This window comes from Acidisoma sp. S159 (genome assembly GCF_009766125.1).
In the GTDB taxonomy this organism is placed as follows: domain Bacteria; phylum Pseudomonadota; class Alphaproteobacteria; order Acetobacterales; family Acetobacteraceae; genus Acidisoma.
Map to the genome: position 1 here is coordinate 55795 of NZ_LMUG01000002.1, position 112007 is coordinate 167801.

At 64.8% G+C, this 112007-nt stretch carries 102 protein-coding genes, 2 tRNA genes, 2 pseudogenes and 1 riboswitch (1 of these 107 running past the window's edge); of the genes and pseudogenes, 54 read left to right on the forward strand and 52 right to left on the reverse strand.

Annotation, left to right across the window (positions count from 1 at the left end; translation table 11 throughout):
* The 5 genes from purL to tpiA all read right to left on the reverse strand — a co-directional run.
* Window positions 1-121, reverse strand: partial view of a phosphoribosylformylglycinamidine synthase subunit PurL gene (purL, locus tag GSQ92_RS00480; RefSeq protein ID WP_158801973.1) — the beginning only. 2069 nt of this gene lie to the left of the window's left edge; only the first 121 of its 2190 coding nucleotides appear in the window; the start codon lies at window positions 119-121; the stop codon falls past the left edge of the window.
* A complete protein-coding gene (gene purQ / locus GSQ92_RS00485; protein ID WP_158801972.1) occupies window positions 118-819 on the reverse strand; it encodes a phosphoribosylformylglycinamidine synthase subunit PurQ in 702 nt (233 codons plus the stop codon). The genes purL and purQ overlap by 4 nt, the downstream gene beginning before the upstream one ends.
* A 2-nt stretch (window positions 820-821) precedes the next feature.
* Window positions 822-1061, reverse strand: a complete 240-nt coding sequence (gene purS / locus GSQ92_RS00490; protein ID WP_158801971.1) for a phosphoribosylformylglycinamidine synthase subunit PurS — start codon at window positions 1059-1061, stop codon at window positions 822-824.
* Between the two features lie 185 nt (window positions 1062-1246).
* Entirely contained in the window at window positions 1247-2011 is a 765-nt protein-coding gene (purC, locus tag GSQ92_RS00495) for a phosphoribosylaminoimidazolesuccinocarboxamide synthase (RefSeq protein ID WP_158801970.1), read from the reverse strand.
* A 543-nt stretch (window positions 2012-2554) separates the two neighbouring features.
* Window positions 2555-3292, reverse strand: a complete 738-nt coding sequence (gene tpiA, locus GSQ92_RS00500; protein WP_216849974.1) for a triose-phosphate isomerase — start codon at window positions 3290-3292, stop codon at window positions 2555-2557.
* Between the two features lie 114 nt (window positions 3293-3406).
* On the opposite strand from tpiA, the gene GSQ92_RS00505 reads away from it, so the two are divergent.
* The 3 genes from GSQ92_RS00505 to GSQ92_RS00515 all read left to right on the forward strand — a co-directional run bounded on the left by GSQ92_RS00505 (window position 3407) and on the right by GSQ92_RS00515 (window position 7798).
* A complete protein-coding gene (locus GSQ92_RS00505; RefSeq protein WP_158801968.1) occupies window positions 3407-5302 on the forward strand; it encodes a peptidylprolyl isomerase in 1896 nt (631 codons plus the stop codon).
* Window positions 5303-5372: 70 nt separating this feature from the next.
* Window positions 5373-6887: an anthranilate synthase component I gene (gene trpE / locus GSQ92_RS00510; protein ID WP_158801967.1), complete on the forward strand. Its 1515-nt coding sequence runs from the start codon at window positions 5373-5375 to the stop codon at window positions 6885-6887.
* A gap of 101 nt (window positions 6888-6988) precedes the next feature.
* Window positions 6989-7798 (forward strand): transglutaminase family protein, encoded by an 810-nt coding sequence (locus GSQ92_RS00515; protein WP_158801966.1) that lies wholly within the window; start codon window positions 6989-6991, stop codon window positions 7796-7798.
* A 226-nt stretch (window positions 7799-8024) separates the two neighbouring features.
* Here the strand turns inward: GSQ92_RS00515 and GSQ92_RS00520 are convergent, their stop codons facing one another.
* From GSQ92_RS00520 to GSQ92_RS00530, 3 genes are all read right to left on the reverse strand, one after another.
* Window positions 8025-8912 carry a glycosyltransferase family 2 protein gene (locus tag GSQ92_RS00520; RefSeq protein WP_159012815.1) on the reverse strand — a complete coding sequence of 296 codons (888 nt, stop codon included), beginning with the start codon at window positions 8910-8912 and terminating at the stop codon, window positions 8025-8027.
* Window positions 8913-9198: 286 nt separating this feature from the next.
* Entirely contained in the window at window positions 9199-10080 is an 882-nt protein-coding gene (locus GSQ92_RS00525) for a glycosyltransferase family 2 protein (RefSeq protein ID WP_159012816.1), read from the reverse strand.
* Between the two features lie 176 nt (window positions 10081-10256).
* On the reverse strand, window positions 10257-11081 hold the full coding sequence (locus tag GSQ92_RS00530; protein WP_158800945.1) for an N-formylglutamate amidohydrolase: 825 nt from the start codon (window positions 11079-11081) through the stop codon (window positions 10257-10259).
* Window positions 11082-11146: 65 nt separating this feature from the next.
* On the opposite strand from GSQ92_RS00530, the gene GSQ92_RS00535 reads away from it, so the two are divergent.
* Entirely contained in the window at window positions 11147-12376 is a 1230-nt protein-coding gene (locus tag GSQ92_RS00535; RefSeq protein ID WP_158800946.1) for an aminopeptidase, read from the forward strand.
* 108 nt (window positions 12377-12484) lie between these two features.
* Here the strand turns inward: GSQ92_RS00535 and nrdR are convergent, their stop codons facing one another.
* Together nrdR and glyA are read right to left on the reverse strand one after the other, a co-directional pair.
* Window positions 12485-12955: a transcriptional regulator NrdR gene (gene nrdR, locus GSQ92_RS00540; protein WP_158800947.1), complete on the reverse strand. Its 471-nt coding sequence runs from the start codon at window positions 12953-12955 to the stop codon at window positions 12485-12487.
* A gap of 9 nt (window positions 12956-12964) precedes the next feature.
* Window positions 12965-14269: a serine hydroxymethyltransferase gene (glyA, locus tag GSQ92_RS00545; protein ID WP_158800948.1), complete on the reverse strand. Its 1305-nt coding sequence runs from the start codon at window positions 14267-14269 to the stop codon at window positions 12965-12967.
* 186 nt (window positions 14270-14455) lie between these two features.
* On the opposite strand from glyA, the gene hemB reads away from it, so the two are divergent.
* The 11 genes from hemB (at window position 14456) to GSQ92_RS00600 (ending at window position 26200) form a co-directional block, all read left to right on the forward strand.
* Entirely contained in the window at window positions 14456-15448 is a 993-nt protein-coding gene (gene hemB / locus GSQ92_RS00550) for a porphobilinogen synthase (RefSeq protein WP_158800949.1), read from the forward strand.
* Between the two features lie 144 nt (window positions 15449-15592).
* Window positions 15593-16576 (forward strand): magnesium transporter CorA family protein, encoded by a 984-nt coding sequence (locus tag GSQ92_RS00555; RefSeq protein WP_158800950.1) that lies wholly within the window; start codon window positions 15593-15595, stop codon window positions 16574-16576.
* A 16-nt stretch (window positions 16577-16592) separates the two neighbouring features.
* A complete protein-coding gene (locus tag GSQ92_RS00560) occupies window positions 16593-17084 on the forward strand; it encodes a GFA family protein (RefSeq protein ID WP_158800951.1) in 492 nt (163 codons plus the stop codon).
* A 463-nt stretch (window positions 17085-17547) separates the two neighbouring features.
* A complete protein-coding gene (locus GSQ92_RS00565) occupies window positions 17548-19611 on the forward strand; it encodes an AsmA family protein (protein WP_158800952.1) in 2064 nt (687 codons plus the stop codon).
* Window positions 19612-19657: 46 nt separating this feature from the next.
* Window positions 19658-20689, forward strand: coding sequence for a dipeptidase (locus GSQ92_RS00570; RefSeq protein ID WP_158800953.1), 1032 nt, complete (start codon window positions 19658-19660; stop codon window positions 20687-20689).
* Window positions 20686-21525, forward strand: a complete 840-nt coding sequence (locus GSQ92_RS00575) for an aldo/keto reductase (RefSeq protein WP_158800954.1) — start codon at window positions 20686-20688, stop codon at window positions 21523-21525. Before GSQ92_RS00570 ends, GSQ92_RS00575 begins: the two co-directional genes overlap by 4 nt.
* Before the next feature lie 57 nt (window positions 21526-21582).
* Window positions 21583-22572 carry an aldo/keto reductase gene (locus GSQ92_RS00580; RefSeq protein WP_158800955.1) on the forward strand — a complete coding sequence of 330 codons (990 nt, stop codon included), beginning with the start codon at window positions 21583-21585 and terminating at the stop codon, window positions 22570-22572.
* Between the two features lie 17 nt (window positions 22573-22589).
* Window positions 22590-23450, forward strand: a complete 861-nt coding sequence (locus GSQ92_RS00585; protein WP_158800956.1) for an oxidoreductase — start codon at window positions 22590-22592, stop codon at window positions 23448-23450.
* Between the two features lie 42 nt (window positions 23451-23492).
* A complete protein-coding gene (locus GSQ92_RS00590) occupies window positions 23493-24479 on the forward strand; it encodes an aldo/keto reductase (RefSeq protein WP_158800957.1) in 987 nt (328 codons plus the stop codon).
* Between the two features lie 66 nt (window positions 24480-24545).
* Complete coding sequence (locus tag GSQ92_RS00595) at window positions 24546-24950, forward strand: GFA family protein (protein ID WP_158800958.1); 405 nt, start codon at window positions 24546-24548, stop codon at window positions 24948-24950.
* Window positions 24947-26200, forward strand: a complete 1254-nt coding sequence (locus tag GSQ92_RS00600) for a sodium:proton antiporter (RefSeq protein WP_158800959.1) — start codon at window positions 24947-24949, stop codon at window positions 26198-26200. Before GSQ92_RS00595 ends, GSQ92_RS00600 begins: the two co-directional genes overlap by 4 nt.
* A gap of 56 nt (window positions 26201-26256) precedes the next feature.
* Here the strand turns inward: GSQ92_RS00600 and GSQ92_RS00605 are convergent, their stop codons facing one another.
* Complete coding sequence (locus tag GSQ92_RS00605; protein WP_216849869.1) at window positions 26257-26781, reverse strand: DedA family protein; 525 nt, start codon at window positions 26779-26781, stop codon at window positions 26257-26259.
* A gap of 85 nt (window positions 26782-26866) precedes the next feature.
* Window positions 26867-27796 carry a ferritin-like domain-containing protein gene (locus tag GSQ92_RS00610; RefSeq protein ID WP_158800960.1) on the reverse strand — a complete coding sequence of 310 codons (930 nt, stop codon included), beginning with the start codon at window positions 27794-27796 and terminating at the stop codon, window positions 26867-26869.
* Between the two features lie 107 nt (window positions 27797-27903).
* Between GSQ92_RS00610 and tam the strand changes: the two genes are divergently transcribed.
* Window positions 27904-28677 (forward strand): trans-aconitate 2-methyltransferase, encoded by a 774-nt coding sequence (tam, locus tag GSQ92_RS00615; protein ID WP_158800961.1) that lies wholly within the window; start codon window positions 27904-27906, stop codon window positions 28675-28677.
* A 37-nt stretch (window positions 28678-28714) separates the two neighbouring features.
* Here the strand turns inward: tam and GSQ92_RS00620 are convergent, their stop codons facing one another.
* The 4 genes from GSQ92_RS00620 to hemC all read right to left on the reverse strand — a co-directional run bounded on the left by GSQ92_RS00620 (window position 28715) and on the right by hemC (window position 33074).
* Window positions 28715-30061 (reverse strand): heme biosynthesis HemY N-terminal domain-containing protein, encoded by a 1347-nt coding sequence (locus tag GSQ92_RS00620; protein ID WP_158800962.1) that lies wholly within the window; start codon window positions 30059-30061, stop codon window positions 28715-28717.
* Window positions 30061-31149, reverse strand: a complete 1089-nt coding sequence (locus GSQ92_RS00625; protein WP_158800963.1) for a COG4223 family protein — start codon at window positions 31147-31149, stop codon at window positions 30061-30063. Before GSQ92_RS00625 ends, GSQ92_RS00620 begins: the two co-directional genes overlap by 1 nt.
* 193 nt (window positions 31150-31342) lie before the next feature.
* On the reverse strand, window positions 31343-32041 hold the full coding sequence (locus GSQ92_RS00630) for a uroporphyrinogen-III synthase (protein WP_158800964.1): 699 nt from the start codon (window positions 32039-32041) through the stop codon (window positions 31343-31345).
* Between the two features lie 31 nt (window positions 32042-32072).
* Complete coding sequence (gene hemC, locus GSQ92_RS00635) at window positions 32073-33074, reverse strand: hydroxymethylbilane synthase (RefSeq protein ID WP_254065444.1); 1002 nt, start codon at window positions 33072-33074, stop codon at window positions 32073-32075.
* A gap of 22 nt (window positions 33075-33096) precedes the next feature.
* Between hemC and tsaD the strand changes: the two genes are divergently transcribed.
* Both tsaD and GSQ92_RS00645 read left to right on the forward strand, forming a co-directional pair.
* On the forward strand, window positions 33097-34194 hold the full coding sequence (tsaD, locus tag GSQ92_RS00640) for a tRNA (adenosine(37)-N6)-threonylcarbamoyltransferase complex transferase subunit TsaD (RefSeq protein WP_158800966.1): 1098 nt from the start codon (window positions 33097-33099) through the stop codon (window positions 34192-34194).
* Window positions 34195-34296: 102 nt separating this feature from the next.
* Entirely contained in the window at window positions 34297-35172 is an 876-nt protein-coding gene (locus GSQ92_RS00645) for a hypothetical protein (protein ID WP_254065445.1), read from the forward strand.
* Window positions 35173-35275: 103 nt separating this feature from the next.
* On the opposite strand, the gene GSQ92_RS00650 is transcribed toward GSQ92_RS00645, so the two are convergent.
* A complete protein-coding gene (locus GSQ92_RS00650) occupies window positions 35276-36433 on the reverse strand; it encodes an ABC transporter ATP-binding protein (RefSeq protein WP_158800967.1) in 1158 nt (385 codons plus the stop codon).
* Between the two features lie 256 nt (window positions 36434-36689).
* Between GSQ92_RS00650 and GSQ92_RS00655 the strand changes: the two genes are divergently transcribed.
* On the forward strand, window positions 36690-37826 hold the full coding sequence (locus tag GSQ92_RS00655; protein WP_159012817.1) for an oxidoreductase: 1137 nt from the start codon (window positions 36690-36692) through the stop codon (window positions 37824-37826).
* A 21-nt stretch (window positions 37827-37847) separates the two neighbouring features.
* Here GSQ92_RS00655 and GSQ92_RS00660 read toward each other — a convergent pair whose 3' ends face one another.
* Entirely contained in the window at window positions 37848-38183 is a 336-nt protein-coding gene (locus tag GSQ92_RS00660; RefSeq protein ID WP_158800969.1) for a helix-turn-helix domain-containing protein, read from the reverse strand.
* A gap of 650 nt (window positions 38184-38833) precedes the next feature.
* On the opposite strand from GSQ92_RS00660, the gene GSQ92_RS00665 reads away from it, so the two are divergent.
* The gene (locus GSQ92_RS00665; RefSeq protein WP_254065446.1) at window positions 38834-39349 is read left to right on the forward strand and encodes a glycine zipper family protein; all 516 of its coding nucleotides are present in this window, start codon (window positions 38834-38836) and stop codon (window positions 39347-39349) included.
* 76 nt (window positions 39350-39425) lie between these two features.
* Here GSQ92_RS00665 and hydA read toward each other — a convergent pair whose 3' ends face one another.
* The gene (gene hydA, locus GSQ92_RS00670; RefSeq protein WP_158800970.1) at window positions 39426-40880 is read right to left on the reverse strand and encodes a dihydropyrimidinase; all 1455 of its coding nucleotides are present in this window, start codon (window positions 40878-40880) and stop codon (window positions 39426-39428) included.
* Window positions 40881-41024: 144 nt separating this feature from the next.
* Between hydA and GSQ92_RS00675 the strand changes: the two genes are divergently transcribed.
* The 7 genes from GSQ92_RS00675 (at window position 41025) to GSQ92_RS00705 (ending at window position 48459) form a co-directional block, all read left to right on the forward strand.
* Entirely contained in the window at window positions 41025-42395 is a 1371-nt protein-coding gene (locus GSQ92_RS00675) for an NAD(P)-dependent oxidoreductase (protein ID WP_158800971.1), read from the forward strand.
* Complete coding sequence (gene preA, locus GSQ92_RS00680) at window positions 42388-43674, forward strand: NAD-dependent dihydropyrimidine dehydrogenase subunit PreA (RefSeq protein WP_158800972.1); 1287 nt, start codon at window positions 42388-42390, stop codon at window positions 43672-43674. Before GSQ92_RS00675 ends, preA begins: the two co-directional genes overlap by 8 nt.
* Complete coding sequence (locus tag GSQ92_RS00685; protein WP_158800973.1) at window positions 43671-44939, forward strand: Zn-dependent hydrolase; 1269 nt, start codon at window positions 43671-43673, stop codon at window positions 44937-44939. The genes preA and GSQ92_RS00685 overlap by 4 nt, the downstream gene beginning before the upstream one ends.
* 95 nt (window positions 44940-45034) lie before the next feature.
* Window positions 45035-45751, forward strand: coding sequence for an ABC transporter ATP-binding protein (locus GSQ92_RS00690; protein ID WP_159012862.1), 717 nt, complete (start codon window positions 45035-45037; stop codon window positions 45749-45751).
* 42 nt (window positions 45752-45793) lie between these two features.
* Complete coding sequence (locus GSQ92_RS00695; protein ID WP_158800974.1) at window positions 45794-46606, forward strand: ABC transporter permease; 813 nt, start codon at window positions 45794-45796, stop codon at window positions 46604-46606.
* Window positions 46603-47445: an ABC transporter permease gene (locus tag GSQ92_RS00700; RefSeq protein ID WP_159012818.1), complete on the forward strand. Its 843-nt coding sequence runs from the start codon at window positions 46603-46605 to the stop codon at window positions 47443-47445. The genes GSQ92_RS00695 and GSQ92_RS00700 overlap by 4 nt, the downstream gene beginning before the upstream one ends.
* 18 nt (window positions 47446-47463) lie before the next feature.
* Window positions 47464-48459: an ABC transporter substrate-binding protein gene (locus tag GSQ92_RS00705; RefSeq protein WP_159012819.1), complete on the forward strand. Its 996-nt coding sequence runs from the start codon at window positions 47464-47466 to the stop codon at window positions 48457-48459.
* A gap of 84 nt (window positions 48460-48543) precedes the next feature.
* Here GSQ92_RS00705 and GSQ92_RS00710 read toward each other — a convergent pair whose 3' ends face one another.
* The 5 genes from GSQ92_RS00710 to GSQ92_RS00730 form a co-directional block, all read right to left on the reverse strand.
* A complete protein-coding gene (locus GSQ92_RS00710) occupies window positions 48544-50040 on the reverse strand; it encodes a sugar ABC transporter ATP-binding protein (RefSeq protein ID WP_159012820.1) in 1497 nt (498 codons plus the stop codon).
* Window positions 50037-51173, reverse strand: a complete 1137-nt coding sequence (locus GSQ92_RS00715; protein WP_159012821.1) for a hypothetical protein — start codon at window positions 51171-51173, stop codon at window positions 50037-50039. Before GSQ92_RS00715 ends, GSQ92_RS00710 begins: the two co-directional genes overlap by 4 nt.
* Window positions 51155-53275: an ABC transporter permease subunit gene (locus GSQ92_RS00720; RefSeq protein WP_159012822.1), complete on the reverse strand. Its 2121-nt coding sequence runs from the start codon at window positions 53273-53275 to the stop codon at window positions 51155-51157. The genes GSQ92_RS00715 and GSQ92_RS00720 overlap by 19 nt, the downstream gene beginning before the upstream one ends.
* Window positions 53276-53285: 10 nt before the next feature.
* A complete protein-coding gene (locus tag GSQ92_RS00725; RefSeq protein WP_158800979.1) occupies window positions 53286-54284 on the reverse strand; it encodes a sugar ABC transporter substrate-binding protein in 999 nt (332 codons plus the stop codon).
* A gap of 64 nt (window positions 54285-54348) precedes the next feature.
* On the reverse strand, window positions 54349-55338 hold the full coding sequence (locus GSQ92_RS00730; RefSeq protein ID WP_158800980.1) for an ABC transporter permease: 990 nt from the start codon (window positions 55336-55338) through the stop codon (window positions 54349-54351).
* 209 nt (window positions 55339-55547) lie between these two features.
* On the opposite strand from GSQ92_RS00730, the gene GSQ92_RS00735 reads away from it, so the two are divergent.
* Entirely contained in the window at window positions 55548-56288 is a 741-nt protein-coding gene (locus GSQ92_RS00735; protein WP_158800981.1) for an SDR family oxidoreductase, read from the forward strand.
* 15 nt (window positions 56289-56303) lie between these two features.
* Here the strand turns inward: GSQ92_RS00735 and GSQ92_RS00740 are convergent, their stop codons facing one another.
* The 10 genes and pseudogenes from GSQ92_RS00740 to GSQ92_RS31350 all read right to left on the reverse strand — a co-directional run.
* Complete coding sequence (locus tag GSQ92_RS00740; RefSeq protein WP_158800982.1) at window positions 56304-57185, reverse strand: N-acyl homoserine lactonase family protein; 882 nt, start codon at window positions 57183-57185, stop codon at window positions 56304-56306.
* A gap of 50 nt (window positions 57186-57235) precedes the next feature.
* Complete coding sequence (locus GSQ92_RS00745; RefSeq protein WP_158800983.1) at window positions 57236-58012, reverse strand: SDR family NAD(P)-dependent oxidoreductase; 777 nt, start codon at window positions 58010-58012, stop codon at window positions 57236-57238.
* 34 nt (window positions 58013-58046) lie between these two features.
* A complete protein-coding gene (locus tag GSQ92_RS00750) occupies window positions 58047-59039 on the reverse strand; it encodes an ABC transporter permease (RefSeq protein WP_158800984.1) in 993 nt (330 codons plus the stop codon).
* Window positions 59040-59053: 14 nt separating this feature from the next.
* Window positions 59054-60586 carry a sugar ABC transporter ATP-binding protein gene (locus GSQ92_RS00755; protein ID WP_158800985.1) on the reverse strand — a complete coding sequence of 511 codons (1533 nt, stop codon included), beginning with the start codon at window positions 60584-60586 and terminating at the stop codon, window positions 59054-59056.
* A gap of 22 nt (window positions 60587-60608) precedes the next feature.
* Entirely contained in the window at window positions 60609-61937 is a 1329-nt protein-coding gene (locus GSQ92_RS00760) for a sugar ABC transporter substrate-binding protein (RefSeq protein ID WP_158800986.1), read from the reverse strand.
* Window positions 61938-62155: 218 nt separating this feature from the next.
* The gene (locus GSQ92_RS00765) at window positions 62156-62968 is read right to left on the reverse strand and encodes an N-acyl homoserine lactonase family protein (protein WP_158800987.1); all 813 of its coding nucleotides are present in this window, start codon (window positions 62966-62968) and stop codon (window positions 62156-62158) included.
* A gap of 20 nt (window positions 62969-62988) precedes the next feature.
* Window positions 62989-63372 (reverse strand): carboxymuconolactone decarboxylase family protein, encoded by a 384-nt coding sequence (locus tag GSQ92_RS00770; RefSeq protein ID WP_158800988.1) that lies wholly within the window; start codon window positions 63370-63372, stop codon window positions 62989-62991.
* Window positions 63373-63388: 16 nt separating this feature from the next.
* Window positions 63389-64744: an MmgE/PrpD family protein gene (locus GSQ92_RS00775; RefSeq protein ID WP_159012823.1), complete on the reverse strand. Its 1356-nt coding sequence runs from the start codon at window positions 64742-64744 to the stop codon at window positions 63389-63391.
* An 8-nt stretch (window positions 64745-64752) separates the two neighbouring features.
* Window positions 64753-65196 (reverse strand): NAD-binding protein, encoded by a 444-nt coding sequence (locus tag GSQ92_RS31345; protein WP_256367066.1) that lies wholly within the window; start codon window positions 65194-65196, stop codon window positions 64753-64755.
* Window positions 65176-65661: pseudogene (locus tag GSQ92_RS31350) on the reverse strand (NAD(P)-dependent oxidoreductase); the annotation flags it as partial. The gene GSQ92_RS31345 and the pseudogene GSQ92_RS31350, both read right to left, overlap by 21 nt.
* A 363-nt stretch (window positions 65662-66024) precedes the next feature.
* Between GSQ92_RS31350 and GSQ92_RS00785 the strand changes: the two are divergent.
* Entirely contained in the window at window positions 66025-66939 is a 915-nt protein-coding gene (locus GSQ92_RS00785) for a LysR substrate-binding domain-containing protein (RefSeq protein WP_158800991.1), read from the forward strand.
* Window positions 66940-66944: 5 nt separating this feature from the next.
* On the opposite strand, the gene GSQ92_RS00790 is transcribed toward GSQ92_RS00785, so the two are convergent.
* Window positions 66945-67925 carry a D-2-hydroxyacid dehydrogenase family protein gene (locus tag GSQ92_RS00790; RefSeq protein WP_158800992.1) on the reverse strand — a complete coding sequence of 327 codons (981 nt, stop codon included), beginning with the start codon at window positions 67923-67925 and terminating at the stop codon, window positions 66945-66947.
* A gap of 118 nt (window positions 67926-68043) precedes the next feature.
* On the opposite strand from GSQ92_RS00790, the gene argE reads away from it, so the two are divergent.
* The 3 genes from argE to GSQ92_RS00805 all read left to right on the forward strand — a co-directional run bounded on the left by argE (window position 68044) and on the right by GSQ92_RS00805 (window position 69952).
* Window positions 68044-69198: an acetylornithine deacetylase gene (gene argE / locus GSQ92_RS00795; protein ID WP_159012825.1), complete on the forward strand. Its 1155-nt coding sequence runs from the start codon at window positions 68044-68046 to the stop codon at window positions 69196-69198.
* A gap of 5 nt (window positions 69199-69203) precedes the next feature.
* Window positions 69204-69488, forward strand: coding sequence for a hypothetical protein (locus GSQ92_RS00800; protein ID WP_158800994.1), 285 nt, complete (start codon window positions 69204-69206; stop codon window positions 69486-69488).
* Between the two features lie 134 nt (window positions 69489-69622).
* Window positions 69623-69952 carry an SWIB/MDM2 domain-containing protein gene (locus tag GSQ92_RS00805; RefSeq protein ID WP_158800995.1) on the forward strand — a complete coding sequence of 110 codons (330 nt, stop codon included), beginning with the start codon at window positions 69623-69625 and terminating at the stop codon, window positions 69950-69952.
* A 631-nt stretch (window positions 69953-70583) separates the two neighbouring features.
* On the opposite strand, the gene GSQ92_RS00810 is transcribed toward GSQ92_RS00805, so the two are convergent.
* A tRNA-Ala gene (locus GSQ92_RS00810) sits at window positions 70584-70659 on the reverse strand.
* Between the two features lie 127 nt (window positions 70660-70786).
* Here GSQ92_RS00810 and GSQ92_RS00815 point away from each other — a divergent pair.
* Entirely contained in the window at window positions 70787-71107 is a 321-nt protein-coding gene (locus GSQ92_RS00815) for a YggT family protein (RefSeq protein ID WP_158800996.1), read from the forward strand.
* A 34-nt stretch (window positions 71108-71141) separates the two neighbouring features.
* Here the strand turns inward: GSQ92_RS00815 and GSQ92_RS00820 are convergent, their stop codons facing one another.
* On the reverse strand, window positions 71142-71948 hold the full coding sequence (locus GSQ92_RS00820) for a TerB family tellurite resistance protein (RefSeq protein ID WP_159012826.1): 807 nt from the start codon (window positions 71946-71948) through the stop codon (window positions 71142-71144).
* Between the two features lie 65 nt (window positions 71949-72013).
* Here GSQ92_RS00820 and GSQ92_RS00825 point away from each other — a divergent pair, with 65 nt between their 5' ends.
* Complete coding sequence (locus GSQ92_RS00825; protein WP_158800998.1) at window positions 72014-75634, forward strand: hydantoinase B/oxoprolinase family protein; 3621 nt, start codon at window positions 72014-72016, stop codon at window positions 75632-75634.
* An 11-nt stretch (window positions 75635-75645) separates the two neighbouring features.
* Window positions 75646-78546, forward strand: a complete 2901-nt coding sequence (locus GSQ92_RS00830; protein WP_158800999.1) for an AsmA-like C-terminal region-containing protein — start codon at window positions 75646-75648, stop codon at window positions 78544-78546.
* Here GSQ92_RS00830 and GSQ92_RS00835 read toward each other — a convergent pair.
* The gene (locus tag GSQ92_RS00835; RefSeq protein ID WP_158801000.1) at window positions 78528-78746 is read right to left on the reverse strand and encodes a ribbon-helix-helix domain-containing protein; all 219 of its coding nucleotides are present in this window, start codon (window positions 78744-78746) and stop codon (window positions 78528-78530) included. The two genes, GSQ92_RS00830 and GSQ92_RS00835, sit on opposite strands and share 19 nt — an antisense overlap.
* A 296-nt stretch (window positions 78747-79042) precedes the next feature.
* On the opposite strand from GSQ92_RS00835, the gene GSQ92_RS00845 reads away from it, so the two are divergent.
* The gene (locus tag GSQ92_RS00845; RefSeq protein WP_158801002.1) at window positions 79043-79261 is read left to right on the forward strand and encodes a hypothetical protein; all 219 of its coding nucleotides are present in this window, start codon (window positions 79043-79045) and stop codon (window positions 79259-79261) included.
* Between the two features lie 32 nt (window positions 79262-79293).
* On the opposite strand, the gene apaG is transcribed toward GSQ92_RS00845, so the two are convergent.
* Together apaG and metZ are read right to left on the reverse strand one after the other, a co-directional pair.
* Window positions 79294-79698, reverse strand: coding sequence for a Co2+/Mg2+ efflux protein ApaG (gene apaG / locus GSQ92_RS00850; RefSeq protein ID WP_158801003.1), 405 nt, complete (start codon window positions 79696-79698; stop codon window positions 79294-79296).
* Window positions 79699-79902: 204 nt separating this feature from the next.
* Window positions 79903-81102 (reverse strand): O-succinylhomoserine sulfhydrylase, encoded by a 1200-nt coding sequence (gene metZ / locus GSQ92_RS00855; RefSeq protein ID WP_159012827.1) that lies wholly within the window; start codon window positions 81100-81102, stop codon window positions 79903-79905.
* A gap of 47 nt (window positions 81103-81149) precedes the next feature.
* Window positions 81150-81229, reverse strand: a riboswitch (SAM riboswitch).
* A gap of 88 nt (window positions 81230-81317) precedes the next feature.
* On the opposite strand from metZ, the gene GSQ92_RS00860 reads away from it, so the two are divergent.
* Window positions 81318-81391: transfer RNA gene (locus GSQ92_RS00860), tRNA-Gly, on the forward strand.
* Window positions 81392-81401: 10 nt separating this feature from the next.
* Here GSQ92_RS00860 and GSQ92_RS00865 read toward each other — a convergent pair.
* The 3 genes from GSQ92_RS00865 to GSQ92_RS00875 all read right to left on the reverse strand — a co-directional run bounded on the left by GSQ92_RS00865 (window position 81402) and on the right by GSQ92_RS00875 (window position 84749).
* Window positions 81402-83513 carry a protein-disulfide reductase DsbD domain-containing protein gene (locus GSQ92_RS00865; RefSeq protein WP_158801005.1) on the reverse strand — a complete coding sequence of 704 codons (2112 nt, stop codon included), beginning with the start codon at window positions 83511-83513 and terminating at the stop codon, window positions 81402-81404.
* A 74-nt stretch (window positions 83514-83587) separates the two neighbouring features.
* Window positions 83588-83797: a hypothetical protein gene (locus tag GSQ92_RS00870; RefSeq protein WP_159012828.1), complete on the reverse strand. Its 210-nt coding sequence runs from the start codon at window positions 83795-83797 to the stop codon at window positions 83588-83590.
* A gap of 529 nt (window positions 83798-84326) precedes the next feature.
* Entirely contained in the window at window positions 84327-84749 is a 423-nt protein-coding gene (locus tag GSQ92_RS00875; RefSeq protein ID WP_158801007.1) for a hypothetical protein, read from the reverse strand.
* A gap of 196 nt (window positions 84750-84945) precedes the next feature.
* Here GSQ92_RS00875 and hrpB point away from each other — a divergent pair, with 196 nt between their 5' ends.
* Window positions 84946-87393 (forward strand): ATP-dependent helicase HrpB, encoded by a 2448-nt coding sequence (gene hrpB, locus GSQ92_RS00880; RefSeq protein WP_158801008.1) that lies wholly within the window; start codon window positions 84946-84948, stop codon window positions 87391-87393.
* 203 nt (window positions 87394-87596) lie between these two features.
* Entirely contained in the window at window positions 87597-88625 is a 1029-nt protein-coding gene (locus GSQ92_RS00885) for a TrkA family potassium uptake protein (protein ID WP_158801009.1), read from the forward strand.
* Window positions 88626-88681: 56 nt separating this feature from the next.
* On the opposite strand, the gene GSQ92_RS00890 is transcribed toward GSQ92_RS00885, so the two are convergent.
* Entirely contained in the window at window positions 88682-89458 is a 777-nt protein-coding gene (locus GSQ92_RS00890; protein WP_158801010.1) for a gamma-glutamyl-gamma-aminobutyrate hydrolase family protein, read from the reverse strand.
* Between the two features lie 179 nt (window positions 89459-89637).
* Between GSQ92_RS00890 and rfbB the strand changes: the two genes are divergently transcribed.
* From rfbB to GSQ92_RS00950, 13 genes and pseudogenes are all read left to right on the forward strand, one after another.
* Window positions 89638-90693, forward strand: a complete 1056-nt coding sequence (rfbB, locus tag GSQ92_RS00895; protein WP_159012829.1) for a dTDP-glucose 4,6-dehydratase — start codon at window positions 89638-89640, stop codon at window positions 90691-90693.
* Between the two features lie 57 nt (window positions 90694-90750).
* Window positions 90751-91623 carry a glucose-1-phosphate thymidylyltransferase RfbA gene (gene rfbA, locus GSQ92_RS00900; RefSeq protein WP_158801012.1) on the forward strand — a complete coding sequence of 291 codons (873 nt, stop codon included), beginning with the start codon at window positions 90751-90753 and terminating at the stop codon, window positions 91621-91623.
* A gap of 11 nt (window positions 91624-91634) precedes the next feature.
* Window positions 91635-92195, forward strand: a complete 561-nt coding sequence (rfbC, locus tag GSQ92_RS00905) for a dTDP-4-dehydrorhamnose 3,5-epimerase (protein WP_158801013.1) — start codon at window positions 91635-91637, stop codon at window positions 92193-92195.
* Between the two features lie 146 nt (window positions 92196-92341).
* Entirely contained in the window at window positions 92342-93250 is a 909-nt protein-coding gene (gene rfbD / locus GSQ92_RS00910) for a dTDP-4-dehydrorhamnose reductase (RefSeq protein ID WP_158801014.1), read from the forward strand.
* The gene (locus tag GSQ92_RS00915; RefSeq protein ID WP_158801015.1) at window positions 93250-94161 is read left to right on the forward strand and encodes a glycosyltransferase family 2 protein; all 912 of its coding nucleotides are present in this window, start codon (window positions 93250-93252) and stop codon (window positions 94159-94161) included. The genes rfbD and GSQ92_RS00915 overlap by 1 nt, the downstream gene beginning before the upstream one ends.
* Window positions 94162-94335: 174 nt before the next feature.
* Window positions 94336-95289 carry a malate dehydrogenase gene (gene mdh / locus GSQ92_RS00920; RefSeq protein ID WP_159012830.1) on the forward strand — a complete coding sequence of 318 codons (954 nt, stop codon included), beginning with the start codon at window positions 94336-94338 and terminating at the stop codon, window positions 95287-95289.
* Between the two features lie 4 nt (window positions 95290-95293).
* A complete protein-coding gene (gene sucC / locus GSQ92_RS00925) occupies window positions 95294-96490 on the forward strand; it encodes an ADP-forming succinate--CoA ligase subunit beta (RefSeq protein ID WP_158801017.1) in 1197 nt (398 codons plus the stop codon).
* Window position 96491: 1 nt separating this feature from the next.
* Window positions 96492-97367, forward strand: a complete 876-nt coding sequence (gene sucD / locus GSQ92_RS00930) for a succinate--CoA ligase subunit alpha (RefSeq protein ID WP_158801018.1) — start codon at window positions 96492-96494, stop codon at window positions 97365-97367.
* 175 nt (window positions 97368-97542) lie between these two features.
* The gene (locus tag GSQ92_RS00935; RefSeq protein ID WP_159012831.1) at window positions 97543-100422 is read left to right on the forward strand and encodes a 2-oxoglutarate dehydrogenase E1 component; all 2880 of its coding nucleotides are present in this window, start codon (window positions 97543-97545) and stop codon (window positions 100420-100422) included.
* A gap of 71 nt (window positions 100423-100493) precedes the next feature.
* Window positions 100494-100661: pseudogene (locus tag GSQ92_RS30715) on the forward strand (biotin/lipoyl-containing protein); the annotation flags it as partial.
* 195 nt (window positions 100662-100856) lie between these two features.
* Window positions 100857-102113 (forward strand): 2-oxoglutarate dehydrogenase complex dihydrolipoyllysine-residue succinyltransferase, encoded by a 1257-nt coding sequence (gene odhB / locus GSQ92_RS00940; protein WP_254065450.1) that lies wholly within the window; start codon window positions 100857-100859, stop codon window positions 102111-102113.
* A gap of 162 nt (window positions 102114-102275) precedes the next feature.
* A complete protein-coding gene (lpdA, locus tag GSQ92_RS00945; RefSeq protein WP_158801021.1) occupies window positions 102276-103664 on the forward strand; it encodes a dihydrolipoyl dehydrogenase in 1389 nt (462 codons plus the stop codon).
* A 111-nt stretch (window positions 103665-103775) separates the two neighbouring features.
* Complete coding sequence (locus GSQ92_RS00950; RefSeq protein ID WP_158801022.1) at window positions 103776-104114, forward strand: DUF2934 domain-containing protein; 339 nt, start codon at window positions 103776-103778, stop codon at window positions 104112-104114.
* Between the two features lie 61 nt (window positions 104115-104175).
* On the opposite strand, the gene GSQ92_RS00955 is transcribed toward GSQ92_RS00950, so the two are convergent.
* From GSQ92_RS00955 to bla, 8 genes are all read right to left on the reverse strand, one after another.
* Window positions 104176-105237 (reverse strand): hypothetical protein, encoded by a 1062-nt coding sequence (locus GSQ92_RS00955; RefSeq protein ID WP_158801023.1) that lies wholly within the window; start codon window positions 105235-105237, stop codon window positions 104176-104178.
* Window positions 105238-105356: 119 nt separating this feature from the next.
* Entirely contained in the window at window positions 105357-105872 is a 516-nt protein-coding gene (locus GSQ92_RS00960) for an adenine phosphoribosyltransferase (protein ID WP_158801024.1), read from the reverse strand.
* 79 nt (window positions 105873-105951) lie between these two features.
* Window positions 105952-106506: a hypothetical protein gene (locus GSQ92_RS00965; protein WP_158801025.1), complete on the reverse strand. Its 555-nt coding sequence runs from the start codon at window positions 106504-106506 to the stop codon at window positions 105952-105954.
* Window positions 106507-106635: 129 nt separating this feature from the next.
* Window positions 106636-107178, reverse strand: coding sequence for a gamma carbonic anhydrase family protein (locus GSQ92_RS00970; RefSeq protein WP_158801026.1), 543 nt, complete (start codon window positions 107176-107178; stop codon window positions 106636-106638).
* A 10-nt stretch (window positions 107179-107188) separates the two neighbouring features.
* A complete protein-coding gene (argC, locus tag GSQ92_RS00975) occupies window positions 107189-108118 on the reverse strand; it encodes an N-acetyl-gamma-glutamyl-phosphate reductase (RefSeq protein ID WP_158801027.1) in 930 nt (309 codons plus the stop codon).
* 14 nt (window positions 108119-108132) lie between these two features.
* The gene (gene rpsI, locus GSQ92_RS00980) at window positions 108133-108651 is read right to left on the reverse strand and encodes a 30S ribosomal protein S9 (RefSeq protein ID WP_158801028.1); all 519 of its coding nucleotides are present in this window, start codon (window positions 108649-108651) and stop codon (window positions 108133-108135) included.
* A 2-nt stretch (window positions 108652-108653) separates the two neighbouring features.
* The gene (rplM, locus tag GSQ92_RS00985) at window positions 108654-109118 is read right to left on the reverse strand and encodes a 50S ribosomal protein L13 (RefSeq protein WP_158801029.1); all 465 of its coding nucleotides are present in this window, start codon (window positions 109116-109118) and stop codon (window positions 108654-108656) included.
* Between the two features lie 237 nt (window positions 109119-109355).
* Window positions 109356-110300 carry a class A beta-lactamase gene (bla, locus tag GSQ92_RS00990; RefSeq protein ID WP_158801030.1) on the reverse strand — a complete coding sequence of 315 codons (945 nt, stop codon included), beginning with the start codon at window positions 110298-110300 and terminating at the stop codon, window positions 109356-109358.
* A gap of 168 nt (window positions 110301-110468) precedes the next feature.
* Here bla and GSQ92_RS00995 point away from each other — a divergent pair, with 168 nt between their 5' ends.
* Entirely contained in the window at window positions 110469-110924 is a 456-nt protein-coding gene (locus GSQ92_RS00995) for a CoA-binding protein (RefSeq protein ID WP_159012832.1), read from the forward strand.
* Between the two features lie 102 nt (window positions 110925-111026).
* Entirely contained in the window at window positions 111027-111914 is an 888-nt protein-coding gene (locus GSQ92_RS01000) for a DUF2076 family protein (RefSeq protein ID WP_159012833.1), read from the forward strand.
* The last annotated feature ends 93 nt before the right edge of the window (window positions 111915-112007 follow it).

Consider the following 112007-nt stretch of genomic DNA (forward strand, 5'->3'; position numbering starts at 1 on the left):
TGAAGATGCCGAGTTCCGTCAGACTGGGCGTGCGGCCCATGATGGTAAGGACGCGAGCATATTCCTCGGCGTTCAGGCCGAAGGAGCGGGCGAGGTCAGCATCGATTGGGCGGCTGCTCATGCGGCCAGCGCCTCCGCGAGACCGGCGAACATCGGCTTACCGTCCTCGCCGCCGATCAGCGCTTCCACCGCATCCTCGGGATGCGGCATGAGGCCGAGCACGCGGCGGTTCTCGGAACAAATGCCGGCGATGGCGCGGGCGCTGCCGTTCGGGTTGGCGTCCGGCGCTACCGTGCCGTCCCGGCGGCTGTAGCGGAAGACCACCCGCCCCTCGCCTTCCAGCCGGTCGAGAGTCTCCTCGTCGGCGGCGTAGTTGCCGTCGCCGTGGGCGAGGATGACGCGGATCGATTGGCCCTGGACGTAGCCGCGGCTGTAGATGGTGTCGGTGCTCTCGACGCGGATGTGGTGGTCCTGTGCGAGGAAGCGGAGGCCGGCGTTGCGCAGTAGCGCACCTGGCAGCAGCCCGGCCTCGGTCAGGATCTGGAAGCCGTTGCAGACGCCGAGAACATGGCCGCCGGCCGACGCGAAATCGCGCACCGCGCGCATGACCGGAGACTGCGCGGCCATCGCGCCGCAGCGCAGATAGTCGCCATGGCTGAAGCCGCCGGGCAGGACCACGAGGTCGAGCGGCGGAAGTGTCGTGTCCTTGTGCCAGATGATCACCGGCTCTCGCCCGCCATTGGCGGCGGCTAGTGCGATGGCGATGTCACGCTCGCGATTGGTGCCGGGGAAAAGGACGATGCCGGCGCGGAAGGCCATGGTCAGGCGATCTCCACCTTGAAGCTTTCGATGACAGTGTTCGCGAGCAGTTTCCGCGACATTTCCTCGGCTGCCGCTTGGGCCTTCGCGGCGTCGGTTTCGGCTAGTTCGATCTCGATGACCTTGCCGGCGCGGACCTCGCCGATTCCGGAAAACCCCAGAGTTCCAAGCGCATGGCCGATGGCCTTGCCTTGCGGGTCGAGGACGCCGGTCTTCAGCATGACGGTAACGATGGCTTTCATTTGGCTCTCCGGCGAAGCGTAGAATCTCTACAACCCGTCATGCTCGGGGAAGGCCGAGCATCCACGCCTGGCTTGCTTTGCGAATGCACGGCGTGGATGGCACGCATTCGCGTGCCATGACGAGGAAGTGGGGTGCCTTCGCGTGCCAAGACGGGAGGGTCGCATGCCATGACGGGGCGAGCCCCTCACTGCATCATCTCCGGCCCCTTCATGTCGCGCATGCCGGCCTCGGGCAGGATGCCGAGGCGGCGGGCAACTTCCTGATAGGCTTCCTCGACCTTGCCGAGGTCGCGGCGGAACCGGTCCTTGTCCATCTTCTCGTTGGTCTTGCTGTCCCAGAGACGGCAGTTATCCGGACTGATCTCGTCGGCAAGGACGATGCGCATATCCTCGTTTTCCCAGAGCCGGCCGAATTCCAGCTTGAAGTCTACAAGGGTGATGCCGACGCCGAGGAACAGGCCAGTCAGGAAGTCGTTCACGCGCAGCGTCAGCGAGACGATGTCGTCCATATCCGGTGGGGCGGCCCAGCCGAAGGCGGTGATATGCTCCTCAGCGACCATCGGATCGTTGAGCGCGTCGTTCTTGTAGTAGAATTCGATGATGCTGCGCGGCAAGCGGGTGCCCTCCGGAATGCCAAGCCGGGTCGATAGGCTGCCAGCCGCGACATTGCGCACGACGACTTCGAGGGGGATTATCTCGACCTCGCGAATGAGTTGCTCGCGCATGTTGAGACGGCGAATGAAGTGCGTGGGAACGCCGATCTCGCCCAGGCGCGTCATCAGAAACTCGCTAATGCGGTTATTCAGCACGCCCTTGCCGGTGATGACGCCCTTCTTCTGGGCGTTGAAGGCGGTGGCGTCATCCTTGAAGTATTGTACGAGCGTGCCGGGCTCCGGTCCTTCGAACAGGATCTTCGCTTTGCCCTCATAGAGCTGTCGGCGACGGGCCATTGGCGGGATCCTCAGGGCTTGCCGGCACACGGGGAGGCGCCGCCGGATCATGGGTATCTCGCGCGCTATAGCAGTGGGCCAGGACAGCGACCAGAGAGGCACGACATGACAGCCTCGCACGAGCGAGCCTCTCATAAACATATAAGCAAGTTATTATGTTAGTAAGCTAGACATGGGTTAGTGGCCCGCTAACAAATTGCACCTATCCTGGCAGCGCAGCATCAACGTGATGTAACGCACTGCTTCACGAGGAGACACTGTGGGAAATCATTTTGCGTGCGGCGGGCGAGCATCGGAAGCCGGAGGGACTCACAGCTCTCTCAGTGAACGCTACTGGGAGCATTCTGCCGTCGACGACGCGGTATGGCGAGCCGCCCAAAACGCGGCGAAAGCGTCGGAAGTCGTGCGCGGAGCCAATCGGTCGGACTCGCCTTATCCACATAACAGAAGCTTCACGCGGGCGCCGAACTAGCCTGTCACCGCCCACATATCCTCTCGCCGTCCCGTCACTCCAAGCCTCTGCGCGGCCGTATAACGCGATCCTTATATAACGCCCGGCGCCGCCGCAGCGATCGCCAGGAAATCTGCGGCGACCAGGCTGGCGCCGCCGACCAGGGCGCCGCCGACTTCCGGTAGTTTCAGGATCTCGGCGGCGTTGCCCGGCTTGACCGAACCGCCATACAGAATCCGAACCGCGGCGCCCTGCTCATGCGCGCCGAGCAGGTGGTCGCGGATGACGCGATGCATGCAGACGATATCGTCGAGGGTCGGGACGCGGCCGGTGCCGATCGCCCAGATCGGCTCATAGGCGATGACGCCCGCGAAATCCTCGCAGAGGCTGCCAGCGAGCTGGCGCTCCACTACAGCCTCAGCCTGGCCGGCGGCCCGCTCGGCACCCGATTCGCCCACGCAGATGATGGCAACAAGCCCGGCCGCGACGGCCGCGCGCGCCTTGGCGGCAACCAACTCGTCGGTTTCACCCTGGTCGGCCCGGCGCTCGGAATGGCCGAGGATCACGAAGCTCGCCCCTACATCGCGCAGCATGGCGGCGGAAATTTCGCCTGTGTGGGCGCCCTGCGTCTCGGCATGGCAATCCTGGCCGCCGATCGCGATGCCGGAATGCTCCAGAATGGCCGCGACCGCCGCGATCTGCGTCGCTGGCGGGCAAACCAGCATCTCGGGAGCCAGAGCGCCGACACCCTTTCGTAGTGCCTGCGCAAGCTCCGCCGACTCCGCGGTTAGCCCATGCATTTTCCAGTTGCCGGCGATCAAGGGGCGCATCGTCATTCTCTCCGTGCAGGCCCCGGCAGATAGGACGGCCGGAGGGAACTGGCAAACACTGGCTCGCATGCCTATGGTGCGCGCCCCTCATCACAGCCAGGTTCGTGACCACCTATGCTCGCCCTCCTCCGCCGCTCCCTCAATACCTGGCCCGCCCGGATCCTCTTCATCGTCCTCGTCGCGTCCTTCGCGGTCTGGGGGGTGGGCGACGTGGTGCGCAACCTCGGCAATGACGGTTCGGCGGCGCGGGTCGGCAGCACGCGGATAAGCCCGCAAGCCGCCGATCAGGCGTTTCGCCAGCAGATACAGCAGACCGCCCAGCAACTGGGCGGCCCCGACCAGATCACGCCGCCGATGCGCATGATGATCGCCGAGCAGGCGACGGCGCGGCTGGTTGCCCAGGCGGCGATCGACCAGATGGCCCAGCGCCTCGGCCTCGCCGCGCCCGACGCCGCTCTGAGGACGGAAGTCTACGGCATGGACGTGTTCCAGGACGCGCAGCACCAGTTCAACCGCGCGCGGTTTGACCAGGTGTTGCAGCAGAACGGCATGACCGAGGGCGAGTTCCTCGACCTTATGCGCGCGCAGCTCATGCGCAACCAATTACTCAACACCGTCCGCGCTTCGGCAACGGCGCCGGCGACGATGGTGCGCACCGCCTATGCGATCCAGAACGAGGCGCGGATCGTGCGCTTCGTCACCCTGCCCTTCTCCGCCGCTCCGCCGCCCCCGACGCCGACACCGGCGGAATTGCAGCGTTGGTATCGCAACCACCCGCAGGATTTCAGCGCGCCGGAATATCGCCACATCGCGGTGGCGGTGCTGTCGCCGGACGCGGTCGCGCGCGGCATCACGGTGTCCGACGCCGATATCCGGCCGCTCTACCAGCAGGCGAGCGCTGCCCAGACCAAGGTCGAGACCCGCAGCATCAACGCGGTGGTGGCCTCCGACGAGGCGACGGCGAAACGCCTCGCCGCCACCTGGTCGGCCGGCGCCGACTGGGACGCGATGCAGAAGGCCGCGAGCGCTGCTGGCGCCAATGCGATCCAACTGCCCGACACCACCGCCGCCCAGGTACCAAGCCCCGAGATCGCCGACGCGGCCTTCGAGGCGGCGGCGAATGTGGTGAGCGCGCCGATCCATACCGGCAGCGGCTGGGCGGTGATCGAGGTCACCGGCATCAAGCCTGGCGGCGCACCAGGCTTCGAATCGATGGCGCCCGCCTTGCGCCAGCAGGTGGCGCGCGAGCGCGCCGTCGCGCTGGTCGAGCAGCGGGTAAATGCGTTCCAGGACGCGCTGGCAGGCGGTACGCCGCTGGACAAGCTTCCGGGCGATCTCGGACTCGTCGGATTGCAGGGGTCGGTTGATACCAACGGCATCTCGCCCGAGGGCCAGCCTGTGCCGATCCCCGGCGCCGCTGCCTTGCGCGCGGCGGTGGTGGCGCAGGCATTCAAGCAGGGCGTGAACCAGAAGGCGGCGCTCATCAACGGCCCCGATCACAGCTATTTCGCCCTGGTCGTGGACGGCATCACCCCCGCCGCGCAGCGCGACTTCTTGGCGGTGCAGCCGCAGGTCCTCGCCGCTTGGACGCATGCCGCGATCCGCCGCGAGCAGGAAACCGTCGCGGCCGGTCTGCTCGGCGCCATGCAATCGGGCCGGACCCTGCAAGGCGCGGCTTCGCCGTTGAATCTCACCGTGCAGACGAGCGGGCCGATCACCCATAACGGCGCGCTACCGCCGGGTATTCCGCAAAACCTCGTCACGCCGCTCTTCGGGCTGACGGTGGGCGAAAGCTCAATGGTTGAGACGCCCGATGGCTTCGTGGTCGCGGTGCTCGACAGCATCCAGAGGCCCGATCCGAGCAAGGACCCGGTGGGTTACGACCAGTTGAAGACGCAGCTATCCGGCACCGTCTCCAGCGATATGCAGGCGATTTTCGCGGGCGCGGTGACGGCACGGGCCAATCCGCACGTCAATCAAGCCGTCATCCAGCAGATCGCCCAGCCGTGACCGAGCCCTCGAACGCGACGGGCGCACGAGGCGCCGCGCACAACACCCCTAAATCAAGGACCCCGCTCGCATGACCGCCGAGACCATGGCCGCCGCCTTCCGTGCCGCGTATCAGGCAGGACGGGGCGCGCTGGTGTGGCGGGACAGCCCGGCGGATCTCGAAACGCCCGTCGGTGCTTTTCTCAAGCTGGCCCATGGCCGGCCCTATTCCTTCCTGCTTGAAAGCATTGAGGGCGGCGCCTCGCGTGGCCGCTATTCCATCATCGGCATGGCGCCCGATCTGGTGTGGCGCTGCCGCGACGGGCGGGCCGAGCTGAACGCCAATGCGCTCGGCACGCCCGAGACCTATGCCGTGGATGACGCCGCACCGCTCGATAGCCTGCGGGCGCTGGTGGCGCGCACAAGGCTCGACCTGCCGCCCGGATTGCCGCCGATGGCGGGCGGGCTGGTCGGCTACCTCGCCTACGACATGGTGCGGCTGATGGAGCGGCTGCCGGAGAAGAATGCCGATGCGCTCGGCGTGCCCGACGCGATCCTGACGCGCCCGACCCTCTTTGCCATATTCGACAATGTGCGGGACGTGCTGACCCTCGCCGCGCCGATCTATCCCCGGCCCGGCATCGATGCCGAGGCCGCTTTGAGGCTGGCCGAGGGGCGGCTCGATGAGGCGGAGACGGCGCTCCAACAGCCGTTGCCACCCTCGGCGCCGGCGAAACCCATCGATCCGCTGCCCGAGCCGCGCTCGAATATGAGCAAAGACGAGTTCATGGGCATCGTCGAGCGAATGAAGGAATACATCGTCGCCGGCGATATCTTCCAGGCGGTGCCGAGCCAGCGCTACTCGGTGCCCTTTCCGCTGCCCTCCCTCGCCCTTTACCGGGCGTTGCGCCGCATCAACCCGGCGCCGTTCCTGTTCCATCTCGACTTTCCGGGCTTCGCGGTGGTCGGCAGCAGCCCCGAGATCCTGGTGCGCTACCGCGACGGCGACGTGACCATCCGGCCCCTCGCCGGCACCCGGCCGCGCAACGCATCGCCTGAAGAGGATGCGCGGCTGGAGGCCGAGTTGCTCGCCGATCCGAAGGAGCGCGCGGAGCATCTCATGCTTCTCGACCTGGGGCGGAACGATGTCGGGCGGGTCGCCGAGCCAGGCTCGGTCGAGGTGACGCAGAGCTTCGTGATCGAGCGGTTCAGCCATGTCATGCACATCTCCTCCAACGTGCGCGGCAAGCTCAAGGCGGGGCTGACGGCGCTGGACGCCCTGGTCGCCGGTTTTCCGGCTGGCACACTAACGGGTGCGCCGAAGGTGCGGGCGATGGAGATCATCGAGGAGCTGGAGCCCACGCGGCGCGGCATCTATGGCGGCTGCATCGGCTATTTCGCGGCCGACGGCACGATGGATACCTGCATCGGCCTGCGGACCGCCGTGGTGAAGGATGGCGTCATGCATGTGCAGGCCGGGGGCGGCGTTGTGGCGGATAGCGTGCCCGAACTCGAATACGAGGAAAGCCGGCACAAGGCGCGCGCCCTGTTCCGCGCGGCCGAGGAAGCGGTGCGGTTCGCGGTCAAGGCCCGCGGCACAGGTTAACGCCGCCGCGGCCCGTTTCCTGCATAGCGAAAAAGGGAGACACCTTCTAAAGTCCGCGCCGGCTCCCGATATGCCCACTAACGCTCTCAGGAGACCGCAAGATGCAGATCCGGCTTGGCTACGAAATCGCCTTCCAGGTTCCGCAGCCGACGCCGATGGTGCTCATGCTGAATGTCCGGCCCGAACGGGCCATGGATCTCCATGCGCCGGACATCATCAAATGCGAACCCGAGCTGCCGGTTTTCCAATATTACGACAGCTTCGGGAACCTTTGTAGCCGGGTCTTTGTGCCGCCGGGTGAAATACGTTTCAGCACCGATACGGTGATCAACGATCCTGGCGTGTTGGATGATTACGAGCCTGACGCCGTGCAGAACGCGGTCGAAGACCTGCCGCCGGAAACACTCCAATTCCTGCTCGGCAGCCGCTATTGCGAGACCGAGAAGCTCTCCGACCTTGCCTGGCGGGAGTTCGGCCATATTCCGCCCGGCTGGGGACGCGTCGCGGCGATTGTCGAATACGCGAACAACCGTATCACCTTTAACTATAACGACGCGCGCAACACGCGGACCGCCTATGAGGGCTGGCAGGAGCAGAAGGGCGTCTGCCGCGATTTCGCGCATCTGGCACTTACGCTGTGCCGCTGCATGAATATTCCGGCGCGTTACTGCACCGGCTATCTCGGCGATATCGGCGTGCCCAAGGATACCGCGCCGATGGATTTCAGCGGCTGGTTCGAGGCTTATCTCGGCAACCGCTGGTATACCTTCGATGCACGGCACAACCGGCGCCGCATCGGCCGCGTGCTGATCGGCATCGGGCGTGATGCGGCCGACGTCGCGATCTCCACGATCTTCGGGCCGAGTTTGTTGACGACGTTCCTCGTCACGACGGATGAGGTTCCAGGCTAGGAGTTCCGCGTGGGGCGGAATTCGTTCCGGCCCTTCCGCCGTCTAGTGTGTGATGACCCTAGTGCTGAACCACCACCCAGATCCGTCATGGCACGCGAAGGCGGGGCGGCCCCCCCGCGTGCCATCCACGCCTTTGCTTGCTTGGCGAAGCCAAGGCGTGGATGCCCGGCCTTCGCCGAGCATGACGTGGTGGAATGAGCGCGGTCCAAACTGACGACATCCCGCCTCAAAGCTCCAAGACGCGCTCCGGCGCCATCCGTCCAGTCAGCAAATCACGCAGTGCCAGAAGGTTTCCGCGCAGACGGCCTCGGCGATCGACGTATGGCTCGGGCCAGCCGGCGCGCGCGAGATTCTTGGCCATGTTCCGCGCGATATGTTCGAGGGCGCGGCCCAGTGGATAGCCCGCGTGTTTGCCCGCCAGATATAGCGGATTGGCGACCTGCGAATAGCCGAGCTTGACGCCTGAGCCACGCCCGCTCTTGACGCCGAGATGAACGCCCCTCGCCCCCTCGAGCCGCACGATATCGCCGAAGGCGGCTAGGCGCCGCGACAGATCGACATCCTCCTGCCAGCCGTAAAGCGGCAGGCGATCGTCAAGATGGATGTCGTGTTCGCGCATGGGCGCGACGCGGAGCGCCATGTTGCAGCCATAGCCGGAGAAAGCCGGTTTCACCTCGTCGATGTCTTCGTGTGCCGCGGCGACGATGGCGCGGCCTTCGGAGGGCGACAGGCCGGGACCGCCAATCCCGTCCGCCAGCACGCGCCCAGTTGTGACGACAAGGTGGGGATCAGCCATCATGTGACGTTCGACATTCGCGAGATAGGTCGGGTCGGGAATGAAATCGTCGTCGAAGAAGACCAGGATATCGGCGTCGGCGTCGGCGGCAGCGTCGATGATGGCGTTGCGTTGTGTCGTGAGGCCGGGTTTGCTGGTGAGCAGGCTGACCGCCGGAAAGCTCTCGGCTACGCCCTCGACATCTGAGGCGTCCGCGCCGCAGACGATGATCGCATCAGCTTTGCGTGTCTGCCGTTCGAGGTCACTCAAGGTTTCGCGAAGAATAGTGGCCCGTCCCCGCGTGGGCAGACCAACCACAATCCTGCAACGGCTTTCCATTGGCTGGATTCCTGGAGTTCTACGAATTTCCTAGTGTTGCAATGGTGGTCATCAGCCGATGACAGACCATAAGTGTTACCGATAAGTATTTCGGCCTGAACGAGTGCCTCGCGCAAGATCTTTGGTGTCATCCCTTTGGGCGCTTGGCCAAGTAGGGGTGTGGACAGCGGGGGAATCAGGCGGGCGCGGTTGGCATAGAACCCACCCCCAACCCCTCCCTTGCGGGGACGGGAGAAGGGACGCGGACTCCCCTCCCTGCAAGGGAGGGGTTTGGGGTGGGTTCGCGCTACAGCTCCAGCACGCGTTCCGGCGTCATGCGGCCTGCCGCGAGGTCGCGCAGGGCCAATAGGTTGCCGCGCAGGCGGCCGCGGCGATCGACGTAAGGCTCGGGCCAGCCGGCACGCGCCAGGTTCTTGGCCATGTTGCGGGCGATGTGCTCGAGCGCGCGAAACATCGGATAGCCGGCGCGCTTGCTCACGAGATAGAGCGGATTGGCGACCTGCGAGTAACCAAGCTTGACGCCGGAGCCTCGGCCGCGCTTGACGCCCAAATGCACGCCACGGGCGGCTTCCAGCTTCGCCACATCCCCGAAGACCGCGAGGCGCCGCGAGAGATCGACATCCTCCTGCCAGCTGTAGAGCGGCAAGCGGTCGTCGAAACGGATCGCATGTTCGCGCATCGGCGCCATCCGCACCGCCATGTTGCAGCCATAGCCGGAGAAAGTCGGCTTCGTGCCGTCAGTGACTGTTCCCGCCGCCGCCAGGATCGCGCGGCCCTCGGCCGGAGACAGCCCAGGACCGCCGATGCCATCGGCCAGCACCAGGCCCGTTGCGACCATCAGCCGGGGGTTCGAGGTCATGTGGCTCTCGATGGCGGCGAGATAGGCGGAATCCGCCAGGAAGTCATCATCGAAGAAGATCAGGATGTCGGCCTCGGCGGCCGCCTTGATGATGGCGTTACGCTGCGTCGAGGCGCCGGGCGCGCTGGTGAGCACCGTCACGGCCGGGAAGGCTTCGGCGATCCCCTCGGAGTCGATGGCTTCCGCACCGCAAATGATGATCTCATCCGCCAGCCGCGTCTGGCGGGCGAGTTCGGTCAGCGTCTCACGAAGAATAGGTGCCCGGCCACGGGTGGGAATGCCCACCACGATCCTGCAACGCGACGCCATAGAAAGGTTCCCCGAAAGTTACGACGACACACGCCATTGCCGAACGTTCCGGGAAAGAAAACTCATCCGCCGACGCGCGCAGTAACAGACTGCCTTATGTCGAGCATAGAGGGGGGCGGACACAAGCTCGCCAATGGCCTGACACCCTCATCCCTTAGTGGTTGCTGGAAAAAGGCTTACGCTTCTTGGCCGCTGAACTGTTCCCAGGCCCAAGGTACCAGCCGGATCAGCCGCTCGGCCCATTCGGCCTGGCCGGTGGGATTGGCGATGAGATCCTGGCGGATTTCGAGTTCAAGGTAAGGCAGACCACGCCGCTCCGCGTGGACGGGGATCGTGTAGTCGGTGAGGTCGCTGACGAAATACGGCTCGTTGACGCCGACCGTCAGGCCGCCTTCCGCCTCCAGCAGGTCCTTGAGGATTAGCGACAGTCTGGGCTGGCGGTTGAACAGTACGGCGACGTGCCAGGGCCGCACCTCCTCCTTGTAGACCGGCGTGAAGCTATGGACCGCCACCAGTGCGGTGGGACGACCAGCGGCGGCGCGGCGATCCAGGGCCGCCACTATGGCGTCGTGATAGGGCGCGAAGATTTCCCGCCGCCGGGCCTCGCGCTGTTCCGGCAGCAGATCTCGGTTGCCGGGAATCTCGGTGACTTCGCTGATCTCCGGGATGGAGCTGGGCACGGAGGGGTCGCGGTTGCAGTCGATCACCAGGCGCGAATAGGTCTGGCGGATCAGCGTGGCGTCGAGGCCATCCGCCATGCGCACGGCGACGGCGGAGGCGCCGATGTCGTAGGCGATGTGCCGCTCGTATTCCGGGGCCGGGACGCCGAGGTCGCCAAGCTTCGACGGGACACGGCGACCGGCATGATCGCAGACCAGGAAGATGTCGGAACTTCCCTGCGGGTGGTCAATGGTGAAGGGGGATGGCTCGTCGGGGCCGAGGAGGCTGGAGGGTGCGGCGTTCATGGTGGCGAGGATAGTCGGCCAAGACGCGTCCGTCATCCCGCCCCGGCTTGACCAAGGCCGCATCTTGCTTTGGATGGGCGACGGATAGAGGGGTTCGGAAAATGGATTTCGCGGCGAAGCTCGACCGGCTTGGCGAGGTGGCGGTGCGCATCGGCCTCGGCCTGCGCGAGGGGCAGGAGCTGGTGATGACGGCGCCGATCGAGGCGCTGCCCTTGGCCCGGCGCATCACCGAACACGCCTATCGTGCGGGCGCTTCCCTCGTCACGACACTCTACGGCGACGACGTGGCGACGCTCGCACGGTTCCGCCAGGGCCATGATGGCGGCTTCGATACCGCCGCGGGCTGGCTCTATGAGGGCATGGCGAAAGCCTTCTCCAACAATGCGGCACGGCTGGCGATCGCGGGCGACGACCCGGCGCTGCTGGCGGCCGAGGATCCGGAGCGGGTGAGCCGCGCCAATCGCGCGCGCTCGAAGGCCTATCAGCCGGCGCTGCAGCGGATCGTGGATTTCCACATCAACTGGTCGATCGTGAGTTATGCGACCCCGGCGTGGGCTCGGAATGTGTTCCCCGATCTGAACGAGGCCGAGGCGGTCGAGGCGCTGTGGGAAGCGATCTTCGCGGCCTCGCGCATCAACGAAGCCGATCCGGTCGAGGCTTGGAAGGCTCACAACGCTCGGCTGCACGATCGCCGCCTTTATCTCAACGAGCGGCGTTTTTCGGCGCTGCGGTTCCGTGGACCGGGCACCGATCTCACGGTCGGCCTGGCTGACGATCACGAATGGGCGGGCGGGTCGGAATCGGCGCGGAATGGCATCATCTGCAACCCGAATATCCCAACCGAGGAGGTCTTCACCACGCCCCATGCGCTGCGGGTGGATGGGCGTGTCAGAAGCACGAAGCCGCTGTCCTACCAGGGCACGCTGATCGAGGGCATCGAGGTGCGCTTCGCCGAGGGTCGCATCGTGGAGGCACACGCGACAACGGGCGAATCGGTGCTCAAGCGCGTGCTGGAGACCGATGCGGGTGCGTCGCATTTGGGCGAAGTGGCGCTGGTGCCGGCCTCCTCGCCGATCGCGAAAAGTGGTGTTCTGTTCTACAACACGCTGTTCGACGAGAACGCGGCAAGCCACATCGCGCTGGGGCAAGCCTACAACAAGTGCATCCGGAACTATGAGGCGCTGAGCGAGGAGGAACTGGTCGCGCGCGGCGCCAACCGCAGCCTCATCCATATCGACTGGATGATTGGTTCGTCGGAGATCGCTGTAGACGGGCTGGCGGCGGATGGCTCGGCGCAGCCGGTGATGCGAGGGGGTGAATGGGTTTTGTGAAGGCACTCCCACGTCATCCTCGGCGAAGGCGGAGGATCTACGCCTTTGCTTGTGGCGGCGCTGCAAAGGCGTGGATGCTCGGCCTTCGCCGAGCATGACAAGGCAGCGTCACACCGCCTGCGGATCCACCTTCTCGGTCAGCTCCCCAAGAAAATGCTCGAAATCCTTGGCCTCGCGGAAGTTGCGGTAGACGCTGGCGAAGCGGACATAGGCGACGTCGTCCACCTCCTTCAGCGTCTCCATCACCAGCTCGCCGATCTGCTTGCTGGGCACGTCGCTATCGCCGCTGCTTTCCAGTTTCCGCACGATGCTGTTGACGATACGGTCGATGCGCTCCTCCTGCACCGGCCGCTTGCGGAGCGCGATGCGAATGGAGCGGGCGAGCTTGTCGCGGTCGAAAGGCACACGCCGCGCATCAGATTTCACCACCACGAGTTCGCGTAGCTGCACCCGCTCGATGGTCGTGAAACGCTGGCTGCAGGAGCCGCAGAAGCGGCGCCGCCGGATCGCCGACCCATCCTCGCTGGGCCGGCTATCCTTTACCTGAGCGTCATCCTGACCGCAGAAGGGGCAGCGCATGCGGTCTCCTCAGTGCGGGTAGATCGGGAAGCGCGCGCAGAGCGCCTGGACGCGCTTGCCGACCGCTTGCTCCACCAAAGCGTTGCCACCTTCCTCATTGGCGCCGGAGAGGCCGGTCAATACCTCGTCGATCATCCGGCCGATCTCGCGGAACTCCTCCGCCCCGAAGCCGCGCGTCGTGGCGGCCGGGGTGCCGAGGCGGATGCCTGAGGTGATAGCCGGCTTCTCGGGGTCGAAGGGGATGGCGTTCTTGTTGGCGGTCATATGGGCGCGTTCCAGGCTCGCCTCGGCGGCCTTGCCGGTGACGCGCTTGGGGCGGAGATCGACCAGCATAAGATGCGTGTCGGTGCCGCCGGTGACGATGTCGAAGCCGCGCTCGACCAGGGTCGCGGCCAGAACCTTGGCGTTTTCGGCCACGGCTTTCTGGTAGGTGCGGAACTCGGGCCGCAGCGCCTCGCCGAAAGCCACCGCCTTGGCGGCGATGACATGCATGAGCGGACCACCCTGCAGGCCGGGGAACATCGCCGAGTTGATCTTCTTGCCCAGCTCCGCGTCGTTGCTGAGGATCATGCCGCCGCGCGGGCCGCGCAACGTCTTGTGGGTGGTGGTCGTCACGACATGGGCATGCGGCAGCGGGCTGGGGTGAACGCCGGCCGCAACGAGTCCGGCGAAATGCGCCATATCGACCATGAACAGCGCGCCGACCTCATCCGCGATCTTGCGGATGCGCGCGAAGTCGATGACGCGGGGATAGGCCGAGCCGCCCGCGATGATGAGCTTCGGCTTGCCGTCCCGCGCTTTCTGCTCCAGCTCCTCGTAATCGAGCAGCCCGTCATCCTTCCGCACGCCGTATTGCAAGGCGTTGAACCATTTTCCAGAAAGATTGGGCGCGGCGCCGTGGCTGAGATGGCCGCCGGCGGCGAGGCTCATGCCTAGGAAAGTATCGCCGGGCTTGATGAGCGCCAGCATGACGCCCTGATTCGCCTGCGCGCCCGAATGGGGCTGCACATTGGCGAATTCGCAGCCGAAGATCTCCTTGGCGCGGTCGATCGCGAGCTGTTCGGCGATATCGACCGCCGCGCAGCCGCCGTAGTAGCGGCGGCCGGGATAGCCCTCGGCGTATTTATTGGTCAGCACGCTGCCCTGGGCATCCAGCACGGCGCGGGAGACGATGTTCTCGCTGGCGATCAGCTCGATACCGTCCTGCTGGCGGGCGAGCTCGCGCCTGAGGGCATTGGCGAGTTCGGGATCGGTTTGCTCGACCGACGCGCTGAAGAAGCGGTCCAGGCTGGCGCGGGGAATCTGCTCATTCATGGCGCGTTATACCTTTCGGGCGGGGCCAGGCCGTGGACGCGGGGCGACGCGGAAACTCAGGCGGGATCAGCCTCATAACACGGAGGTGCGGCCGCGGTGAACAGTCGCGGCGCCAAGGCAGGACTGCCTGTGCCGTTGGATGTAGGAAGCTTTATATGACGCGTCACTAGCGTGAGAGGCTTGCCCATGACCGACGCCCGCTTCCCCCAGACCCGCCTCCGCCGTTTGCGCCAGGAAGGTTGGGCGCGGCGGCTGGTCTCCGAGAACCACCTTTCGGTCGATGACCTGATCTGGCCGATCTTCGTGCGCGAGGGTCAGGGCGAGGTCGAGGACGTCGCCACCATGCCCGGGGTACAGCGCGTCACGATCGACCGGCTGGCCGGGCATGTCGAGGGCGCCGTGAAGCTCGGCATTCCCGCGATCGCCATCTTTCCGGCGACTCCGCGGGAGCGGAAGAACGCCGAGGGGACGGAGGCGACCAATCCCAAGAACCTCATCTGCTCGGCCGCCCGGCTGCTCAAGCGCGAGTTTTCCGAGGTTGGTCTGGTTGGGGATGTGGCGCTCGATCCCTATACGGATCACGGCCATGACGGGGTGATCCGTCAGGGCTATGTTCATAACGACGAGTCGGTGGAGATCCTGGCGCGGCAGGCCGTGGTGCAGGCGGAGGCCGGGATCGACGTCATCGCGCCGTCCGACATGATGGATGGGCGAGTCGCCGCCATTCGGGCGGCGCTGGATGAGCGGGGTTTCGTCCAGACCCGGATCATGAGCTATGCGGCCAAATACGCGAGCGCCTTCTATGGTCCGTTCCGGGATGCGGTAGGGTCCGCCGGGGCGCTCAAGGGCGACAAGAAGACCTATCAGATGGATCCGGCCAATTCCGATGAGGCGCTGCGCGAGGTGGCGATGGATCTGGCCGAGGGCGCCGACATGATCATGGTCAAGCCGGGGATGCCCTATCTCGACATCATCCGCCGCGTGCGGGAGCGTTTCGGCGTGCCGACTTTCGCCTATCAGGTGTCCGGCGAATACGCGATGATCGTGGCCGCCGCGCGCAACGGCTGGATGAACGAGGAAGCGGCGATGATGGAGAGCCTGGTGGGGTTCAAGCGTGCCGGCTGCAACGGCGTGCTGACCTACTTCGCTCCGGCCGCCGCGAAGCTGCTGCGCGGCTGAGCGGCCGGAGGGCTTGGCCGTTCGGTGCTCGCGGAGCATGACGTGGCACCGTAAGGTGAACGGCAATCCAATGTTGGCGGCCGAGCTAACGTTGCGAAACCAGCCGCCCGCCCCAATTCCGACCTCATAAGCCGAGAATCCCGCATGCTCAAAGCCTATGCTTCGCAGGAAGGACGCCCGCTCGCCGATCTTGGGGCGGACGATGCGGCTATCGCCAAGGCTCAGTGGATCGATCTTTTCGAACCCACCGAGGAAGAGAAGGCCCGGGTCTTGCGCGCGACCGGCTTCACCATAGCCAGCGAGGATGATCTCGACGAGATCGAAACCTCGAGCCGCCTCTCCTATGACGGCCACGCCATCTACATGAGCATGCCGCTGACGATCGCGGCCAATGGCCCGCATCCGCATTCAAAGCCGGTGGGTTTCGTTTTGTCGCAGGAGCGGCTCATCACCATCCGCTTCCTCGATAGCCGGGCCTTCCGCGCTTTCCTCGAGGAGCAGCACCGCACGCCGATGGATGATGCGGGACCGGTCGGCATCTTCCTGACCATTCTCGAAGGGATCGTCGAGAAGCTCGCCGACCTGCTCGAGACGACGCGTGACGAGTTGGATCGCGTGTCCCGCACCATCTTCATGCATGATCCAGAAAGCGGGAAGCGGCCGGGACGGCAGGATCGGGAATTGCAGCTCACGATCAAGACGATCGGACGCGCAGGCGATCTCATGTCCCATGTCCGGGACAGTCTTTTGGGGATCGACCGGATTTTGCCCTTTGTGACGCAGGCGGGCGATACCTGGATCAATAAGACCCACAAGGAGCGGATGAAGTCGCTGCGGCGGGATGTGACCTCACTCACCGACTACGACAACAGCCTCAACAACAAGATGCAGTTCCTGCTGGATGCGACGCTCGGTCTTATCAACACGGCGCAGAACAATATCATCAAGGTGCTGACCGTGGTGTCGGTGGTTGGTGTGCCGCCGACTTTGGTCGCCAGCATCTACGGTATGAACTTCAAAGATATGCCGGAGCTGAACTGGGCTTTCGGCTATCCCTATGGGCTGACGCTGATCGTGCTCTCCGCCGTGCTGCCGCTGGTCTGGTTCCGGTTCCGCGGCTGGCTCTGACCCGAAAGGACGTTGAATGCAGCTCAAAGGATCTTGCCACTGCGGTGCGGTGTCGTTCTCGCTGGAATCACCGCATCCCTACCCGTATCAGCGCTGCTATTGCTCGATCTGCCGCAAGACGGATGGCGGCGGCGGCTATGCCATCAATCTCAGCGGTGACAACGAGACGCTCAAGGTCAAAGGCCGCGAGCACATCCGGGTCTATCACGCTAAAATCCGTAACCCCGAGGACAAGCGCACCCATACGAGCAATGCGGAGCGGAGCTTCTGCGGCGAATGCGGCTCCGGGCTTTGGCTGTACGATTCTCGCTGGCCGAAGCTGATCCACCCCTTCGCCGCGGTGATCGACACGCCCTTGCCTGCTGCGCCCGAGACGACGCATCTCATGCTCGAATTCAAGCCGGATTGGGTGCAGGTGGAGAAAGGCGCGAAGGATCAGGTCTTCGACCGTTATCCTGAGGAGTCCATCGCGGATTGGCATAAGCGGTTGGGGCTCATGTCGACCTAAAAGAACATCCCGGATGACTTTGACGGACCCGACCTGCAAGTCATCATGCTCGGCGAACAGCGCCCCGCCAGGGGCCGGGCATCCATGTGTGGACGGCCCTCGGGCGCAGGGTTGTGCGCGGAAAATCGCGGGCAGTGCGCGTGCGGACATGTGGTTTGCAGCGATGGCGCGACCTCATGGCCGCAGGCCCAGAGGGGTTCCGCAAAGGAGCCCCAAGCAAGTCTGCAACGTCGAAGCGAGCCGCTGGGGGCTGCGGGGTAGCTCCTCGTCGGTTCGACCGAAGGCCGATAGACGTCCCCACGCGCCATCATGGTCCACACAACGTGGGCCATCTTCTTGGCCTGAACGACCGCGGCGGGTCCGCGCGGACGGCGCTCCAGCAATCCCAGAGGCCGCGAGTTAGTCTCTCGCAAAACCTCGCCTCCTCCCCATCTGCGCTGTTCACGCGCGGAAGGGGAGCGGCATGACGCGTCGAGGCGGCAAGAAGCTCGCGATATTCCTCGGCGTGCCTATCCTCGCGATCGTGCTGCTTGTCATCTTCTGGCGCTGGGACTGGTTTATTCCGATCGTCGAGTCTCAGGCCTCCTCCGCCATCGGCCGCAAGGTGACGATCGCGCATCTCCATGTCCGCCTCGGCCGCACCACCCGGATCATCGTGGATGACGTGACGGTCGCCAATCCGGACGGCTTTCCCGCCGATGTGCCACCCCTGGCGAAGGTCGCGCATCTCGGCGTTCTCGTTGATGTGATGGCCTATATCCATCACCGGATCATCTCGATCCCGAAGATCGACCTCGACCATCCGGTGATGGAAGTCCGCGCCCTGGAGGACGGAACCAACAACTATACGCTGAAGCTGAAAACTTCCGCGCCGCCGAAACCCGGCACGCAGCCCTCGCCGCCTCCCAAGATTGGCCGGCTGACAATCGAGGAGGGGCAGCTTCACGCGCTCGTGCCCAAGATGAAGACCGACCTAACCGCGCAGATCGCCACGCATGACGCCGAGGGCGTGATCGCGCAAAACGGCCAGACCGATGAGGTCGTGATCGACGCCAAGGGCACCTACGCGAAGCATCCCATCACCGCCAAGGCACTCGTCGGCGCGCTGCTCACCGTCACCGACAAGACGAAGCCCTTCCCGATCGACGTCAAGCTCGCCAATGGCGCGACCCATGTCTCACTCACCGGCACCGTGCAGGACCCGATGGCTTTCGAGGGCACCGATCTCGATCTGATGCTGAGCGGCGCCGATATGTCCGATCTTTATCCGCTGACGGGCATCCCGATCCCCGCCACGCCTGCCTACAAGATCACCGGCAAGCTCAACTATGTTCGCGCCTCCGGCCGCATCCATTTCGACGATTTACGTGGCGTGGTCGGCAATAGCGACATCGAGGGCACGATCACCGAGCAGCCGCGGGACAAGCGCCCCGACGTCACCATGGATTTGCAATCCAATCGCATCGACCTGGCTGATCTCGGCGGCTTCATCGGCACCAATCCGGGCCGCGCGACCACCAAGAACGCCACGGCGGCGCAGCGGAAGACGGTGGCGAAGGCCGATGCCAGCAGCAACAACCTGCTGCCGACCAAGCCCTTCAACCTGCCCAAGCTGAATGCCGCCGATATCCACCTGAAATACAACGGCAAGCATATCGAGGGCCGCAGTGTGCCACTCGACAGCCTCATCGTGACGCTGGATGTGGTCAACGGCGGCATCAACCTGCACCCCATCATCTTCACCATCGGCAAGGGGCGAGTGAACGGCGATATCAGCCTGGTGCCCCAGCCCGACAAGCAGATCGCCGCCAAGGCCGACATTCACTTCGAACAGGTGGATGTCTCGCGCCTGATGGCCGCGACCCATGCCTTCAAGGGTGCCGGCTCCATTGGCGGCCGGGCGGTGATCGATTCCACCGGCAATTCCGTGGCGACCTGGATGGGCAACGGCAACGGTGGTCTCACCCTCTATATGTCCGGCGGCAATCTCAGCGCGCTGCTGGTAAACCTCGTGGGTCTCGAATTTGGCAAAGCGATCCTCTCGGCACTGGGTGTTCCAACCCGTACTGACGTGCAGTGCTTCATCGGCGATTTCGCCCTCAACCATGGCATCGTCGATACCCGCACCATGCTGCTCGACACCGGTGAGGCGATCATCGCCGGCCATGGCACCGTCAACCTCAAGAGCCAGACCATCGATTATGGCGTGCGGACGCAGAGCAAGAATTTCAGCGTCGGCAACCTGCCCACCCCCTTCACGATCACCGGCGCCCTCAAGCACCCGAGCATAGGCGTGAACCCGGTGCCTCTCGTGACCCGAGGCGGTCTGGCGGTCGCGCTGGGCATCGTCGCCGCTCCGCTTGCTTTGCTCCCGACCATCGAGCTGGGGGTGAACGATCCCAATAAGTGCGGCGCGCTGGTGGCGCAGAGCCGCGCCAAGGTTCAGAACGGCACGCCGGGAGCCGCTCCGGTGAAGGCAGTTCCGCGCACGGTGCCGGCCCGCAAAGCTGTTCCGGCGAAGAAGTAATCGTTGTGGGGTTGACGGCGGGGCCGCGCGGGCGAAGCCTGGGGGGATGAGCGACACCCTAGACGCGGAGGCGCGTGCCCTGCACGCCGCCACGCTGACGATCGACAGCCATATCGACATCCCCTGGCCCAATGGCCCTAGCCCGTTCGAGGACGGGCCGCGCCGTGTCGACCTGCCAAAGATGCGGCGGGGCGGCATCGCGGCGGGCTGCTTCGCGGCCTATCTGCCGCAGGGGCCGCGAACGCCTGAGGGACATGAGAAGGCATTCCTAAGAGCGACCGCGATGCTGCAGTCGATCCGCGCCATGGGTGAGCCCTCCGAGGCCGGGCTATGCGGCCGGCTCGCCACCACGGTCGAGGAAATCGCGGCGGCACGGCTCGAGGGCGCGCCTGCTGTCATTCCAGTCGTTGAGAACGGCTACGCGATCGGCGAAGACCTGGAACGGCTGGTGCCGCTCCGGGCGCTCGGCGCGCGCTACATGACCCTGACCCACAATGGCCACAACGCACTGGCGGATTCCGCGGTGCCGCGGCGCGACCTTGGCGACGAGGCGGCGCTGCATGGCGGCCTCTCCGATCTGGGCCGCGCCGCGATCGGCCGCATGAACGAACTCGGCATGATGATCGATGTCTCCCATGTCTCGAAGCCCGGCATGCTCGAGGCGGCCCACCTCTCCCGCACTCCGGTCATCGCGACACATTCCTCGATCCGTGCGCTCTGCGATCATCCGCGTAACCTCGACGACGAACAGCTTGAGGCGCTCGCGGAGACGGATGGGGTGGTTCAGATCACGCTCGTTTCCTTTTTCCTCAAGGCGGGACGGAAGGAGAGCGAGGTTACGGTCGCCGATTTCGTCGATCACATCGATTATGCGACTGGCCGGATCGGCATCCGGCATGTCGGGATCGGCACGGATTTCGATGGCGGCGGTGGCGTGTCCGGATGGCGGAATGCCGGGGAGAGCCACGCCGTGACGGTGGAGCTTTTGCGGCGGGGCTATGACCGTCCCGCCATCGCGGCATTGTGGGGCGGAAACTTCCTGCGCCTGATGCGTCTCGCGGAGGAGGCAGCGGCATGAGCACTTCGATCCGAACGGTGGCATTGCGCGATAATCGCGAAGTTCCTGCCCTCGGCTTGGGCACCTGGCGGATGGGAGACGACGCCCGGCGTCGCGCCGAGGAGCTGCGGGTGATCCAGCGCTCCATCGACCTCGGCATGACTTTAATCGACACCGCCGAGATCTATGGCGACGGCAAGTCGGAACGGTTGGTCGGTGAGGCCATCGCCGGGCGCCGCGACGAGGTTTTCCTCGTGACCAAGGTCGCGCCGAGCCATGCCACGCGCGACGGAACCATCCGCGCCTGTGAGGCCAGCTTGAAACGCCTCGGCACCGAGGCCGTCGATCTCTATCTGCTGCATTGGATCGGCGGCACGCCTGTTGAGGAGACTATCGCGGGCTTCGAGAAGCTGCGCGCGGATGGCAAGATCCGGGGCTGGGGCGTGTCCAATTTCGACACCAGCGACATTATCGATCTACCGAAGAACGCGGCCTGCCTCGCGGATCAGGTGCTCTACAATCCGCAGTCCCGTGGTGTGGAGTTCAGCCTGCTGCCCGAATGCACCAAGCGGGGCATCGCGATCATGGCCTACACGCCGCTCGGCCAGAACGGACGCGTGCTGCGGTCGCCCGTTCTGGCCGCCGTGGCTGAGCGGCATGAGGCGACGGTGGCGCAGGTCGCCCTTGCCTGGGTGCTGCGGCATCCCGATGTAATCGTAATTCCGAAAACCTCGACGCTCGCCCGGTTGGAGGAAAATCGCGGCGCGGCGGATTTGACGTTGAGCGACGCCGATCTTGCGGAGATCGATCGCGGCTTTTCTCCCCCGCGTTCCAAGCGCGCGCTGGAGATGCTCTGACGGCAGGAGCGCGGCGTCCGGTTCCGAATACGGGCGCCAACTTTGAAGGACAAGACGATGCAACAACGGAAATTGGGCAGTCAGGGCCTGACGGTTTCGGCCGTCGGGCTTGGCTGCATGGGAATGAGCCAAAGTTACGGGCCAGCGGATGAGGCAGAGTCGATCGCCACGCTGCATCGCTCGATCGACCTGGGCTGCACCTTCCTCGATACCGCGGAAGTCTACGGACCTTTCGCCAACGAGGATTTGCTCGGCCGGGCGCTGGCGGGCAAGCGTGACAAGGTGGTCATCGCGACGAAATTCGGCTTCCGCATCGAGGGTGGCAAGAACACCGGTACTGACAGCCGGCCGTCAACGATCCGCGCTGCGGTGGAAGCTTCGCTTAAGCGCCTGAAGACCGACCACATCGATCTGCTCTACCAGCACCGGGTCGATCGCACCGTGCCGATCGAGGATGTTGCTGGCACGGTCAGCGACTTCGTGAAACAGGGAAAGGTGCGCTTCTTCGGCCTCTCGGAAGCCGGCGTCGCCAATATTCGCAAGGCCCATGCCGTGCATCCCGTCTCGGCGCTGCAAAGCGAGTATTCGCTGTGGGAGCGCAATCTTGAAGCCGAGATCGTGCCGCTGCTGCGCGAATTGGGCATCGGGCTCGTTCCCTTCTCGCCTCTCGGCCGCGGCTTTCTGGCAGGCAATGCACAGCGTGCGGAGGATTATCCGGCCGATGATTTCCGCCGCCACGATCCGCGCTACCAAGGCCAGAACTACGACGCCAATATGAAGGCGGCCAAGGTCGTGCATGACATTGCCGCCGCCAGAGGGTTCAAGGCCGGGCAAATCGCCGTCGCCTGGTTGCTGCACAAGGGCGATGATGTCGTGCCGATCCCGGGCACCAAGCGTCGCAGCTATCTGGAAGAAAATATCGCCGCCGCCGATATCCGCCTGGACGCCAAGGAAATCGTCTCGCTGGACGCAGCGCTCGCACCCGACATCGTTTCCGGGCCGCGCTATGGCGAGAAGATGATGGCGTTGGTGGACCGGCACGCTTGATCGAATAGGAAAAACATATGTCACAGACAGAAACTCCCGTCTGGTTCATTACCGGCTGCTCCACCGGCTTCGGCCGCGAACTCGCCAAACTGCTGTTGCAACAAGGCTATCGCGTCGTGGCGACCGCGCGCGACGAGACCAAGCTTGAAGATATCGTCGAGGGTTTTGACACGCAGGCTCTCGCGCTGCCGCTCGACGTGACGGATGCGACAAATATCGCCGAGGTGGTGCGCGCGGCGGAGACGCGGTTCGGCCGTATCGACGTTCTGGTTAACAATGCCGGGTACGGCTATCTCGCGGCGATTGAGGAAGGCGAGGACGATGCCGTGCGGGCGATGTTCGACACCAATGTCTTCGGGCTGGTCGACGTGACCAAGGCGGTGCTGCCGGGAATGCGCAAGCGGCGCAGCGGCTTCATCGTCAATCTGTCGTCGATCGGCGGCCTGATGTCCTTCCCGGCGAGCGGCTACTACACCGCGACGAAACATGCGGTGGAGGCGATTTCCAAGGCGCTGTCGCTGGAAGTCGCGTCGCTCGGGATCAAGGTGCTCATCGTCGAGCCGGGTCCGTTCCGCACCGATTTCGCGGGCCGTTCTATCGGGCAGTCGCGGGAGCAGATCGCCGACTACGCCGAGACCTCCGGCAAGCGCCGGAGCGAGACTGCGGCGCGCCACGGCAATCAGCAAGGCGATCCGGTGCGTGCGGGCCAGGCGATCATCGACGTGGTCAATGCCGAGAACCCCCCGCTGCACCTGCTGCTCGGCGCGCCCGCTCTGCAACTCGCGCGCAAGCAGTTGGAATCGATGACGAAGGATTTCGACACTTGGGAAAAGACCACGCTCGGCGCGGATTTTCCGGACGCTAAGGGCAGTTTCTGACCAAAACCGACCACCAAACGACCTGGATCCAGGAGCTGACCGATGAAAACACGCAAGCTAGGACGCGGTGGCCCCGAGGTGACGGAGCTCGGGCTCGGCTGCATGGGAATGTCAGCCTATTACAGTGGACGAGATGACAAGGAATCCGTCCGGACCTTGGAGCGCGCTTTGGCCCTCGGCATCACCTTCTTCGATACCGCCGATACCTACGGGCTCGGCGAGAATGAGCGACTGGTAGGCCCGGTTCTGAAGCCGCATCTCGGCCGGATCGTCCTCGCGACGAAGTTCGGCAATACCTGGGATGAACAAGGCCGTCGCGGTCCGATCCGCGGTGACGCCGCCTACGTCCGGCAGGCTTGCGAGGCGAGTCTATCGCGGCTCGGCGTGGAAACGATCGACCTCTACTACCAGCACCGCGTGGATCCGAACGTGCCGATCGAGGAGACGGTGGGCGCAATGGCCGACCTCGTTCATGAAGGCAAGGTCAAGCATCTTGGCTTGTCCGAAGCCGGCGTCGCGACCATCCGCCGCGCCCATGCCGTGCATCCGATCGCTGCACTCCAGACGGAATACTCGCTATGGAGCCGCGAGCCTGAGGAGGAGATTCTGGCGGTAACGCGGGAGCTTGGCATTGCCTTCGTGCCCTACAGCCCGCTCGGCCGCGGCTTCCTGACTGGCGAAATCAAAGCGCCAAGCGACCTCGCCGCCGATGACTGGCGCCACACCTCGCCGCGCTTCCAGGGTGAGAACTTCCAGCGCAACCTGGACGCGGTTGCCGAGGTGCAGGAACTCGCCAAACGCAAAGGCTGCACGCCGGGTCAGCTCGCGTTGGCCTGGGTGCTGGCTCAGGGGAACGACATTATTCCCATCCCGGGAACGAAACGGGTGAAGTATCTGGAGGAAAATGTCGGAGCGGCCGACGTCACCCTGACCGCAGCGGACCGCGAGGAAATCGACCGCATCCTGCCGGCGGCCGCCTTCGTGGGCGCCCGCTACGCCGAGGAGGGCCTGCGCGCGACGGGCCTCTGACATCCAGGCGGGTTCCGCGCGACCGAGCGCTTCTAAAACCCGCCCATCCCGTCTAACCTTCCGCCCATGACACTCCTCACAGGCGGTTGCCTCTGCGGCGCGATCCGCTACGAGGCGGAAGGCGATCCGTTCCACGAGACCCTGTGCCATTGCGAGACCTGCCGCCGTGCGACGGGCGCTCCAGCGGTCGCCTGGCTGACGATGCCGCGCGCCAGTTTTCGTTTCACCAGCGGCACGCCCACGACGTTCGCATCATCTGATGAGGGGCGCCGCAGGTTTTGTCCCGCCTGCGGCACCGCGCTGACCTTCGAGAGCAGCGATTATCCGGACGAGACCGACCTCACCGCCGCAAGCCTCGACCACCCTGCCCTCGCCCCGCCGCGAGATCACACCTGGTCGAACAGCGCCCTGGAATGGTTCTGGACGCTGCATCGCCTGCCGCAACGAGAGAAAGCGCCACCTGATCTATGAGCGGCTTCTCCTTCGTCGCGGTCCTCCTGTCCCTCGCGGCGATCTTCGGCTTCATCAACAACCGCTTCCTGCGTCTTCCCGCCTCAACCGGCGTCCTGGTCATCGCGCTGATCGTCTCCATCCTGTTGCTCGCGGTCGATCCGCTGGTGACCGGCCACCCGCTCGGCGAGACCGCGCGGCAGGTGCTCGGAACCATGGACTTGCCGGGCGCGCTGATGAACGGTGCCCTCGCCTTCCTGCTTTTCGCGGGCGCGCTTCATGTCGATATCCAGGAGCTGTGGAGCCGGAAATGGACGGTCGGCCTGCTCGCGACGACCGGCGTTGTTCTGGCCGTGTCGATCCTGGGCGGCACGATGTGGCTCGTCTTCCGTCTCGTGGGTCATCCGATCCCGTTCATCTGGTGCCTAGTGTTGGGATCAATCCTGGCGCCAACCGATCCGGTTTCAGTCGTGGGCTTGCTCAAGCGCCTCGGCCTGCCGACGGGGCTGCGAACGATCTTTGCCGGCGAATCACTCTTCAACGATGGCGTCGGCGTCGTCGTCTTCGGCGCGCTTTTGGGTATCGCGACCGGCGGGACCGGGATGTTCTCGGGCGCCAGCATCGCGACGACCTTCCTGACCGAGGCGATCGGCGGCTCCCTTTTGGGCTTCGTCACCGGCTGGGTTGCGCTCTGGATGATGCGGCGACTGGATGATGTGGATCTCGAACTCCTGATCTCGCTGGCGCTGGCGACCGGCACCTATAGCCTCGCCCATGCGCTTCATCTGTCGGGACCGATCGCCGTCGTCGTAGCCGGGCTCGCGATGGGCAGCGACCATGGCCGTAACGCGATGAGCGAGGCGACACATCGCCACGTCATGAAGTTTTGGGGGCTTATCGATGAGTTGCTCAACACGCTGCTGTTCCTGCTGATCGGCGTGGAGATCGTCGCGGTGCCTTTGGGCTGGTCCGCGCTCGGAGCCGCCGCACTCGCGATACCCCTCGCCCTTGCCGCGCGCGCCATCAGCATCTTCGTGCCGAGCCAGGTGTTTCGGCTGAAGGAAACCGCGTCTTTCGGGCCGATGGCCTTGCTGACCTGGGGCGGATTGCGCGGCGGTATATCGGTGGCGCTTGCCCTCAACCTGCCGGAGGGCGAAGTGAAGTCGGTGCTGTTGCCGGTTTGCTATGCGGTCGTGATCTTCAGTGTCGTGGTGCAGGGCCTGACAATGCCGGCCGTGGTTCGCCGCGTGCTTCCCGATCTACCGCGCTGACGCTAGCGACGGGGCGACGGGGCGACGGGGCGACGGGGCGACGGGGCGACGGCAAGCTACGGCAGCACCTGCTCGATCCACTTCACGCCCCAGCTGCCAGGCGCCAGAAGCGCTGCCGACCACAGGACGCCCGACAGGATATTAGCGGCCTGGAAAGGCCAGAACCTCATATGCGCGATCCCCGCCGCAAGCGGCACCGTGGCGCGTAGCGGCCCGAGGAACCTGCCGACAAACACACCGCCGGTTCCCCAGCGTGCGAAGAAATCCTCAGCCCGGGGCAACAGTCGCGGGTACCGATTGAGCGGCCATAGGCGCAAAACGCCCTCGCCCCACCGCCCGCCAATCCAGAAGGAGAACCAGTCGCCGAGCACAGCGCCCGCTGCGGCACCAGCCCAAACCGGCATGAAGTCGAGCGCCCCGGCGCCAATGAGCGCGCCGGCCCCGAACAGGATGGCGGAGGACGGCAAGACCAGAGAGATAACCGCCAGTGATTCCCCGAAGGCCAGCAGGAACGCGAGAGGCATCGCCCAGGATTCATGCTCCCGGATGAAGTTCAGCGCCTCGTGGATCACGCCTGTCACGGCGTAGTCCTGACCAACGGTCCGATGAAGCGGAGAAGTTGTGCCTTCACTATTGCGGCTGACCTGGACCTGGGGCGCCGAGAACTCAGGCCGCGACGGCTGTCGCCGCCGGGCGCGGACGACGCATAAAGAGGCGAGCGAACCGAACCATATTTGGCATTGTCGTGGGGCGAAGCAGGCGGCGATCGTAGCCCGCGAAGCGCCGGTCGTTTTCGGCGAGGCAGATATCCATGAGTTCGGCGATGCTGACATCCGCGTTGCTGACGGCCGCGCTGCCGGTCACGGTGAAATTGTTGTCCTGCGCCTTCTTGCCGTCATCCAGGCCGCGCGCCAGCCCGATGCGCTCGTAGCCAAGGAAGATCCACACGGCGGCAACCCGAAGCTCGAACCACGGGCGGCGCCAGAAGGGCATGTTGCGGCGATGCCAGGCCGCCCAGTTCTGGAATAGGAGGATATGCCTCGCCTCCTCCTGGATCACCGGCTCGAAGGTGTCGACCAATTCGGGCGGGAAGTAGCCGGAGCGCTTGGCGAGCTCGAACAGGCCGAAGGCGAAGAAGCTATCGATGCACTCGCTGTAGCCGGTGACCATATAGGCCCATTCCGGGTCCTTCGGCTCAATATACTCGGGCTCGGGCTCAAGCTTGATGCCGTAGGCCTCGACGAGGTTGGAGAGCACCTCCTTGTGGCGCCCCTCCTCCCAGCCGTTCAGCGCGACGGTTTTGTTCATATCCGGATCGAGACAGGACCGCGCATAGGAAAGCATTCTCAGGCGCGCCTTGCCCTCAGTCTGTACCGCGATGTCCCAGATCGGCAGATTGATGATACGGTTGCGTGTTTCATCATCGAGCTTGGGCCAATCGATGACCGAGGGCTTGTACGGGTTGAAGGTCTCGTGGAACATGCGGCAGACGGCGGCCTTATGCGCCTCGCTCCCGAGCGGCAAGCTGGCATCCTCGGCGATCCAGTGCCGAGCGGCGCGGTCGGCGGCCTCTACGGTTGCGGCATCGGGCGGCATGGAGGAACTTTCGCATCTGTCAGGTCAAGGCTTGCTGATCTGTGGAGCGACAGGCTTGGCCGGTCAAGATACAGCGACGTGACCGAGCGATGCGAAGGACGAACCAGATGGCTGATTGGGATGCCGCGCTTTACCGGCAATTCGAGGACGAACGGACGCGCCCCGCGGCGGATCTGCTGCGGCGCGTGCCGCTCGACGCGCCAAACTCGGTCGTGGACCTCGGTTGCGGCCCCGGCAATTCCACGGAATTGCTGCGGGCACGATTCCCTCGTGCGGATATGCTCGGCGTCGATACCAGCGAGGACATGCTGGCGAGTGCGCGGTCTCGCCTGCCCGGCGTGCGATTCGAGAAAGCCGATATCGCCGGCTGGCAGCCCGCGGCGCCACCTGATCTCTTGTACGCCAATGCCTCGCTGCAATGGGTGCCGGATCATGAGCGCCTGCTGCCCCGGCTCGTCGGAACGCTCGCGCCCGGCGGCGTTCTCGCGGTTCAGATGCCCGACAACCTCGGAGAGTCGACGCATAGGCTGATGCGGGAAATCGCGGCTGATGGTCCTTGGGTCGGCTTGCTTACAGAGGCGGCGGCGAGACGGCAGCCGCTGCCCGCGATCCCGGCGCTTTATGATCTGCTGGCGCCGCACGCGGTGAACATCGACATCTGGCGGACCGCCTATCAGCACCCTCTCGCCTCGCCGCGCGCCATCGTCGATTGGGTGCGCGGCACCGGCCTCAGGCCGTTCCTCGATCCATTGCCTGAACCGCTGCGAGCGGATTTCCTCGCGCAGTATGAGGTTCGCCTCGCCGAGGCCTATCCGACGCGTGCGGATGGCCGAGTGCTGCTGGCGTTCCCACGCCTTTTCCTGGTGGCGCAACGCGGCTGAGTCTGCGGCGTCGGCCGCGCGCCGCCCACGAGGAGGTTCAGCGTCGCGAGCCGGGCGCCGCCACGTCTCCGGAGACGGCCGTTCGGTCAATGAGGGCGACCTGCGACGCGTTTTCACCGCGCCTCGGTGCAACCCAGTCGACCCGGCCCAACACGCCGCAGGCCGGACAAGCCGGGTGCCAGACCGCATGATCGGTACCGCAAGCCGTGCAATGCCAGCGAGGATCGGGCTGTGCCGCCGGGATCCGCCGCAGCGCCGTGCGAAGCGCGGCACCCTCCGCCTCACCCGTGCCGGCGAGTGGACCCTCCGACGCAGCCTCCTCGATGTCCGCCTTGAGCAGCCAGACCCGCCGCTGATCGAGGCCGCCTGCAAGAGCAAGATCGGCTTGGCGCCGCGCCTCGCCCACGAGCTTCGCGGCCAGAGCCGCGCGGGCCAGCATCAGGTGAGTCTCCGGATGAGCCGGCTTCGCGCCAGCGAGCTGCTCGGCGCGCTTCATGCGTACGATCGGATCTGTCTCGGTATCGAGGTAGAACTCGGCAAGTTCGGGATGCGGCGCGGCGGTCCAGGCTGTCACCACCACCTTGTCCGAGCGCCGTTCCTCGCGCGCCAGGCGCAGCCGCCGGGCATAGGCGAGCGCCGCCGGGGTCAGGGACGAATCCGCGTTGAAGGCATCCTTGGCGAGGCGCAGCGCCTCGATGGGATCGGTCGCGGCCTCCGCTGCCGCAGTCGCCATGACGGCGCGGGGCGCTTCTGGCCCGGTCAGTGTCAGCGCCTCGGCCCAACTGCCGGTGCGCAAAGCGAGGCGAGCGCGTTCCGCGCGCAGCCAGGGGGCGCCGGGATGCGCCACCTCGGCCCGGCGTGCGAGGTCGGCGGCGAGCGGCCAGTCCTGCTGATCGATCGCCTGCCGGAGCAGCCCGCGATAGCCAAGGAAGGCCGAATCCTGCTGTTCGGTGAGGGTGCGAAACTCGGCCTCCGCCTCCTCCGGCCGTCCGGCGAGGCGATTGGCTTCGGCGGAAACCAGTCGCGCGAGCGGGGCCTGGGGCAATAGCCGGCGAGCCCGGTCCGATTCGCGCAAGGCGGTACGCGGGTCGGCGGCGGCAATTGCCACCATGGCGCGGGTGATGGCGCGATCGCCCTGGCGCTGCTGCCGCTCATGGCGGCCACGGCCGAAGCGGCTTGGGACGCTGAAGATCAGGCCGATCAGGCGCAGCACGAGATAGACGACGATGATCGTCACCAGCAGCGCCAGGATCGCAAGCGGCAGCGAGAGCGAGATGGTCAGCGTGCCAACCGTCGCGACCAAGGTTCCTGGGATGGCGCCGATCGCGAAGGCGATCGCCAGCAGGATCGCGGCGAGGATCAGGAAGCCGAGAACGCGGCGCATCAGCCGCCCGCCATCTGCGCCAGGGCCGCTTGTGCATCGATCAGCGACTGCGCCTGCGCGACCCAACCCGCCATGGCAGCGGCGGCCGGTGCCGGCAACTGCTTCAGGGTGGCGACCGCGCCCGAGATGTCTCCGGCATCGACAAGGCGACCTGCGTGGGCGAGCACGCCTGCGGCGGGATCACCGACCAACACCTGATCGCCGCGCCGCACGACGACGAGATCCGAAACGCGCAGCCAGACGCGGTCCCAGAAGCGGGCTTGCGCGGGGGCTGGGCTCGCCAGTTCACCGGCTTTGCGTGCTGCATCCGTATAGCTGAGCCGCAGCGATGCGGCGGTTGGCGACGCCGTGGTGGCGAAGCGCGCGAGGGCCGGAGGCGCGTTTTGCAGCGTCCCAAGAGGCTGCCCCAGGCGGAGCTTGTCCCCGACCGCCACGAGTTCCGCGAGGCGGTCGGTTTTCGCCGCGAGCTTCGGCAGGGCGTCTTTCGCTTGCGCGAGCACGTCGGTCTGGCTCGTCAGCGTGGCGAGTTGTTTCTGCACGGTCTCCGCTTGCGTGTTCATCGCTTGCGCTTGCTGGCGCGTCGTCTCGCTGTCCTGCGACTGACGCTGGGCGAGCGCGTCGAGACGGGCCGCGAGCGTCGCGACTTCTGTTGCAGACGGTGCAGCGTTCGACTGCTGCGCGGTCTGGCTGCTCAGGCGATCCAGACGCGCGGCCAGGGACGCAAGCTGTTTTTGCAGATCGGCAGTCGCAGCATCCGGAGCCGCGGAGGGAGCCAAGGGAGCCAAGGGAGCCGGCGGAGCTGAAGGAGCCGCAGCGGCCGAGCTGTTCGGCGTTACGGGCGTCGGCGCGGCGGAGAAGGCCGAAAGTTGATCGGCCGTGTGGTGAGCGAACGTCTCGACGCTCGCGATCTGCGTCTTCATGCCGGCGACCTCGCTTTGCAGTGCGGTGAGCGCGGGTTGAAGATCGGGCGCAGCCGGCGCCGGCGCTGCCGCGGCCGGCTGCGGTGGCGGCTGCAGATAAAGCTGGGCCACAGCCGCGCCCAGCACCACGACACCGAGCAGCGCAATGACCGCCAGAACAGTCGCCACGCGGGCGCCCCGCCTGCTCCGCCTGTCCTCGGCTGCGGCAGCAGCATAGGGCGGCGAAGATGCCGCCTCCGAGGAGGCCGTCGCAGCAGAAGCCGACGCGCCGTAGGGTGGGACGGACGAAGCCGGCGGGACAGTGTCCGCATGAGACGCGGGCGGTTCTGCCGCCGTGGGCGGGACGGCTGGAGGCTGGTCGTCACTCATGAAGCAGGGCCAATACCGCAGTTTCCGTCGGCTTCATTGCCACACGGATGTCACCCCAGGGCAAGTCCCCCACCGCGAGGGCAACCCCATTGCTTATCGCGGCAAGGTGGAGCCGGGAGAAACGCGTGGCCGAAGGGATTACCAGGCGCCGAAAGCAGTTGGCGGTCTCAGCCGAAAAAAACAGTACCCAGCCGTCGGATTCTTCGGCCAGGAAGGCGCTCGCGGCCTCCGGTAGACGGGCAACCGGCTCGGCCGCGTAGACGGAGCGAAGCAGAACGGTGAAGCCCTGGGCAGCAAGTGCCTCCGCCAGCCGCTGACCTTGACCTGTGCCGACAGCCAGCAGCAGCGGGGCACCCGCCGGATCGAGGTCACGGCGCGCGAGATCCGCGAGGTCGATCGCATTGCCGTCCGCGCTCCAAACCCGCGAAAAGCCTTGGCGTCTCGCGCGTTCGGCCGTTGCGTCGCCAACGGCGAGGAGCGGCAATGCGGTATGGCACGCGGCAAGTGGCGGCAGGGCGTGGCCGCTGGTAACGAGCACTGCCTGAACCTCCGTCGCGGGCGGCAGGTTCGGCGCGGCAACCGGCCGAATGTCGAGAAACGGGGCAACGACCGGCGCGAAACCCAGCGCGGACAGGCGTTCGGCGGTGATCGAGGCGCCCGGCTGCGTCCTCGTGACAAGAACGGGCGTCATCGCATTCTCGCGAAAGCGGCGGCCGCGAGGCTCAATCGAGAAAGATGTCGACGGGCGAATCCGCCCGCAGCTCATCGCCGAGCGTCCGGCCCAAGGCCTCCGCTTCCCGCGCCGAACCCTGAATCTCACGCTTGAGCAGGAAAGAACCGTCTTCCCGTGCCACAAGCCCGGTGAGAATAAGATGGCCATCCGGGAGCAGGCGCGCGTAACCGCCGATCGGGGTGCGGCAGGAACCGTCCAGCGCGGCGAGTAATCCGCGCTCGGCCGAGGACACCGCGCGCGCCTCCGGATCCTCGATCGCCGCCAATAACTCTCTGAGTTCCGTATCATCTTCCCGAACGGTGACGCCGACGATCCCCTGTCCGGCCGCAGGCACCATGATGGCGGGTGAGATCACCGCATCGGCCTCTCGCTCCAAACCCAGCCGGCGGAGGCCCGCGAGAGCAAGCAGGCTGCCGTCGAACTCGCCGGCCCGGACACGGCCAAGGCGCGTCTGCACATTGCCGCGAATGGTGCGGACGACGAGATCCGGCCGTTCGTGCAGAAGCTGCGCCTGGCGCCGCACCGAGGCCGAGCCAACCACGGCATGCGGCGGCAAGGACGAAAACGGCGCATCCGGGTCGGGCTTCTCGACGCCAGGCCTCAGGATCATGACGTCGCGGGCATCTTCCCGCTTCAGCGTGCAGGCGAGCACGATGCCGGGCGGCAGATCGGTTTCGAGATCCTTAAGGCTATGCACGGCGAAATCGACACGCCGATCCGCCAGGGCCTCGTGGATTTCTTTCGAGAACAGTCCTTTGCCGCCAATGTCTGTAAGGCGACGATCCTGAATGCGGTCGCCCGATGTGGTGATCACATGCTCGTCGAAGACACTCATGGAATCCAGCACCGGGCAGAAGCGGGAAAGCTGGGTCAGGAAGGCGCGGGTTTGCACCAAGGCCAGCGGCGACCCGCGTGTGCCGACGCGCAGCGGCAACGGCCGCGCATGGGGCTTCACCCGCGGTTCGTGCGACAAGATCTCCGAGGACTTCATCGACGGGTGATTATAGCTTGCCATGACGGAAGAAAAGACCGCGCCGACGCTGATCGGAGCATGGAAGCGCGAAGGGCTCGCTGGTCCAATTCTTGGCATCGAAACTTCCTGCGACGAGACTGCTGTCGCGATCCTCGATCAGGACGGACGGATCCTTGCGGAACGGGTGCTCAGCCAGTTCGCGGAACACGCCCCCTTCGGCGGGGTGGTACCGGAGATCGCGGCGCGTGCCCATCTCGTTCATCTGCCCGCCATGGTCCGGGATGTGATGGCCGAAGCTGGGCTCGGCATGGCGGATCTCTCCACGGTTGCGGCGACCAGCGGTCCGGGCCTGATCGGCGGGCTATTGGTCGGCGCGGGGTTCGGCAAGGGCCTCGCCCTGGCGTCTGGGATTCCTTTCCTAGCGATCAACCATCTCGAAGGCCACGCATTGACGGCCAGGCTTCCGGGGCTGGTCCCGGATGGCGCGCCTTTTCCCTATTTGCTGCTGCTGCTCTCCGGCGGTCACTGCCAATGTGTGGCGGTTGAAGGTGTCGGGCGATACCGGCGCCTCGGCGGCACGATCGACGATGCGGTCGGGGAAGCCTTCGACAAGGTCGGGAAACTGCTCGGCTTGCCGCTACCCGGCGGCCCGGCCATCGAGCGCCTGGCGGCGCACGGCGATGCCCGCCGCTTCCCTCTGCCGCGCCCGTTGCTCGGCAAGCCGGGCTGCGATTTCAGCTTCTCCGGTCTCAAGACGGCCGTGGCGCAGCTCGTCAGCCGACAACCGGCGGGCGCGCTGGACGAGACGGTCGCCGCCGGCATCGCCGCGAGCTTCCAGGCTGCCGTTGCCGAGATCCTGGCCGATCGTGCGGCTCACGCTCTGGCCGTGATGCCGGAGGCGACGCGGTTGGTGGTGGCGGGCGGTGTTGCCGCCAATCAGGCATTGCGCGCGGCTCTGAACGTGGTCGCCGAGAAACACGGCGTGCCGCTGATCGCACCACCGCTGCGCTACTGCACCGACAATGCCGTGATGATCGCCTGGGCGGCCTGCGAGCGACTCCACGCCGGATTAGCGAGGGACGGCATCGATCACCGCCCCCTTCCGCGCTGGCCCTTGGAAAATTTGAGAGCGGCCTAAATAACTCCGTATTTTCTGCGCATTACGTGTAAGACATGATATTGTCGATTAGATAGCATTCTACTCATTTTATCTTAAATCGGGCTCGTTATTGGGGTCACCATGCTGCGCACCGCTACTCGCCTCGCGGGCCCGTTTGGTCTTGTCGTCATGCTCTCGGTGAATACGGGCGTCTTCGCACGGCCTGCTGGGCCCTTGCCTGACACCGCAGCCAAGCCCCTTAACGAAGCGGCCATCGCGGCCGAGGCCGCCGCAATTCGCTCGGCTTTGGCTCTAGTGGCGCCGAACGGACCCCACATGACCGCGGCTCGACAGGCGACGATGATCGCCTTGGGCAAGCGCATGGTGCTGGCGGGCAACCTCTTCTTCCTCCGCCCGCAGCTCCTGCTTCTAGTCGATCGCGCCGCGGCCACGCAGATCATGGCCGTAACCTTGGTTACGCCGGATGGGCTCTGGCAGATCCTCGGCACCAGCCATGTCTCGACCGGCAAGCCGGGACGCAAGGAACACTACAAGACCCCCGTCGGCGTGCTGCTGAACAATGGCGCCGAACTCGGCTACAGGGCACAGGGCACGTACAACCAGAACCACATCCGCGGCCTCGGCGTGAAGGGTATGCGGGTCTGGGATTTCGGCTGGCGAACCACTGATGATTGGCGATACGCGAAATCGACGATCGAGATCCGGGTCGAGATGCATGCGACCGACCCCGCCATTCTCGCCCACCGTATCGGTCGGCCGGATTCCGAGGGCTGCATCCGGGTTTCGGCGGCGCTCAACAAATTCCTCGATCGCCGCGGGATCATCGACGCGGATCTTCGGGCCTTCGCTGTGCGGGATATCAGCTACCGCGCCCTGCTGCCGGCGCATGCCGACCCGACACCGCTAGCGGGCGACGCCGTTGTGGTCATCGACAGTTCCGAACCCTGGCTCCGCCCCCATCCACCTGCGCCGCCGGCGGTCGCCATGGGGGATTAGAGTTTGAGCGGCGTCAGCTTTGAGCGGGATGCCTCGCACGCCCCCGTCTCACCCACTCGGAGCATCCCGACTGGATGAGACCGATCAAGACGCTGGCGGAAGACTAGACCACCTTGTCCGTCGCCGGATCGATAAGGTGCATGTTGTTCATATCGACCGACAGTGTCAGCTTTCCGCCCGGAGGGGCGGTAACGTCCGGGTCGATGCGGGCGCAGAGCGGCGGCGCCACATCGCCCGCGCCGTCCTTGCCTACTTCGCCCAAAGCGCCCGGAGCGCCACCGGCGAGGTAGAAGTAGATCACCGTCTCCATGCCCATCGGCTCGGTAATGTCGATATCAACATCGAGCGGAGCGAAGCCGGGGCGATTGTCGCCCGGAAGGACCGCCATATGCTCGGGCCGGATGCCCAGGATCATGTCCTTGCCCTGGAACGGCATATAGCGCGCGGTACGCTCCGCCGGCACCGGCAGTGACACGCCGTTCGTCAGCTTGACCACAAGCTTTTCGCCTTCCTTGGCCAGCCGGCACGGAATGAAATTCATTCCCGGGCTGCCGATGAAGCCGGCCACGAACTTCGTCTGCGGGTGGTGATAGAGCTCCTGCGGCGGCCCGACCTGCTCGATCAGCCCCTGGTTCATGACGACGACCCGATCGGCCAGGGTCATGGCCTCGACCTGGTCATGGGTCACATAAACCGTGGTGGTGCGGACGGTGTTGTGGACCTTCTTGATCTCGGTCCGCATCTGCACGCGCAGCTTGGCGTCCAGGTTCGACAGAGGCTCGTCGAAGAGGAAGACCTTCGGGTTGCGCACGATGGCCCGGCCCATCGCCACGCGCTGACGCTGGCCACCCGACAGGGCGCGCGGCTTGCGGTTGAGCAGCGGGGTAAGATGGAGGATGCGGGCCGCATCATCGACGCGCCGCTTGATGTCTTCCTTGGGGAACTTCCGCAGCTTCAGGCCGAAGGCCATGTTGTCGAACACGCTCATATGCGGGTAGAGCGCGTAGTTCTGGAACACCATGGCGATGTCCCGGTCCCGCGGGGGGACGTCGTTGACAACGCGGCCGCCGATGTCGATCTCGCCCGAGGAGATGTCCTCAAGACCCGCGATCATCCGCAGGGTCGTGGACTTGCCGCAGCCGGAGGGGCCGACCAGCACGACGAATTCGCCATCCGCGATCTCGAGGTCGATGCCCTTCACGGCCAAGGCGTCGCTGTTCTCGTAGTTCTTCTTTAAGGTTCTGATCGAGACCTGGGCCATTCGTTTCCTCTTTCCCTGCCGGCGACGTTACGCCAGCGGACACCAACCGGCAGCCGCTGGCAAGACTTTAACCCAATTTCAATTGGGAAGAAGATTCCTTTCATAGCCTTCTCCATAGAGACGATAAAATGCTTGGCTGAGAGATTTGCTGCGACCCCGATCGGAGCGCGCTTTTCTAGCCACCGGCTCGGCCTTCGGAACCGTCTCCGGGGCCAGGACCCGAGATGCCTAGCGACGACAGAGTCAGGAGCTATCGATGGCCGAACAGATCCGCGTCGCCCTCATCGGCTATGGCTATGCCGGGCGCACCATCCACGCGCCACTCATCGGAAGCGTGGAGGGGCTGGAACTGGCTGTCATCGGCTCGCGGCAGCCCGAGGACGAGCTTCGCGCGCGGCTCCCTGGCGTCCGCCCCGTCGCCGACCCCCTCAAGGCGGCCACCGACCCAGATGTGGATCTGGTCGTCATCGCCACCCCGAACCAGAGCCACGCCCCGCTGGCCGAGGCGGCTCTGCGGGCGGGGAAGCATGTCGTCATCGACAAGCCCTTTACGGTGACGCTGGAGGAGGCGCGGCGGCTTGCCAAGCTGGCGAGTGAGACCGGGTGCCTGCTTTCGGTGTTCCAGAATCGTCGATGGGACAGCGACTTCCTGACCGTTGCCGGGGCCATCCGCGATGGCCGGCTTGGCGAGATAGCGCATGTCGAGTCTCGCATCGACCGCTTCCGGCCGGAGGTAAAGGATCGCTGGCGGGAAAGCCGCCAGCCCGGTGGCGGCCTATGGTGGGACCTCGGGCCGCATCTAGCCGACCAGGCGCTGCATCTGTTTGGCTTGCCGGAGCACGTGACGGCCCATATCGCGCTGCAACGCGTGGGTGCCAAGGCGGATGACTGGTTCCAGATCATGCTGACCTATCCCAAGCTGCATGTGATTCTGGGCGCGGGCATGCTGGTTTCCGGCGGGACGCAGCGCTTCACCTTGCACGGTTCGCGAGCCAGCCTGGTCAAGCGCGACGTCGATGTGCAGGAGAACCAGTTGCGCGCCGGCATGGTCCCTCGCGACCTCGATTGGGGCATCGACCTCGACGCCGCGACGCTCTTCGATGGTGCCACCGGGGAAACGGAGCTGGTCACCGCCATCGATGGTGACTATTGCCGCTTCTATGACGCCGTCCGAGACGCTCTGACGGAAGGCACGGCCAATCCCGTTTCCCCCGCCGAGGGCGTGGCGACGATGGCGATACTGGAAGCGGCTCAGGCCTCGGCACGGGAGGGCCGCAGCCTGCCGCCGCCCCTCCTCCCGGAGGAGGTCGCAGACTTCGAGACAGGCCGGGCAAACAGTCTCGCAGTGAGTGCCATGACTGCGCGCGACGCGGCGGCATCCGCTATCTTCTGATGCCGCCGCGACCGCTCCGGCCTAGATCGGCGTTTCCAGCGCCGCCTTTCGCGCGAAATCCCGCCCACGGGACGAGGCGAAGATCAGGTCGAGGCCGCCGCGATCCCGCTCAATAACCCGCACCAGGAGCGCGCACGACACCATGCGCGCTACCGCTCGTGCAACGACGGAGGGTGTCAGGTTGAGCTCCAATGCAAGCTGGCTACCGGTCAATCCCTGTGTCGACGAACTGCAAATCAAGAGGATCGCAATCTGACGCAGCGAGAGGTCAGCTGAATAGGCCTTCCGCATGTTTCTGATCTGTGTACAAAAAACCAGACCAGAATCTGAACATAAAATCCCCTCGCGTGTCGCCACTATATCCTCCGCAATTGACGGCACAGAACGTGCTCTTTTGAATGTGCAGCTAAACCACGACAAAATGATATCGAAATGACATTTAAATTCAAAAAATGGTCCTGAGCGGAGGGGCTCCAAGCAAGTTTCGGTATCGGAACTTATAGGAAATTTACAGTGGCGGTCAAGAAAGTAATTTACCTGAAACAGATTCGTTACGTTTCGTTTAACAAAATGTGCGTCGCTCACATCGAGTGCTGCCTCGTCCGCGCCCGACGCGACTCCGCGGTCCTTCTTGCCTCGGCGACCGGCGCAAGGCGCGCCTCAACCCGTTGCGAAGTGGCGAGGCCATAATTGGTTTTGCCCTGGCGTCATTTGCATAATTTCAGTCACGGACAGCAGATTTTCACGGCCGCCCGCAACCAAACGTTACGCCTCAGGTTCGTCTCTATTCTACAACAAACTTGTGAAATCGATACTTGGCCCGCCGGTGGAGATCGGCGCCACCCGTCCAGCGGCGGCGGCTCGACATCAGAGGGCGTGCGCGGCGGGCGTGACCGAGGGAACCCGGCGCAACGCGCGCCGGCAACCCCTGCGTGCGACATTCTTCGAGACGGACCGTATAACCTTGTGTTTAAAGGGCTCTACAGACGCGTTCTGAGGGAAAAGTGATGAGACGTCCAATCGCCGCAATGGCCGCCTTGACCGCGACAGGGGTTGCCCTCCTGCTCGCCGGCTGCGCGAGCACGCCTTTGGGTCCCACGGTGCAGATCGTGCCCGCGAAGGACAAGCCGTTCCAGCAATTCGCGACGGAGCAGGCCTACTGCAAGAACTACGCCGCAGGCCAGGTTCAGGGCGAGGCGGAGCACGCCAATACGATCGGTGCCGGCACCGCCGTGGTGGGCACGCTGCTCGGGGCTGGGTTAGGCGCGGCGGTCGGCGGCGGCAGCGGTGCGGCGATCGGCGCTGCCAGCGGTGCGGCCGTAGGCACCGGGCTCGGAGCAGGCAATTCTGCGAGCCAGCAGGGCGGCATCCAGGGCCAGTATGACAACGCCTATGCGCAGTGCATGGTGTCCTATGGCAACCAGGTCGTCGTGCCGCAGATCCTGGTGCAGCCTGCGCCGTATGTCGTGCAGCCTGCCCCTTACTACGCCCCGGCGCCCGCCCCCTACTATCAGGGCTATTGAGCCGACGTCCGCAGCGGCGCGGATCCGTGTCTCCCAGCCGTATTGCGGCGAGGAAGGCAGGGACGCGTCGCCGATTTTACCCACGGCGGACCGCTTCCGGCGCCGTCTCCCGGTTGCGCGTCGCGATTGCCTTGATGAACGGGGCGAAGCAGGGCCGGTCGATGTAGCGCCCCGCACCGCGCTCGGCCCGCAATTCGCCATTCGTATAGACCAGCCGCCCGGCGGCGAGCGTATGCCGGGCGGCGCCCTGAACCTCCATCCCCTCGTAGACGTTGAAATCGACGTTCTGGTGATGGGTGCGGGCGGAGATGGTGCGGCGCGCCGCCGGATCCCACACCACGAGATCGGCATCCGCCCCTAAAGCCACCGCACCCTTGCGCGGGAAGATGTTGAAGATCTGCGCCGTTGCGGTCGAAGTAATCCGCACAAAATCCGACGGCGTGAGACGCCCGCTCCCTACGCCATGATGCCACAGCACGCTCATCCGGTCCTCGATCCCGCCGGTGCCATTGGGGATCAGAGTGAAGTCATCCCGTCCGGCGGCCTTCTGGGGCGCGCAGAAGCAGCAATGGTCCGTCGCCGTGGTCTGCAAGCCGCCGGAGGAAAGTGCACCCCATAGCGCTGTCTGGTGGTGTCTGGGACGGAAGGGCGGGCTCATCACATGGGCGGCGGCCGTGGCGAAATCCGGATCACGATAGACGCTCTCATCGATCACCAGATGCTGAGCGAGAACCTCGCCATAGACGCGATGGCCCGCCGCGCGAGCGCGGGCGATGGCGGCGGTCGCCTCCGCCGTCGAGACATGCACGATATAGAGTGGCGCGCCAACGACCTGCGCCAATGAGATCGCGCGTTCCGCCGCCTCGCCTTCGAGCGCCGGAGGCCGCGACAGCGCGTGGCCCTCGGGGCCGGTGATACCCTCCGCCAGCAGCCGGCGCTGCAGGTGGTACACCGCATCACCATTCTCGGCATGAACACTGCAAATAGCGCCAAGTTCGAGCGCGCGCGAAAAGCTGTTCAGCAGCACGCCATCATCGACCATGATTGCGCCCTTATACGCCATGAAATGCTTGAAGCTGTTCACGCCATGGTTGCGCGTGAGTTCGCCCATCTCCTCCCGCACGCGATCCGACCACGAGGTGACGGCGACGTGAAAGCTGTAGTCCGCCGCTGCCTTTTCCGCCCAGCCGCGCCAGGTGCGGTAAGCGTCGAGCGGGCTGTCCTGCGGTCCGGGAATTACGAAATCGATGATCATCGTGGTGCCGCCTGCAAGGCCCGCGGCTGTGCCGGAAAAGAAATCCTCCGTCGCGACCGTGCCCATGAAGGGCAACTCCATATGAGTATGCGGATCGATACCGCCCGGCATCACCAAGGCGTCGCCCGCATCGACGATCTGCGCGTCGGTCGGCACATCAAGATCGGCACCGATCGCCACGATCTGTCCCGCAGTGCAATAAACATCCGCCCGGTAGCTGCGCTCGGCAGTGACGACCGTGCCGCCCCGAATGACTATTCCGCTGTCTGAACTCATGGCTCGCTGCCCTTTCTCGGTCACGCCGGACGCTTGTCACGAGGTCAATCCACTTGTGCCTGACCAGTGCCGCAGATATAGGCAAGCTGAACACCTGCTCAGGATCGGGTCAAGCTTGTATCCAGGTTACAGCGAGGTAGACGCATGAGCGAGGCGATTGACGAGGCACCAAGTGCCGATTTCGCCCCCTCCCCCTTGTCTCGCGAGGCGCTGGCCCATGCCTTCGCCGACCTCCACCCCCCCCTCTCCCATGACGCCGCCAAAGTCGAGGCGGAACGTTGCTATTTCTGCCACGATGCCCCTTGCGTGACGGCCTGCCCGACCGCGATCGACATCCCAGGCTTCATCCGGGGTATCGTCACCGGAAATATGACTGGGGCTGGCCAGCGCATCCTCGACGCGAATATTCTCGGTGGAACTTGCGCGCGTGTTTGCCCGACGGAAATTCTTTGCGAGGGTGCCTGTGTGCGCACGGCGCAGCAGGGCAAGCCAGTCGAAATTGGTGCGCTGCAGCGGGTCGCCACCGATCACGTTTTCGCGCAGGCGGCGCATCCATTTACGCGCCCCGCCGAGACAGGCCGGCACGTTGCCGTGGTGGGCGCCGGACCCGCCGGTCTTTCCTGCGCGCATGCCTTGGCGCGCCAGGGCCACGACGTCACAATTTTCGAGAGCCGGCCGAAGCCCGGTGGCCTCAACGAATTCGGGATCGCCGCCTATAAGATGGCCGATGACTTCGCCGCCCGCGAGGTTGAATTCGTGCTCGACATTGGCGGAATCACGATCGTCAACGAGCGGACACTCGGACGCGACCTGCATTTGTCGCAACTGCGTGTGGAATATGATGCGGTTTTTCTCGGCATCGGACAGGCGGGCGTAAAATCACTCGCGCTGGAGGCCGAGAGCTTGCCCGGCATTATGAACGCCGTGGATTTCATCGCGGCGCTTCGTCAGTCCGGCGATTTCGCGACTGTGCCGGTGGGGCGCCGTGTCGTGGTGATCGGCGGCGGCAATACCGCGATCGACGCGGCGACCCAGGCGAAACGTCTCGGCGCCGAGGTCGTCACACTAGTCTATCGTCGCGGCCGCGCGGAGATGTCGGCGACGACGGCGGAACAGGATTGGGCGCAAACCAACAACGTCGCTTTCCGCTTCTGGGCCGCGCCGGTTGGCTTCGAGGGCGAAGATCACGTGCAGCGCGTGACGTTTGCGCGGATGGCGCCCTCGGTAGGCGGCGGCTTGCAACCGACGGGCGCGCAGTTCAGCCTGGAGGCCGATATGGTTCTAAAGGCCGTGGGACAGAACTTCCAGCAGGAGTTTCACGACATCGCGCCAGACATCAATTCCGGGCGCATCGTCATCGACCCCGTCAAGCGGCAAACCTCCATTCCGGGTGTTTTCGCTGGCGGAGATTGCGTCGAAGGCCATGATTTGACGGTGCAAGCGGTCGAGGACGGCAAGCGTGCGGCGCGTGGGATTGCTGCATTCCTCGCCGAGGGAGTGACCGACCGTGGCTGATCTTCGCACCAACTTCGCCGGCATCCGCTCGCCCAATCCTTTCTGGCTCGCCTCCGCCCCGCCGACCGACAAAGCCTATAACGTGGTGCGCGCATTTCGCGCGGGCTGGGGCGGCGTAGTTTGGAAGACGCTGGGCGAAGATCCGCCGGTCGTGAATGTGAGCAGCCGTTATGGCGGCGTATCTTACAATGGCCAGAGGCTGGCTGGGATGAACAATATCGAACTCATCACCGACCGGCCGCTCGAACTGAATTTGCAGGAGATCAAGGAGGTCAAGCGCGACTGGCCGGATCGCGCGCTGATCGTGAGTCTCATGGTGCCCTGCGAGGAAGACAGCTGGAAAGCGATACTCGCTCGTGTCGAGGATACCGGTGCCGACGGACTCGAACTGAATTTCGGCTGTCCGCATGGCATGTCGGAGCGCGGCATGGGCGCGGCGGTCGGGCAGGTTCCCGAATACGTCGAGATGGTCACGCGCTGGTGCAAGCAATACTCGCGCTTGCCGGTGATCGTGAAACTCACACCGAATATCAGCGACATTCTGCAACCGGCGCGCGCCGCGAAGCGCGGTGGCGCGGATGCCGTATCGCTCATCAACACGGTGCAATCGATCGTCTCGGTCGATCTCGACCTCATGGCGCCGACGCCGGTGGTGGACGGCCTCGGCACCCATGGCGGCTATTGCGGACCAGCGGTCAAGCCGATCGCGTTGCGGATGGTGGGCGATATCGCCCGCGACGGGGAAACCGCCGGGTTGCCGATCTCCGGCATCGGCGGCGTCTCCACCTGGCGCGACGCGGCGGAATTCATCGCGTTGGGCGCCGGTTCCGTCCAGGTCTGCACCGCCGCGATGCATCACGGCTTTCGCATCATCGACGATATGGTCGATGGTTTGTCGAATTGGATGGACGAGAAAGGTTACGAGGACCTGCGCGCCTTCCAGGGTCGCGCGATTCCGAATTACGTGCATTGGCAAGACCTAAATCTCGACTGGCGTACCGTCGCGCATATCGATCCCGACCTCTGCATCGGTTGTGGGCTGTGTCATATCGCCTGCGAGGATACCGCGCATCAGGCCATCGCCGCTTATGCCAAGGGCACCAACCGCGCCTATGAGGTGATCGACGCGGAATGCGTCGGTTGCAACCTGTGCCATCACATCTGCCCCGTCGAAGGCTGCATCACGATGGTTCCGGAATATAGCGACCGGCCGAAACTCACCTGGACGAACCATCCGAGCAATCCGATGCGCGCCAAGCCGGAAGTCGCCTCGGTATGACCAGTGTAGGCGCCGGTAATCTTCGCATCGATGCCGACCGGCTCTGGGCCAGCATCATGGAAACGGCGGCGATCGGCGCCACCGAAAAGGGTGGCATCAAGCGGCTGACGCTGACCGATCTGGATCGCGAGGTGCGGAACTGGTTCGTCGCCCGCTGCGAGAACGCCGGCTGCAGCGTCAGCATCGACACGCTTGGGAATATCAGCGCACGGCGCCCAGGGCGGGACAATAGCCTGCCGCCCATCGCCATGGGGAGTCATCTCGATACCCAGCCGACCGGCGGCAAATTCGATGGCGTCATCGGTGTGCTGTCGGGTCTGGAAGTGCTGCGCAGCCTCAATGATGCGGGTGTCGAGACGAATGCGCCGCTCGAGGTCATCAACTGGACCAACGAGGAAGGCTCTCGCTTCGCCCCCGCCATGCTGTCTTCCGGTGTTTTCGCGGGTGCCTTCACGCCGGACTACGCCTATGACCGCGAGGATCGCGAGGGCAAGCGTTTCGGCGATGAACTTATCCGCATCGGCTACAAGGGCGACGAACCCTGCGGCGCCCGTAAACTCGGCGCCTTCTTCGAGCTGCATATCGAGCAAGGTCCCATACTGGAGGCCGAGGAACGCACGATCGGAATCGTCACCGGCGTGCAGGGCATGCGCTGGTATGAGGTGACGGTGACGGGCATGGATTGCCACGCGGGCAGCACGCCGATGCATCTGCGCCAGGATGCGCTGGTCGCGACTGCGCGCATGATCGCGGCGGTGCAATCGGTCGGGCTCGCTCATGCGCCTGATGCTGTGGCGACCGTCGGCCTGATCGAGGCTCGTCCGAATAGCCGCAACGTTATTCCGGGCGAAGTGTTCTTCTCGATCGACCTGCGCCACCCGCAGGATACCGTGGTCGCGGCGATGGAAGCCGACCTCCGGCATGCCCTGGACGAAACAGTCGCCGGCACCCGCATCACCTTTACCTTCGACCGCATCTGGGATTCGCCCGCGGTGCATTTCGACGAAGCCTGCGTATCCTCGGTCGCCGCCGCGTCGGAGGCGCTCGGCTATTCCTCGCGCCGCATCACTTCCGGCGCTGGACATGACGCGGCCTATATCGCGCGGGTCGCACCAACCACGATGATCTTCGTGCCGTGTGAAAAAGGCATCAGCCACAACGAGCTGGAAAAGGCGGAGCCCGGGGACGTCGCGGCGGGCGCCAACGTCCTGCTTGCGGCCGTGCTCGACACCGATGCGCGGCTCTACGGGCCACGCGATCGGTGAGCGAGGCCGAAGTCGCCGCCCGCTCTCCGCCGCCGCAATCCGCCCCTGCCGCGCCTGTCGTCGTCGCGCGGGACCTCTCGATCGACTTCGGCAGCATGGTCGCGCTGTCGGATGTTTCCCTGAGTTTCACGCGTGGCGACTTCGTGTCGCTGATTGGCCCTTCGGGCTGTGGCAAAACCACGCTGCTGCGTGCCGTCGCCGATCTCGTGCCGCCGAGCCGCGGCAGTCTGATGGTCAACGGCATGACTCCCGGCGATGCGCGACGCGCCCGCAGCTACGGCTACGTGTTCCAGGCGCCGGCCCTCTACCCTTGGCGCAGCGTCGAGCGGAACGTGATGCTGCCTCTGGAAATCATGGGCCTGCCGAAAGCCGAGCAACGCCGCCGGGCCGCGCATTACCTGGGCCTCGTCGGTCTTGGCGATTTCGCGCGGAAGTTTCCCTGGCAGCTTTCCGGCGGCATGCAGCAACGCGCCTCCATCGCACGGGCACTCAGCTTCGAGCCCGCGCTACTGCTGATGGATGAGCCTTTTGGTGCGCTGGATGAAATCACGCGCGACGGCTTGAACCTGCACTTGCACGAACTTTGGCGCCGCTCCGGCCTCACCTGCGTTTTCGTGACGCATTCCATTCCCGAGGCGGTTTTTCTGTCCACGCGCATCGTCGTGATGTCGCCGCGCCCCGGCCGCGTTATCGAGATCATCGAAAGCGACCTTCCCGCCGAGCGCGATCTCGACATGCGCGAGAGCGCGGAATTCTTGCGCGTCGCTCACCGGGTGCGGGAGGCGTTGAGGGCGGGACATTCCTATGACTAGTTCAGCAAAAGCTCTCACCCCCGGCGGCAGCGGCCGAAACTCATGACGCGTGAGCAGAGCGGCCTGCGACGCGCAGTCGACACGGCCTTTCCCGTATTCGTTGTCGCTGTCGCGGCCGTTGTGCTTTGGTACGCGATCTCCGCCATCATCGGCACCGCGCTGCTGCCACGGCCGGACCAGGTCGCGGCCACATTAGGAACCAGCGTTTTCGGCTGGCCGGTCACCTCGCCGCGCAATCTGCTCTATCACGCAGGTGTAACCGCAGAGGCGGCGCTCGTCGGACTTGCCTTCGCGATTGTGCTGGGTGTCGCGATCGCTGTCGGCATCGTGCATTTCCGCGTGCTCGACCGTTCGCTGATGCCGTGGGTCATCGCTAGCCAGACCATCCCGATCCTCGCGATCGCGCCTATGGTTGTTGTGGTGCTTGGAAACCTTGGTTTGAGCGGACTACCACCGAAAGCCGCGATCTCCGGCTATCTCGCCTTCTTCCCCATCGTTGTCGGCATGGTCACAGGGCTGCGCGCGCCGGACAGCATTCAGTTCGACCTCATGCGCACCTATTCAGCCTCGGGCCAGCAGGTCTTCGCCAAGCTCCGCCTCCCCGCCTCCGTCGCTTTCCTGTTCCCCGCACTGCGCGTTTCCGTGGCACTCTCCGTCATGGGCGCGATTGTCGCGGAATTGCCGACGGGCGCGCAAGCGGGCCTTGGCGCGCGGCTGCTGGCCGGAAGCTACTACGGTCAGACGCTCATGATCTGGGCGACGTTGGTGATGGCGGCTCTGCTTTCGGCGAGCCTTCTTGGTGTGACGGCGCTAGCCGAAGCCGGATTGCGCGCCTGGCGAGGCGGACGGCTATGACGATCGCACTCGTCAGCCTTCTCCTCACGATCGCGGCACTCTGGGCGATGGCCCGGCTATCGCGATCCGACACACGCACCGCCCGGCTAGCGACACCGGCGATTTTCGGACTGTTGCTGATCTGGCTTTGGCAAGCCGCCGTCATGGGCTTCCATATTCCACGCATCCTCTTGCCCGCGCCGACGGAAGTCGTCTCTGCCTTGTTTTCGCACACCGCGATGTTGCGGCGCGATTTCGTGCAGACCTTCGTGCGTTCCGTCATTCCCGGCTACGTGATCGGCTGTGGCTTGGGCTTTTTGGCGGCGCTCGCGATCGACCGCTCGGCTTTCCTCAAGCGCGGATTGCTGCCGCTTGGCGGTCTTATCAGCGCGATGCCCATTGTCGGTGTCGCACCCATTGCGGTGATGTGGTTCGGCTTCGGCTGGCAGTCCAAAGCCGCTGTTGTCGTCGCCATGACAATCTTTCCGATGCTGGTGAACACCACGGCCGGCCTCGCCGAAAGCGGCGCGCTGGAGCGCGACCTCATGACGAGCTACGCGGCCGGCTACTGGCTGACACTCCTGAAACTGCGGTTGCCGGCGGCGCTGCCGCATATCTTTACCGCACTCAAGTTGAATTCGACGTTGGCGCTGATCGGCGCCGTCGTCGCGGAGTTCTTCGGTTCGCCGGTTTTCGGCATGGGATTCCGCATCTCCACCGCCGCCGCCAGCCTCAACCTCGATGTCGTCTGGGCCACCATCACCATCGCCGCGCTGACCGGTTCGCTATCCTTCGCGCTACTCGCGCTGGCCGAGCGGGCGGTCACGTTCTGGCACCCGTCCTTCCGCAACCCAAGCTGAGTTCAAGGAGATCGTTCGATGAAGAAAATCCTTCTCGCAGGCGTCATGGCACTGGGCCTCGCCGCCCAGGCACAGGCCGCGGACCATCTGACCTTGCAACTCAAATGGGTCACGCAGGCGCAATTCGCCGGCTACTACGTCGCGGCGGCCGAGGGCTACTACAAGGCGGCCAATCTAGACGTCACAATCAAGCCGGGCGGGCCGGACATCAACCCGTCGCAGGTGATCGCGGCAGGTGGCGCGGATGTCATCGTCGATTGGATGCCTGATGCCTTGGCGGCGCGGGAGAAAGGCGTTCCGTTAGTGAATATCGCTCAGGTTTTCGAGAATGCGGGACTGGAACTCACCTGCCGGAAAGATAGCGGCATCACCAAGCCCGCCGATTTCAAGGGAAAGACGCTGGGCGTGTGGTTTGCCGGCAACCAATATCCCTTCCTCGCCTGGATGGGAAAGCTCGGCTACACGACTGAGGGATCGAACCCAGATGTCACCGTCCTTAAGCAGGGCTTCAACGTTCAGCCGCTGTTGCAGAAGCAGGCTGCCTGCATCTCGACGATGACCTACAATGAATACTGGCAGCTCATCGAGGCCGGCATGACGCCCGAGCAACTGTTGGTATTTAAATATCAGAACGAAGGCGTCGCGATGCTGGAGGATGGGCTTTATACCTCGGATGCAGAGCTCAAGGATCCGACAAAAGTGGATGCGCTCGCGCGGTTCGTGAAAGCGTCGATGCAGGGCTGGGAGTATGCCGCCGCCCATCCCGAGGAAGCCGTCAAGATTGTCATGGCGAATGACACAGCGGGTGTGCTCGACGCCGCGCATCAGACTCACATGATGAAGTCGGTGGCCGAGCTTCTTGGAACCGACAAGGCCAAAGCTGGCTATCTGAACGAGGCCGACTACGCGCGCACGGTTGATGTTCTGATGAGCGACAAGACGGATCCGGTGATCACGAAACAGCCGGTCGGCGCGTACAGTCACGTTGTTTGGGACAAGGCTTACGGGCACTAAGACCGCCCTGACCTGGTCCGCACTTGCACCTCATGCTTGGCATAGCCCAGCATGAGGTGCCTCAGTGACTAAACCTACGAACGCCTAGTGCACTGCGGCGAACATGATGCGTTCCTCGGTCGCCTGGGCGATATCCAGTTCCTCAACCACCCGGCCTTGCCGAGCGACCAGCACGCGGTCGGAAAGTGCCATGATCTCTGGAAGATAGGATGAGATCACGACCACGGCGATACCGCGATCGGCCAGCGAATTGATGAAGCGGTGGATCTCGGCAATCGCGCCGACATCGACACCGCGTGTGGGCTCATCGAAGATGATGACCTTGGGTTCCTGGACAGCGGCCTTGGCAATGACGACCTTCTGCTGATTACCGCCCGAAAGCTCGATGATCTTCGCACTCGCATCGATCGCTCGCACACCAAGCCGCTCGGTCCATTGCTTGGCGAGAGTCCGCGCCTCCGTCATCGAAACCACAGCGAGCGGATTAAGACCGCGCGCAAGATTGCCGATCTGGATATTCTCCGCGATCGACATGGTCTCGAAGAAGCCTTCCACTTTGCGGTCCTCAGTAACATAGACGATGCCGTCGAGGATCGCCGGCCGTGGCGTTCTGTAGCGAACGAGGCGGTTGCCGAGTTCAATGGAGCCGCCATGGAAGAAGTCGCGCTTCAGCACGCCGCTTACGATCTTCATCGTCTCAGTACGACCGGCGCCGACCAAGCCGAAAAACCCTGTGATCTGCCCCGCGTAGATCGAAAACGATGTGTTTCGGACGATGCTGCCCATGGACAGGTTCTGCACACTCAATACCCTCTCGCCATAGGCTCGGGCACGCCGCGGCTTGTCCTGGTCGTAAAGCTCATGCGACAGGGTGCGGCCCACCATGCCCTGCACGATACGCTCGCGGTCGAAATTGGCGGTAGCGTCCGTCACCACAAGCTCCCCATCGCGCAGGATGGTGATGCGGTCCGACAGGAGAAGCGCTTCTTCCAGAGCGTGGCTGATGAAAATGATGGAGGTGCCGCTGTCCTTGAGGCGACGTACAAGATTGAAGAAGTGAAACTTCTCCTCGGGTGTTAGGCTCGCGGTCGGCTCATCAAAGATGATGAGCCGGGCTTCGTGATGCACCGCGCGCGCGATTTCGACCATCTGCTTTTTGGCAGCGCCCAGCGACGAGACCAGCGCCATGGGATCGACGTAGAAATTCAGCGACAGCAGGAAGCGTTGCGCTTGGATATAGAGACCGCGCAGCCGGTTGAAGATCTTCTCCTCGCCGAGATAGATGTTCTGTGCCACCGTCATCGACGGCACGAGGTTGGTTTCCTGAAACACCATCGCGACTCCGCGCTGCTTTGCCTCCGATGGCGAGGCAAGCGTGACGGCCGCGCCGTCGATCAGCATCTCGCCAGAACTTAACTGGTAGACGCCGGCGAGGATCTTCGTCAGCGTCGATTTCCCAGCGCCATTCTCGCCGACGATCGCGTGAATTTCACCGGCCTCGACATTGAAATCAATGTTGCGGATGGCGGGAACGCCCCTGAACTCTTTCGTGGCACGTCGCAGTTCCAGAACCTTCGTCATGCGGGATAGCCGCTCAAAAGCGGGTCGCGCGGCAGTCCGACCAGAACGCCCGAGCCCTGCGCACCGACCATCAACGTGTCACCATGCTCCGCGAGAGACGTCACCCCATGCACCCGGCCATCCGCGCGGCTGTGGTAGCTCGCGATGGGCCGCATGCGTTCATCGCAGCGCACGACGAGGCCATAGGACCAGGACGGCGACCACGGCTTCAGAGTGTTCAGCTTCTTGCGTGCGCCACCTTGGATCGGTTCCAGAAAAGTAACGCCGCTGAAAAGCGCTGGCGCGATCCAGAGATCGGTGTCGATGGTGTCGATCATGCGGTCGCGATAGGCCGTCTCTTTCAGCACAAACTCCACGAGCTGGTTGCGCGGTGCGAACATCGCGAGCCAGAAGCCACCACCCTGCGCTGCCAAGATGCGACCCGGATAGGCGGGAAGCTTGCCGAGCGCGGTCACAATCGGCGTCGCCCGCGCAGCCTGCAGCATGACGACCCGGTGCCGCCAAGCCTCCGACACGAAAACCGCGCTATCCGCCCCCAGTACCACGCCAGAGGGGAAGCAGAGACCCGAGGCCAAAGCGATCGGCTTCCCGCTGTCAGTCAATGGAATACGCCAGAGTTTGCCGCTGGCACCCTTGGTCATGAGGTCGCGCTTCCACTCGGCGGCGGGCAGCATCGCGGAGCCATTCGCGAGGATCAATGTATCCGCACCGAGAAAAGCACCGGCGGTCGGACAATTCAGCCGTTCTCCTTCCACCTCAATCAGCATCCTCCCGTCGTGCCGACCACCAACCAGCAGCACACCCCCCCCGTCCTGTCCCACCGCGAGCACACCGCTCGGGCCAACCGCGAGAAAACTTACCGGCTTCGGACAGGTGCGGATGATGCGTGAGGTCCAACCTAAGTCACCGGCGGCCAGCGACACGATCTCCGAACCCTGCGATCCGATCAGCCCATCTGGCGTCGTGAGAAGATTGTCGAGGCGAGGAAAGCGGCCCAGGATCGGCGCTTGATCCAGCTGCGTATTGGGCGTGAGGGGACCATCCATCGCGGGCACTGCGGTTCCGGTCGTGTCGAAGCCACGAAATGACGCGTAGGCCCGGTGCAAAGCTCCGATCACGAGGGCGCCCCCCAATAGGCATCCTGCGCGCACCAATTCGGATCCGCGCCCGGAATCTTGTAGCGCCCGATACGGTTGTTCGAGACGCCGCCGAGATAGAGATAGCCCCTGTGCTCGCGCATCGAGGTGATCATGGGATGGTTCTCACCACCTAAATCCCACAGGCTTTCGAGAATATCGCCACGTTCGTTGAAGCGGATGACGCAGCCCGTATTGATATTCGGATATAGCCAAAGATCGGGCGCCACACGCCGCGCCATGCGGCGGCGGAAACCTGGCATGGATAGCGCGAGATCGAGCGCGGGGGTCCGCATCCCTAGCAGCGCCGCCCAGTAATTGCCATCCGACGATCGGTTGATGTTGTCGGGATAGCCAGGAAGATTCGCCAGAACCGGCTCGCGCTTGCCCTTTTTAGGCCCATCGAACCAGTAGCGGCTGATCGAACAGGTCCAGCTCTCGGCGAAAAGGAAAGACTGGCCGTCGGACGCCATGACGACGCCATTGGCGAAAACCAGCTTGTGGATCTCGGTACGCGTGCTCCCGTTGCGCGGATTGTAGCAAATCATTCGCCCATTGCCGCGGCTTTCCAGCGCGTCGGTCGCCCAATCCTCCTGCTCGTAGCGGATCGTCGCCTCGCTGAAATAGACCCGTCCGTCCGGCGCGATATCGAGATCATCGGCCAGACGCAGGCGCGAATCATCGACGACCGAGAGCAGGCTGCGGTTGGTCTCGTCGGTGAGCTTACTCACCACTTTGTCGGGCGAAACCTGATATAGCCCCATGCCGCCGATACAGACGAGAAGATTGCCTGCTCGGTCGAAAGCCATGCCCAAAGGATGGCCGCCGATATGCGCGAAAACCTCGTGCCGCTTATGGTCCGGGCCGAAGAAGCGCACGATGTCGCCTTGGCGCGTGCCGCAATAGAGGTTGTCGGCGCGGTCGAGAATCACGTCTTCCGGACCCTCGATCACGCCGAGACCGATAATCTCGACGTTGCGAAGCTTGTCGTTCAGCGCATAGGGCGAGCCGGGATCCGTGGTACGCGGCGGCGGCGGCAGCGTGAGATAGGCCGGAGACACGTAGATCTTCGACAGCCATTTCTCGCGGTTCTTCAGCCAGCGCATATCGATGAAAACCGCACCGATCAGGACGCAGCCCAGAATCATCGAAGTCACCGGCCCGGTAACGCCGAAGTTGATGAGGCTATTGGTCAGAATGAGCACCAGCAACGCGCCCATGATGGCCTTGGAGACAGAGCCGCGCCCGCCGCCGAGCGAATTGCCACCTAGCACCACGGCCGTCAGCGCGGAGACCTCCAACCCGATGCCGGTATCGGAACCGGTGCTGCCAAGCCGGGCGGCGAACAGAAACCCCGCCAGCGCACAAAGCCCGCTCGACCACACATAGGCAAAGAACACCGTGCGGCGAACATTGATGCCGGCATTATAGGCTGACCGCCGTGCGCCACCGACCGCCGTCAATCGCCACCCTGGCCGCATCCGCGACAGCACGATATGCCAGCCGATGGCGATGACCACCGAAAGGATCAGCGAAAAGGGAATGGCGAAGACCGCGCCGGCACCAAGAAAGTCCCACAGATCGGAATCGACATTTCCGGAAACCAGCGCGGTCGAGAAATGGAGGAAAACCAGCTCGTAGATCGAGCGAAAGATGATGAGTGTGACGAGTGTCGTCAGGAAGGCGCGCAACCGCATGTAGCCGACGAGGAAGCCATTCAACGCGCCGCAGACCGCGCCCATTGCCAGGGTCGCGACCCAGACAACCGGAATAGGCCAGCCCAACACGTTGATACCAAGCAGTGCGAACAACACGGACAGCGAAAAGACCGCACCGACGGAGAGATCGATGCCGCCCGAGATAACGACGATCGCAAGACCCAGAACAACCAGCCCGAATTCGGCGATCTGACGGCCGAGATCGGACAGATTCGAGAGTGCGAAGAAATCCGGCGTGATCGCGCCGAAAACAACGATCACCGCGATCAGCGCGATGAACGGAATGGCGTTGTCGATCCACCGCTTGGACAGCAACTCCCCGACCAGATGGTCGGGGAGATAGCGGTAGCGCAGGCGCGCAAGGGTCTCGTTCTGGGGCATGAGCCGGTGGCTATTTCAGCTCGCTCAGCGACCAGCAATTGCGCGGCGTTAGGTTGTCCTTCGTGAGGATCGTCAGCGGCGTGTAGTAGGTATTCTTGACGGTTCCGGCCTTGGCGGGAGAGAGCAACAGCTCAACAATCTGCTGGTTGAGGATATCGCCCTGCAGCGGCACATTGTAGCTCACGGTCATATCGAGCAGGCCTTTGCGGATATTGTCACAGCCATCCTTGGTGCCGCCGCCCGAGGTCACGACATAGACTTTTCCGGTCTTGCCGGCCTGCTGGATAGCCGCGCCGGCACCGACATCCTGGTTGTCCCAATTGCCGACGACACCGCAGAGATCCGGGTTCTGTTGCAGAACCGTCTCCATGATCGCGCGTTCCTTGGCCGGATCGTAGTTCGCGGCCTGCTCGGAGACGATCTTCATGTTGGGATGCTTCCCGAAGACGTCGTGATAGGCGAAGAGCTCATAGAGGTTGGAGGCCGCCGTCGGCACGCCCTGCATGATGGCGACCTTGCCGGAGGTGCCGGGACCGCATTGCTTCACCAGCGCATCCGCCTCGACATAACCCACCTTCACCCAATCGGCGCCGACATAGGAATCCGTGGCGAGCGAGGATTCCAGATTGACCTGCAGCACCTTGATCCCAGCCTGCTCCAGACGCTTGATCGGCCGTGAATAGGACTGCACGTCTGGGTTATGGACAATGACGAGGTCCGGCTTTTGCGCGATCAGCGAGGTGAGCGCTCGTGTTCCGGCATCGGTACTCCAATTCGGGTCGCGGATTTCGAACTTGTAGCCGAGATCAGCGGCCTGGCGACGCATGATGGCGGCCCAGCCTTCCGTCAGGTCGAAGCCCATGGCAAGCGGCACGAAGACCACAGTCTTGCCCTTGAGGCCATCGTAATAGGGCGCACGGCGAGCCGCATTCGACAGCCCGACATCCTGCGCATAGGCCGTGCTGATCGCGAAGAAGGCGCTCAGCACGAAGGCGATGAGGCGAAGCATGGGATCCTCCTATTCTTATTGTTGGAGCGAGTGATGTTGAACCGGAGCGGGCTGCAGCGCCGCGTCAGATATCGCCCTGTTGCTGCTGCGCGGTTTGCTCGTCACGGGGGTTTATGACGCTGTCGGCAATCAGTGCCAGCAGCAGGATGATGCTCTTGACCAGATTTTGCTCGGTATAGGAGACGTTGAGGATGGTCATTCCATCCAGCAACACGCCAACCAGAAGCGTGCCGACAAGCACGCTGCGTACATTGCCCCGCCCCCCGCTGAGGCTCACGCCGCCAAGCACGACGACGAGCAGCACGTCATAGATCATCGTCGAATTGTAAATCCGCGTGCTCATGCTGGCGACGGATGCGGCCATTACCAGCCCGGCCGCATAGGCGATCAGGCCGGTGACGACATATTGCGCGACGATGAGGTTGCGGACTGGAATGCCAGCGATACGGGCGGCTAGCAGATTGTCCCCGATCGCATAGACGAAGCGGCCAAAGCGCGTCCAGCGCAGGAGCAAATAGACCATGGCCGCCAATATGGCGAAAGCGATGATCGGCACCGGCACGCCCAACACACGGCCGACGCCGAGGAAGGAGAACCAGCCGGCATTGTCGGGCACGTTCTGCACGTCGATCTTGAAGAAATACGCGCGCCCCACGCCATAGACCGCGAGGCCCATGGCAAGCGTCGTAAAAATCGCCGGAACATCGGCGTAGGCCACGAGGATTCCCGTGATACAGCCGACGACAATGACGAACCCCGCGCCGACCAGCAAAGCAAGGTCGAAGTTCATCCCGGTCTGTGCCAGGGAGAAAGCCCAAGAAACCGCGACCACCATCGTGGCGATCATCGCAAGATCGATCCCCCGCCCGATCACGACGAGGCCCATGCCCAGACCAAGCATGCCCAGGATCGAAACGCTGCGGACCAAAGCGATGATATTGCCGGAGGTTAGGAAGCCATGCAGGCTCGCGGCGAAGCCCAGGAAAAGGACACAGGCCAGCGCGAAGACGATGCCCTCCTGCGTAACCTTGAAGCGGCCTGCTAAGGCCCTCATTTTCCTGTAGGTGCTCGCATTACCGATGGACCGGCGACTCCGTCGCTGGTCCCTCCCCCTGTTCCATTATGGTTGAGCGACTGTACGCACAGCGTCACGCGGCCAGAAATAGCGTGGGCTGGCATAGCAGCTATAGTCACGACAATAGGCCATTCCGGCAGAGCGAAAGTCTATCCTCATGAAAATAAATCGTCGCAGGAGGAATTGCCATGTCCAGCCGGCTTGAGGGTAGCACACTCGTCACAGGCGGAGCCGGCGGAATTGGCCGCGCGATCGTTCAGGCACTGGCCGCGCGTGGCGAGAGGGTCATCATCGGGGATTTCGATGCCGCCGCCGCGAAGATCCTGGCCGACAGCTTAGGCCCCAAGGTTCTGCCACTCGCCCTGGACGTCACGGATGCCGCCGCCGTGGATAGCCTGCTCGATCGCATTCCCGCGGAATTCCTGCCGCTCCATACACTCGTCAATAATGCGGGCCATGATGTTGGCGGCCGCACGCGTTTCGACCAGGGCTCGGCCGATGACTGGGCCAGCATCATCGACACCAACCTGAAAGGCATGATGCGCGTCACCCGCAGCGTCATCCCGGCGATGGTGAAGCGTGACGCCGGCGATATCGTCAATATTACTTCGGTGAGCGCGGTGCGGATGGTGCCTGATATGGCCGCCTACACGGCCAGCAAGGCCGGCGCCAAGGCTTTCACGGAAATGCTGCGTGCCGATCTCGCGGAAACCGGCCTCCGCATCACGGAAATTCAGCCCGGCCTTACCCGGACCGACATCATCGTCAAACGCTATCGTGGCGACCGCGAGGCCGAACGTGCGTATTTCGAGCAGTATCGCATGGCACTCGACCCCGCGGATGTCGCGAGGTCGGTGCTTTTCGCATTGGATCAACCGCCGCAGATGCAGATCGCCGAGATCCTTCTGCTGCCGGTCAACCGCTGGTAGACCGGCAGCAGAGACTTAGGAGACGAGACTTACCGCGCCATCAGCCAGCGCGATCTCGCTGATTCGCAGGCCGGTTTCCTTGATGATTCGTGACGGGAAGAGGTTTCTGACCTCCTCGTCATGGATCGGAACGACGCGCTTGTAGTCTCCGCCAGCCTCTTTGATCATCGCATCGGTCGCGAAGAGCAGATTGGTGTGGCTGACCATGGCGAGGCCGACCGGCACGTAATACGGGTCGTCCGGTGTCTGGCTGGTCATGTTCTGGTAGCTGTAGACCAGATCGCCGGCCAGCACCCAGGTATCCTCGCTCTTGGTCGCGCCATCGTTGCGGACGGCGACATATTGGCAGCCCCAGGTATGGGTATCCGGCGCCGAGCGGATATCGATGTTCGGCAGGAAGTTCTCGCGGTCGCCATCGAGTGCCACGAGGCGGCCCTGGCGCGCCAGATCAACGATCCGCATGATATCGGCGGGATCGGTCGCGACATTGAGCCAGCGGAATTTCCGGTCCAGCGCCATCGCCCAGATCCATTTCGAGAGCTCACGCTCCTGGATATAGAACTTGGCGTTCGGGAAGGCGTGAGTATTGCCGGCGTGGTCGAAATGGGCGTGGGTGAGCACGATGTGCTCGACCTCCTCCGGCTTCACGCCCGCTTCCTTCAGCACCACATCGGCGGGCTGCCAGCCATGGACGTTGAACAGCTTGCCTAGCGTCTCGCCATAGGCGTGATGGTCGTAGCCGACATCCACCAGGACCGTCGTGCCCTGGCCTTTGATGAGGACATAGCCATAGGGCATTTTCCGCGTGCCCTGGTTATGCGCGCCGTAGACGATGCCGGTAATCGGCGCCGTCGGCATATAGGCGTATTCCATAACCCAGATCGAATAATCCGCCATCGCACCGTTCTCCCGTTTTCTTTGCGCCGGCCTATTGGCCAGCTTCGGACTCAAGCATTCGCGACGAAACCGCCGCCGTCAATAACGACCGCCTGCCCGGTGATGAAGGACGCGGCGTCGGAGCTCAGGAACAGCACCAGCTGGGCGATTTCCTTCGGGTCGCTGATGCGGCCCATCGGGATCAGGGGGATGACCGTGTCCTTGGCCCCCTGCTCGCTGCCGAACATATTGGTGAGCAGCGGCGTCATCACGGAACCGGGAGCGATGGCATTGACGCGGATATTTTTCTTCGCGACTTCCAGCGCCACCGAATTGGTCAGCCCAATCACCCCCCATTTGGACGCGCAATAAACCGCCGTGGTGGCAAAGCCCATGACACCGAACAACGACGAGGTATTCACGATCGCGCCACCGCCATGCGCGAGCATGTGCGGCACCTGATATTTCAGGCCGAGGAAAATGCCCTTGAGGTTCACATCGACGATCTGGTCGAAATCCGCCTCGTCCAGCTCGTGAACCAGTGCGGTCTTGCCGGGGATGCCGGCATTGTTGAAGGCGATGTCGATGCGGCCGAAACGGGCGGCGGCGCGCTCCACCAGCGCCTTGACCTCGGCATCGCGACGGACATCGACCTCGGAGAACTCGACCCCAACCTTGGTGGTGCGAGCAATTTCCTCCTTTAGGCTGGCACCCTCGGCGGCGCCGATGCCGGCGACGAAGACGTTGGCGCCAGCTTGGGCGAAGGCGAGCGACGTGGCGCGACCGATGCCGCTGGTGCCACCGATGATGAGCGCGGTTTTGCCCGAGAAGTCATAGGTCACATTCATGCGGCTCTCCGAAGTTGTGGGGCACGCCGCCCCGCTATTTAACGATGCGGCTCAGCAGGCGATCCTGGCCGACCAGAACGGCGCCCACCACGACCGCGCCTTTGATGACCATCTGCCAATAAGGCCCGACACCGAGCAGGTTGAGGCCGTTATTCAGCAGCGCGATAATCGCGACGCCGATAAAGGTGCGATGCACGCCGCCGATACCGCCCGCCAACGACGTGCCGCCCACAACAATCGCGGCAATGGTGTTGAGCAGCAGATCCTGGCCCAAGGTCGGGCCGACTGCGCCTAGCCGTGACATGGCGAAAACCGCGGCGATGCCCGCCATCAGACCCGAGAAGGTGAAAGAGGCGATCTTGTAGCGCCCCACTGGCAACCCCGCCGTCCGGGCCACGATCTCCCCGCCGCCGATCACCAGCGCGAAGCGGCCGAACTTGGTCCAGATGCCGATCGCAACACAGATGAACCACAGCACCAAAGCGCAGAGCGCGATATTGGGCAGGTGGCGGATCAGTTGCCCGGTCGAGAGCGTATCGAGCACATCGGAATCGAACATGATCGCACGGCCGCTGAGGATGCTCAGCGCCATGCCGGTGAAGATCGAGAGCGTGCCTAAGGTCACCACGAAACTCGGCACGCGCCCAGCGACGCAGATGGTGCCGTTCACGCCGCCACAGATCGCGCCGAGCAGCGCCGCCAGCGGCAAAATCATCAAGCCGTAATCGTGATTGGCGAGAAGGCTCACGCAGACCGAGCCGACCAGCAGCACGATCGCGCCCACGGAGAGGTCGATGCTGCCCATCAGGATCACGAAACTCGCGCCCAGCGAAGCGATGAGCAGTGTCGCGGCCTCGCCGGTGATGGCCGAGAAATTCCGCCAGCTCAGGAAGGGCGGCGACGCGATGCCAAAGACGACGATCAGCCCGACCACCACCAAAATCGGCAGCCACATGCCGCGATTGGCCCTGAGGGATTGCCAGACGGCATTCGGCGGCGTGGGGCGAGACGGGCTCGTCTGTGACATGCTCTGGGAATCTCTCAAGCGGCGCTGGGCAGCATATGCGGAATGAGGTCGTGTTCGGTGGGTTTCGCCTCGACCGGCGCGGCGATTTCGGCCACCACCCTCCCGCGCTGCATGATCAGGATGCGGTTCGAGAGGCCGATCAGCTCGATGAGTTCGTCGGTGATCAGCACGATGCCAACGCCCTGCTCCGTCAGCCCGCGAATATGCGCGTAGATTTCCTCCTTGGCGCCGGCGTCCACACCGCGTGTCGGATTGTCGAGCACGAGCAGCTTGAGGTTCCGCTGCAGCCAGCGCGCGAGCACCACTTTCTGCTGGTTGCCGCCGGAGAGGTTGCGCAACGGCCCACCTGGCGAGCCGGAGCGTATGCCCATTTCCCGCACAGCACGTTCAGCGGCGCGCCGCTCGCGCCGCAAGCGCCAGACACCAAGATGCGAGAAGCGGTCGGCGCTCGGCAGCGACAGGTTGATGGCGAGCGAGAGGTTCGGAATGATCCCCTCCACCAGCCGCTCGGCCGGAACGTAGCCGACGCCCTGGCGGATCAGCTGCGCGATGCGCGGCAGCCGGGCAGCGGCCCCGGCCAGCGCGATGGTGCCTTCCGCAGGCGGCTCGACTCCCGCGAGCGCCTTGCCGAAAGCGGATTTGCCGGAATCGAGCAAACCGCCCAGCCCGATGATCTCGCCCTCGCGGACATCGAAGGAGATCCCGTTGAAGCCGCGACCCTTGAGGCCCTTCACGCTGCAAAGCATGGGCTTGGCTACGGCCTGTTGCTGGCGTGCGACATGATAATAGTCGTCGGAGCGCTCCCGCCCGACCATCAGCGCGTAGATATCCGTCTCCCCGGTCGTCTTCGGGTCGAGCTTTTCCGAAAGCCTGCCGTCCCGCATCACATGCATGGCGTCACTCACCGCCCGCACTTCCGAAAGGCGGTGCGAGACGAAAACGAAGGAGGCCTGGGCTTTCAGCCGCAGGAGCAGATCGAAAAAGGCCGTCTCGTCCTCGCGATCCAGCGCCGAGGTCGGCTCGTCCAGCAAAACGACCGGATCCTCGAGCCCGAGGAGATGGCGCGGCGCCAGACAGGCGCGCGCGATCTCGATCGCCTGGCGCTTGGAAAAATCGTAGCCGCTGGTGACGCGGCGGACATCGACATCGAGCCCGGCATCCTCGACGATCTTCTCCGCCACCGCGATCATCGCCCGCTTGTCGAGAAACTGACCCAGCCGCGTGAAGCGATGCTCCTGTGACAGAACCAGGTTTTCGTAGACGGGAATATTCGCGACCAGCGCCTGCTCCTGAAAGACGCGCGTCACACCGCGCGCGAAGGCGTCAGCGAAACTCTGGGGCCGGTAGTCACTCCCCTTCAGCCTCATCGTCCCCGCATCGGCGCGCTCGAGGCCGGTGACGATATTGAACAGGGTCGATTTGCCCGCACCGTTTTCCCCGACCAGACCGATGATCGATCTGGGGGGCACGGCCATCGTCACGTCATGAAGCACCGGAATAGGCCCGAAGCTTTTCGACACGCCTTCGATGCGAAGCAGATCCGTCATGCGCGCGTCCGGCGGGTTTGGCTCAGCCCTTCTTCATCGGCGAGGGGCCGAACATGTCGATCTTGTAGTGCGCCTTATATTCGTCCGCCACCGCCTGCGACTGGCCGTTTTGCCGCGCATCCATATAGGCCTTGGGATATTCCCAATTCGCCGGCTTCTTGATGCCCTGCCATTCGACATCCATGTCGAGCGGCGTCATCAGATCCTGCGGGTCCCAATCCTTCGGATGCAAGACTTTAGACATCAGGCGATAGTCGAAGGGCGCGACATCGCCGTTGTTCACGTAACGCTCGAGATAGGTATCGACATTGTCGAGCGTCATCATCTTCGAACCCCAATGCATCATCCGCTCCGGGGCGCGGGGCTGCCAGCCATTCATGACGTCATAAAGCCGCGTCGTCATCATCGCGCCCATGAACTGCGGGACATTCGCCGCCGTCGCCACCAACTGGCCGCGTTTGATGGCCGAGGCCGCTTCGGGATTGCCGTCTCCGGCGGAAACGATGAGCACGTCGTCGCCTGCTTTGAGCCCGGCGGTTTTGAGCGCGGCGATGGCGCCTGCGGCCTCCTCGTCATTGGCGGCGTAGATGCCGACCGCGTCGGGATGCCGGGTGAGTAGATCCTGCGCGGCCTTGTTTCCATCTTCCATGTTGAAGTTTCCGGGCAGGTCATCGACCAGCGTGAATTCCGGGAACGCCTTGAAGGCATCGTTGCGGCCCCGCGTGCGCAGAAGATCAGTGATGAAACCGGGAATACCGGTCAGGCCGATGATTTTGCCGCCCTTGCCAGTCTTCTTCTTGATCTCGGTCAGCAGCTTTGTGGTGACTTCAAAGGCCGCATGATAGTCGTCCGGATCCGCGTAGTAGGTGTAGTATTCGCTGGCATCGAAGGGCGTGAACCACGGCTCCGTCGCCCAGACATTGGCGACCCAGGTTTTATTCTGTCCCGCCAGCTTCGCGATGCGTTTGATGTTGCTGCCGTCCGGCGCGTTGAGGATGACGCCGCCCAAACCACCGGCGGCTGCCAGTTGCTCGTATTGATCGAGCTGATGTTCGCTGTTCAGCTCTGCATCCGCCGAGGTGCTGCCGATCTTGAGAGCGGCCGTTGTGTCCTCGACTGACTTCTTCACCGTCAGGCAATATTGCAGGCGAGAGGAGAAATACATATAGGCGATCTTGCCACTGGGCGCCGCGATCGCGGCCGTCGGCAGCCCAAGCGTGCGCGCGGCGGCACCGACCGCGACACCCGCCGTCACCAACTGCACAAAGTCCCGACGCGACACGCCACGCGTATCGAGACGATCGAGATGGCGATCGATCAGCTTCTTGTCGGACAGGTCTGGAATGCGCATCGTTCGTTTCCCCAATTGACTGGCCGCCTTTCATTGGCGGCGCATATTGATTTAGTGCTTAACCGCGACCCAAAGATCCGTCATGGCACGCGAAGGCGTGCGGGGCACCCCGTGCCATCCACACCTTCTCTTTTCTAAGCAAGCAAGGCGCGGATGCGCGGCCTTCGCCGAGCATGACGTGGTGGAATGAGCACGGTTCGAACCAAAGACACTCCGTTTCAGAAGGCACTCTGACGTGGCGGCACATCCAGGCGGGCGATGATGCCTTCGAGTTCGGGGCGCGGTGGCGGATAAAGCGCCATCACCAGAGGATCATGCCCGGGAATAATGTAGTCCCTTCCCGCTGCCTGGCGCCGCACGAGATCGAAAGCCTCAACGGCATCACCTGCATGGAAGACCGTCGTGAAGGGCCGCCCACTATCCATGTTCTCGAAATAGTGCAGAACATCGGAAGCCAGAACGACCCAGCCGCGCTGGGTATTGACCCGAAGAAATTGCAGCCCGCCCGAATGTCCGCTCGCGAGGTGCAAGGTAATGCCCGGCGCCAGTTCGTCATTGCCGCGATAGAAGGTCACCCGGCCGCCATAATTCAACCGCACGATGCCAACAACATCCTCGACCTCAAAGGCATGGTTGAGGAAGGGATGCCGCATATAGCGGCCGGTGGCGTAGTGAATCTCCGGCTCCTGGAGATGGAACTGCGCCACAGAAAACTTGTCGAAATTGCCGACGTGATCGTAGTGCAGATGTGTCAGCACCACATCCTTCACCGTCTCTGCGGAAAGCCCAACCAGAGATAGTGCCTCGATCGGATCGCGCAGAAATTCGCGTTTGCGCTTCACCGCCATTTCCGCGGTGAAGCCGGAATCGATCACGAAGCTACGCTCCGCACCGATCGCCACCCACACGAAATAATCCATCCGCATCGGCCCATCATGCGGATCGCCGCCAAGGAAGTTATCGGCGCGACGGCCCTCGCGGGTCGCGTAGCGAATGGCGTAGAGTTCGTAGGTGGGCAGGCTATCGGGCATGCACCGCGCCTCGCTCTGGATCAGCCCGCTTTAGCTTCTTCGGCGAAGACTTCGCGAGCGATGCGGAAAGCGTCGACGCCTGCGGGAATGCCGCAATAGACCGCGACCTGCAGAAAGACCTCCCGAATTTCGTCCTTCGAAACGCCGTTCTTCAGCGCGCCTTTCACATGCATCTTCAGCTCGTGCGGCCGGTTCAGCGCACTGATCATCGCGAGGTTGAGCAGGCTGCGTGTCTTGCGCGGCAGACCATCGCGGCCCCAAATCGCGCCCCAGCAATATTCGGTGGTGAGTTCCTGCATCGGCATGTTGAAGTCGTCAGCGGTCTTGAAGGAGTTCTCCACGAACTCCGCCCCCAGGATCGACTTGCGAATTTCGAGCCCGCGTTCGAAGACTTCGTTGGTCATGGCTTTCTCCTTGATTCTAGCTCTGCGTCAGTGCTGCGATAACGCCGACATCGTCCAGCTTCTCCAGACGCGATACAGCCTCCTCCAGCGCCGCCGCCTTGCTGCCACCAAGGATCGCGGAGGCGGCATCGCGGAAACGCTGCACGACACCCTCTGGCGTCGCCGGCACGACATCGGGAAGGCTGCGCGTACGCTTGGTGCCGTCCTTCAGCGTTACTTCAACGGAGGCACCCTGCCGGCCCGGATAGGCCGAAGTGAACTCCGCCCCCTCCTCGACCGTGAGTTTCTGCGCAAGTTGTATGATCGCCGGATCGTCAAGCCTGCGGTAGTTTTCTTCGGAGACGCCACCATGCGCCAGAGCGGCGGCGACACCGAAATGGATGCTCATCTTCGCCTGCAGGATGCGGCCGAAGGGTCCCGCATAATCGCAGCCGGGGTACATCACCATGGCGCGGGTGCCGCGCACGCGAATGGCCTGCACATCGCCGGGGCGAACCCCGTCCTCGCGTGCCAATAGCAGCATCACCTGGCACGGCGTTTGAGCGAAGTTACAGGCAGGAACCGGCTTGTTATAGACGCTCAGGATCTCCGGCGTATCATCCGCAAACAGCGTGATGGCGGGGATCGGGTTGCCCGGTCGATAGGCCGCGAAAAGCCCCGCCGCGCCGTCCAGCACGCGTTCGGAGGATCGCGCGCCGAGCGCCGCCAACTCGACCGAAGTCACGGAATTGCGCGCCGCGAAACCGGCATGGAAAAACATCTCGTCGCTACCCGTCGCAGGCCATTCGTTGAGGCCACTCAAGGTATTGACCGCGAGGGACAGTGCACTCGCCGTTTCCTCCTCGCTGAGCCCCATCATCCGCGACCCCGCGATTGCCGCCGCGACCGGCCCCGCGAACCCGGTCGGGCGGAAGAAGCGTGCGAATTCCGAGGTGATCAGCGCGCGGCCAAAACGCCCGCCCGCCTCATAGCCAAGAATTGCCGCCTCGATGAAGTCGCGCCCGCTGACAGGGCGGCGCGCCGCAAGCGCCAGCAATGTCGGCATGATGACGACGCCAAGGTGGCTGATGCTGCCGGTATGCATATCCTCCCGCACCAGCCCATGCCCCATCACCGCATTGGCGAAGGCCGCTTGCGGCACCGGCGCGCGATGCGCGGTGCCGAGAACCGGCGCCGCGCCCTGCTCTATGGTCGCGAATCGGATGGCCTGCACCGAAATCGGCAAATCCCGAGATTCCAGCGCGCAGGTGAGGAAATCGAGCAGGCAGATGCGCAGCTTCTCGGCCGCTTCGGCGGCGCGCGGAATTGTCGCGGTCAGAGCCGCATGCGCGATGCCGCGACAAAGCGGAACGCCTGCATCAAATGTCTGCATGCCATCCATCACGCGCGCACCTCCACTCCCGCCCAGGTCTCGATATTCCGGACCATGGATGTGAAATCGGACTCCGGCCCATAAACGGCATTCGTCACCGCCAGCATTTGCCGCACCATGGCGCCCACCGGCATCGGAATGCCCATCGCCTCAGCCTCATCCAGGCAAAGGCGCACATCCTTGTAGGATAGCCCAGTCATGAAGCCGTAATCGAAAGTCCCCTCCAGCACGGATTTGGGGAACTTGTCCTGGATCGCGCTGTTGCGACCGCTGCTGACATTGATGACGTCGATCATCACCTTGGGGTCAAGCCCCGCCTTCATGCCCATCACCATGCCTTCGGCGGAGATCGCCATGGCACAGGCCGCCAGAAGATTGTTGATCAGCTTGAGGGTCTGCGCCGAACCCGGCTTTTCGCCGATGTAGAAGAGTTTGCCGAAAATCGCGAGCAGCGCTTCGACCTCGCCATAGCTCGCCTTCGGGCAGGAAACCATCACCGCCAGAGTGCCGTTCTTGGCGCCCTTGATCCCGCCGCTGACCGGGGCATCGACCGAGATGATGCCATGTTCGCGCAAACCCTCCGCGACGCTCGATGCGACGCGCGAGCCGGTGGTGGAGAGATCGACGAAGATCTTGGCGCGGCCGCCATGGGCCACACCGTCCTCGCCCAGTGCGACCTTCTGCACCACGGCCGGGCTCGGCAGGCTGGCGAAAACGATATCCGAGGCGGCGGCGACCTCTGCGGGAGAGCCGGCGCGCGTGGCGCCCTCTCTGACGAGCGCGTCCACCACAGCGGAGCTGGGGTCTGTGACGACTACGGCATGCCCCGCAGCGAGCAGCCGTTGCGTCATGAAACCGCCCATGCGGCCGACGCCGACAAAGCCTAGTTGCTGACCTGACACTTCTACCCCCTGCGGCGCTTGCCGCCCCGGCCTATTCGCCTCTCGCCCGCATCACCATCGCCACAAGCGGCATATCAGCCTGCGGCGGCGACGTATCCTGTCGCCGAGCCGCGGTCGCTGCGGCTTCTCCCGGAATCCTGCGCCAACGCCGGGCGGCGTGACGCATAATCCCATGCCCATTTGTCCAATCGGATGGAAATAGGCGCGAGATGCGCCTGCTCGAATGTTTCCCGGGCACTTAGCGGACCCTTGCATGGTCGGAAGGCTAGCGGCGCGGCTGGTCCCGTGCCAGATTGCGCGGCGGCTATAGCAGCTATGATCACCGCGACAGGAGTGGCGCGGATGGGCCAAGCTTAGCGTTTACCGACTGGAACCCGCTTGGAACTGAAACAGCTCCGATATTTTCTATCCGTTGCCGATGCCGGCAGCTTCTCGAAGGCTGCAGTCAAGCTGTCGCTGACCCAGCCGGTGTTAAGCCGGCAAGTCAAGTTTCTCGAGGAGGAACTGGGTGAGGAGCTGTTTTACCGCAACGGCCGCGGCATCGTCCTCTCCGACGCCGGCGAGGTTCTCGCAACCCATGCCCGCAGCATGGTTGAAGTCGCCGACCGCATTATCGGCGAGATGGCCGCGCGACGGACTTCGCCGAGCGGCAAAGTCGCCATCGCGATGCCACCCTCGATCGGCTGGGTGCTGACGGTTCCTTTGGTGCAGCGCTGCCGGGAATTTTATCCGGCGATCTCCCTGCATGTCGTCGAGGGCTTCAGCGGCCATGTCCTGGAATGGCTGGCAAACGGACGCGTCGATATCGGCGTCGTCTACAACGCGCCGCGTCACCCAACCCTGCTAACCGAGCCATTGCTCGAAGAGGATTTGATCCTGCTCGGCCCGATGTCGGACCCGGCGGGCGTCGGCAACGGCTCCATCACCGCCGAGCGGCTGGCGCAGGTGCCCCTCATCATGCCGGCGAGGCCGCATGGGCTGCGCATGCAGGTCGATCAGGCGATGAGCCGGCTCGGCGTCACGCTGCGCATCGAGCACGAGATGGATGCAATGGCCTCAACCCTAGGCCTGGTCGAGGCAGGCGTCGGCTACACCATCCTCTGCTATGCCGCGACCGAGCCGCGCATCGCAGCGGGCCGGCTACGCTGGTGGCGAATCGCGGCGCCTACCCTCACCCGGCAGCTCATGCTCGCGACAGCGACGCAACGCCCGATGACCGCGGCGACGCGACTCGTCATCAAGATGATTCGCGACCAGGTGGCGGATCTGTCCTGGGGTCCGGCGACGGGTTAGTCTGATCAAGACTTCACCGCTTCCGGATTGACCATCCTGACCGGATGCCCATCGAGGAAAGCCAGCGCATTCTCCACGCTCTGCGGATAGAAAGCGGCCCAGGTCTCCGCGACGCCATAGCCGAGATGCGGCATCAGCACAGTGTTCTTCGCTCGGCGCAGCGGATGGTCCGAGGGCAGCGGCTCCCGGTCGAAGACATCGAGCGCCGCGACGATACGCTTCGCGCTCACCGCTTCCATCAGAGCCTCCTCATCCACGAGCGGCCCGCGCGAGGTGTTGACGAGGATCGCGCCCGGCTTCATGCGGGCGATCTCCGCCGCCCCGATGATGCCGCGGCTCCGTGGTGACAAGACGAGATGCAGGCTGATCGCATCCGACCGGGCGAGCAGATCATTCTTCGTGGCGTATTCCGCCCCGGCCGCCTCCGCCGCTTCCGGGGTGAGGTTCTGGCTCCAGGCGAGGACCGTCATGTCGAGAGCGCGGCCATAACGGGCCATGAGGCCGCCGAGCCGCCCAAGTCCGATCACTCCAAGCGTTTTGCCCGCAAGCCCAATCCCGACTGGCACGCCTTCCTGAAAGCCACCCCGCCGCATCGTCGCATCTCCCACAGCGATGCCGCGTGCTGCCGCGATGAGCAGGCCAAGCGCGAGCTCGGCCGTTGCCGCTGCTCCCTTTCCATCGCTGACCGTGTTGCAGACCAAAATGCCGCGCGCCGTACAGGCATCGACGTCGAGTGACGCGTTCTTTGCCCCGGTGATTCCCAACATCCGCAGCGCTGGCAAACGTGCGATCAGGGATGCGGGCATCGGCGTTCTCTCACGCATCGACAGGATGATCTCGAACTCGGCCAGCGCCGATACGGCGGCATCCTCGCTCTCGAAGGCTTCGGCGAAGAACACGACCTCGGCCTTTTCCGACAGGGCCGACCAGTCGGCGCTGGCCCGGGCGATCCGTTGCCAGTCGTCGATCACCGCTGCTTTGACCACACGTGCCTCCATTGCTTGCCCTCGCCCTGGCTAATGCCATCCCGCATCGGGCGGAAGCGTGGCATGCCACGAGAATGCGATGGTGTTAACGTGAGGCAAGGCTGTGAGGCACGTCGGAATGAGAGATACGGTTGCGACGCTGGGTCACCTCGTCGGTTTCCCCAGCCTCAGCCGCCGCCCCAATGAGCCGATCGTCACGTGGGTGGCCGACTACCTGCGCGCGACCTCCGCCCGCATTCGCCTCATTCCCGGGGACGAGCCCGATAGAGTCAGTCTCCTCGCAAGCTACGGGCCGGACACACCCGATGGCATCGTGCTCTCGGCCCATTGCGACGTGGTTCCGGTTGAGGGACAGCCATGGACCAGCGATCCCTTCACCCTCCGCGAAGAAAACGGGCGGCTGCATGCGCGCGGCGCCACCGACATGAAGGGCTTTCTCGCGGCGATGCTGACGGTCGGCGAGGCGGCCGGCCGGCGGAAGCTCGCCCGGCCCCTGCACCTCATGCTGTCGCATGACGAGGAAATCGGCTGCGTCGGCATCCGCTCCCTGCTGCGGGTTCTCGCGGCAGAAGGCTTCCGCGCCGCCGGTTGCATCGTCGGCGAACCGACCGGACTGCGGGTCGCGACCGGCCACAAGGGCAAGATCGCGGCCGAGGCCGTTTGCCGTGGCGAGGCCGCGCATAGCGCCAACCCTTTCCTCGGCTACAACGCGATCGGCCTTGCCGCCGGTATCGTGAGTGAGATCGAGGCTTTGCAATCCTGGCTTTCGTCACAAGGCAGACGGGACGAATCGTATGAGGTGCCGTTCAGCACGGTCCAAGTCGGCACCATCCAGGGCGGCACGGCGCTGAATATCGTGCCGGACCGCTGCGCGCTCGCCTTCGAATTGCGGCTGCTTCCCGGCGAGGACGGCGCCGCCTTGCTCGACCGTCTGCGCGACGGGGCGGAACAGCGGCTGCGCTCTCCGCGTGCCGAGGGTCATGCCGCCGCCATCGAGATTTCAGTGACAAGCGCATATCCCGGCCTCGCGGAGCCCGATCCGGATGCCGAAATCGTCGCTCTCGCCAAGGCAGCTACCGGCGACGCGAGCGAGATCCGGCTGGGTTTCGGCACCGAGGCCGGGCTGATCAGCGAGCAACTGAACTTGCCTACCGTTGTCTGCGGCCCCGGCTCGATCGATCGCGCCCACAAGGCCGACGAATTCATCACCCGCCCCGAACTCGAGGCCTGCGACCGCTTTCTGGGGACGGTACTAGACCGACTCACCGCTTAGGTCGCGTGCTGCGCGTAAACTTCTTTTTCGGCGGTCAATTTGTGCGAATCGAGGATCTCATGGGGGCGGATGAGGAGTTTGGCTCGACCACGGCCGCCGGGGTGGTGCCATGCTCCCGAGTCGGCAACATCGATGCAGGGGACAAAATGAGGGCCGATGGCCGCCCATGGCCGATCAGTGTGCGAATCAAGTCACTTTACTGGCAAAAGCATGCGGAAGGTTGGCATGGAACACCAGTTAACTGCGCGGATGTGGAAGCTCCTCTTGATTTGGTCGAGGGAATGGCCTGAGAAGGACTAGCTGGATGCGCAGGCACAACCAGCTTGCTTTTCAAGCCCGAAGACACATCGCCGCGACGGAGGCTTGTTGCCGCCGCAATCGGGGTGAAGGATAAGGGCACACCATTCGTCGATGAGGAAACTTTATGCCAGACAAGACCGCCCCTAAGGCTCCCGCGAAAGCCGCTCCCAAGGCCGCCGCCAAGGCCGCGCCAGCCGCGGCCGCTGGAAAGAAGCCGAATGCGCTTCAGCAGCCACTCAAGCCTTCCGCTGAGCTGGCCGAGGTGGTCGGGCAGGGAACCCTCTCGCGCGGCGAGGTGGTGAGCAAGGTCTGGGAATACATCAAGTCCCATAACCTGCAGAACCCTGAAAACAAACGCGAAATTCTGGCCGACGACAAGCTTCGCAAGGTCTTCGGCAAGGACAAGGTGACGATGTTCGAGATGAACAAGCACCTCGCGCAGCATCTGAAGTAGCTAATGGGCGGAGCTTTCTCAGACGAAGGGAAGCTCCGCCTGCCGATTCTTCCGATTTCCCGACAATCGCTGGTTCCTCGTTAAGCAACGGCGCCGTGAATACATGAGCGCTATGCCCGGTGGCTTGCGGTCGCGCATACGCGACCCGCGCCGGGGGTCAGAACGTGGGTCGCTTCGAGATGATCGCAGCGCGCGGTTGCCTCAAGACTCGCTTTGGACGTTCCGCAAATGCCAGAGCCGTTCGTGAGCTGCGACAAGCGTATCCATCGATCTGCGCCGATCAGCCTTCACATGGATGGGGCGATGCACAAGGATGGTCTCCAAGATCTGAAGCAGTTGCTCCGCGATCTCGAATTCCTCCTGGTCGCAAGCCTGATGAAAGGCAATGAGGACCTTGTCAGACAGACGACGCGTGTAGCGTGGTTGTCCCGCGTTCATGTAGCTCAGAGGGACCCTCCTGCGTTCGCGTGACAGGTTGCATGCAAGCAGTGGCAGCAAAGTCCGTTCAGGGAAAGTTAACCATTCGGCGGATCGTCCAATTTTACGTCCGCAACGCACGAACTAAAAATGCGCGCGAGCAAACGATCGCGGCGCAATCACGGAACGTTATGAATGGGTTAAACCGGCGGAATGGTGGAGCTGAGGGGGATCGAACCCCTGACCTCGTCATTGCGAACGACGCGCTCTCCCAGCTGAGCTACAGCCCCATCCCGCCGGGCGCGGAACATGGTCAGGTGCCGACCTGCTGTCAAGCACGCTCCCCGAGTGGCCGTGTTGCAGCCCCCGGTCAGGCTCGTTAGGGTCCGCCGCGACCGCTAAGGAAGACCGAGAACCATGGGTGCCGACTTACTATCCGACCTATACTGGCTCATCGAGAAGGTGATCAGCCTCTATATCTGGGCGATCATCCTGGCGGCGGTCTTCACCACCCTCGCCTCTTTTGGTGTCCTCGATACGCGCAACCGTTTGGTCTGGACGATCGGCGACTTCCTCAACCGCGTGACAGCGCCGGTTCTCAACCCGATTCGCCGGATCATCCCGTTTCTCGGCAGCATCGACATCAGCCCGATCGTCGCGATTTTGCTGCTGGGCGTCCTGCAACGCGTGATTACCCAGATCTATTTTCGTTTTGTGATGTCGGGCGGTGGCTTCTGAGCGGCAAACAGCCGCAGAGGTAAGCAGCCTCGCCCTAAAGGCCGCGCTCGCGCTTGATGCGGTCCCAGGCGGCGTTGATCCGGGCCGCCCGCTGTGTCGCCCGGGCGATGAACTCCACCGGCACACCACGCGCGGCCAGCCCGTCGGGGTGGAACTCCCGCATCAGCCGCTTCCGCGCTTCCCGCAGCTCAGCGTCGGTCGCGTTGCGGGTCAGGCCAAGCTCCGTATAGGGATTGCCGTCCTCCGAGGCACGGGCGCGATCCGAAGTGCCCCCCATCGCCTGGTCCCAGGAAAACCGGTCGAGCCGGAACAGCCGGTGGACCTGGGCAAGGAAGGCGATCTCCTGCTGGTTGACCGCGCCATCCGCCCGCGCGATCGCGAAAAGCGCCCGCAGCACTTCCTCCAGGACCACGCGATTGTCGGCCTCGAAGGCGAGTGTGAGTTCCTGCGCGAAGGGCTCGAACCCGGCCGGGCTTTTGCGGGCCGCATCGAACATGCGTCCGACCTCCGCCACATTATGCGCCGGCACGTGGAAGGCGCGCTTGAAGGCGTCGATTTCCAGCCGGTTGACCGGTCCGTCGCATTTGGCGAGCTTGGCCGAGAGGGTGACGGCGCCGATGGCGAAAACTTGATCGCGGCGGCCTAGCATGGCGGCGAAGCGGGCCGAGCTAAGCGGGCTCGGGCCCGAATCACGCTTCGGTTTGAAGCCTTGCAGGGCCGATTGCATGCCGGGGATCATCCCGGCATCCGCGGCATGGCCCAATGCGGCGCCCACAACTCCGCCGATCGGGCCACCGACTGCGAAGCCGGCGACGCCGCCGATGATCTTTCCCCATAGCATGACACGGGTCTAACACGGGCGCGGCAGCGCGGCGAGACGATGCCACCACCGCATTTGGAGTGTGGATGACCGGCTGGAGGTTCTGGATCGACCGCGGCGGCACCTTCACCGACATCGTCGCGCGTGATGCCGCCGGGCACATCTCCGCAGTCAAGCTGTTGAGCGAGAATCCCGGCCGCTATCACGATGCCGCGCTCGCGGGCATCCGTCAGGTGCTCGGCCTCGGCGCGCAAGACGCGATCCCGGCGGATCGGGTCGCGGAGGTCCGCATGGGCACCACGGTCGCCACCAACGCGCTTTTGCAACGCAGGGGCGAGCCGGTCCTGCTGGTCACCAATGTTGGCCTGGGCGATCTGTTGCGCATCGGCAACCAGGCGCGCGCTCGCCTTTTCGACCTCGATATTCGGCGATCTCCGCCGTTGCACGCGGAGGTGCTGGAGATTTCCAGGCGCCTCGACGCCAGTGGTCGAGAGATCGCACCGCTCGATGAAGCCATGGTTGCCGCGGGACTGGGGGCTGCCCGGGCGCGCGGGCTGACCGCCGTCGCGATTGTCTTGATGCATGCCTGGGCGCATCCTGCACAGGAAGCGGCCGTCGCGCGGCTCGCTGCTGCAACCGGCTTCACCCAGATCTCGACGAGCCACGGGGTCGGCGCATTGCTCCGCATCGTCCCGCGCGGCGAGACGGCGGTGGCCGACGCCTACCTCTCGCCAGTGCTCCGACAATACGTCGACCGGGTGGCGGCAGCGCTGCCGGGGGTGCCGCTGTTCTTCATGCAATCCCATGGCGGCCTTGCCGAGGCCCGGAGTTTTGCGGGCAAGGACGCGATCCTTTCCGGCCCCGCAGGCGGAATAGTCGGCGCCGCGCGCACGGCAGAGGCGGCGGGCTTCGACCGTGTCATCGGCTTCGATATGGGCGGCACATCGACCGATGTCGCGCTCTATGCGGGCACCTTCGAGCGGGCGACGGAGACCGAGGTTGCTGGTGTCCGGCTACAGGTCCCGATGATGGCGATCCACACGGTCGCGGCGGGCGGCGGCTCGATCCTCGGCTTCGACGGGGCGCGCATGACGGTGGGACCGAACTCGGCCGCCGCGGATCCGGGACCGCTCTGCTACCGGGGCGGCGGACCGCTGACCGTCACCGATGCCAATGTGTTGCTCGGCAAAATCCAGCCCGCCTATTTTCCAGTGATTTTCGGCCCCAACGGCGATCTTCCGCTAGACGCGGCAGCCACAAAACAAGCCTTCGCCGACCTCGCGACCCGCGTCGGCAAAGCCACCGGCGGCGCCCAAGACGCCCATACGGTCGCGGAGGGCTATATCCGCATCGCTGTCGCGCATATGGCTCGCGCCATCCGCGAGATCTCCACGCGACGAGGTCGGGACGTCGCCGCTTTCACCCTCGCCTGCTTTGGTGGCGCTGGCGGTCAGCACGCCTGCCTGGTCGCCGAGGCGCTCGGCATGTGCCGCATCTTCATTCATCGCCAGGCTGGCGTTCTCTCCGCCTACGGCATCGGCCTCGCCCAACCCTCTGCGATCCGGACCCAGGCAGTTGAGCGGCACCTCGACGAGGCCGGTTTAGCGGCGGCCCAGGCTTTGCGGCGCAGCCTGGAGGAGACCGCGCGAGGAGCGCTTACGGCCCAGGGACTTGCGGCCGAAGCCATCACGGCGACCGCCACCGCTGAACTGCGACTGGACGGCACAGACGCGCCGCTTCGTGTGCCCTTCGCTGATGCAGACACGATGCGCGCGAGCTTTGCGGCGGAGCATCAGGCGCGCTTCGCCTTCCCCGCCCCGCCCCGCCAGCTCGTTGTCGAGAGCCTCACAGTGGAAGCAACCGCACCCGCTCCCACGATCGAAGAAGCCCCATGGCCCGCGCGCGCCGCGGGCGAGGTTCCGGAGCCGAGTGATCGCGTCACCGTCTTCACCCAGGGTGCGTCGCACGACACGCCGGTTTTCGCGCGCGACGCTCTGAGGCGCGGTGACCTGCTATCCGGCCCCGCCCTCATCCTCGACGACACCGCGACAACCATGGTCGAGCCTGGATGGCGCGTCAGGGTTACCGGCCACGGCCACCTTGTCCTGGAACGGGACGAATCGGAGACGCCCAGGCTGGCGCCCGCCCAGATGGAACGGCAGACCGCTGACCCCGTGCTCCTCGAACTCGTCAACAACCTTTTCATGGGGGTCGCGGAGCATGCCGGCATCGTGCTCCGTCAGTCCGCGCTAAGCGTCAACATCAAGGAGCGGCTCGACTTCAGTTGCGCTCTATTCGACGCCGAGGGCCGGCTGATCGCGAACGCGCCGCATGTCCCCGTGCATCTCGGCGCCATGGGCGAAAGCGTGCGGCACATCATTGCGCGGCGCGGCGCCACATTCCGGCCGGGCGATGTCGTGGCCCTTAACGACCCCTATGCCGGGGGCACGCATCTGCCGGATATCACTGTCATCACGCCCGTCTTCGACGAGGCGGGACAGACGATCCGCTATTTCCTCGCCAATCGTGGCCACCATGCCGATGTCGGCGGCACCACGCCGGGCTCGACGCCCTCGGATTCCACTACCCTGGCCGAGGAGGGTGTCGTCATCGACGATTTCCTCATCGTCTCCGGTGGCGCGATGCGGGAGGAGGAATTTCGCGCGTTGCTCACTAACAACCCCCATCCCGCCCGCAGTCCGGATGTGAACCTCGCCGATATCGCGGCACAGATCGCGGCCAATCATGCGGGGGCCGCCGAAATGGCGCGGGTCATCGCCGAATGGGGCTGGGCGACTGTCACCGCCTACATGGCGCACATTCGCGCCAATGCCGCGGAAGCAGTTCGCTGGGTGATCGACCGCCTCGACGACGGCGACTTTGCGCTCACCATGGAGGACGGTGCGCCTCTGCGCGTCGCTGTCCGCGTCGATCGCGCTGCCCGACGCGCCACCATCGACTTCACCGGCACCGGCACCCAGAGCCCCGGGAACTTCAACGCCCCGCCGGCCGTCACCCGCGCCGTTGTCCTTTATGTCTTCCGCTGCCTGGTGGCGGAGGAGATCCCGCTCAACGATGGCTGCCTTGAGCCGCTCGACATCCTCATCCCGACGGGCAGCTTCCTGGCGCCGAGGCCTGGTGCGGCGGTGGTGGCCGGCAATACCGAGGTCAGCCAGGCGGTGGCCAATGTTCTTTTGGGCGCGATTGGCGCCTGTGCCTCCGCACAAGGCACTATGAACAACCTCCTATTCGGAGATGCGCGCCGCCAGTATTACGAGACGATCTGCGGCGGCTCCGGCGCAGGACCGGGCTTCGATGGAAGCAGCGCTGTGCAGACCCACATGACGAATACGCGAATGACCGACCCCGAGGTGCTGGAACTGCGCTTCCCCGTGCGCCTGGAGAGCTTCTCCCTCCGCCCAGGATCGGGTGGCGACGGCGCATGGCGCGGCGGTGATGGCGTGGTACGGCGCCTGCGTTTCCTCGAACCGATGACCGCTGTGATCGTGGCTTCCCGCCGGCACGAAGGCCCCTTCGGTCTCGCGGGCGGCAATCCGGGTGCTACCGGTGACCAGTGGGTTGAGCGCGGTGGCCAGAATCTGCCACTCGCCGGCCGCGACCGGATCGAGTTGCGGCCCGGCGATATCCTCGGAATCGCGACGCCGGGTGGCGGCGGTTTCGGCGCGGTTTCAGAGACGCCCCCTTGAGCGGATCCGGCATGAAGGCGCCCGCGAAGCGCCGCCGGCAGGCATTCCGCCCACGGCTGGTGCCGTTGCTCGCGGCGACCCTCGTTGTGTCTCTCGCCATCCTCTGGCTGCTCCCGCCGCTCTTCGACTGGCAATTGCACCGCGCCGCGATCGAGGCGGCGGCCAGCGGCTTCGTCGGCCGCGATGTCCGCATCAGCGGCCCGATCCGCGTCAGCCTGCTCCCGCAGCCTTCGGTCACCGCCGAACAAGTCGAAGTGCGGGACAACGGCGACGGCACCCGCATGTCCGCCCATGACCTGACGATGAGCCTATCGCTGGGCGCCCTGCTGACCGGCCGGCTCGATGTCACTCATGTCGCACTGGACCGGCCCGACATCCGCCTGCCCTGGCCGCTGCCGCGCGGCCCGCTCTCACTCGAGCCGCCGCCTTGGCTCGCATCGCTTTCCGCTGAGGTCAGCCATGGCCGAATCCTGGTCGGACCGCTGCAGATCGAGGATGCCTCCTTCACCGTCGCTACCGGGGGTCCTTCGGCCGCGCTGCAGGTTGATGGCCGTGCGACGCTTGCCGGCCGGCCGTGGAACCTATCGCTCGCGCTATCCTGGCCGATGAGCGATGGCAGCGCGCCGCTCGCGATTGGCGCGGACAGTATCAACGGCCCGGCCACCAGCTTTGTCTTCACCGGTGCCATGCGCGGCGACAGCAAGATCGCCGGCCGCCTCACGGCCCATGGCGATGACCTCGCGGACCTCCTGCCGACGCCGCAACAGCCTTTCGAGGCTGCCGGCACGCTGAGAGCGGATCGCGAGGGACTTCGGGTCGACGATCTCGCGCTCGTGCTCGGTACCACGGCGGCCACCGGCGCCCTGCGGTTCGCGCTGCCCCGCCGTCTCCGCGGCGCCGGCGGCTCGGCCACCCCCATCGAACTGCGGCTTCACGTACCGCTGATCGACATCGAGCCCTGGGCACTCGCCGTACAGAAGAATCCGGCACCGCCCCTACCGCTCAAGGTCGATTTCACCGCCGACGCGGCGACCTATGGCGGCGGATTGCTGCGCCGCGTCGCTCTACATTTCGAGACCACGGGCGGCCGGTTGCGGATCGACAACGCGACAGCGAGCCTGCCCGGCGAAAGCCTCGTCAACCTCGCCGGATACTACGATCCGGCCACCGCGGTTTTTCTCGGCAAGGCGCAAGTCACCGCACCCTCGCCCGCCGCGACGCTACATTGGCTGACCCAGGCGCAGCTCCTGCCCGAAACCGGCGCCATCGCGACGGCACTCGACAGCCTGGATGTGGCGGGCGATTTGCGCCTGTCGAGCGGGCAGATGGTCGCGACCTCGATCACCGGGCGGATGAACGACACCCTCGTGACGGGCGGCTTGTCGATCCTAAATGGCACCCATCCCTCGGTGGCGGGAGCGCTCGATTTCGGCAAGCTGGACCTCGGCCTTTGGCTACCGCAGGCCTGGTGGGACGCTCCGCCGAAGCCGGAAACCTTGGCCCATGCGATCACCGGCGTCACCGCCGACCTCCGCCTCTCCGCGCGGCAGGCTTGGCTCGGCGACACCGCGATTGACCACGCGCTGGTCGATCTTTCGGTTGCAGGTGGCAAGCTCGTGCTGCGCCAGCTGGGCGGCCGGATCGCGGGAGTGCAGTTCGTCGGTTCTGGCGCGATGGATTCGAGCGGCAAAATGGACGGCGTGCGGCTGATCGTCTCCGCCCAGCCAGCGGATCGACTATCGGCGTTTGTGCCGCCCCGCCTGCGCGGTGCCGCCGGATTCTGGTCCGCGCCGCTTCTCGCGAGCGTGGTCGCCAACGGAGCGCCCAACCGCCTAGCACTCACGGTCAATGCGAGCGTCGGGGATCTGGCGCTCTCGGCGCAGCCCATCATCGATCTGGCGCATATGAGCGGCCACGGCAACGTCACGCTGCGCCATCCCAATGCCGACCGCTTCTTGCGTGACCTCGGCTTTGGCTCGGGCACCACCTGGCTCGGCGAAGGCTCGCTGTCGATGGTGGCCGAGGCGACGGTCAATGGCGCGAGCTGGAAGCTGGCGCCGCTCGCCTTCAGCCTCGGCCTGGTGCATGGCAGCGGCCAGATCGGCGATGCGGACAGCAATGCCCCGGACGAGCGCGGCATCACAGGCGTCTTCGCGATAGACACCTTTCCTTGGCCGCACCCCGACCCGGACGAGCCGATTCCGACCGAGCTTCTGCGAGGCTGGCAGGCGCGGCTGCACCTCACTATTGATCGCGTGGTGGATGCGCTGACGCCGCTTGCGACGAACGTCGTGGCGGATGCCGATATCGCCGACGACTCGCTCCTTGTCACACTGCATCGCGCGTCGGCGCTGGATGGCACTTTGGCAGGGGTGATCCGGCTGGAAGCACGGGTGCCGCCCGCCGTTTCCGTGAAACTCACCCTCGCGGACAGCAAGCTGGCGACGCCGATCGAGCCCCTGCCGATCCTCACGGCGAGCAATGTCGATGCGCAGTTCTCCGGCACGGCGCGGGGCTACAGTCTGGGTGCGTGGCTCTCCAGCCTGAACGGCACTGCCTCCTTTGGCAGCGGGGAGGCGACGCTCTCTGGCATCGACCTAGGCAAACTCGGCAACAATGTCGCGACCGGCCCCGCCGCGGCTGGCCTTTCGAGCGGCCACACCGTCTTCACTTCGCTTCACGCCATGGCATCCGTCTCACAAGGTGAGTTGCGGCTCGGAAACCTGAAAGCAGAAGGCCCGGCCGGCACGCTTTCGGCCACCGGCACCGCCGACCTCGTTCGCGGTGCCTGCGATCTGCGCGTGACGGTAACTCCTCACGGAACAGCCTCGCCTCCGGCGCCATTCGACCTGCTCCTGCAAGGGCCACTCGACGCGCCGAAACGCGCAGTGCTTCAGCGGGCCGCCGGATGACCGCCAGCAGCCAGCGCATATAGACGCAAGGCCGAGGCCAGCGGGCGCCGCGGGTCCCGCGTCGCATCAACCTCCGCCACCAGCGAGGCCAAGCTTTGCCCGTCACGCATGGCGAAGCTGTTCAGCACGGCCCAGAACTCGGCCTCCAGCGCGATGCTGGTGCGGTGGCCAGCGATCGTGAAGCTACGTTTGAGGAGCATCCGAAGGTCCAATTGCGCGGCTAAGACGAAAGGTGCAGGAGGATGACACTGCGGTGAACTCGGGGGCACCCCCATTGCCCTTGAGCGCCAGAGTGGCTAGATCATTGCTGAACCGGAAGCGAATGCGACGGTCGGAGTGGCTATGGCAAGTTTCAATAAAATATAATAAAAACGCCGCGTATCTAATTGATCACAAAAAATTTTGAGCACCCACGCTCTGAGGACATTATGGTCCGGCTCGGGCGATGTAGTGCCAAGGCAATCGCCGCATTCCATGCGGCGCGGGAGACGACAGGATGAGGCAGTCCTACATCATTGAGGTCGACGGCGTGTTCCTCGGAACGGCCGCAAGCTACGGCATTGGCGAAGGCTACCGGTTCGTCGGCGTCGATGCGCGCCTCAAACCGCTCGACGGACAGCATTTCGATCAGCTCGAAGAGGTTCGGGCCGAAGCGGCGCTCACTTTCCGCCGCGCCCGATACCCGAGCCACCTAATCGCCGTGCCGCGTTCCTGACGCGGCGTCCTCGCGCGCGCCAACACGCGCCTTCAATGAAGGCGCGTGTTCTGGTGGGGGCTGTCGAGGCTGAAGGCCGGGATCCTCACGTCGAAAGATTCGCCGGACGACGGTAAAACCATGTGGTAGTCGCCCACCATGAAGCCGCTCGGCGTGTCGAGCGGCGTTCCTGATGTGTACTCGAAGGATTCGCCGGGCTCGAGCGTCGGCTGTTCGCCAACCACGCCTTCGCCATGAACATGCTGCACGCGGCCAAGCGCATTGGTGATGCGCCAGGTTCGGCGCATGAGCTGCACGACCTGACTGCCGCGATTCTCGACACGGACGCGATACGCCCAGACATAGCGTCCTTCGTCCGGTTGAGACTGATCCTCAAGATAGAAGGATCGTACCCGAACGCAGATATCGCGGGTTGTTTCCGTGTAGTCGTCAGCCATCGATTCCGCCTGTCCCGTTTATGCGCTAAGACGCCCGGGGAATGCGCCGACGCCTATCGCAAAGCTTTACCTTGGCCCCTGCGCACCTACAATCAGTCTTCCCTTCGCCCATCCGCAACGTCGAATTTACTCCCCGCGCGATCGTCTCAGTCGTCTCAACACTGAGGCAATGCGCGGCTCCAATCGCAGGTTGCGTCAACGAGTCTAGCGTTTCAGCGCGTCCAGGGCTTGCGAAAGATCCTCAGTCAGGTCGGCGACATCCTCGAGTCCCACCGACAGACGCAGCGCACCCTCGGTGATGCCCAGCCTCGCGCGTTCCTCCACGGCGAGTCGCATATGCGTGGTCGTCGCCGGATGCGTGATGAGCGATTTCGAATCGCCTAGATTGTTGGAGATTGCGATGAGGCTCAAAGCGTTGAGAAATCGGAACGCCTCGGCTTTGCCGCCTGAGAGTTCGAAGGTCACCAGCGTGCCACCGGATGACATCTGGCGCATCGCAAGCTCACGCTGCGGATGGCTGGCCAGCGTCGGGTACCAGACTTTGGAAACCTCAGAGCGGGTCTCCAGGAAATGCGCCAGTGCTTCGGCCGAGCGGCTGGCCGCATCGACGCGAAGGCTCAGCGTTTCCAGCCCCTTGAGCAGCAGCCAGGCATTGAAGGGCGACAAGGCCGGGCCGGTGTTGCGGGTAAAGGGCTGCAGCACCTCCTCGATCCATTGCTTGCGGCCGAGAACGGCGCCGCCAAGCACCCGCCCCTGCCCGTCGATATGCTTGGTGCAGGAATACACCACCACATCCGCGCCCATCTCCAGCGGATGCTGATGCAAAGGCGTCGCGAAAACATTATCGACGACAACAATCGCACCCGCCGCATGCGATAGCTTCGCTACTGCGGGAAGATCGACGATCTCCAGCATCGGGTTGGAGGGCGTTTCCAGCAGGACAAGCTGCGTCGGCGTCGCCAAAGCCTCTCGCCACTGCGCCAGATCGGCACCATCGACGAAAACGGTTTCGATCCCGTAGCGCGGCAGCAGGGTGGAGACGATCCAGTGACAGGAGCCGAACAGCGCGCGCGCCGCCACGACCCGGTCGCCCGTCTTCAAGTGGCAAAGCATCGAGGATGAAACCGCCGCCATGCCTGTCGCCGTTGCGATGCAGGCTTCGGCGCCTTCGAGCAAGGCTAGCCGCTGCTCCAGCATGTTCACGGTCGGATTGCCGAAGCGCGTGTACTGGTAGTGCTTGACCTCACCCTTGAAGGTGGCCTCCGCCTGCTCCGCATTGTCGTAGACGAAGCCCGAGGTCAGGAAGAGCGCTTCGGCATTCTCCCCATACTGCGATCGCATGGTGCCGCCATGGACGAGCTGCGTCGCGGGGCGGAGTGCTTTGGGGTTTTTGATGACGGGCATCGCATGGGCCTCTGATCGAGAACCCGGCCGTGGATGCAGCGGCCCGTAACGCTGGGCAGCTGGCCTCTTTAGCGCGCTTCTTTAACCTCGCCGCAATCCGGCCGGACAAATCACGAGGGGCATGTCGATGCCGGCGCCAGGGATAAGGCGGCGCGGGCCGTGCCGTCAACGAGAGCTTTGCAATCGTCGCGCGGGGCGGATATGAGAGGCGCCGCGCGGGTATGGTGTAGTGGTAGCCCGTCAGCTTCCCAAGCTGAATGTGCGGGTTCGATTCCCGCTACCCGCTCCAATCCGCCCCCTCAGCCGGTTCTCTGGCCGATCGCATCCAGCACTATGCGGGGCGTTAGAATCTGCGGCAGCACCACGGCGGGCGCGCCACCTGCGGGGTAGAAAATATAGAGCGGCACACCGTCGCGGCGATGCGCGCGGAGGTAGGCGGTGATCTCGGGATCGCCCCGCGTCCAGTCGCCGACGAGATAGGTGATTCCCTGGCGGCGGAAACTGTCCCGCACCGCCGCGCGGTCGAGCGCCACGCGCTCATTCACGAGGCAGCTCACGCACCAGGCAGCCGTCAGGTCCACGAAAGCCGGCCGTCCCGCCGCGCGCAAGGCTGCCAGTTTGGCGCCCGAGAAGGTCTCCGAGCCATTGGCCAAGGCCATCGGCCGTTCGGAGGGCGTGGACCTCATCCCGAGCATCACCGGCAGAAGCCCGATCACCGCGAGGGTCGCGAGAGCAGGCGCCACCCGGCGGCCGAGCGGCGCGACCCAGGCCGCGAAGGCGATAAGCAACATCCCGCCCCCGGCCGCGAGCAACAGGTCATCGCCACCCTCGCGGCTCGCGACCCAAACCAGCCAGAGCACGCTCGCATAGACCGGAAAGGCGAGCGCCTGGCGCAATACCTCCATCCACCCGCCCGGCTTTGGCAGCAGATGGCCGATCCCCGGCACGAGGCTGACGACCACGAAGGGCAGTGCCAGACCGAGGCCGAGCGCCAGGAAGATCGCCATGGCCGCCGCTGCCGGACCCGACAGCGCGGCCGCGATAGCCGCGCCCATGAAGGGCGCCGTGCAGGGCGTCGCCACCACCGCCGCCAGAACGCCGGTGCAGAGGCTGCCGAAGATGCCGCCCCGTGCCGCGAAGGACTGACCCCACCCCGCCCAGCGTCCACCCGGCGCGATAACGCCGGAGAAGCTCAGCCCCACCGCGAAAAGTAGCCAAGCCATGAGCACCACGAAGACCGGCGACTGGAACTGAAAGCCCCAGCCGACAAGATGCCCGGTCTCCCGCAAGGTCAGCATGACTCCACCCAGGGCGGCGAAGCTGAGCAGCACCCCGGCGCCATAGGCCAGCCCCTCGCCGACCACCCGCCGCCGCTCGTTCCGCGCGCCGCTAAGTTTCGCGAGATGCGCCGCCTTCATCGCGAGGATCGGAAAGACGCAGGGCATCAGGTTGAGGATCAGGCCGCCGAGCAAAGCGCCCAGCAGCAGCGTCCAGAGACCAGAAGTCTCCGTTCCAGTTGCCGCTAAGGCACCGGAGGCAGTAGCCCCACCCACTTGGCCAACAGGCGCGGAGACGGCGGGAGGGGTGCCAGGAGCGGCAATCACCGTTAACCCACGCGTCGATCCGTCAGTATCCGTAAGCGTCAGAACGCCCCCGAGTTCCTTGGCCGTCGCGAGCGCCGCCTCCGGTTTGAGCGTCAGGCTCAAACCATCGGGCTGCTGGGCAAGCGGCTGCGGTGCGCCATGGTCGATGAGGCCGGGCGTGTCCGGAAAGAAATAGGCCGAGGCGATACGGCTACCTGCGAGAGCCGCGCCGCGCAGGCGGAGCGTGCCATCCGGCGCGATCCACGCACGGAGATCCGAAGCCTTGGGGATGTCCCGCTCCACCGCCGCGAAAAGCGGCGCCTGAGGCGAGGGCGTCGTCGCCGCGCCGATCGGCAGATCGAGCCGGAAACGCGCGCTTTCGGGCACGCAGATGTCCCGGCAGACGAGCCAGTTGACGCTCGCATCGATCGGCAGCGATCCTGTGGCGGAGGATGGCGGGGTGACCGCAAAGGGCAGCAGAACCGCCTTCTCATAGCCGTAAGTCGTCACCGGCCCTTCCGCCAACCGCGTCGGCACAGGCCAGCGCAACGGTGAGGCCTTTGTCCCCGGCGGCAGCTTTAGCGAGATCGCCGGAGCCAGACCCGCATCGCCGGGATTTTGCCAATACACATGCCAGCCCGGCGAAAGCTGGAATCGCAGACCAAGCTGAAAGCCCTGGCCCGCGGATACCTGGTCAGCATCCGAGACCAGGCTGACACGATCCCTTGCCGAGACCGCGGCCGCACTCTCCGCCGCGAGGGACGGCGCGACGCCGAGCGCACCGAGGACAAAGACCAAGACTGGCAGAAACGTGGTGGGCCGATACATGAACCCGAGTCTATGCGCTGCGGCGCTTTTTCGCCATCGCCTTCCCGGTCGCGCGCAGGAAGGTCGCGGATTGGCTATTCGGTCATTGGCAAGGCGACTGTCATCTCCGGTTTTCTCCAATCCAGCCCCTTGGCGAGGGAAAACATCGCCGTATTGACCTGATTGGCCTCCGGCGATTGCCAATCGAGCGGACGGCCTCCGTAGCTCACGGCATAGAGACCTTGCTTCCCATAAAGCCGCAAGCCTTTCTCTGAGCGGTTTTCGATATCGGTCCAGCTCTGCACGAAGTATTCCCCGTGCGTCCGTGCTCTCAAATAGAAGCTTGGCAAGGGGAAATTATACAGCATGCCAAGATCGTAACATGCTCCCCTCACCAAATGTTTTTGACAACTTTGAAGAGCCAATCTCGTGAAGAGTTCGAATGAACTCTGCGAATGCGGCAGAATCAAACGCGAGTTTGGTCCGTAACCCAGAATGTAGCCCGTCGGCGGCTCAGCGAGACTTTGTGCCGAAAATCCGTGTAGAGACGGTGGTCTATAAACTGTGCGCGGCAAACTGTGCGCGGCGTTGCGCCGCCCAAGGGCGCTCCACCAATCACCTCGCCTACGACACGCGTTCTCCATGTAAGTTGCCGCCCGTCGATCCAGCCTCGGCTTCGCTTCGCTGGCTCTGCGTTTTCGCTTGCCCGAAATCGCTAGGGAGAAGGGCGTGCGCTGGAGCCGAATTGGCGATCGGTAACGGCACTACCATGCGCTGTGGATCGCTTTGCAAGATGTGGGCGAGGCGGTCCATCGCGGAATAGACCGGCTTCGCCTAGGGGGACTGCCAATCGACCGGCCGGCCGTCATAGCTGACGGCATAGCCGCTCTGTGTTTGGCGAATCTGCAAACCATTTTGCGTCTGGTGTTCGGCGTCCCTGGGAGACTGCACGATATATCCAGCCGACTGATCGAGTTCGCGCAAATACATTCCCGGCAACCAGAACGGGCCTTCAGTGCCAAGATCATAACATGCTTCAGGCCGCAAGTTCGTTGCGCAATGTTCGAAAGCAGTTCGCGCAACCTTCATAAACCCGGCTTGTGATTTTGGAGTGAGTAATTTCAAGCCCGTTCCGTAGCCGAGAATGTCGGTAACGGCGTCATTGACGCCAGGCATGGGGAATACCTGAGAGGAGGACAGATCGGTCGCGCCCTGAGCTGTGCCCTGCGATCCGACTCCACCAAGCGATGTGCCCATGACGTCCTGCTCTCCGTAAGTCGCCGGGCATCACGCTACGTTCGGCTCTACCGCACGGCGGCCTCCCAAAGTGCCGCAGCGTTCGTTAAAATTGACTAACGAAAACTAACATTAAGCCAATGCCGCGCTTCCACCCAACGAGCTGATCGCCTTCGTTCCTCAACACGCGCCTGCGAAGCCTGCTACCAGCAACGCCATGACCCTTACATCTCTCCCGCTCGCGGCGCGCGACCTGCCGGTCGTCGAAGCCCTGCCGCGCCTGCTCGCCTTGCTGGAGGGGACACCCAATGCCGTGCTGGTCGCGCCACCCGGCGCCGGCAAGACCACGACCGTGCCGCTCGCCCTTCTCGGCAGCCCGATCGGCGCCGCGGGCCGCGTCGTCATGCTGGAACCGCGCCGCCTCGCCGCCCGGGCCGCGGCCACGCGAATGGCGAGCCTCACCGGCGAGCCAGTCGGCCAGACCGTCGGCTTCCGCACCCGGATCGACAGCGCGGTCTCGGCCGCCACCCGGGTCGAAGTCGTGACCACCGGCCTCCTCGTCCGCCGCCTGCTCGCCGATCCGGGGCTCGATGGCGTCGCGGTCGTCATCCTCGACGAGATCCACGAACGCTCGCTTGAAGCCGATCTCGCCCTGGCTTTTTGCCTGGATGCCCAGCGCCTGCTCAGGCCCGACCTCCATCTCATCGCGATGTCGGCAACCCTGGACGGCGCCCGTCTCGCCAGCCTCATGAGCGCCGAAGTCATCGAAAGCGCCGGGCAGGCTCATCCGGTCGAAATCCGCCACCAGCCACGCGACCTGCCGCATCTCCGGGACCTGCCCGAGGCCATGGCGCGAGCGATCCGCGCGGCCCTGGCCGAGGCACCCGGCGACCTGCTCGCCTTCCTCCCCGGCATGGGCGAGATCCGCCGCACAGAGGCAGCCCTCACTGGCATCGACGCGGCGGTGCTGCCACTTCACGGCGACCTGCCGCCCGCGACGCAGGATCTCGCCCTCCGCCCCGGTGAGCGCCGCCGCGTAGTGCTCGCCACCTCCATCGCCGAGACCTCGCTAACCGTGCCGGGTGTGCGCATCGTCATTGACGGCGGCTATCGTCGCTCGCCGCGTCTCGATGCCGGAACCGGACTCACCCGGCTGGAGACGCTGCGCGTCAGCCGTGCCGCCGCCGATCAGCGGGCCGGCCGCGCCGGGCGGCAAGCACCGGGTCTCGCGATCCGCCTCTGGACCACCGCGACCCAGCGCGGCCTGCGCCCCTATGACAAGCCGGAGATCCTCGAAGCGGAACTCTCCGGCCTCACCCTGAACTGCGCCGCCTGGGGCACGCCGCCCGAGGCCCTGCCCTTGCCGGACCCGGCGCCAGCGGGCGCGCTCGCCGCCGCCCGCGTTCTTCTCACGGAACTCGATGCGCTGGACGACACCGGTGCCATAACCGCGAGCGGTCGGCGGATGAGCGCTCTCGGTGCCCACCCCCGCCTCGCCGCGATGATGCTGGCGGCCGAAACGCCTCAGGCCCGCGCCCTCGCCGCCGATCTCGCGGCGCTGCTGGAGGAGCGCGACCCGATCCGCGGCATCGAGGCCCCGGCCGATGTCACTTTGCGGCTGGAGGCTTTGGCCGGCGCCGGTGGCGCGGAGGCCGATCGCGGCACGCTCCACCGCATTCGCCAGGCCGCGCGACAATACCGCGGGCGTCTCGGCCTCCGCGCGGACGCCGTCGCCGCCGGGGATCCGGCGCCGCTGCTCGCCGCCGCCTTTCCGGATCGCCTGGCGCAGCGGCGCGGCGAACCCGGTTCCTTCCGGCTGTCAGGCGGCGGAGGCGCCCGGCTACCGGTGAATGACCCGCTGTCGCGCGCCTCTCTGCTTGCCGTGGCGAGCCTGGAGATGAAGGCTTCCGCACGCATCCGGATGGCCGCGCCGCTCGATCCTTCTGCCCTGCCGCCAGCGCTCGCGCGGCGGGTGACGGAAACCGTCGAGACAACACTTGATCCCGTAACCGGCAGCATCCTTGCCCGACGCCGGCGGCGTCTCGGGGCCCTGGTGCTGGAGGATCGCAGCGGTCCGCCCGACGCGGCCGAGGCTGCCGCTGCTCTGCTGGAAGCCGTGCGCCGCGATCCCGCGCGGCTGCCCTGGACCGATGCGGCCCGGCAAATTCAGGCGAGGCTTGGGCTGATGCACGGCCTGGAACCCGAGTTGTGGCCCGCAAGCGACGACACGGCGCTGGCGGCGACGCTGGCGGATTGGCTGGGTCCTCATCTGCATGGGCTGACGCGGCTCGGTGACCTCGCCTCGCTCGACTTCGCCGCCTTGCTGCTCGGCCGCCTCGATTGGAGCCTGCGCGCGCGGCTCGACCGCGAATTGCCGTCGCATCTGGCGCTCGGCCCTGGCCGCGCGGCAATTGACTATGCCGAGCCTGTGCCCCTCGCCTCGGCGCGGGCTCAGCATTTCTACGGTTTGGCGGAGACGCCGTTGCTCGCGCAGGGCCGGATACCGCTTCGCCTCGCACTGCTCTCCCCGGCGGGCCGGCCGATTGCCATCACCGCCGACATCGCCGGCTTCTGGCGTGGCGCCTGGGCCGACGCCCGCCGCGACATGCGCGGCCGCTACCCCCGGCACAACTGGCCGGAGAATCCATTGGACCCCGAGCCATGAGGGCTGCTGTTAGCAGCACTACAGCCTCCGACATCACCACACGCCTTGAAATGCCTTGAGGATTTCGTTGGACCCGATCACGCGCTAACGCCACAGTCGCTGCGGTGCAGCAATTCGTGGGGCGCATGGCCGGCAAGCAAGTCGAGACAAACCGGCGGTCGGCGCCTCTACGGTCGTGGACGAAGCGCCTCCTAAGCTCATCCGTGCGCAATCTGGTTCTGGGCGCGCTTTTCGTTCTAACGGTCAGCGGCATCGCCATGGCTGGCTACATAGTGGCTGGATGGAGCGTGTGGGACGCCGTCTACATGGTGGTCATCACGGTCTTCACCGTGGGCTATGACGAGATCCGGCCGGTCAACACCCCGTTCCTCCGCGCCGATACGATCTTCCTCATCGTGCTCGGCTGTACCGGCATGATTTTCCAGACCGGCGCGCTGATCCAGTTCATCACGATTACCCAGTTCCAGCAGCTTTTCGGGACCCGCCGCATGAAGAACGACATCGACGCTCTGACCAACCACATTATCATCTGTGGTTATGGGCGGATCGGCCTGATGCTGGCGCAAGAACTCGCGACCAACGGCGCCCGCTTCGTGATCCTGGAACGCAGCGACCGGCGATTCGCGGAGGCGCGCGATGCCGGATTCCTCTGCATCCAGTCTGACGCCAGCGAGGAGACGGCTTTGTTGACGGCTGGGATCGACCGTGCCCGCTGCCTCGCCACCGTTCTGCCGGACGATGCGGTCAACGTCTTCATCGCGCTGACGGCCCGCAGCCTGAGCCCGACCATCGAGATCATCGCGCGGGGCGAGGCGGCAACCACTGAGAGCAAGCTGCGCCTGGCCGGCGCTACCCGGGTGGTCATGCCGACCCAGATTGGGGCCGAACGCATCGCCCAGATGATCCTGGCCGGCGAGCCCGGCGCGGTGCAGGCACCGATCCGCGGCATGGGCGCGCGGCGGGAGTCGGAGGAAGTGTTGGCCGATCTCGGCCTCAGCCTGCACCGGCTGGTCGTGGTGCCCGAGAGTCCTTATCGCGGCCTGACCTTGGCTGAGGCGGAGCAGCGCGCCGGGATCTCGATGATTGTGGTTGCCCTCAAATCGCAGGACGGCGACACGGTCGATCAACCTCCGCTCGACACCCGTCTACACGTTGGCGACGTGGCCCTGTTCATCGGACGCGAGGGGCAGCGGCTCGCTCCGATACGCATGCGGACGAATGCGCGGGGTTAGCCGTATCTGCGTGGGCTGACGCGCTTCCCTCCCTCACTTCGGGAGGGGGCAAACCGCTAATCCGCCGCCTGGGCGAAGGTTTGGTTGCCTGCCCGATAGGCTCGCACCGCTTCGCCGAATGATTCGAAGATGCGCCGAGAAACCGGATCCCGGTCGAAATCGTATTCGGGATGCCATTGAATGCCGGTCGCGAAGCCTGGCGCATCGCGCAGCCGCACCGCTTCGATCGTCCCGTCCGGCGCCTCGCCTTCAACCACGAGGCCGGGAGCGAGACGGTCGACCCCCTGGTTATGCAAGGAATTCACCGCGATTTCCGAGGCCTGCGCGACCCGGTGCAGCCAGCTCCCCGGGACGACCTTGATCGGATGCGCCTTGCCGTGACGGATACGCGGTGATGCCTGCATCGGCGTCGAGTGATCGATACGGCCCGGCAGATCCTGCAAACGCTGATGGAGACTGCCGCCAAGCGCCACGTTCATTTCCTGAAAACCACGGCAAATCCCGAGCAGCGGCATGCCGCTTGCGATCGCCTGCCGGATCAGCGGCATCGTCACGGCATCGCGGCGTCGATCCTCTGGCGTCTCGGGCGGATGCGGTTCGCCGCCATAGAGGCAAGGTGCGACGTTGGAGGGACTGCCGGTCAGGATGACACCATCCAGCCGCGCCAGCAGGCAGGCGATGTCGCACTCGGCACCATTCGCCGGGATCAGCACCGCCATGCCACCGACGATCTCATCGACCGCGCGGACATAGGTGTCCGAAACCGCATGGTTGAGCATTTCGAACTTGCCGAAAGGTTTCTGGCAGCAGGAAATCCCGATAAGCGTCTTCATTCCCGTCACAATGATCTATTCCGCAGCGCAACAGAAGCGATTCCTACGTATGTGAGAGCCGCTGGCCGCACGGGATTGAGGCTTTTCGTCCTTGCTCTGCTGCCGCCCACCATTCGAGTTGATCAACCGGGCCCGGACTGGCAGTTTGCCGCCGCATTATCCGAATGGATTACGACACGATGCGTCTCCTGATAACGGGCGGCTGCGGCTTCATAGGCTCGGCGGTCATCCGCCACATCATCCGCCAGACCGACCACGCGGTCATCAATGTCGATGCCATGACCTATGCCGCCTCCGAGGATGCGCTGGAGGAGGCTCTCACCAGCAACCGCCATACGCTCGTCCGCGCCGATATCGCAGACGCCGCCGCGATGCGGGAAATCTTCGACACGCATAAGCCCGACGCCGTGATGCATCTTGCGGCCGAGAGCCATGTCGATCGTTCGATCGATGGCCCGGCGGATTTCATGCGCACCAATATCATGGGCACCTTTACGCTTCTGGAAGCTGCCCGCGCCTATTATGCCGGCCTCACGGGAGAGACCCGCGACCGCTTCCGCTTCCACCATGTCTCGACCGATGAGGTTTTCGGCGCGCTGGAGGAGAACGACCCGCCCTTTAGGGAAACCACGGCCTACGACCCCCGCAGCCCCTATTCCTCCTCCAAGGCCGCCTCCGACCATCTGGTGCGAGCGTGGTTCCACACCTATGGGCTGCCGGCTTTCGTCTCCAATACGACGAACAACTACGGCATCTGGCAGTTTCCGGAGAAGCTGATCCCGCTGGTTCTGCTCAATGCGCTGGAGGGGAAGGCGCTCCCCGTCTATGGCGATGGCTCGAACCAGCGCGACTGGCTCTTCGTCGAGGATCACGCCGTCGCCCTGGTCAAGGTGCTGGAGCAGGGCGTGCCGGGCGAGACGTACTGCATCGGCGCCCGCCAGCCGCGCAGCAACCTCGAGGTCGTGCATGCGATCTGCGCCGAACTCGACCGCCGGCTGCCCGATCCGGAAGGCCCCCGCTCGCGCCTCATCCGTTTCGTGACCGACCGGCCCGGCCATGATTTTCGCTACGAGATCGACCCCACGGTCACCGAGGCGGCGATCTCCTGGAAGGCCGAGCATGATTTCGAGCGCGGCCTTGCCCGCACGATCGATTGGTATCTCTCCCATCGCGACTGGTGGGAAGGCATTCGGGGCGGCCGCTACGGCGGCCAGCGTCTCGGCACCGCCGCCTAACCTCGCCCGCTACGCCGGCGCCTGACCCCCCACTCGCATTTTGAAAGTACGAGATTCATGAAAGGCATTCTGCTCGCGGGCGGCTCGGGGACGCGGCTGCATCCGATTACGCTCGCGGCATCGAAACAGCTCCTGCCGGTCTACGACAAGCCGATGGTCTATTATCCGCTGTCGAGTCTGCTGCTGGCCGGCATCCGAGACATTCTGATCATCTCTACCCCGGCCGATCTGCCGCAGTTCAAGCGCCTGCTGGGCGATGGTTCACGCCTCGGGGTGAAATTCACCTTCGCCGAACAGCCCTCGCCGGACGGCATCGCCCAGGCTTTCCTCATCGGCCGGGATTGGCTTGGCGGCGAGGCCTGCGCTCTGGCACTCGGCGACAACCTCATCCACGGCGAGCATCTCTCGGTCCTGCTCCGCGCCGCGGCCTCCCGGCCCGAGGGCGCCACGGTCTTCGCCTGCCAGGTGCGCGACCCCGAGCGCTACGGCGTGGTGAGCTTCGATGAAGACGGCCGCGCGGTGGAGATCGTCGAGAAGCCGGCGATGCCGCAATCCAACTGGGCGGTCACCGGGCTCTATTTCTACGACAAGCGGGTCACCGACATCGCCGCCTCGATCAAGCCTTCGCCGCGCGGCGAGCTCGAAATCACCGATCTCAACCAGATCTACCTGCAGGAGGGCACGCTGCATGTCGAAAGGCTCGGCCGCGGCGCCGCCTGGCTCGATGCCGGCACGCCCGACAGCCTGATGCAGGCCGCGACCTTCGTGCAGACCATCCAGTCCCGCCAGGGCATGCTGGTGGGTTCGCCCGAGGAGGTCGCCTTCCGCAAGGGCTTCATCGATGCCGACCAGCTGCGGGTCCATGCCAAGCAGCTCGGCAAAACGGAACTTGGCCGCCTGCTGGCCGAACTCGCCGACGGCCACGCCTGAGGAGCATGAGTATGAAGGTCGAAGCCCTCGCCATCCCCGAGGTTTTGCTCATCACGCCGGACAAATTCGGCGATAGCCGCGGCTTCTTCTCGGAGACGTTCAACGCGAAGAAGCTCTCCGTCGAGGCCGATATCGACGGGCCTTTCGTGCAGGACAATCACAGCCTGTCGCGGCAGAAGGGCGTCATCCGAGGCCTGCACTGCCAGATCGATCCGCATGTCCAGGGCAAGCTCGTCCGCGTGGTGCGCGGCGCCATCTGGGACGTCGCGGTCGATGCCCGGTTGGGTTCGCCGACCTTCGGCCAGTATGTCGCGGCGGAGCTATCGGCCGAAAATTGGCAGCAGCTCTGGATACCTGGCGGCTTCCTGCACGGCTTCTGCACACTCGTTCCGGATACCGAGGTCTTCTACAAAGTGACCGGCGACTACAGCAAAGTCTGCGAGGCAGGCGTAATCTGGGATGACCCGGACCTGGCCCTGCCCTGGCCTGTCGCGCCGGGCGAGGCGGTGCTGTCGGACAAGGACAAGGTGCTGCCGAAATTCCGGGACGTGGGTCAGCTGTTCACCTACTAGGCGGCACTTTGTCGTCCCCTCCCTGCAAGGGAGGGGTTAGGGGTGGGTTCTGCTCGCCGCCGCACCCGCCGACGTCTCGGCTGCATGACCCACCCCCGGCCCCTCCCTTCCAGGGAGGGGAGATGAGAGACCAGGAGCCCTGACCCATGACCTTCGGCCCCATCCTCGTCACCGGCACGGCCGGCCAACTCGCGCAAGCCCTCGCCCGCCTAGCCCCCGCCCGCGACATGGCCGTGATCTGCCTCGGCCGCCCCGAACTCGACTTTGACCATCCCGAAAGCCTGGAAGCAGCATTCGCCAGCCGCCCCTGGGCCGCCATCGTCAACGCCGCCGCCTATACCGCGGTCGATGCCGCCGAACAGGACGAGGCGGCCGCACAACGGGCGAACCGGGACGGCCCGGCAACCCTCGCCCGCCTCGCCGCCGGAGCCGGCATTCCCTTCATCCATGTCTCGACCGACTATGTCTTCGATGGCGACAAAGGCGCGTCTTATCTCGAAACCGATCCGACCAACCCGACCGGCGCCTACGGCCGCACCAAGCGCGATGGCGAGGAAGCGGTCCTTGCCGCTGGAGGCCGGTCGGTGATCCTGCGCACCGCCTGGGTCTATTCCGATACCGGCAAGAACTTCGTCCGCACCATGCTCGGCGCCGGCGCCAAGCTGCCAAAGCTGCGCGTGGTCGGTGACCAGAAGGGCAGCCCGACCGCCGCGGCCGATCTCGCCACCGCCATCCTCGACATCCTCGCCCTCATCGCGAAAACCGACTGGAAGCCCGAATACGGCGGCATCTTCCACGCCACCGGTTCGGGCGAGACCACCTGGCACGGCCTCGCCGTCGCGACGTTCGCGGCCGCCGGGCCGTTTGGCGGCCCATCCCCGGAAGTCGAGGCCATCCGCACCGCCGATTGGCCGACACCCGCGAGGCGCCCAGCCGATTCGCGGCTCGACAACACCAAGCTCGCCCGCACCTTCGGCGTCACCCTCCCGCCCTGGCGCGAAAGCCTTGAACGCACCGTCGCCAGCCTGCTGAAAGGCCCAGACGGCCGAAACTGATGCCTGTCTGCGCGATTCTGCTCTCCACCTATAACGGCGCCCGCTTCCTCGACGCTCTCATCGCAAGCCTCGCCGCCCAAAGCGAAACCGATTGGCTGCTGCTATGGCGCGACGACGGCTCCACGGACGAGACAGTCGCCGTCTTGGAAGACTGGACCCAGCGGCTAGGTCCACGCTGCCGAAGACTGACGGAACCGGGCGGCAATCTCGGCGTCCTCCGCAGCTTCATGACGCTGCTGAAGGGCGCGCAGGACTTCCCTCACATCGCCTTTGCGGATCAGGACGACATCTGGCTGCCCGACAAACTCGCCTGGGGCCTCGCCGCTCTCCGCGATGTGCCTGAGGCAGTCCCCGCGCTCTACTGCGCCCGGCAGGTGCTGGTCGACGAGACGCTTAACCGTCGCGGACTGTCGGCGCCGCTGCTCGGTCCGGCGGCCTTCCCGGCCAGCCTCACCCAGAACATCGCGACCGGCAACACGGTAATCCTGAACGCCGCGGCGATCCGGCTGGTCGCCGCGACAACCGCGCCGCCCGAAACCTGGCACGACTGGTGGTGCTACCTGATGGTCACCGCCGCCGGTGGCCGCGTCCTGCTCGACGATCGCGGCGTGATCCTCTACCGGCAACACGGCGGAAACGCGGTCGGTGCCGCCGGCCCGCCGCTACAGCGCGCCATCGCCGCCCTGCGCCGAGGCCCCGGGGCCTTCATGACCGTATTCCGCGCCAATATCCGCGCCCTCCAGCGGGATGACCGCCTGCTCTCCCCCGCTGCTCGCCGCGACCTCTCGGTCGTGACCAAAGCACTTTCGGGCGGCGCCGCTGCACGCCTGCGTGCCCTAAGACTGCCTGGTTTGCGGCGAGAGACTTTGGCGCAGACAGCGCTGTTCCGTCTCTGGTTCCTAATTGGGTAACGATAGCCCGCCCATTTGACAGGCCAGACCTGCGCGTTAGAGGGCGGTTCCTAAACATCCTGCTAGCTTGTGGCAGTGCAACATCTGCGTTAGCACAACCCGCCTTTCGGGCCGCGAGGATCAATTCCGCGGCCCGCTCGCGCGTCCGCTTCCCGAACCCATGGAAGGACCCTCATGGCCCGGAATAAGATTGCCCTCATCGGGGCAGGCAATATCGGCGGCACCTTGGCTCACCTCATCGGCCTCAAGGAGCTCGGCGATGTCGTGCTCTTCGATGTCTTCGGGGGCGTCGCTGCGGGCAAGGCGCTCGACATCCGGCAGTCGGGGGCGGTCGATAACTTCGACGCCGAGATGACCGGCGGCTCAGACTACGCGGCTCTCAAAGACGCCGATGTGGTGATCGTCACGGCGGGCTTCCCTCGCCAGCCGGGCATGTCGCGCGATGATCTGGTCGCCAAGAACGCCGGCGTCATCGCCGAGGTCGCGCAAGGCATCAAGGCCAACTGCCCCGGCGCCTTTGTCATCGTCATCACTAACCCGCTCGACGCGATGGTCTGGGTGATGCAGCAGAAATCCGGCCTGCCGCCCAATATGGTCGTTGGCATGGCCGGCGTGCTGGACGGCGCCCGTTTCCGCCTCTTCCTCGCCGATGAGTTCAAGGTCTCGGTCGAGGATGTCACGGCCTTCGTGCTCGGCGGCCATGGCGATGCAATGGTGCCGCTGGTGCGCTACTCCACCGTCGCCGGCATCCCCGTTCCCGACCTCATCAAGATGGGCTGGACCACGCAGGAAAAGATCGACGCCATCGTGGCCCGCACCGCCCACGGCGGCGGCGAAATCGTCAAGCTGCTCGAACGAGGCAGCGCCTTCTACGCCCCCGCCGCCTCGGCCGTCGCCATGGCTGAGAGCTATCTGAGGGACAAGAAGCGCGTGCTGCCCTGCGCCGCCAACCTCAACGGCGAATACGGGATCAAGGATCTCTATGTCGGCGTGCCGGTGGTGATCGGTGCCGGCGGTGTCGAGCGGATCGTCGAGATCGCTCTGAACGAGACGGAAAAGGCGGCCTTCGACAAGTCCTGCGAAGGTGTGCGCGGTTTGATCGAAGCCTCGAAGAAGTTGGTGGGCTGAACTTATGAACATCCATGAATACCAGGCCAAAGTCCTGCTGAAGGCGCGCGGCGTCGCGGTGCTGGACGGCTACGTCGCCTGGACGGCCGAGGAAGCCGTGACCGCTGCGCAGCGCTTGCCCGGCCCCGTCTTCGTCGTGAAGTCGCAAATCCATGCCGGCGGTCGCGGCGCCGGCCGCTTCGCCGATGCGCCTGAGGGTAAGGGCGGCGTCCGCCTCGCCAAGTCGCACGAGGAAGTGCGCGAGGCCGCCGAGGCCATGATCGGCCATACGCTGGTCACCAAACAGACCGGCGCCGCCGGACGCACCGTGCATCGCGTCTATGTCGAGGCTGGCTGCGACATCGCCCGCGAGCTTTACCTCTCGCTTCTCGTGGACCGCGCGACTTCCCGCATCCTGATCATGGCCTCCACCGAAGGCGGCATGGAGATCGAGGAAGTCGCCGAGCACGCGCCCGAGAAGATCCTTCGCGTCGCGATTGATCCGGCGACCGGCATCTCCGCCTTTCATGCACGCGGCCTGGCCTTCGGCCTCGGCCTCAGCGGCAAGCAGGTGAATGCCTTCACCAAGTTCACGCTCGCCATGTACAACGCCTTCGTCGAACTCGACTGCGCCATTGTCGAGATCAACCCGCTGGTGGTGACCAAGACCGGCGATGTCGTCGCCCTCGATGCCAAGGTGACCTTCGACGACAACGCCCTGTTTCGCCACCCCGAGCTTGAAGAGCTGCGGGACGAGCAGGAAGAAGACCCCAAGGAGCTTGAGGCGAATAAGCACAGCCTCAGCTACGTTGCCCTGGACGGCACCATCGGCTGCATGGTCAACGGCGCCGGCCTCGCGATGGCGACCATGGACATCATCAAGCTCTATGGCGGCTCGCCGGCCAACTTCCTCGATGTCGGCGGCGGCGCCACCAAGGAGCGGGTGACAGCGGCCTTCAAGATCATCCTCTCGGATCCGAATGTTGAAGGGATCCTGGTGAACATCTTCGGCGGCATCATGCGCTGCGACGTGATCGCCGAGGGCGTCATCGCCGCCGCCCGTGAAGTCTCGCTTACCGTGCCGCTGGTCGTCCGGCTGGAGGGCACCAATGTCGCCCTCGGCAAGGAGATCATGGCGAAGTCCGGCCTGCCCATCATCTCGGCCGACAACCTCGCGGATGCCGCCCAAAAGGTCGTCCGCGCAGTGAAGGAAGCCGCATAACATGGCCATCCTCGTCGACAGCGAAACCCGCGTCATCACCCAGGGCTTCACCGGCGCCCAGGGCACCTTCCACTCCGAGCAGGCCATCGCCTACGGCACCAAGGTCGTCGGGGGCGTGACTCCTGGCAAAGGTGGCTCGATCCACATCGACCTCCCCGTCTTCGACACCGTGGCCGAGGCGCGGGAGAAGACCGGCGCCACCGCCAGCGCCATCTATGTGCCGCCGCCCTTCGCCGCCGACTCGATTCTGGAGGCGATCGCCGCCGAGATGCAGCTCATCGTCTGCATCACCGAGGGCATCCCGGTGCTCGACATGGTGAGAGTGCACCGCGCCCTGAGCGGCTCGAAGTCGATTCTGGTCGGTCCGAACTGCCCCGGCGTCATCACCCCCGACGCCTGCAAAATCGGCATCATGCCGGGCCATATCCACCGCCGTGGCAAGATCGGCATCGTCAGCCGTTCCGGCACCCTCACCTATGAAGCGGTGGCGCAGACCACGGCGGCCGGCCTCGGCCAGAGCACCTGCGTTGGCATTGGCGGTGATCCGGTGAAGGGCCTCGACTTCAAGGACGTTCTCGCGCTGTTCCTGGAAGATGACGAGACCCAAGCGATTGTGATGATCGGTGAAATTGGCGGCGAGAGCGAAATCGTCGCGGCCGAGTTCATCCGCGCCAGTGGCACCCGTAAGCCCGTCGTCGGCTTCATCGCCGGCGCCACCGCTCCTCCCGGCCGCCGCATGGGCCATGCGGGTGCCGTCATCAGCGGCGGGCGCGACACGGCGGCCGCCAAGACGGATGCGATGCGCGCCGCCGGCATCCATATCGCCGACAGCCCTGCCTCGCTCGGCAGCACCATGGTCAAAGCTTTGCAAGCGTAAGTTGCAGAGCCTTGAACCGAGGCGCATGCACATGGGACAACCCAGCGACCTTCAACTGACCGGTTCGGTCGAGGCCCGGAGCGCTTATGTCCGGGTCCCACCGCGCCCTCTAAGGACGTAACAGGAAGCGCGGGTGCCCGCTTGGTCTGGCGGGCATCATTCAGCGGAGCCCCCCATGCCCGGCGTCGACATGCTTGCCACCGCCTTCAACGGCGCGAATGCCGCCTTCATCTCCGATCTCTACGCACGCTGGGTGCAGTCCCCCAGCTCCGTCGATCAGAGCTTCGCGGATCTCTTCGCGGCCTTGAACGACGAGTCGAGGTCGGTGCTGACAGACGCCTCGGGCGCCTCCTGGGCTCCGCGGCGCTGGGAGATTGAGGCGGATGGCGTTCCGGACCGTCCCGCACCCACCGCCACGCGTCCCGGCGCCCCCGCTGCTTTGGCCGATGTCGTGGGCCGCGCGCATGCCGAGACGATTGACTCGATCCGGGCGCTCATGCTCATCCGCGCCTATCGCGTGCGCGGCCATCTTGAAGCCAAGCTCGATCCGCTAGGCCAGCAAGTCCCGCGCCACCATCCCGAGCTCGACCCCTCGACCTATGGTTTTGAGGCCGAAGATTACGATCGCTCGATCTTCATCGACAACGTGCTCGGCCGCGAAAGCGCGACGATCCGCGAGATCCTCGAAGTCCTGCGCGAGACCTACTGCGGCTCGCTCGGCATCGAGTTCATGCACATCCAGGATTCGCGCCAGAAAGATTGGCTCCAGCGCCGGATCGAAGGCTCGCCTTGGCGGCTGGAGATCGACAACGATACCCGCAAGCAATTGCTGCAGGAGCTGACAGAAGCTGAGGCTTTTGAGACTTTCTGCCAGAAGCGTTTTGTCGGTACGAAGCGCTTCGGCCTCGAGGGTGGCGAATCAACCATCCCCGCTCTGCAGACCATGATTCGCACCGCGGCCCATTCCGGGGTCAACGAGGTAGTCATCGGCATGGCCCATCGCGGGCGGCTGAGCATCCTCGTCAACGTCGTCAAGAAACCGCTCACCGCGCTGTTCAGCGAGTTCGGCGGCGCCAGTTCCAAGCCTGATGACGTCCAGGGCTCGGGCGACGTGAAATATCACCTCGGCACGTCAGCCGACATCGAGATCGAGGGCCGCCGCGTCCATCTCTCGCTGCAGCCTAACCCCTCGCATCTTGAAGTCGTGGACCCCGTGGTCGTCGGCAAGGTGCGCGCCCGGCAGGACGAGGCGGGCGACACGCGCGAGCGCCACTCGGTGATGGGCATTCTGCTGCACGGCGACGCTGCTTTTGCTGGCCAGGGCATCGTCTATGAGACGCTGGCGATGAGCCAGCTCATCGGCTACCGCACCGGCGGCACGCTGCATCTCATCACCAACAACCAGATCGGCTTCACCACCGTTCCGCTGCACGCCTATTCGGGCCTCTATTGCACCGACGTCGCCAAAGCGATCCAATCGCCCATCCTCCACGTGAACGGCGACGACCCGGAGGCGGTCATCTTCGCGGCTAAGCTCGCTACCGAATACCGCCAGGAATTCTCCGCCGACGTGGTGCTCGACATCGTCTGCTATCGCCGTCACGGCCATAACGAAGCGGACGAGCCGGCCTTCACCCAGCCGATCATGTATCGCGCCATCGCCGCGCGTCCGACCACGCGCACGATCTATGCCGAAAACCTCGTCAAGGATGGGGTGATCGACGAGGCCGAAGCGCAAGCCGGCTGGGATAAGGTCATGGCCAACCTTGAGGGCTGCTACCAGGCCTCGCAATCCTACCGCCCAAACAAGGCCGACTGGCTCGAAGGCAAATGGGCCGGTCTTAACCGTGGCGAGGATGACGAGACCCAGTCCGAAGATCCCACGGGTGCGCCAATCGAATCACTGCGCGCCATCGGAGCCTCGCTGTCCTCGGTCCCGCCAGGCTTTGACCTCAATCCGAAGATCGCCCGCCAGCTCGAAGCCAAGCGCGCGATGATCGATAGCGGCGAAGGCATCGATTGGGCGACCGGCGAGGCGCTCGCTTTCGGCGCTCTGCTGCTGGACGGCAATCGCGTGCGGCTGTCCGGCGAGGATTGCCAGCGCGGCACCTTCAGCCAGCGCCATGCCGTTCTGATCGACCAGACGAACCAGAACGAATACGTGCCGATGAATAATGTTCGGCCGCAGCAAGCGAAGATCGAGATCTACAACTCGCTGCTTTCGGAAGTCGGCGTTCTCGGCTTTGAATATGGCTACAGCGTCGCCGATCCGCGCACGCTGGTCTTGTGGGAAGCGCAGTTCGGCGACTTCGCGAACGGCGCGCAGCCGGTGGTAGACCAGTTCATCGCGAGCGGCGAAACCAAGTGGCTGCGCATGTCCGGCCTGACCCTGTTGCTGCCGCACGGCATGGAAGGCCAGGGACCGGAACATTCCTCCGCCCGGCTGGAACGCTGGCTGCAACTTTGCGCTGAGCAGAACATGCAAGTCTGCAACCTGACGACGCCCGCGAACTACTTCCACGCGCTGCGCCGCCAGCTCAAGCGCAACTACCGCAAGCCGCTCATCATCATGACGCCGAAGTCGCTGCTGCGACATAAGCTCGCGGTGTCGAAGCTGTCCGAAATGGACGCCGACAGCCACTTCCGGAAGGTCATCCCGGAAGTCGATACACTGGTCGCGCCCGAGGACGTGCGGCGCGTCGTGCTCTGCTCGGGCAAGGTCTATTACGACCTTCTGGCGGCCCGTCGCGACCGTGACATCAAAGACATCGCGATCGTGCGGCTCGAGCAGATCTACCCTTTCCCGGCTATGGCGCTGCGCACCGTGCTTACCCCCTACCGCAACGCGGAAATCGTGTGGTGCCAGGAGGAGGCCGGGAACTACGGCGCCTGGACCTTTGTCGATCGGCGGCTTGAGCGCGTGCTGGTGGCGATCGACGCGGCGACAAAACGCCCCATCTACGTCGGGCGGGATGATGCGGCGAGCCCGGCCACCGGCTCGGCCAAGATCCATGCGGCGGAACAGGCGAAGCTCGTCGATGCCGCGCTCAAATAGTCTGCTACCCTGAAGCGCTCCAGCCCACGCCTAGCCCCATCGCCGTAGTCTGCGGCCAGCAAGGAATGACGATGCCGACCGAGATCAAGGTTCCCACTCTTGGGGAAAGCGTGACCTCCGCCACCATCGCGCGCTGGCTGAAGAAGGAGGGCGATACCGTCGCCGCCGACGAGGCGCTGGTCGAGCTGGAAACCGACAAGGTCTCGGTCGAGGTCAATGCGCCAGCCGCTGGCGTGCTTTCCGCGATCATCGCCAAGGATGGCGCCGAGGTGGAAGTCGGCGGCCTGCTCGGTGAAATTTCCGAAAGCGGTGCGGCGACGGGCAACAAGGCTCAGCCCGCCGCGGCCGCGAAACCCGCTGCTGTCCCGGCCGCGCCACCCGCAGCACCGGCTCCTGCGCCTGCCAAGGCGGCACCGGCGCCCGCTACGAGTGGCATCGAGATCAAGGTGCCGACCCTTGGCGAAAGCGTGACCACGGCGACGGTCAGCCGCTGGCTCAAGCAGGAAGGCGATACCGTCGCGGTGGACGAGCCTTTGGTCGAGCTGGAAACCGATAAGGTTTCCGTCGAAGTCGGCGCGCCTAGCGCCGGAGTATTGTCCTCGGTCCGTGTGCGCGATGGCGCGGAAGTCGAAGTCGGCGCCGTGCTCGGCGAGATCGGCGGTGCCAAGGCTCCCGCCGGCACCGCGCTCGCGACGAGTCCGCCGCCCGTCGGCAGACCGGCGGCCAAGCCCGAGGCTGGAATAAACGCGCCACCCCGCCCAACCGGCCCCGTGGCCCGACCCGGCACGCCGCCTTCAGACCGCGCCACACCGGAGCGCGCTTTTCCTTCTGCGGCGAAGCGCATGGAAGAAGCCGGCATCTCGCCCGGCGAGATCGGTGCCGGTAGCGGCAAGGATGGTCGCATCACGAAGGGCGACGTGATGGAATTCCTGAACAAGCCAGCGGCCACCCCTGCCCCGGTGGCCGCCAAGGTCGCGCGTCAGGACGAGCCGCGCGACGAGCGCGTGAAGATGACGCGCCTGCGCCGCACCATCGCGAACCGCCTCAAGGAGGCGCAAAACACCGCCGCCATGCTCACCACCTTCAACGAGGTGGATATGTCGGCGGCGATGGCGCTGCGCAGCCAATACAAGGATGCCTTTGAGAAGAAGAACGGCGGCATCCGCCTGGGCTTCATGTCCTTCTTCGTGCGCGCTTGCGTCGCTGCCTTGAAGGAATTCCCGGCGGTCAATGCCGAGATCGACGGCGAGGACATCGTTTACAAAAACTACGTCCATATGGGCATCGCGGTTGGCGGCCCTAGCGGACTCGTCGTTCCCGTCATCCGCGATGTGGACCAGATGGGTTTCGCGGAAATCGAAGGCGCCATCTCGAATTTCGGCAAACGCGCACGAGACGGCCAGCTCAAGATCGACGAGCTGACGGGCGGCACATTCAGTGTCACCAATGGGGGCGTCTATGGCTCACTGATGTCGACGCCGATCATCAATCCGCCACAGGCCGCGATCCTCGGCATGCACAAGATCCAGGACCGTCCGATCGCGGTCGCCGGCAAAGTCGAAATCCGGCCGATGATGTATCTCGCTTTGACCTACGACCATCGCATCATCGACGGCAAAGAGGCGGTGTCCTTCCTGGTACGCGTCAAGGAGAACATTGAAGATCCGCGACGTTTGTTGCTGGGGCTCTGACCCAACGGCCCGCGCAAAGTAACCCACCCCTAACCCCTCCCTTGCAGGGAGGGGAACCGCGCCTCTTCACCCCTCCCTGCAAGGGAGGGGCCGGGGGTGGGTCACTCCCGCAATTACGGGGGCCGCTCCGCTCCCAATACGACCGACCAAACGAGGACCATCATGGCTGACAGTTTCGACCTCATCGTCATCGGTTCCGGTCCGGGCGGCTATGTCTGCGCCATCCGCGCGGCTCAGCTTGGGCTCAAGGTCGCCTGTGTCGAGAAGCGGGAGACGCTGGGCGGCACCTGTCTCAATATCGGCTGCATCCCCTCGAAGGCGCTGCTTCAATCCTCCGAGCATTTCCACGACGCCAAGCATTCCCTGAAGGCGCACGGTGTCGTCATCGACAGTGTAAAGCTCGACCTCGCGCAGATGCAGGCGCGTAAGCTGGATGTGGTCAAAGCCAATACCAATGGCGTCGAGTTCCTGTTCCGCAAGAACAAGGTCACCTGGCTCAAGGGCGCCGGCCGCATCCTGGCAGCCGGTCGCGTCGATGTCGGCGGCACGGAATACGCGACCAAGGCCATCGTCATCGCCACTGGCAGCGAGAGCACCCCGCTCCCCGGCGTCGCCGTGGACGAAAAGCGCATCGTGACCTCGACCGGCGCGCTCGAGCTTGATGCGGTGCCGAACCACCTCGTCGTCATCGGCGGCGGCTTCATCGGCCTGGAACTTGGCAGCGTCTGGCGCCGCCTCGGCGCCGAGGTGACGGTCGTCGAGTTCCTAGACCGCATTGTGCCGCCAATGGATGCCGACATCGCACGCGATTTTCAGCGCATCCTCGAAAAACAGGGCATCAAGTTCCGTCTCGGTTCCAAGGTGACTAAAGCCGAGAACAGCGATAAGGGCGTCACCCTGACCCTCGAACCCGCGAAAGGCGGCGCCCCCGAGACCATCCAGGCCGACATCGTGCTGCTGAGCGTCGGCCGCCGCCCCTTCACGCACGGCCTCGGCCTCGAAGAGGCAGGCGTTTCGCTGGAACGTGGCCGCGTAGCGACCGATGCGCGCTACGCGACGAATGTCCCGGGCATTTACGCGATCGGCGACGTCCGCGCCGGCCCGATGCTGGCGCATAAGGCCGAAGACGAAGGCGTCGCTGTTGCCGAAATCCTGGCGGGTCAGGCCGGCCATGTGAACTACGGCGCGATCCCGAGCGTGGTCTACACCTGGCCCGAAGTGGCCTCGGTCGGCGCGAACGAGGACGAGTTGAAGGCCGCCGGCATCGCCTACAAGATCGGCAAATTTCCCTTTACGGCCAACGGGCGCGCGCGCGCGATGGGGGATGTCGAGGGCTACGTGAAGATCCTTGCGGACAAGACCACCGACCGCATTCTCGGCGCGCATATCCTGGGCCCCGATGCCGGAACTCTCATCGCCGAACTGGTGACTGCGGTCGAATTCGGCGCCTCGGCCGAGGATGTGGCGCGAATCTGCCACGCCCACCCCACCTTGAGCGAGGCAGTGAAGGAAGCCGCGTTCGCGACCGAGGGCCGCGCGATTCACATCTGAGTCACATGTAACCCGACGCGAGTTGACCCCAGCCGAGCCTCACGCCATCTCTCTGCCGAGAGCCGTGCACCGCGAATCAAAGGGCGGCAGGCGGCTCGGATGGAGAGAAGAATGTCGGACAATCCCCTGGAGAACGACCCCAAGCGCGACCGCCTGATCCGCGAGCGCGCCTATCACCTCTGGGAGTCCGAGGGACGCCCCGAGGGGCGCGACCTGGATTATTGGGAACGCGCGCGCGAGCTGGTCGGTATGGAGGAGAACCCTTCGTCCGGCCAACTCCCTAACCCGATCGCCGAAGGGATCGATCCTTCCGCGCCGGTCGGCGTCGAGGAAGCGTTCCTCCAAGAGAATCTTGGAGAATTTCCGAACGCACTCTCCGACCAGGGCGACAGGCAGGCGACCCCCACGCCGCGCAAGGCCAAGAAGCCTAAGGCCGGCAAGAAATCCTAGGTCTCGGCGCCATAGCAGCCCGCGCGAAAGTGCCGACGGCTGCTACCTGGCCAATGGCCGCCTAGCCCAACCGCGCGGCCGAGCGTTGCTGAACCATCCGGTTGATCAAGGGGATCGCCGGCGCCCCAGCGAGGACAGCAGCGAGATGCGTTGCAGCCGCGTTATTCGTGAGCAATCGCACATCCTGCGGGTCGCTCACCGAGGCAACCGACAGACTGTCATCGACGATACCCGCGCCGCGCCGCCACTCGGCGAGCGCGGAAGGTCGCAGCAGATCCGGTAGCGTCGCGACGAAGCACGTGCGCGCGGCTGAGGCAGCCGCGTCATAGGCCGCCAGGCGCGTGGCCGTCGGCACAATCCCGTTCGCTTTGAGAAATTCGCTCAGCGTCGGCACGGATGGCAGCAGAGGGTCGCGAACCGCCGTGCCATCCGCCCCGGTAGCTCCAAGGGTCATAAGCGGCGCGATGCCCTGGTTGCGGAGGCTTGCGAGCGCCTCTCGAACCTTCGGGCCGCTTACCAAGGCATAGTCGATCGAGCCGCCGCGCAAGGCCTGGCCGATATAGTCCAGCGTGGGCGCGGTGGGCGCCGGAACCGCCCGGATGCCAAGCAGATCAAGCGCGAGCAGCGCCGCAAGCTCCGGGCCGACCGGGTTCGTCGCCGCGAGACGCACGGGCTGCGACCCGCGCATCAGCGGGCCACGACCAACCAGCACCGCCGGCGTCACGCCCGCCACAATCGCAATCCAATGACCAGGGTCGAACTTCACCCGGCCGTCACCGCGCAGCCATGCCAGTAGCGCCGCGCCGGGCGCGAACATCAGGGTTGCCCCATCGGGTGCGATGCGCAGTCCGAAAGCATTGGCGACGGTCACGCCATCCGGCCCGCCCATGTCGTCGTGCCGGGCAGCCGTGCCGCGCGGCAGGCCTTGCAGCAGATAGGGGCCCAGCAGCTTGGCCCAGCCAGAAATATAGCCGTGCGCCGGGCCGCTGGTCAGGAAGGTGACACCGTCCGGGAAGCCCACCGGTTCGGCGATCGTGGCGGCCCGCGCGGCGGACATGCTGAGGAGCGGCAACCCAAGGCTCGACACCAGAAGGCGACGGCGGTCGATCAATTTCGGAGGCATCGGAACCCCTTCCTCCTAGCGCAGGATGAGTTCAAGCGGAATCGCCTAACAATGCGACTCGGCTGATAGACCTAGGCGTCGTTCCACCCGAGGACAAATTTGGTGAGGTTTGGCCGCCTTCAGCTGTCGTAGCTCAGAAGCGCCTGGAACGGGACGTCGAGCTGTTTGCGCCCTTCGAGGAAAGTCAGTTCGATCAGCGTCATCGCCGCCGGCACCTCGGCGCCGACCGTACGCAGCAACCGGATGCCGGCTGCCAACGTCCCGCCCGTCGCCAGAAGATCGTCAATGACCATCACTCGGGTTCCTGGTGCCACCGCATCGGCCTGGATCTCGATCCGGTCGCGCCGATACTCCAGCTCGTATTCGAGGCTGACAACCTCGCCCGGCAGCTTGCCCGGTTTGCGCAGCATCACGAAGCCGCAGCCGAGCTTCAACGCGAGGGGTGCGGCAAAGAGAAAGCCGCGGCTTTCAATGCCCGCCAGCATGTCGGGTTGGTAGCTGCGGATGATACGTGCCATGCGGCCCATCGCGACCTGCCAGGCATCCGCATCCCGAAGCAGGGTCGAGATGTCATAGAAAAGAATGCCGGGCTTAGGAAAATCGGGGATCGCCCGGATGTGATCTTTGAGGTCCATCCGGGCTGTATAGCGGAGGACCCGCGCGGAGCAAGGCGGGCATCCGTGCCCGCCTGTCCCTCAGCGCGTGAAACTCGATTTAGCCAGGCACGGTGAAACTAAAGGCGTAGGCGTCGGCATGCGTCGTCGCGTTATTGACCGTCGGATTAACCGGGATGTCGGCTAGCTTCGCCTGCACCTCGGCAGGCGGAACCGTGAAGATCGGCGTCGCCAGCAGCGTCTGCACCGCTGCTTGATCATTGGCGCGATAAGCTTGGGCGAGGTTCAGCATCGTATCGACCACAGCCTGCGACGGAGCGTCGGGGCTGATCCCCACATAGGCTCGGATGATCTTGCGGGATTCGAGCATCTGGGCGCGCCACAGCGCGGGCATACTGGTCGTCCACCTCGGCGAGGTGTTGAGCTTGCCGCCCATATAATCGAGTGCCGCGATCGCATCCGCGGCCTGCGCCGGATCCTGCATATGGCGCCCAAAATCATAGGCCGCGATATTCAGCGAGCGGACATCGATGTCGCCGTTGGTATGCAAGGCACCCGGCGGCATCGTCGCCGTATTGGGCAGTCGAGTGGCATACCCGCAGGATGCCAAAGCCATAAGCGTCGCGGCCGAAAGAAGCAGGCGGAAGCGCGTCATGGCATCACCCAACCAGAAGTTCAGTTACACTACGTGCGATGGCGACGTGCGGATGCAAGCCAACGCTCCTCGGCCGCGCGCAACTTCGCGAGGCCGGGCTCAACCGACGTGAACACGGCAGCGACGGCTTTATTCGCTCGGGCTCAACCGTGACGTCCCGACCCGGTGCCGTTCGGACAACTGCACGTAGTGCTCGGCCGTCGCGGCGAAGCCGGCAAGCTCCGCCTCGCTCATGACGCGGACGAAGCGAGCCGGCGCGCCAGCCCACAGCTCATTGCGGCCGATCCGCTTGTTCGGCGCCAGCAAGGCGCCCGCCGCAAGCAATCCGCCGGCCTCGATCACGGCGCCGTCCAGCACGGTGGCGCCCATGCCGACGAAGCCGCGATCCTCGACCGTGCAGGCATGGACGATCGCGGCATGCCCGACCGTCACGTCATCACCCAGAATGCAGGGATGCGTCACGCGGTTCACATGGAGGATGGACCCGTCCTGGATATTGGTGCGCTTGCCGATGCGGATGAAGTTGGTGTCGCCCCGCACCACGCAGTGATACCAGACGCTCGACCCCTCGCCGATCTCGACCCGCCCGAGCACAATGGCGGTCGGCGCGATCCAGGCTGTCGGATGGATATCAGGCTCCGTGCCCTCGAACCGATAGACGCCGCCGCTCATGGCCGCCGCCTCATGCAAGGCCGAGCATCAGCCGCAAGTTCTGCACCGCGGCGCCCGAGGCGCCTTTGCCGAGATTATCCAGCGTGGCGACAAGCACGACGTGGCCATGGCCATCATGCGAGACGACGGCAAGCTCCATCGCATTGGTATCGTTCAGCACCTCAGGCTCCAGCCGGGTCAGCGAACCAGAGGTCACGCGAATCTCTGCCGCGTCCTGATAATGTGTGGAGAGCACGGAGACCAGATCGCGTGTTTTTGGCTTGCTCGGCAGCGCATCGAGATGCAGCGGCACCGAGACCAGCATGCCCTGGCGGAAATGCCCGACCGACGGCACGAAGATCGGCCGGTGCTGCAAGCCCGAATGCCGCGTGATCTCCGGCACATGCTTGTGTTCGAGCGTCAGACCGTAAAGCTCGAAAGCCGGGCCGCCCTTGGCCTCATGCGCCTCGATCATGCTACGGCCGCCGCCGCTATAGCCGCTGACCGCATTGATGCTGAGAGGATAGTCGGCCGGAACCAAACCCGCCGTCACCAGCGGGCGCAGCAGGGCGATGGCGCCCGTCGCGTAGCAGCCCGGGTTGCTGACGCGCGCGGCATCAGCGATTCGCGCGCCCTGCCCAGGTTCCAATTCCGGAAAGCCATAGACCCAGCCATCGCCCACGCGATGGGCACTGCTCGCGTCGAGGATCCGGGGCGCCTCGGCACCCAGCGTATTGGCCAGGGCCACCGCCTCGCGCGCCGCCTCGTCCGGCAAGCAAAGCACAACGACGTCGGCTTCCGCCATCAGCATCAGCCGCGCCTCGGCATCCTTGCGGCGCCCCGACGCAATGCTGAGGAGGGCGATGCCAGGCATGCCCTCCAGCCGCTGACGAATGCCGAGGCCGGTGGTGCCGGCCTCGCCATCGATGAAGACCCGCGGCCGCCCTGCCGTATCCGGCATGGTGGCTGTACCCGTCAGCGCTTGCTGAACTGGAAGCTACGGCGAGCCTTGGCGCGACCGTATTTCTTACGCTCGACCGTGCGGCTGTCGCGGGTGAGGAAGCCCGCCACCTTCAGGATGCCACGCAAGGCCGGCTCGTAATAGCTCAGCGCCCGGCTGATGCCGTGCCGCACCGCGCCCGCCTGGCCGGAAAGACCGCCGCCCGTGACCGTGCAGATCACGTCGAACTGGTTGTAGCGGTCGGAGACCAGGAAAGGCTGGGTGATCAGCATTCGCAGCACGGGGCGGGCGAAATACTGCGCCGCCTTCTTGCCGTTGACGATGATCTCACCCTTGCCCGGCTTGATCCAAACGCGAGCAACGGCATCCTTGCGGCGGCCGGTGGCATAGGAACGGCCGAAAGCATCGCGCTTCGGTTCGACATGGACGACCTCGCGCTCGGCGGCGACGGCGATCGGCGCATCCTTGAGGTCGGCAAGCGTGCCGGTGCGGACCGGGGCCTCGATCTCGGCTTCCATCTGGGTCTCGGACATGGTCAGACCCTCCTGTTCTTGCGGTTCAAGGCGCCGATATCGAGGGCAGCGGGCTGCTGGCCGGCATGGGGATGCTCATCGCCTGCGTAGACATGCAGGTGGCGCATCTGCTGCCGCTGCAGCGGGCCGCGCGTGATCATGCGCTCGACCGCCTTCTCGATGACGCGCTCCGGATGCGCGCTGTTGAGGCGCTCACCGAGGGTGCGCTGCTTGATGCCGCCGGCATAGCCGGTGTGCCAGTGGAAGATGGCCTGCTCGGCCTTCTTACCCGTGACCGCGATCTCTTTCGCGTTGATCACGATGACATTGTCGCCGCAATCGACATGCGGGGTGAACTGGGCTTTGTGCTTGCCGCGCAAATAGGTCGCGATGATGACGGCGAGACGCCCCAGCACCAGACCCTTAGCGTCGATGAGCACCCAGTTCTTGCGAGCCTCGGAAGGCTTCAGCGAGAGGGTCGTCTTCATCCTAACTCAGTCCCTTGAAGAATGACCGCCTTATGATGGCGTGGCCTGAAAACGTCAAGGGATTTGCCATGCGGTATTATGATACCGCAGTCGCTCAGGACCCGTTTGATGACAAGTCTGCACCGGCCCTCACCCCCACCCGGCCACCCATCAGCATACCGTCGTGGGTGGCCGGGTGGGGGTGAGGGCCGGTGCAGACTTGGGAAATGCGCGAGCAGCGCATTTTCAGACAGTGGCTTAGGCCCTGAGTTCACCCACGATGGCGCCCACAGCCGCGAGCGCGGCGTTGCGCCGGGCCGCCGGAACGGTCGTATCCGTGAGAAAAGCGGCGACGAGGATTGGCGCTCCACTCGAGGGCCAGACAATGCCCACGTCATTCGTGGTCCCGTAGCCGCCGGAGCCGGTTTTGTCACCGATATGCCAGCCCTTCGGCAGCCCAGCCTCAAGGCGGCCGGAGCCAGTCTTGCAGCCGCGCATCCAGGTCATGAGCTGCGCGCGGGATGGGGCGGAAAGCTTGTTGCCCTGCAAGAAGGCCAGCAGGTCCGAGAGCATGGCCGCCGGAACGGTGGTGTCCTTCGGGTCTCCGGGTGTCGCCTGATTGACGTCCGGCTCGCCGCGATCTACCCGCGTGGCGTCGTCACCGATGGAGCGGATATAGGCCGTCAAGGCGGCCGGGCCGCCGAGGAACGACAGCAGGAGATTGCCGGCGGTATTGTCGCTCCGCGTGACGGCGGCGTCGCAGAGATGCGCGAGCGACAGTCCCTTCCCGCCGATATGCTTCAGCGTGACCGGTGAACCGTCGAGGACCGCGTGCCGTCCGTAAACGATCCGGCGGTCGAGATCGGCCTTCCCGGCATCGACCAGAGCAAGCACCGCCGCGGCCGCGAGCAGCTTATAGACGCTGCACAGGGGAAAGCGCTCGGCGGCCCGGTAGCCGAGCAGGCTCCCGCTACCCATATCCGCGATGGCGACCCCGAGCCGCCCGTCACTTGCCGTTTCGATGGCTGCCAGCCGCTCGGTCATCGCGGGACTGGTCGCCCCAGCTGCCGGAGAGGCGCCTGCTGGTGTGGCGGCGGTGGGCGCTAAGGGTGCTGCGGTCCCAGCCATTGCGGAGCGGCCGTGCAAAGAACCCAGGGCGAGCGCGGCGCCGGCGCTCAAACCCAGATCTCGTCTCCTGATCATCGCCTCTTTCCTATATTCGGCTTACGTGGAAGCTTCCGCACGCCGCGCCTTAAGGTTCCACGAATTGACCTGCGTTAAACCGCGCCGCGAAGTTAGCAGGGTGATGCCCTCAAGCCGCCACTGTTAGCAACGACACAAGCTCGCAGAACGAAAAGGGAGATCAGCGCCATGAGCGTCCCAAGCGTCACGTCCGGTCCCGCCACCACCGACGATGACATTCGCGCGGCCTTGACGGGCTACCGCCGCGTCGCTCTGGTCGGTGCTTCAAACAAGCCGGAACGGCCCTCGCACGGCGTGATGGGCTTCCTGCTCCGCCATGGCTTTGACGTGACACCCGTCAATCCCGGCCTCGCCGGACAGACGATCCACGGCAAAACCGTGGTCGCGACCCTCGACGAGGCTGGCCCGCTCGAGATCGTCGATATCTTCCGTGCCTCCGAGCATGTCGCGCCCGTAGTCTCCGATGCGATGCGGCTGGGCGCGAACGTGGTCTGGATGCAGCTGGGCGTGATCGACCGGCAGGCCGCGGACAAGGCGCGCGCCGCCGGTCTGACCGTCATCATGGATCGCTGTCCGGCGATCGAATGGCCACGGCTCGGCCTTCCGAACCGCGGCGGTCACTGACCCCCTGCCTTCGCGCGTGTTGCGGATCGCCCTCCGCAATGGAAATATCGCGCCGCTCGCCCACATCTTCGCGGCGACCGAAATTTGGAACGAGGTTCCGACATGAACTCCGAAGAACGCGACATCATCGCCCGCTTCGTGCAGCGGGTGGCCGGCGCGCCCTCTGGCGGCTCCGTGCCCGCCACGGGTGGTCAGCCGCTGCCGCCACTGCCGCCGCTGGACCCGGAGGCCGATCAGCATCTCTCAACGCTGTTTGGCCAATACCCCGAGGCGCGCTACCGGATGACCCAATTCGCCTTCGCGCAGGAACATGCGCTCGAGGCGGCGGGTCAGCGCATTCAGCAGCTTGAGCAGCAGATGCAGGCGCGCCAGCCTGTTCAGCCCGGTCAGATGCAGGGTCAGGGCCAAGGCCAGCCGAGCGGCTTCTTCAGCCGGCTCTTTGGCGGCCCGCCCCAGGGGCAAAGCCAGGGGGCGCCCTATGCGCAACCTTATCAGGGCCAGCAGGGCTTTGGCGGTCCGCCGCCGGGCTATCCGCCTCAGCAGGGTTATCCGCAACAGGGCTATGCGCAGCAGGGTGGACCTGGCTTTGGCGGCGGACTCGGCGGCATGCGCGGAGGCTCGGGCTTCCTAGGCTCCGCATTGACCACGGCAGCGGGCGTCGCGGGTGGCGTGATGGCCGCGAACGCGCTGGAAGGGTTGTTCTCCGGCCGCGAGGGCGGACTCGGCGGAGCGGCTGGCACCGGCGGCAACACGACGATCATCGAGGAAGCGCCCCAGGGCGCCACGCAAGATCAGGGTTGGGGCAGCGACCAGGGCGCCTGGAACCAGGGCGCTGGCCAAGGCCAAGGTGCGGATCAGAGCGGCTGGACCACCCCGGACGACAGCGGCGGCTTCGCCCAGACACCCGACCAAACCCAGCCGGATCCCGCAGCCGATGACAATGGCGGCGGCTGGGACGACGGCAGCAGCAACAACAACGACTGGGTCTGAGCAACTCGCCCGCTTCCGAGCGACATCCCTAGTACGGGATGTCTCAAGCTCATACCACTTCGTCATCCTCGGCGAAGGCCGAGGATCCACGCC

What these genes read in the sequence shown, in the direction of transcription:
- purQ (WP_158801972.1), bottom strand. Translation starts at nt 819, where the DNA reads ATGGCCTTCCGCGCCGGCATCGTCCTTTTCCCCGGCACCAATCGCGAG.
- purS (WP_158801971.1), bottom strand. Translation starts at nt 1,061, where the DNA reads ATGAAAGCCATCGTTACCGTCATGCTGAAGACCGGCGTCCTCGACCCG.
- purC (WP_158801970.1), bottom strand. Translation starts at nt 2,011, where the DNA reads ATGGCCCGTCGCCGACAGCTCTATGAGGGCAAAGCGAAGATCCTGTTC.
- tpiA (WP_216849974.1), bottom strand. Translation starts at nt 3,292, where the DNA reads ATGCGCCCCTTGATCGCCGGCAACTGGAAAATGCATGGGCTAACCGCG.
- GSQ92_RS00505 (WP_158801968.1), top strand. Translation starts at nt 3,407, where the DNA reads ATGCTCGCCCTCCTCCGCCGCTCCCTCAATACCTGGCCCGCCCGGATC.
- trpE (WP_158801967.1), top strand. Translation starts at nt 5,373, where the DNA reads ATGACCGCCGAGACCATGGCCGCCGCCTTCCGTGCCGCGTATCAGGCA.
- GSQ92_RS00515 (WP_158801966.1), top strand. Translation starts at nt 6,989, where the DNA reads ATGCAGATCCGGCTTGGCTACGAAATCGCCTTCCAGGTTCCGCAGCCG.
- GSQ92_RS00520 (WP_159012815.1), bottom strand. Translation starts at nt 8,912, where the DNA reads ATGGAAAGCCGTTGCAGGATTGTGGTTGGTCTGCCCACGCGGGGACGG.
- GSQ92_RS00525 (WP_159012816.1), bottom strand. Translation starts at nt 10,080, where the DNA reads ATGGCGTCGCGTTGCAGGATCGTGGTGGGCATTCCCACCCGTGGCCGG.
- GSQ92_RS00530 (WP_158800945.1), bottom strand. Translation starts at nt 11,081, where the DNA reads ATGACGGACGCGTCTTGGCCGACTATCCTCGCCACCATGAACGCCGCA.
- GSQ92_RS00535 (WP_158800946.1), top strand. Translation starts at nt 11,147, where the DNA reads ATGGATTTCGCGGCGAAGCTCGACCGGCTTGGCGAGGTGGCGGTGCGC.
- nrdR (WP_158800947.1), bottom strand. Translation starts at nt 12,955, where the DNA reads ATGCGCTGCCCCTTCTGCGGTCAGGATGACGCTCAGGTAAAGGATAGC.
- glyA (WP_158800948.1), bottom strand. Translation starts at nt 14,269, where the DNA reads ATGAATGAGCAGATTCCCCGCGCCAGCCTGGACCGCTTCTTCAGCGCG.
- hemB (WP_158800949.1), top strand. Translation starts at nt 14,456, where the DNA reads ATGACCGACGCCCGCTTCCCCCAGACCCGCCTCCGCCGTTTGCGCCAG.
- GSQ92_RS00555 (WP_158800950.1), top strand. Translation starts at nt 15,593, where the DNA reads ATGCTCAAAGCCTATGCTTCGCAGGAAGGACGCCCGCTCGCCGATCTT.
- GSQ92_RS00560 (WP_158800951.1), top strand. Translation starts at nt 16,593, where the DNA reads ATGCAGCTCAAAGGATCTTGCCACTGCGGTGCGGTGTCGTTCTCGCTG.
- GSQ92_RS00565 (WP_158800952.1), top strand. Translation starts at nt 17,548, where the DNA reads ATGACGCGTCGAGGCGGCAAGAAGCTCGCGATATTCCTCGGCGTGCCT.
- GSQ92_RS00570 (WP_158800953.1), top strand. Translation starts at nt 19,658, where the DNA reads ATGAGCGACACCCTAGACGCGGAGGCGCGTGCCCTGCACGCCGCCACG.
- GSQ92_RS00575 (WP_158800954.1), top strand. Translation starts at nt 20,686, where the DNA reads ATGAGCACTTCGATCCGAACGGTGGCATTGCGCGATAATCGCGAAGTT.
- GSQ92_RS00580 (WP_158800955.1), top strand. Translation starts at nt 21,583, where the DNA reads ATGCAACAACGGAAATTGGGCAGTCAGGGCCTGACGGTTTCGGCCGTC.
- GSQ92_RS00585 (WP_158800956.1), top strand. Translation starts at nt 22,590, where the DNA reads ATGTCACAGACAGAAACTCCCGTCTGGTTCATTACCGGCTGCTCCACC.
- GSQ92_RS00590 (WP_158800957.1), top strand. Translation starts at nt 23,493, where the DNA reads ATGAAAACACGCAAGCTAGGACGCGGTGGCCCCGAGGTGACGGAGCTC.
- GSQ92_RS00595 (WP_158800958.1), top strand. Translation starts at nt 24,546, where the DNA reads ATGACACTCCTCACAGGCGGTTGCCTCTGCGGCGCGATCCGCTACGAG.
- GSQ92_RS00600 (WP_158800959.1), top strand. Translation starts at nt 24,947, where the DNA reads ATGAGCGGCTTCTCCTTCGTCGCGGTCCTCCTGTCCCTCGCGGCGATC.
- GSQ92_RS00610 (WP_158800960.1), bottom strand. Translation starts at nt 27,796, where the DNA reads ATGCCGCCCGATGCCGCAACCGTAGAGGCCGCCGACCGCGCCGCTCGG.
- tam (WP_158800961.1), top strand. Translation starts at nt 27,904, where the DNA reads ATGGCTGATTGGGATGCCGCGCTTTACCGGCAATTCGAGGACGAACGG.
- GSQ92_RS00620 (WP_158800962.1), bottom strand. Translation starts at nt 30,061, where the DNA reads ATGCGCCGCGTTCTCGGCTTCCTGATCCTCGCCGCGATCCTGCTGGCG.
- GSQ92_RS00630 (WP_158800964.1), bottom strand. Translation starts at nt 32,041, where the DNA reads ATGACGCCCGTTCTTGTCACGAGGACGCAGCCGGGCGCCTCGATCACC.
- hemC (WP_254065444.1), bottom strand. Translation starts at nt 33,074, where the DNA reads ATGAAGTCCTCGGAGATCTTGTCGCACGAACCGCGGGTGAAGCCCCAT.
- tsaD (WP_158800966.1), top strand. Translation starts at nt 33,097, where the DNA reads ATGACGGAAGAAAAGACCGCGCCGACGCTGATCGGAGCATGGAAGCGC.
- GSQ92_RS00645 (WP_254065445.1), top strand. Translation starts at nt 34,297, where the DNA reads ATGCTGCGCACCGCTACTCGCCTCGCGGGCCCGTTTGGTCTTGTCGTC.
- GSQ92_RS00650 (WP_158800967.1), bottom strand. Translation starts at nt 36,433, where the DNA reads ATGGCCCAGGTCTCGATCAGAACCTTAAAGAAGAACTACGAGAACAGC.
- GSQ92_RS00655 (WP_159012817.1), top strand. Translation starts at nt 36,690, where the DNA reads ATGGCCGAACAGATCCGCGTCGCCCTCATCGGCTATGGCTATGCCGGG.
- GSQ92_RS00665 (WP_254065446.1), top strand. Translation starts at nt 38,834, where the DNA reads ATGAGACGTCCAATCGCCGCAATGGCCGCCTTGACCGCGACAGGGGTT.
- hydA (WP_158800970.1), bottom strand. Translation starts at nt 40,880, where the DNA reads ATGAGTTCAGACAGCGGAATAGTCATTCGGGGCGGCACGGTCGTCACT.
- GSQ92_RS00675 (WP_158800971.1), top strand. Translation starts at nt 41,025, where the DNA reads ATGAGCGAGGCGATTGACGAGGCACCAAGTGCCGATTTCGCCCCCTCC.
- GSQ92_RS00685 (WP_158800973.1), top strand. Translation starts at nt 43,671, where the DNA reads ATGACCAGTGTAGGCGCCGGTAATCTTCGCATCGATGCCGACCGGCTC.
- GSQ92_RS00690 (WP_159012862.1), top strand. Translation starts at nt 45,035, where the DNA reads ATGGTCGCGCTGTCGGATGTTTCCCTGAGTTTCACGCGTGGCGACTTC.
- GSQ92_RS00695 (WP_158800974.1), top strand. Translation starts at nt 45,794, where the DNA reads ATGACGCGTGAGCAGAGCGGCCTGCGACGCGCAGTCGACACGGCCTTT.
- GSQ92_RS00700 (WP_159012818.1), top strand. Translation starts at nt 46,603, where the DNA reads ATGACGATCGCACTCGTCAGCCTTCTCCTCACGATCGCGGCACTCTGG.
- GSQ92_RS00705 (WP_159012819.1), top strand. Translation starts at nt 47,464, where the DNA reads ATGAAGAAAATCCTTCTCGCAGGCGTCATGGCACTGGGCCTCGCCGCC.
- GSQ92_RS00710 (WP_159012820.1), bottom strand. Translation starts at nt 50,040, where the DNA reads ATGACGAAGGTTCTGGAACTGCGACGTGCCACGAAAGAGTTCAGGGGC.
- GSQ92_RS00720 (WP_159012822.1), bottom strand. Translation starts at nt 53,275, where the DNA reads ATGCCCCAGAACGAGACCCTTGCGCGCCTGCGCTACCGCTATCTCCCC.
- GSQ92_RS00725 (WP_158800979.1), bottom strand. Translation starts at nt 54,284, where the DNA reads ATGCTTCGCCTCATCGCCTTCGTGCTGAGCGCCTTCTTCGCGATCAGC.
- GSQ92_RS00730 (WP_158800980.1), bottom strand. Translation starts at nt 55,338, where the DNA reads ATGAGGGCCTTAGCAGGCCGCTTCAAGGTTACGCAGGAGGGCATCGTC.
- GSQ92_RS00735 (WP_158800981.1), top strand. Translation starts at nt 55,548, where the DNA reads ATGTCCAGCCGGCTTGAGGGTAGCACACTCGTCACAGGCGGAGCCGGC.
- GSQ92_RS00740 (WP_158800982.1), bottom strand. Translation starts at nt 57,185, where the DNA reads ATGGCGGATTATTCGATCTGGGTTATGGAATACGCCTATATGCCGACG.
- GSQ92_RS00745 (WP_158800983.1), bottom strand. Translation starts at nt 58,012, where the DNA reads ATGAATGTGACCTATGACTTCTCGGGCAAAACCGCGCTCATCATCGGT.
- GSQ92_RS00750 (WP_158800984.1), bottom strand. Translation starts at nt 59,039, where the DNA reads ATGTCACAGACGAGCCCGTCTCGCCCCACGCCGCCGAATGCCGTCTGG.
- GSQ92_RS00755 (WP_158800985.1), bottom strand. Translation starts at nt 60,586, where the DNA reads ATGACGGATCTGCTTCGCATCGAAGGCGTGTCGAAAAGCTTCGGGCCT.
- GSQ92_RS00760 (WP_158800986.1), bottom strand. Translation starts at nt 61,937, where the DNA reads ATGCGCATTCCAGACCTGTCCGACAAGAAGCTGATCGATCGCCATCTC.
- GSQ92_RS00765 (WP_158800987.1), bottom strand. Translation starts at nt 62,968, where the DNA reads ATGCCCGATAGCCTGCCCACCTACGAACTCTACGCCATTCGCTACGCG.
- GSQ92_RS00770 (WP_158800988.1), bottom strand. Translation starts at nt 63,372, where the DNA reads ATGACCAACGAAGTCTTCGAACGCGGGCTCGAAATTCGCAAGTCGATC.
- GSQ92_RS00775 (WP_159012823.1), bottom strand. Translation starts at nt 64,744, where the DNA reads ATGCAGACATTTGATGCAGGCGTTCCGCTTTGTCGCGGCATCGCGCAT.
- argE (WP_159012825.1), top strand. Translation starts at nt 68,044, where the DNA reads ATGAGAGATACGGTTGCGACGCTGGGTCACCTCGTCGGTTTCCCCAGC.
- GSQ92_RS00805 (WP_158800995.1), top strand. Translation starts at nt 69,623, where the DNA reads ATGCCAGACAAGACCGCCCCTAAGGCTCCCGCGAAAGCCGCTCCCAAG.
- GSQ92_RS00815 (WP_158800996.1), top strand. Translation starts at nt 70,787, where the DNA reads ATGGGTGCCGACTTACTATCCGACCTATACTGGCTCATCGAGAAGGTG.
- GSQ92_RS00820 (WP_159012826.1), bottom strand. Translation starts at nt 71,948, where the DNA reads ATGCTATGGGGAAAGATCATCGGCGGCGTCGCCGGCTTCGCAGTCGGT.
- GSQ92_RS00825 (WP_158800998.1), top strand. Translation starts at nt 72,014, where the DNA reads ATGACCGGCTGGAGGTTCTGGATCGACCGCGGCGGCACCTTCACCGAC.
- GSQ92_RS00830 (WP_158800999.1), top strand. Translation starts at nt 75,646, where the DNA reads ATGAAGGCGCCCGCGAAGCGCCGCCGGCAGGCATTCCGCCCACGGCTG.
- GSQ92_RS00835 (WP_158801000.1), bottom strand. Translation starts at nt 78,746, where the DNA reads ATGCTCCTCAAACGTAGCTTCACGATCGCTGGCCACCGCACCAGCATC.
- GSQ92_RS00845 (WP_158801002.1), top strand. Translation starts at nt 79,043, where the DNA reads ATGAGGCAGTCCTACATCATTGAGGTCGACGGCGTGTTCCTCGGAACG.
- apaG (WP_158801003.1), bottom strand. Translation starts at nt 79,698, where the DNA reads ATGGCTGACGACTACACGGAAACAACCCGCGATATCTGCGTTCGGGTA.
- metZ (WP_159012827.1), bottom strand. Translation starts at nt 81,102, where the DNA reads ATGCCCGTCATCAAAAACCCCAAAGCACTCCGCCCCGCGACGCAGCTC.
- GSQ92_RS00865 (WP_158801005.1), bottom strand. Translation starts at nt 83,513, where the DNA reads ATGTATCGGCCCACCACGTTTCTGCCAGTCTTGGTCTTTGTCCTCGGT.
- GSQ92_RS00875 (WP_158801007.1), bottom strand. Translation starts at nt 84,749, where the DNA reads ATGGGCACATCGCTTGGTGGAGTCGGATCGCAGGGCACAGCTCAGGGC.
- hrpB (WP_158801008.1), top strand. Translation starts at nt 84,946, where the DNA reads ATGACCCTTACATCTCTCCCGCTCGCGGCGCGCGACCTGCCGGTCGTC.
- GSQ92_RS00890 (WP_158801010.1), bottom strand. Translation starts at nt 89,458, where the DNA reads ATGAAGACGCTTATCGGGATTTCCTGCTGCCAGAAACCTTTCGGCAAG.
- rfbB (WP_159012829.1), top strand. Translation starts at nt 89,638, where the DNA reads ATGCGTCTCCTGATAACGGGCGGCTGCGGCTTCATAGGCTCGGCGGTC.
- rfbA (WP_158801012.1), top strand. Translation starts at nt 90,751, where the DNA reads ATGAAAGGCATTCTGCTCGCGGGCGGCTCGGGGACGCGGCTGCATCCG.
- rfbC (WP_158801013.1), top strand. Translation starts at nt 91,635, where the DNA reads ATGAAGGTCGAAGCCCTCGCCATCCCCGAGGTTTTGCTCATCACGCCG.
- rfbD (WP_158801014.1), top strand. Translation starts at nt 92,342, where the DNA reads ATGACCTTCGGCCCCATCCTCGTCACCGGCACGGCCGGCCAACTCGCG.
- GSQ92_RS00915 (WP_158801015.1), top strand. Translation starts at nt 93,250, where the DNA reads ATGCCTGTCTGCGCGATTCTGCTCTCCACCTATAACGGCGCCCGCTTC.
- mdh (WP_159012830.1), top strand. Translation starts at nt 94,336, where the DNA reads ATGGCCCGGAATAAGATTGCCCTCATCGGGGCAGGCAATATCGGCGGC.
- sucC (WP_158801017.1), top strand. Translation starts at nt 95,294, where the DNA reads ATGAACATCCATGAATACCAGGCCAAAGTCCTGCTGAAGGCGCGCGGC.
- sucD (WP_158801018.1), top strand. Translation starts at nt 96,492, where the DNA reads ATGGCCATCCTCGTCGACAGCGAAACCCGCGTCATCACCCAGGGCTTC.
- GSQ92_RS00935 (WP_159012831.1), top strand. Translation starts at nt 97,543, where the DNA reads ATGCCCGGCGTCGACATGCTTGCCACCGCCTTCAACGGCGCGAATGCC.
- lpdA (WP_158801021.1), top strand. Translation starts at nt 102,276, where the DNA reads ATGGCTGACAGTTTCGACCTCATCGTCATCGGTTCCGGTCCGGGCGGC.
- GSQ92_RS00950 (WP_158801022.1), top strand. Translation starts at nt 103,776, where the DNA reads ATGTCGGACAATCCCCTGGAGAACGACCCCAAGCGCGACCGCCTGATC.
- GSQ92_RS00955 (WP_158801023.1), bottom strand. Translation starts at nt 105,237, where the DNA reads ATGCCTCCGAAATTGATCGACCGCCGTCGCCTTCTGGTGTCGAGCCTT.
- GSQ92_RS00960 (WP_158801024.1), bottom strand. Translation starts at nt 105,872, where the DNA reads ATGGACCTCAAAGATCACATCCGGGCGATCCCCGATTTTCCTAAGCCC.
- GSQ92_RS00965 (WP_158801025.1), bottom strand. Translation starts at nt 106,506, where the DNA reads ATGACGCGCTTCCGCCTGCTTCTTTCGGCCGCGACGCTTATGGCTTTG.
- GSQ92_RS00970 (WP_158801026.1), bottom strand. Translation starts at nt 107,178, where the DNA reads ATGAGCGGCGGCGTCTATCGGTTCGAGGGCACGGAGCCTGATATCCAT.
- argC (WP_158801027.1), bottom strand. Translation starts at nt 108,118, where the DNA reads ATGCCGGATACGGCAGGGCGGCCGCGGGTCTTCATCGATGGCGAGGCC.
- rpsI (WP_158801028.1), bottom strand. Translation starts at nt 108,651, where the DNA reads ATGTCCGAGACCCAGATGGAAGCCGAGATCGAGGCCCCGGTCCGCACC.
- rplM (WP_158801029.1), bottom strand. Translation starts at nt 109,118, where the DNA reads ATGAAGACGACCCTCTCGCTGAAGCCTTCCGAGGCTCGCAAGAACTGG.
- bla (WP_158801030.1), bottom strand. Translation starts at nt 110,300, where the DNA reads ATGATCAGGAGACGAGATCTGGGTTTGAGCGCCGGCGCCGCGCTCGCC.
- GSQ92_RS00995 (WP_159012832.1), top strand. Translation starts at nt 110,469, where the DNA reads ATGAGCGTCCCAAGCGTCACGTCCGGTCCCGCCACCACCGACGATGAC.
- GSQ92_RS01000 (WP_159012833.1), top strand. Translation starts at nt 111,027, where the DNA reads ATGAACTCCGAAGAACGCGACATCATCGCCCGCTTCGTGCAGCGGGTG.